Source organism: Nocardia sp. NPDC052112, from assembly GCF_040680135.1.
In the GTDB taxonomy this organism is placed as follows: Bacteria; Actinomycetota; Actinomycetes; order Mycobacteriales; family Mycobacteriaceae; genus Nocardia.
This window is the reverse complement of sequence record NZ_JBFAWD010000007.1, coordinates 341,132-452,787: the sequence shown is the minus strand read 5'-3', so window position 1 is coordinate 452,787 and position 111,656 is coordinate 341,132. Positions and strand designations below refer to the sequence as shown.

Genomic DNA, 111,656 nt, shown 5'->3' with positions numbered 1-111,656 from the left:
TCCTCGTTGCTGAACTCGCGACCGTCCGGTCTGCGCACGACGTCGAACAAATGGGTCAATCTCGACGCCAACACTGCGACTGTTTCGTCCACCGATCACCTCCCCGTCAACTGAAATGGTTGCGATCCATTATCGCTTGACAACCGTTGACAGACAACGCCGGGCACGGCGCAATCGGTTTTCGCGGCAACTGCGCGTGGCGTCGGGTATCGGCGACGAGGCCGCCAGACACAGAACGCCTCCTGCGGCCCCGGTGCAATGCGCGTACGCTGATGTATCTACACCGATCAACAAAGGTGTGCCACCGGTTCGCCGGGAGGTGGAGATGCTCAGCATCACTGAGCAGTTCGGCACCGAACGCGCCCCATGCGGGAAACTGAGGGGCGGGGCCCGCCATCGCGAAGATGACGAAGCTGGCCTGATTATCGACGATCTGCATTATGACTGTGGCTGCCGCAAGATTCGGCACGAATACCACGACGGCAGCGTTCGGATCGAAACGGTCCGCCATGACGGCAAGGTCCTGATGGATGAGCGCAGCGCCGACTTCGAGGCCTGACGCACGACGGTGGTGCCACCATGACTGCTTCGCATGATGTCGTGATCATCGGCGGGGGCGGCGCGGGCCTGCGTGCGGCCATCGCGATCGCCGAACACAACCCGCAGTTGAGTATCGCGATCGTCTCCAAGGTCTATCCGATGCGCAGCCACACCGTCTCCGCCGAGGGCGGCGCCGCCGCTGTCGCCGGTCCCGGCGACAGTCTCGACGAGCATGCATACGACACGGTCTCCGGCAGCGATTGGCTCTGTGACCAAGACGCCGTCGAGGCGTTCGTCGAGGAGGCACCGCGGGAGCTGCTGCAGTTGGAGCATTGGGGCTGTCCATGGAGCCGCCGCTCGGACGGGCACATCGCGGTACGGGCGTTCGGCGGCATGACGAACAACCGCACCTGGTTCGCAGCCGACAAGACCGGTTTCCACTTGCTGCACACCCTGTTCCAGACCGCACTGTCGTATCGAGACATCGTCCGATACGACGAATGGTTCGCCACCACATTGCTCGTCGACGACGGCAAGGTGTGCGGCATCGTCGCCATCGAACTGGCCACCGGACGCATCGAAACCCTGCTCGCCAGCGCTGTCATCGTGTGCACCGGTGGCTGCGGTCGGGTGTATCCGTTCACCACCAACGCCAATATCAACACCGGCGACGGTATGGCCTTGGCCTATCGGGCAGGCGCACCGCTCAAGGATATGGAGTTCGTCCAATACCACCCGACCGGCCTTCCGTTCACGGGCATCTTGATCACCGAGGCAGCGCGCGCGGAGGGCGGCTGGCTGCTCAACAAGGACGGTTACCGCTACCTGCAGGATTACGATCTCGGGACACCATCACCGGTACCGGTGATGCGCAGCATGGAGCTCGGGCCACGCGACCGACTGTCGCAAGCCTTCGTACACGAACTCGACAAGGGCCGGACCGTCGGCACACCGTATGGAAACGTCGTCCACCTCGACCTACGCCACCTCGGTGCCGATCTCATCGATACGAAACTGCCGTTCGTGCGTGAGCTGTGCTCGAAGTACCAGAACATCGACCCGGTCCGGGAACTGATCCCGGTACGTCCCGTGGTCCACTACATGATGGGCGGCATCCATACCGACATCCACGGCGCGACCCCCGTAGAGGGCCTGTACGCCGTCGGAGAGGTCGCCTGCGTCAGTATCAACGGCGCGAATCGGCTCGGTTCGAACTCCCTGCCGGAGTTGCTGGTCTTCGGTGCGCGAGCCGGTCGGGCCGCCGCCGAGTATGCGAGTTCGGCCACGGCCCGCCGCACGTCGGCGGTCCTGGCACGCGGCCGTGCCGAACAGGATCGGCTGGAACGAGGCTTCACCCGACATGCCGAGGGATCCGAACGCATCGCCCACATCCGCACCGAGATGCAAGAGACGCTGGAAGCCAGTGCCGGGATCTACCGGGACGGCGACTCCCTCGCCCAAGCTGCCGACACGATGCGTGTGCTACGCGATCGGTTCGGCCGCGCTCGCCTCGATGATCACAGCCGGGCGTTCAATACCGAACTGGTGGCGATGCTGGAACTGTCCTGCATGCTCGATGTGGCCGAATGCATCGTCGCCTGCGCGCTGGCACGGGAGGAGTCCCGGGGTGCGCACCAGCGGACCGATTTCCCCGCCAGGAACGACCAGCGATTCCTGGCCCATTCGGTGGTCCATCGACAGCGGGACGGTTCGGGTCGCGTCTCGTACCTCCCGGTAACGATTACTCGCTGGCCTCCGGGCGAACGCGTATATGGGAGGTGATGGCGATGGTGGACCGGATAACCCTGCAGGTCGCGCGCTATCAACCGGATCGAGATGACGAACCGGTGCTGCAGTCGTACGAGGTTCCGCTGCGCAAGGAATGGACGGTGCTCGACGGGCTCAACTACATCAAGGACTACCTCGACGGAACGGTGTCGTACCGCTGGTCGTGCCGGATGGGCATCTGCGGTAGCTGCGGCATGACCGTCAACGGTGAGCCACAACTGAGCTGCGCTACGTTCCTTACCGACTACGCGCCGGGGCCGGTGCGGGTCGAGCCTTTGCGCAACTTCCCGGTGATCCGGGATCTCGTCATCGAGATCACCGACTTCATGCACAAGCTGACCGCGGTCAAGCCATGGCTGATCAGGAAGGAACACCGGCCGCTCGATGCTGGCGAGTACCTGCAAACACCGTCCGAGATGGACGATTATCAGAAGTTCAGCATGTGCATAAACTGCATGCTCTGCTACTCGGCCTGTCCGGTCTTCGCGCTCGAGCCCGAATTCATCGGTCCGGCGGCGATCGCGCTGGCCCAACGCTACAACCTCGACTCACGCGATGAGGGTGCCGCAGACCGGCGGGACGTGCTGGCCTCCGCCGAGGGCGTGTGGTCGTGCACCTTCGTCGGCGAGTGCACCACCGCCTGCCCCAAGGGGGTCGACCCGGCGGGTGCGATCCAGCGCTACAAGCTGACCGCGGCCACGCAATCACTGCGAGACTTCCTCATGCCTTGGCGGGCACGATGACCACGACACCCCGGCTGTACCGAAGGCCGGTCTCCAAGTTCTGGTGGGTGCAACGCCGCTCATACCTACTCTTCGTCCTGCGCGAACTCAGCAGCGTGTTCGTCGCCTGGTTCGTGGTATACCTCCTGCTCCTGGTCCGTGCGGTCAGTTCCGGAAACGATGAATACCAGCGGTTTCTGAGCTGGAGCGCAAGCGGGTGGGTGGTCGCACTGAACACCATCGCCCTGCTGTTCGTACTTGTGCACACGGTGACCTGGTTCAACCTCGCACCCAAGGCGATGGTGGTGCGGGTACGGAACCGGCGCGTTGCACCGGTGGTGATCGTTGGGCTGCACTATCTGCTGTGGGTTCTGGTGACGGCGATCGTGCTGGTGGTGGTGCTGCGATGACGAACAGGAGGTCCTTGGAACCGTTGGCGTGGCTGCTGTTCGGCATCGGCGGGATGGCCGCTGCGCTGCTGATACCGGTGCTGCTGTTCCTGTTCGGCCTCGCCTTCCCGCTGGACTGGCTGCCCGCACCGGACCACGCACACCTGCTCTCGGTATTGCGTCACCCTGTCACCCGGCTGGTCCTTTGCGGACTCTGTGTGGTGGCTCTGTTCCATTGGGCGCACCGCTTCCGGTACACGCTGGAGCACGGCTTGCGGCTCGCGCAGTTCAGTACGTTGATCATCCTGGTCTGCTACGGCAGCGCTGTTATCGGCTCGGGAACCGCCGCCTACCTCCTGCTGCGCGTATAAAACAGCGGCGATCATGATCACGTAGTCCGAGTGGAATACGCCCATCCCGCAACGTCGGCCGCAGTCGGCGAGGAGAACGCATTCGCCCTTCAGATGCTGGCCGATCCCGTGGGCACCCACGACTCGCATCGCCGATTCTACTGCGTGCCTGCATATTTGGGCGCGTCAGGTGACGGCCACCGGGGCGGTTGCGCTAGGGGGTCGGCCCACGCTTCGCACGTTTCGGTCGACGCGCTACCGCATCCGTGACGTCGCCTTGCCGGTCGGCGGGCACGAAGGTGATGATGTCGGCCCGCGATGTGATCATCAGTTTCTGGAAGATCGAGACCATCTGTGCGTCTACGGTTTTGAACGAGTTGCCGCGACTGGCCGCGATCGCCGTATTGGTCCAGCCTGCCGCCGCGAGCGTGGCCACCTCCTGTTCGGCATTGGACAGTTCCTGCCAGGGCGACGGGCGGGTGCGCCGAACGGGATGGTCCACCTCCAGCCTGTCCATCGACAACGTGCCCAACGCCAGGCGCGCCACCTCACCGAGTTCCGACCGCAACATGGCACCCTCGCGCTGCGTGGTTTCGAACAGTTTGCGTCCGAGCACATCCCGTGCGATGCCGATGGCGTAGTCGGTTTCGGTTTCGAATGGCCTCAGGTCCGCTATGTTCACGCCCAGGCGCTGCCGCCAGGTCGCGACTCCGCCGCCCAGCAGTGCGATTTCGGTGGCCCCCGCAATCACCCGGCCCGACCCGGCGCCGTCCATTGTCCGCGCATCGCCCGACATGCGCGCGAGCGCCCACATCCGGATGTGCACCGCCCAGAGGGCACCCCATTGGTCACGCATCGCGACCTGATCCGCCAATGCGCGGCGTGCGACGGCGAGCGCCTCCTCGGGATCGCCGTATTTGGTCAGGGCAATCGCCCACGCCAATTCGGCCCAGGATATCGCCCAGCGCGCCCCCGCCGCGCTGGCATTGTCGAGATGGCGCCGGGCGATCTCCATGGCCTGCGCCGCGGTGCCACAAAAACCGGCGGCCAGTGCCTCGAACAGCTCGCTCATGGCCGCACCACCGAGATCGCCACGCGCCGTGAACTTCTCGCGAGCGCACCCCAGCACCGCTACCGAACGCGCGTCACTGTAGACCAGCATCAGTTCGCTACCGCGCGTGAACTCGACGGGTGCGGGCAGACCGAGATCACGCTCGGGGGCATGGCGCCAGTTCGCCCGTGCTGTCGGATCTGTCACGCATGCGGCAATGCACTCCTCGAGCATCCGCTCAGCGACGTCGTGTATTCCCTGGCACATACTGATCCAGCCGATCAGGGCCATTGCCGACATCTGGAGCTCGACGGGCTGTGGGTCGAGATCACGCGTCGCCGCCAGAGTTCGCTCGGCCCAGCGCCGAGACTCCCGCAGCGACCCCCTGATGAAGGGAACCCGCAACGAGATCAAGCCGATGGCGATTTCCAGTCCGATCCGCGATTCCCCTGGGGTGGTGAGGCTTCCATCGATCGCGCAGAGCAGGTTGTCCCAGGCCGCCCGCGCCCAATCGAGCAGATCCTGCTCCGCTGGGCTGAACCATTCGGCGCAGGCCAGCATGACTTTGTCGCGGTAGTAGCGCCGATGCCGGGCGGTCAGTCGCTCCCATTCCGCGCCGGCCGAGCGCTCGCGCAATCGCTGCTGAGCGAATACCCGGAAGCTCTCCAACAGTGAATAACGGACGGTATCGGAAGTCAGGTGGACCGAGACCAGGGACTGATCCGCCAAACGCTCCAAAAGGCCCTCGACCTCGCCTCTCGCGATGCCGACTCGCGGGTTACCGGCAACGATGTCGAGATCGGCGCAGACACCCTCGATCGCCTCCAGTTCCGCGCCGACATCGAGAACGGACGTACCGGCTGCATCGTCCGGATCCACGTCGTAGCCCGCGGCGAAGACCGACATCCGATCGAAGAGCAGGCGTTCCTGGTCCGTGCACAGATCGTAGGACCACGCGATGACATCGCGGATGCCCTGATGGCGCTCCTCGGCGCCGACGCGCGGTCCGTGCGACCATCGCAGCCGCCGATCGCCGGCTTCGCCGCTGAGGTCGCGCAGAATCATCGGCAACGGCTGGTGCAACAGGCGGGCGGCGGCCAGCCGGATGTAGAGCGGGTGGTTGTGCACGTGCCGACAGATCGAATCGGCCAGCGCGAGTTGATCATCGGCGATGGCACGCCCGGTGAGCTCGGCTCGCTTGCGGAACAGTCCCAGCGCCTGCTCCCGAGGCAACGAACCGACCGGCACCAATTGCTCATCGACCCAGCCGATAGCCTCGCGACTGGTGGCCAGGACCGTCAGACCCGGCACCGCGTCGAGCAGTTCGTCGATCAATCGCCCGGCTCCGTCCAGGACGTGTTCGCAATTGTCCATGACCAGAACCGTCTGCAGCCGATGACCCACGGCGTCGGAGCGAGTGAGGGTATCGACCAGCGCCTCCCATACCGATCGATCGGAGAAGTCGGCGTCGACGATCGACTGCGCCACCTCGTCCTCGACCGCCGATATATCGGCGTCGCTGGCCAGCCGGGCCAGCCGAACCCAACGGACGGGAACCCGACGAGCCTTGTGATAGCGATGCACCGCCTCGGTGGCAAGGCGAGTCTTGCCGATACCACCCGAACCGATCAGCGTGATCAGACGCGCCGAATCCAGCAGTAACTTCGCGATCTTGTCCAGCTCCCGTTCACGTCCGACGAAATCGCTAACGGTTGTCGGCAGTGATCCGAGGCTCGGTGAATATCGCCCGGTCATGGTGAGAACAGTAGTCAGCCGATCGGCGCCGAGCAGCCCGAATACACCGTCATGTCGCAGGCGACAACTGAAAAGTTCGTGGTGGCACCCGATGTACCCAACCTACCTATCGAGCAATTCTGGTGCTGCGATAGCCGCCGTCCCTGGGCAGACCGCCACGGGCGACAAGTAGGTATGACAGGAAGCGCGACATGTACGCACACCGCAATCCGGGGGCCGACGAGCCGCGACGGGCAGCGGACTCGTGTCACATACATGTGCGATTCAACAGTCCGCCGATGGAGCTGGACTACCTGGACGACCGCGCGATCGCGCACCGATTCGCCGCGGCGGCGGCTCGGATCGGCGCGATCGTGACCGTCGACGGCAATCTCCAGCACGATGACCCGCCGTTGCCATGCCGGAGGTTGTGGACGTGAGATCCACGAGCGGCGACGCACGCCAGCGCACCATCCATCGACGATCTGTGCACTGCCACAAGCGAATCAACCATCGGAAGGATTTCACGTGCGCGGAATTCAGATACTCGGCGCCGGCGAGTGCGGCCTGCCGCTGGCACTGCGGTTGCGGCACAGCGGTGTCCCGGTCACCCTGGTGACCGATCGCGACGCGGCCGCGGTGCTGTCCGGCTCGGTGACCAGCACGCAGGTGAAATTCCAGCCTACGTTGGAACTCGAATCTCGAGCGGGGCTGGGTGTTTGGCGCTCGAGCGCGCCCCGGATCCAAGGCATCCGGTTCAACTTGGTCATCGACCGAAACCTGGTGTCCGGATGGGCCGGACGCTTCAGCGAGCCAGCGCAGAGTGTCGACCAGCGGACAGTGTTCGCGCACTGGCTGGCCGAGTTCGCAGCCGTGGGCGGCAGTCTGGAGATCGCCGAACTGTCTGTGCCGCAGTTGGATCGGCGGGCCGCGGAATTCGATCTGACCGTCGTCAGTCGGGCATCGCGTGACCTCGCCGCATGCTTCCCCGCCGACGCGAGCTGGTCGGTTCCGACCGAGCCGATGCGTCGATTGGCGGTGCTGTACCTCGACGGGGTCGAGCCCGATCCGGATGGCCTCGGAACCTATATAGCCCTGCCCGGCCACGGCGAAATCATTTCCTATCCGGGACTGACCGGTCCTCCCGGACAGGAACGGCGTTGCGAAATACTGCTTTTCGAGGGCGTGCCCGACCGTGGACTGGACGCTTTCGCGAACACCGTCCCGGCCGAGCGCTTGCCGCGCGCCGCGCATCTCTTGCAATGGTATCTGCCTGCGGCGCTTGCCGATCGGTATCGCAACGCCGAATTGACCGACGGTGGTGCGACTCTGGTCGGCGCCGTCGGGCCGACCATGCGCGAGCCGATCGGCACACTGCCCTCCGGTGCTCTCGTACTGGGTGGCGGCGATGTCGTATGTCGGATGGATCCCGGCGGTGCGCAAGGCGCCAACAGCGCCGCGCACTGCGCCGCCCAATACAGTGCGGCGATTCTGGGCAATCCCACCGGCCCGTTCGACCGGGCCTGGATGACATCGGCGGCACAGCCATGGCTGACCGCGATCGCCCATCCCGCGGCACGCTGGACACTGGCCGTGCTCGACCCACCAACGGCCGTGCGGGAACTGATGCTGGCCGCACAGGATGACACCACACTGGCCGACGCCTTCGCCGAAACCTTCGTCCGCCCTGCGAATATGGTCGGATTCGCCGCTGCTGCTTCGGCCGGATACCCGGAGCCCGATGCCCATGTCGAAACCGCACCCCACTGACGCGTGCGGGTCACCGATCCGCACACCGGAGTGGCTGCCACCGGGGTCCCCGCGGTCAGCGCGTCATCGACGCCGGGAAGGCCACGGGGAGAGCAGCAAGAGCACGATGGAAGGGTCCGGGCCGCCAGTCGAGTTCGTCGATCGGCACGGCCAGCGCCAGATCGGGAAGGGCGTCGAGGAGTTGATCGATGGCGTCCTGGGCGATCAGGTATGCCGCCGTTCGCGCCGGGCAGGCGTGCGGTCCAGCACCCCATGCCAGGTGTGAACGATTACCGAAATGCTCACCGCCACTGATCGTTGGATCGTTGTTGCAGGCGGCCATGCTGATGACGACCGGTTCGTTGGCGGGCAGCCAGATATTGCTGGCCAGAATCGGTTGTCGTGGATAGGTGACGCAAAAATTGGCCATCGGCGGGTCGGCGAACAAGACCTCGTCGAGTGCGTCCCGGGTCGAGAGGCTACCGCCCAATACACTGCCCGCGAACCGCTCGTCGGTAAGCATCAGCAACAACGTATTGACGATCAGATTCTGTTGCGGTTCGATTCCCGCGCCGTACAAGATGACGAGCTGATGAATCAACTCCGATTCGTCGAGCCGGGTTGGATGTTCGATTAATCGCGTTGTGATGTCATCGCCTGGTTCGGCTCGTTTCATGGCGATCAGGTCCAGCAAAGCCTCGCTGAGCATTTTGTTGCCTTGTTCGGCGTCGACGCCCTCGAAGATCGCGGCGGTGGCCTGTGCGACCCGCTGCCCGATCTCCGGTGGACAGCCCAGCATCGCGTTGATCGCGCTGAATGCGAGGGGTAGGGCATATTGACTGATCAGGTCCGCCGTTCCGGATGCGCTGAAGGCCTCGATCAACGGTACGGCAATGGATTCCACGGTGGCATGCAAGGCGTGGAGATCGACCCCATCGATGGCCGCGGCGATGACCTGCCGGTAGCGGGTGTGTTCGTTACCAGCACTGCGAAGTGCGTTCGGACGCCACTCGAGTATCGGCCGTACCGGACATTCGGCGGGAATCTGCTGCTGCCAGCCGCGTGGATCGGCCGGGAAACGGTCTGGATCGTTCAGGATGCGCACCGCCGTGTAGTAGTCGAGCACCAGGGTCGCTGGTACTCCCGGTGCTAGTTCCACCGGCGCCAGCGCGCCGTAGCGGCTACGCATCTCCCGATAGGCGGTGTGTGGATCGGCGGCGAAATCCTGGGAATACAACGGGACGTATTCGCCATCACCCCCGGCGGGCGTTACGTGGTGCGGAACCGGACAAGTATCGGGCTCGAGTGGGGACTGTTGCGTGGTCAAAAGCGAAACTCCGAACGCTGGCCGTGTCACACAGGCAAGTGGTGGGTCGCGGTAACGATTGCGCAATAGGTATGTCCCGAACATCGGTAGATTCGTACCGACGCGACCTTTCAATAGGCCGGGGTATGTTCCATTCGATCGGACCTCCATCGCCTCAGTTGTTCGTCATAGCCGACCGGTTCAGTCGGTTGCGCAATCGGAAGGTCGTCGCCGACGTGGACGAATTGGGCGATGGTGAGCTGGCGTGCCGAATATCCGGGATACGGATAGAGCAGCAATGACGTCGGTGTGTATCCGCCACCGTAGTTCAATGTGCGTACGGCGACTTCCACCGCATCGCCGGATGCGAGCCTGGCACCGAAGTCGACCAGTCGAGCACGATCACCGGGATGGAACACATCGACCGGCCGGAACAGGTAATCCCACCGGATCCAGGGGGCAGGCTCGGTGAGCCAATGGGCGATGGTGGCGTGCTCGAGTTGCACAATAGCCAAATGGGTTCCGGCACGGCGGTGGGCTTCCCGCAGCCCGACGTGATCGAGAGCCGGCGCCATCGACGGCATACTGTCCGAGGTCACGTCTTCGATCAACAACCAAGCGCCGCGGGTACGTTCGTCATCGCGAGCCCGCATAGTGATCCGCCAGTGCCCTCGTCGCATGGACCCACTGGTCACGATCACATCGAACTGGAGCTTCTTACCGGGCACCGGAGCGTAGAGCAGATCGAGCACCTCCGCATGTCGGTCGAATGTCGAAATTCGATGGAACAGCTCGGCAATGGAACGTCGCGGTACAAACTCCTCAGCGTCGACACCGCATAACCGCCGAAGGTCGACGGGCTGGTGGATCAGCTGCGTATCGAGTTCCCAGATGAGTCCAACCGCCGGGCGCGACGGTGGAATCGGCACCGCGACAGCACCGAACCACAACCGCACCGCGTGCACATCTCCGGCCGGACCGAGTACCGGCCGCAGCACCAGCCTGTGCGCCCCAGCCCCGGTCGAGATCGTCCGATCCATCCCCTCGCCCCGGCAGTGCACCACGCGGATCATCTCGGTGATATCGCGGGTCGTGAGAGCGTCGTATAACGCCGGAGTCTTCGCCAGCAGTCGCTGCACAACACGGTCACAACTGGCGAAATTGCGCGATACGTCCCCCACCGAAGCCACCGACACGACCTCCGGCGCCAACGTCTCCACCGTCGCCCACGGGATCACCACACCTGCTCCGCCTCATCCGTTCCCTGCCGACACCTGCGACTGGTCTGCACGTCGACTCAGTATTCCGAGATAGGGGAGACGAAGACATCGGGTGCTGCGGCGTAGGCAGCCGAGCCATACCTAGGTGTGTGGGCCTAGGTGTGTGGGCGCACCGCAGGCGTCGACGGGGCGGCGAGCACAGGATCACCGAACGCGTCCCGGTCTCGAAGGCCTCGGGTTCCGGTCACCGAAGCGGTTGGGCCCGGCAACTTCGGCAGAACCCTTCCCGCGATCACTATTCTGCCGAAGACAGCCGCACGGGCGCTCGACCATTATCCGCACCTGTGGGAAGGCGAGCCGCCGCATCCGAACCAGCGCGTCTGCGCACACGATCGTCGCGGCAACTTGCTCATTGCGAGGTCACGAGCGTTCGGCAGTTCCAGTGCCGGTGTTGCGAGCTTCGACGGCCTTGACGGTCTTTTCGAGCGCGTGCTTCAAGACGGGCTTGCCGAACGTCCCGACCACCACGCCGAGCACCCGGCCCCTGAGGTTCTTGCCCTCGCGCACCACGACAACATCCATATCGGTCTTCCCGTCGGGTCGGCGAGCGAAGGTGTATGTGTGGCCCGAGTGGCCGCCCCACACGTTGGAGTCGGTGGTCGTCATCACGACGCGGTCGGGGTTCGACCAGTCGTAGTGCAGGCGTTCCCAGATGCCACGCGAGCCCTCGGTCACGTCGGCCTCGCTGCGGCCTCTGGCGTGCACCTCGAGATATTGGTCGGTGCTGTTGCCGAACAGCTGTGAGCGGCCGGGCCCGAAGTCGGTCAGCGCCGCGACGAACTGCTCGGGCGTCGAGTCCGTCGTCTCCTTGAAGTGGATGGTGGACATATCTGCTCCTTTTTTGGCGGGGATCTCTTTCGAGCGTGCCGCGCTCAGCCGGCACGCGGTGCATCGATGCTGGCGGGATGCCTGCTCTCGATCGATTGCCTACCCCGCGAGGATGGCGCCACACCTGGTGTGTTTGCTCAGCAGCGAAAACCGCACCTCGGGATAGACCGCGGCGATGTCCGGCAAGGGTGGACGATTAATCAGGCTCGATCCGTACCGACCCAGTTGCATAGGTTTCGACCAGAAAAGGGCCGCCGTTCAGTCGGTCGGCCGACGACGACGACGAGGAGTGTGCGATGTCTGGAATGACAGTTGGTTTCATCGGGCTCGGCGCGATGGGGCAGGGCATGGCCGGCAGCCTGATTCGGGCCGGCTTTCGGCTCCTGGTCTGGAACCGCTCCCCCGAACCGGTCGCCGCGCTGGTCGCACTGGGCGCCGAGGCGGCCGGGCGTCTCGATGACGTGTTCGCCGCCGAGGCGGTCGTCTCGATGCTGGCCGATGACCGAGCAGTCGAGCAGTCGCTGCTCGACCCGACGCTGTTGGCCGGTGCGAAGGCAGCGGTACACCTCAATATGGCGACAGTCTCGATCGCACTTGCCGAGCGGGCCGCAGCCCTGCACACCGAGCACGGCATCGGGTACGTCGCCGCGCCGGTCCTCGGCCGGCCTCGAGTTGCCGCCGCCGGCGAACTGAACATTCTCGCCGCCGGCGACGAGACGGCGCTGGCGAAGGCGGCACCGCTGCTGTCCGCGATGGGGCGGTACACCTGGCATTTCGGCACCCGCCCGAGCCATGCCAACGCCGCCAAGATCAGCGCCAACTTCCTGATCGCCTGCGCCATCGAGTCCATGGCCGAGGCGTGCAGTTTGGCGGAGTCCCACGGTGTCCGGCCCACCGACCTGGTCGAAATGCTCAGCGGCACACTATTTCCCGGGCCGATCTACTCCGGCTACGGCGCAATGGTCGCCGAACGCCGGTACGAGCCAGCCGGCTTCCGGCTGCCATTGGGTCTCAAGGATGTCGACCTCGCCCTCACCGCCGGCGCGGCGGCGAACGTCCCGCTGCCTTTCGGCAGCGTCCTGCGCGACGCCTTTCTCGACGCCCTCGCCCACGGTGACGGAGATAAGGACTGGGCCGCCGTCGCCGCCGTGGCCCGGCGCCGGGCCGGGTTGCCTGCGTAGCGTGTCACGCCCGCTGCCGAGCACCGACGCCACGGCAAGGCACAAACGCGTCGGGGACGCCTACGCTCGATCTCCGATTTCACGGATCATATCGATTCCGCGGCCGAGGTTGTCGAGGCGCGCGTGCAGGGTGTCGCCCGCGGGGTAGAGGCGAACGGTGTCGACGCCGGTGGCACGCCAGGTGCGCAGGCGGTCGCGGACCATGTCCTCGGTGCCGATCAGCGTTGTGGCCATGACCATTTCGTCGGTAATGAGGGCCGCGGCACCGCCGCGGTCACCGCTGCGCCAGCGCTCGCGTACCCGAGCGGCGACATCAGCCCAACCTTGGCGGCTGTAGGCGTTGTTGTAGTAGTTGGTGGTTCCGGAGCCCATGCCGCCGAGGGAGAAGGCGAGCTCCTGTTTGCGACTGCCGACGACGGCCGCCAACTCGGCTTCGTCGGCGACGATATTGATCTCCGCGCCCTGACAGATATCGAGATCGGCGCGGGTGCGTCCGGATCGGGCCAGCCCGGCGTCGAGGTGGCTGAAATACGCGGCCGCACCCTCGGGGACGAAGCTGGTGCCCAGCCAGCCGTCGGCGATCTCGCCGGTGAGTTCCAGCATCTTCGGCGACAGTGTGGCGAGGTAGATCGGCACTGCGATGGGTTGCATACTCAGCCGCATCGGACGGCCCTCGCCGCCGGGCAGCGGAATGGTGAAATGGTCACCCTGGTAGGCGATTTTGTTGCCCGTGAAGACGTCTCGGATGATCTGCACGGTTTCGCGCATGCGGGTCAGCGGGCGCGCGAACGGAACACCATGTAAGCCCTCGATGACCTGGGGACCTGAGGCACCGAGACCGAGCAGAAAACGCCCCTCGGAGAGCTGGGCCAGGGTCATCGCCGTCTGGGCGATGAGCACCGGGGATCGGGTGCCGAGCTGAATGACGCCGGAGCCGAGCAGGATTCGCTCGGTGCGCGCCGCCAGAAAACCCAGCGGCGTAGCCGCGTCGGTGCCCCAGGCCTCGGCCACCCAGCAGATGTCCAGTCCGAGTTTCTCGGCTTCGACGACGAATTCGGTGAGCTCGGACCAGCCGATCCCGGAGCCTTCGATCGTTGTGGCCGTACGCATTACGCGGCACCCTCCACCAGATCCTTGATAGCGGCGAGATTGGCGGTCATACCGGTCTCGAATTCGCGCAGCCGGACGAACACGATCTTCTGCTCCTTCTCGGGCATGGCGTCGATGGCATAGCTGAGCCCGGAGCGGGCCGGGCCCATCTGCGTCCATTGCTCGAGCACCGTGCCCGCACCTTCGGGCCGCAGCGTGAAACGCCAAATGCTGGAGGGATATTCGGGGTCACCGACCGCCCAGGCGAAGCTGCGCTGCGGATCGAACTCGATGATGGTGCTGATCGTCTCCCAGGATCCCAGCGCCTCGTGCGCGTTCTTGCCGCTGAACCGCGCACCCACCGCGGGCGCGGTCGTGCCGTCGAGCCACTCGACGGCACGCAGTTCGGCGCTCAGACGCGGCATGAGGTGAATATCGCTGACGTACCTCCACACCCGATCCGGCGGCGCACCGATGTAGGTCTGCACCGCCACGGTCGGGGTGTCCGCATACACCTGCCCGGTCCACTCCACAATCAGCTCCTTCCACCCGTTTACGTCCATAGTTGCGTAGATAGACTTACCTACACAAGCCTTCCTCGCAATACTCAACAGCTGAGTCTCAATGAAAGACCCGCTAGGATGACGACGTGAAACGGACCTCGTTGGCGAACTGGCCCTGTTCCTTGGCCCGCACCATGGATCTGCTCGGCGACTGGTGGACGCCACTGGTCCTGCGCGAGGCCTTCTACGGCATCAGCCGTTTCGACGAGTTCCAGCATGAACTCGGCATCGCGCGCAATACCCTTTCCGAGCGGTTGCGTCGGCTGGTCGAGGCCGGGCTCATGGACAAGCGCGTGTACGAGACCATGCCCGTGCGCCACGAGTATCTGCTCACCGAATCCGGCCGCGACTTCTACGGCGTCATCGTGACCATGACCGCATGGGGTGACCGCTGGCTGGCAGATGTGGCCGGACCGCCCGTCGTCACACGACACGACACCTGCGGCCACGACGCCGACGCCGAGGTGGTGTGCTCATACTGCAAGCAGCCGCTGGCGTCGCAGGACGTTACCCCTCGGCCCGGCCCCGGGTACCCGCCGAAGTTGCTGGAGCGCCCGAATATTCGACGTCGATTTCACCTGGACGATCCGGACCGTCAGCCGGCTGACCTGGCCTGAGACGTTCGTCCTGCCCGACATGTCCGCGGTCCCATGCCACGGAATCGGCCAGATCCAGGCAAAGCCGCCGCCGACTCGGTCTTGCCATCAGGTGACAATCGTCGATGCCAGGACTTGTACGAACGCGCGCATACCCGCCAGCGTGTGTGCGGGCATCATGATGTCGCAGTACGGCAGGGCCGCCGCCATCGCACCGGTGGTCGGCTGGAATCGGGAGTCGCCCGCACGGGGATTGAGCCAGATCACGCGCCAAGCCCGCCGTCGGATCCTGGCCATCGCACGGGCCAGGACATCGGGTGTGTCGCTGTCCCAACCGTCGGATGCGATGACGACGACGGCGCCGCGCACCGCATTGCCGGACGGAGTCGCGAGCAGCGTGCCGAGGCACCGGCCGATATGCGTGCCGCCGTAGCGGTCGACCACCTTGTCGTTGATCCGAGCCACCGCGACGTCCGGGGAACGGTGCGCCAGCACCGAGGTCAGCCTGGTCAGCGAGGTGGAGAAGGCGAACACCTCGGGGCGGTCGGGCGAACAGCGCTGCACCGCGGCCCGCATCAGGTGCAGGTAGATCGTCGAATACGGCTGCATCGAACGGCTGACGTCACAGATCATCACGATTCGGCGCGGGCGGCGTCGGGGACGAGTGCGGACCAGCACCGCCGATTCCCAGCCGGTGCGGCGGGAGTTGTGCATCGTCGCCCGGAAGTCGATCCGCTTGCCGTGCGGGTGATTTGCGTATCGCCTACTGCGACGCTGCGGCCAGAGCGCCGACGCCTGTTCCAGCCAGGCGCCGACCGTCCGCAGGTCGTCTTGATCGAAGCGGGCGAACGGTTCCTGTGCTCGTGCCGCGAACGGGCTCGGCAGCAGGTCCGGCAGCCCCGCACGCTGGTCGGTCGAGCGGTCGGCACCGGTCGCTGATTGCAGTGTCGCCCATGGGACTCCACCGCCCTGCCGAGACTGCCCCCGAGCGCTGGTACCCGGTGCCGACGCGCGTTCGGTCGGCAGTCCGTGCGTTCGGCTCGGCGGGTCCACACCCAGCACCGCGTCGGCGAAGACCGCCGCGAAGACCGTGTCGAAGGCGGCGAGATCCTGCATGCGATCGACCAGTGTGAGCCGCGCGGCCCAGTAGACTTCGGAGCGCGAGCGCGGCGCCATGTGGCGCAAGGCCTGTACGAACAGCGCGGGACCGCTCGGCGCCACCGCGACGCCACCACGCCGCAGCCGCGCGACCACCGCCACCGCGAATGCGGCCAGATCGACGCCGCGCAGCAGCACCGCTCGCGTCATCGCTGCCCGCGCATCCGCCTGCGCACCAGGATGATTCCGAGCACGAACGCAAGCACGAACGCGATCGCGGGCGCGTACTTCTTGATCATCGCGGGCCCGACGAGGTCGACGAGGTCGAGCGGCGCGGGCTCGGTTTGCGCGCCCGGTCGCGGCCGCGTCCCTCGGCTGTCCGGCCCGGCCGCCACTGCCGCAGCGGCCGAATCGCCCTCCGCGAGTTTCTCTTCCAGAGATGCGACGAATTGACCGATCATCTTCTCCGACACCTGCTGCAGCATCCCGCTGCCGAACTGAGCGAGCTTGCCGACGATCTTGAGGTCGGTGTCCACGGTGACCCGAGTCCGGTCGCCGTCCTCGCGCAGTTGCGTGGTGATGATCGCAGCCGCGTTTCCGGACCCGCGTGAATCCCGGCCGCTGCCGTTGATGACGGCGCGATGGTCGTGTTCATCGCGCTCGACGAAATTCGCCTTCCCGGTGAATTCGCTGGTCACGGGGCCGACTTTGACCTTCAGTCGGCCGAGGAAGTCCTCGCCCTCCCAGCCGACCATCTGTGCGCCGGGCATGAGCGGGACCACCTGTTCCAGATCGGTCAGCACCGCCCATGCCTGCTCGACGGGTGCGTTGACAGTGAACTCATTGGCGATCTTCATCGGAGTATCCCTCTCATCCGGTAGCCAGACCTTGGGTGTATTCGACGAATGCCTCGTGGACGGTGGAACGGTCGTCGGGTGTCTTCGCCAGTGCGCTGAGTGAGGTGACCGCATCCGGCGCGGTGAGATCGGCGACGCCGAGCGTCACCAGCGCGGCGATCCAGTCGATGGTCTCGGCGACGCCGGGCGGCTTGTCGAGATCGAGATCGCGGGCGCGGCCGACGAATCGGGTGGCGTGCTCGATCAGCGCGTCGGTTGCTCCGGGTACGGTGCGTCGCACGATCGCCACCGCACGAGCCGGTTCCGGGTAGTCGATCCAGTGGTACAGGCAGCGGCGCCGCAGCGCGTCGTGCAGATCTCGACTGCGGTTCGAGGTCAGCACCGCGAGCGGCGGGTGTTCGGCGACAAAAGTGCCGAGCTCGGGAACGGTCACCGTGGCCTCACCGAGGAATTCGAGCAGCAGCGCCTCGAATTCGTCATCGGCACGGTCGATTTCGTCGACCAACAGCACCGGGGGCGTCGGACCGCGGTAGCGCACACAGCGCAGGATCGGGCGGTCGACCAGATATGCCTCGGTGAACAGGTCGGCCTCGGTGAGGTCGGCGCCGCGTACCTCGGCGAGCCGGATGCTGAGCAGCTGACGCTGGTAGTTCCAGTCGTACAGCGCTTCGCTCACGGTGAGGCCCTCGTAGCACTGCAGGCGGATCAGCGGTGCACCGAGCACGGTGGCCAGGGTCTTCGCCCCCGTCGTCTTGCCCACTCCCGGTTCGCCTTCCAGCAGCAGTGGCCGCCCCAGCGTGGTGGCCAGATAGAAGGCGGCGGCGGTGCCGGTATCGAGCAGGTAGTCGTCGGCGTCGAATCGTCGCACCACATCCTCGATATCGTCGAATGGCGACATCATGGCGACGTCGCGGCGCGCAGCCGCTCGTAGTCGTCCCAGGTGTCGACGTCCAAGGGCACCGGTGCGTCGACGTCGAGCCGCGACACCGGGATGCGGCCCGACTCGATGATCTTCCACACGGCCTTGTCGCCGTGCAATCGGGCCAACTCACCGAATATGGTGCGGCTCAGCCAGAATGGATGCCCGATGCCGTCGTGGTAGCGACAGACCGTGATCGCGGTGGATGTACCGTCGGCGATCAGCCGGTCGACGGTCGCCGCCGACAGACCCGGTTGATCACCGAGCATCAACACAATCCCGGCAGCTCGGGGATGCACCGAGCTCAGGGCCGAACGCAACGACGACGAACAGCCCGAAATGAAGTCGTCGGCCAGGACGACTTCCACCCCGGTGAGATCGACCTGCTGGCGCACCGCCGCCGCCGCACCGCCGAGCGTGACGATGATCTGATCGAAAGCGCAGGATCGCACCACGTCGAGGGTGGCGCCGAGAACCGTCGTATTTCGGTACGGCAGTAGCTGTTTCGCGGTGCCGAGGCGCCGTGAGTTTCCCGCGGCGAGTACCACTCCGGTGACCACCCCGTTCGTCATGAGCCCGTCTTCGTCGCCGCGAAGGAATTGCGGCAGCCGGAGCCGCAGAACCAATAGTCGACGTCGTCGATGGTGAGATGTGGTGTGTCCGGCCCGACCGTCACGGTCATGCCGCACACTGGATCGAGAGTCTCGACAGCGACATTCGCCGCGCGGGGCGTGATGGCCAAGCCACCCTTGCGGACCGCTTGGATCACCTCCGCGACAATCGAAACGGCTATCTCCGCGGACGTCTTCGCACCGATCGGCAAACCCACGGGGGTACGCACGCGCGCGCGCTCGGCGTCGGTCAATTCGAGTTCGTCGAGGATCGACGCGCCCCGAATCCTGCTGGCCACCAACCCGACATACCCCACACCCGCGTCGAGCGCGACGCGGATCATCTCGGCTTCCGGTCCACCATGGCTGGCGATCACCACCGCGGTCGTATCGGCCAGCGAATCCAGCGATTCGGTTTCGGCAGCGCTGCGCTGCACCCCGAAACCCACCAGTCCGCACGCGTCGGCCAGGGCGTCGGCGATGGGTGTCGCACCGCAGATACGCACCAGCGGCGCCGGGATCTGCGGCTCGAGGAAGATCTCCAGAGCTCCGCCGGACAGACAGGGATTCACCACCACTGCCGCACCGGGCGCTTCGGGAAAATGCAGATCGCCGTCGGGCAGCACGCGCAGCAGCACACTCTCGTGCGACTGCAGGGCGCCCAGCGCCGCCTTGCGCACCGAGTTCTGGGCGCACTGGCCGCCGACGAATCCTTCGATCGTCCCGTCCTGCAACAGAATCGCCTCGTCCCCGGCGTGCGCCGAGGTCGGCTGCTGCGCGCGCACGACCGTCGCGTGCACGAACGGCGTCCGGGTGCGGACGAGCTGCTGTGCGCGCTCGGTCATCTTCATCGGTGATCCCATCGCTCGCACCTACTCAGATAGGGGGTGTGGCCCGGCCCCGCATCGCTTCCCACACCCGCGACGGCGTCAGCGGCATATCGGCGTGGCGAACCCCGAACGGCGCCAGCGCATCCACCACCGCATTGACCACCGCCGCAGGCGATCCGACCGTGGCCGATTCGCCGATACCTTTCGCGCCGATCGGATGGTGCGGAGAGGGGGTGACCGTGTACCCGGTCTCGAAGTGCGGAACCTCGAGCGCCGTCGGGATCAGGTAGTCCATCAGGGATCCGCTGAGGCAGTTGCCGTCCTCGTCGAAGGCGATGATCTCCATCAGCGCCATGCCGATGCCGTCGGTGATGCCGCCGTGCACCTGACCTTCGATGATCATCGGATTGATCCGGGTGCCGCAGTCGTCGACGGCGAGGAAGCGCCGCACCTTCACCACGGCCGTCCCGGGGTCGATGTCGACGACGCAGAAGTACGCACCGTACGGGAAGGTGAGATTCTCCGGGTTGTAACAGATCTGCGCGTCGAGCCCGCCCTCGATACCCTCGGGCAGATCACCCGCGCCGTGTGCGCGCATCGCGATCTGCTGGATCGTCACGGCCGCGGACGGATCGCCCTTGACGTGGAACGAGCCCTTCTCCCACTCGAGATCGGCGACAGAGACCTCGAGCATGCCCGACGCGATGATCCGCGCCTTGTCGCGCACCTTCCGCGCCACCAGTGCGGCAGCGGCCCCCGAGACCGGTGTCGACCGGCTGCCGTAAGTGCCGAGGCCGAACGGGGTCTGATCGGTGTCGCCGTGCACCACGTCGATATCGTCGGGCGGTATGCCGAGTTCCTCCGCGACGATCTGGGCGAACGTCGTCTCGTGTCCTTGCCCCTGGGTCTGCACCGACAGCCGCACAACGGCTTTGCCGGTCGGGTGCACGCGCAGCTCGCATCCGTCGGCCATCCCCAGTCCGAGGATGTCCATATCCTTGCGCGGACCCGCGCCCGCGGCCTCGGTGAAGAAGGACATGCCGATGCCCATCAGCTCGCCGCGGGCGCGCTTGTCCCGCTGTTCCTTGCGCAAGGCGTCGTAGCCGATCATGTCCATCGCAAGACGCATGGTCTTCTCGTAGTCACCGGAGTCGTAGACCCAGCCGGTCTTGCTGGTGTACGGGAACTGTTCGGCGCGAAGCAGATTCCGCAGCCGCAGCTCGGCGGGATCCATCTTCAGTTCGTAGGCGAGGCAGTCCACCAACCGCTCGACGAAGTAGACGGCCTCGGTGATCCGGAACGAGCACGCGTAGGCGACGCCGCCGGGGGCCTTGTCGGTGTAGACCGCGGTCATCTTGCAGTAGGCGGCCTCGATGTCGTAGCTACCGGTGAAGACGCCGAAGAAGCCAGCCGGATACTTCAGCGGCGCGGCCGTGCCATTGAAGGCGCCGTGATCGGCGAGCACGGTCGACCGGATCGCCAGAATCTTGCCTTCGGCGGTGGCGGCGATCTCGCCGAGCATGATGTAGTCGCGGGCGAATCCGGTGCTGGTGAGATTCTCGCTGCGATCCTCCATCCATTTCACCGGTTTGCCCAGCAACAGCGACCCGACGATGGCGCAGACGTATCCCGGATAGATGGGCACCTTGTTGCCGAACCCGCCGCCGATATCGGGTGAGATCACCCGGATCTTGTGCTCGGGCAGTCCGGCCACCATCGCGTAGATCGTGCGATGGGCATGCGGTGCCTGGCTCGTCGACCACAGCGTGAGCTTGCCCGTCACGGGATCGAGATCCGCGACGGCGCCGCAGGTTTCCATCGGGGCGGGATGCACTCGCGGATAGACGATCTCCTGTTCGACGATCACATCGGCGCGCGCGAACACCGCCTCGGTCGCCGCGGCGTCGCCGGTCTCCCAGTCGAAGCAGTGATTGTCCCGCTTGCCTTCGAGATCGTCGCGGATCACCGGCGCATCCGGCGCCAGCGCGGTCCGGGCATCGATCACCGGATCGAGCATCTCGTACTCGACATTGATCAGCTCCAACGCATCACGCGCGGAGTAGCGATCCTCGGCGACGACGAAGGCCACCTCCTGGCCCTGGAACCGGACCTTGTCCGTCGCCAGCACGGCCTGCACATCGTTGGACAGCGTCGGCATCCAGGCCAGCCCCTTCGCCGCCAGGTCCGCACCGGTGACAACCGCCTTGACCTTCGGATGTGCCTGTGCCGCGGAGACATCGACGCTCACGATCCGCGCGTGCGCGAACGGGGACCGCAGTATCGCCATATGCAGCATGCCGGGCAGTTGCACGTCGTCGACGTAGTTGCCGCGTCCGCGAATGAACCGCGGATCCTCTTTGCGGAGCATTCGGCCGTGACCGCACGGCTTGCGGTCGTTGTCGACGCGGTCTTCGGGCCGGGACTCGACCGCGGTCATGATGTGCTCCCTACCGGCGTCGGTGTGGCGGCGGGTTCGGGCTCCACCGCTTCGCCGCGTTGCTTCGCCGCCGCCCACTGGATCGACCGCACGATGGTGGTGTATCCGGTGCAGCGGCAGATCTGGCCCGAGATCGCCTCCCGGATGGTCTGCTCGTCGGGGTTCGGGTTGCGGTCGAGCAGGGCGCGGGCGGTGATCATCATTCCGGGCGTGCAGAATCCGCACTGCAATCCGTGACACTGCATGAAGCCCTCCTGCACGGGATCGAGTTGGCCGTCCACCTCGAGCCCCTCGACGGTGCGCACCGAACGGCCGCCCGCCATTACGGCCAGCATCGTGCACGACTTCACCGGTTCGCCGTCGACCTCGACCACACAGGTGCCGCAGTTGCTGGTGTCACAACCCCAGTGGGTTCCGGTGAGCCGCAACTGATCTCGCAGGAAATGCACGAGCAGGGTGCGTGGTTCGACCTCCGCGGTCACCGGCTCGCCATTGACGGTCATGGTTACCTGCATGGCTAATTCCCTTCCAGCGCAGATTCGTTCAGTACGCGCTCGACCGCGGTGCGCAACGCGCGAATCGTCAGTTCGGACGCGAGATGGAGCTTGTAGTCCGCGCTACCGCGCGCATCGGAGACAGGTGAGCACGCCGCGCTCGCCCGGCGGCCCGCCTCCGCGAAAACGTCTTCGGTGGGCGGTGCACCGATTAGTGCGGCCGCGGCGGCGGCCAGCGCCGACGGATCGGGGTTGACCGCCGTCAGACCGATCCGTGCGGCCGCTATCGTCTCGCCGTGCAGTGTCATGGCCGCGCCTGCCGCCGCGATCGCCCAATCGCCGACCCGACGCTCCACCTTCGCGTAGGCACTCGAGGTCCGATGCCGCACCGGAATTCGGATCTCGATCAGGAGTTCGTTGTGCGACATGGCGGTTTCGTACGGACCGACCAGGAACTCGTCCATCGCGATCTCCCGATCGCCGGACGGTCCGCGCACCAGGCAGGTGGCGCCGAGGACCATGCAGACCGTGCTGAGATCTTCGGCGGGATCGGCCTGGCACAGCGAGCCGCCTATCGTGCCGCGATTGCGCACGACCGGATCGGCGATCACGCGCTCGGCATCGCGGAAGATCGGGCATACCGCGGCCAGATCGTCGGACTCGAGCAGATGCCGATGCCGGACCATCGCGCCGATGCGCACCAGGGTCGGATCGGTGACGATGTAGCCGAGTTCGGCGGCCAGGTCGTTGATGTCGATGAGATATTCCGGATTGGCCAGACGCAGTTTCATCATCGGTAGCAGGCTGTGCCCGCCCGCGACGATGCGCGCCTCCGCGCCGAGCCGGTCCAGTAGTCCGATGGCGTGATCCACGCCCGTTGCGCGCTCGTATTCGAATGGCCCGGGAACCTGCATGTGATCTACCTCACATCAATGGGAAGAAACTCAGCCTCTGCCCGACTGATGCGATCGTCAAGACCGAGTTAAGCAATCACTTAAGTCGCGGTTTGCGCCTTGTGGTGAATGCGGCCGCCGGTCCGCGTCAGGGAGCGGCCGTGTCCGCCCCAGCGTCGCGCGATGATCTCGGCCGCAATGGACACCGCCGTCTCTTCGGGTGTCCGGCCGCCCAGATCCAACCCGATCGGGCTGGCGAGCCGCGCGAGTTGCTTGACGGTGAGGCCCGCCTGTCGCAGCCGGACCAGCCGCTCGTCGTGCGTACGGCGCGACCCCATAGCGCCGACGTAGCCGATGTGCGGCGCGCGCAGGGCCACCTCGAGCAGCGGCACGTCGAACTTGGGATCGTGGGTCAGCACGCAGACGACGGTCTGCGAATCGATCGCGCCTGCCGCGATCTGCGCGGCCAGGTAGCGGTGCGGCCAGTCGACGACGACCTCATCGGCGGTCGGGAACCGGGCGGAGGTGGCGAAGACCGGCCGCGCGTCGCATACCGTCACCCGGTAGCCGAGGAACGATCCCTGCTGTGCGACGGCGGCGGCGAAATCAATCGCCCCGAACACCAGCATCCGCGGCTGCCTGGCATAGCTGGTGACGAAAACCGCCATGCCCACACCGCGTCGCTGCCCGTCCGGACCGTAGGACAACACCTCGCTGCGGCCCGTCGCGAGCAGCCCACGCGCGTCATCGATCACCGCATCGTCGGCGCGCGCCGACCCCAAGGTGCCATGCGCGGTGTCCGGCCGAATCAGCAGGCGTCGCCCTACCCGGATGGCGTCCGGGTGCTCGATGACGGTCGCGATCGCGACCGGCCGGTCGGCGGCGATGTCCGCGGCGACCGAGCCGAGTTCCGGAAACGTTTCCCGCGAGACCGCCTCGACGAAAATGTCGATGATGCCGCCGCAGGTGAGGCCGACGGCGAAGGCGTCGTCGTCGGAGAAGCCGAACCGCTCCAACACCGGACGACCGGTCTGGATGACGTCGGTGGCGAGTTCATAGACCGCGCCTTCGACGCAGCCACCGGAAACCGAACCGCCGACCGCCCCGTCCGGGCCGACGACCATGGCCGCGCCGGGCGGTCGCGGCGCCGAACGGAAGGTCCGCACGACTGTCGCGACCCCAGCCGTGCCCCCGGCGTTCCAGGTTGTCATCAGATCCGTGAGCACGTCCTGCATGGTGCGTCCTCCGGGCGCGATGCGGCTGTAGGCATCGCGTCCACCTCCAACCTAGACTCGGATTGTGACGCCCGCCCAGCTTCGGGCCTACTCGACCGTGGTGCGGCTCGGCTCCGTCCACGCGGCGGCCAGAGAGCTGGGGATGTCGGACGCCGGTGTCTCGACGCACATCGCCCAGCTGCGCAAAGAGCTCGACGACCCGCTGTTCACCCGGACGGCCTCCGGTCTGGCCTTCACGCCCGGTGGGTTGCGCCTGGCCAGCCGAGCAATCGAGATTCTCGGACTGCAGCGCCAGACCGCCATCGAGGTGAGCGAGGCAGCGCACGGCCGACGCCTGCTCCGCATCGCGGCATCGAGCGCATTCGCCGAACATGCCGCGCCCGGCCTCATCGACCTGTTCGCGGCGCGGGCCAAGGATCTGTCGGTCGAGTTGAGTGTTCATCCCACCAGCCAGTTCCGCGGCTTGATCGAGAGCCGTGCGGTGGACATCGCACTGGGGCCCGGACAGGACGACACCGCCACAACCATCAGCACCCGGCCGTTCCTGAAGTACCAGATCATTGCGGTCGCGCGGCCCGACAGCCCGCTGGCGGAGGTCGCACCGCATCCGGCGCTGCTGCGGGAGCAGCAGTGGATGCTGGGCCCCGGCGCCGGGAGTGTCGGCGGGCATATCGCGACGATGCTGCGCGAGTTGGCCATTCCCGAATCACACCAGCGGATCTTCCAGAGCGACGCCGCCGCCCTGGAAGAGGTCCGGCGGGTCGGGGGGATCACCCTGACGATCGGCTTCGCCGTCTCCTCCGACCTCGCGGCCGGTCGGTTGAGCCACATCAAGGGAGCCGGGCTGCAGGTATCCGATGAGTGGTGCGCGACCACTCTGCCACCCGACACCCGCCAGCCCGCAGTGTCTGAACTGCTGCGCTTCATTGTCACCCCGCGATGCATCCAGGCGATGATTCGCGGGTCCGGGGTCGGCGTCACCCGGTTCCGCCCGAAAGTGCATGTGACGCTATGGAGTTGAACACGGAACTCGGTCCACGGAGACCATCGGCGAACTGACCGCCATCCGTAGCCAAGTTGGGAGACAAGCTCATGTTCGACCTCGAGGAAGTGATCAGGGAGCGCCATTCGACGCGAATGTTCTTGCCTGATCGGCCAGTGCCGAGAAGTTTGGTCGATGAGGCGCTCGCCCTTGCTGTCCGTGCGCCGTCGAACTCCAATCTCCAGCCGTGGCAGATGGTATTCGCGTCCGGCGCCGTCCGGGACCGTCTCGTGACCGCCTTGCTACACGAGGCTCGCAGCCGGCCACCCAAAATTCCGCCGCTGCCCCATGCGTTCGCTCACCTGCGCCGGGAACTGGGCGCCCAGGTCTATGGGTCGATGGGTATCGCTCGCGAAGACACCGAGGCCAGACGGGAGGCGGTGCTGCGCAACTGGGAGTTCTTCCGCGCGCCGTTGGCCGGGATCGTGTGCATGCACCGCGACCTCGGCAGTGTCGATTGCCTCGGCGTCGGGATGTTTCTGCAAACACTGCTGCTGGCCTTGACAGCACGCGGCCTGGGAACCTGCGTCCAGGTCTCGATCGCGGGTTATCCCGAGATCGTGCATGCACAGCTGGCTATCCCCACGGAGCTTTCGATCCTGTGTGGTCTGGCGGTCGGCTACCCCGACCCGTCCTTCCCCGCAAACGATCTCCGCATCAGCCGCCGCGCCATCGATGAGAATGTGGTATTCCACGATGCCTGATCGAGAGGCACAGCTCGGTACCCGCGCATACCGGGACCTCGCTATCCGGAAAGGCTCAACGGGGTGTCGTGGGTCCCAGCGGCCGCAACGTCCAAGGCACCGCCTCGACCGGGACTGCCGCAGCGGATCTGTCCATCCGGCTCGTCTTGGATCCGGTTATGAATTCGGGATCGGTTCCGATGATGACGCGGCCTTGGTTATTGACCAGCACAACCCGCTGACCGAATGCCTGAAATCGCGGTAGCAAGGCCTCCTCGATCGCGGCAACCGGGACGTCGGCACCGGCGATTCCGAGAAAAGTTCCCGACGTGATCGTCACCGGTATCGCGAATGTGCACACGTACTCGTCCGTGCACGCGTAATCGAGGTGCGGCCCCTGTACCCAACGCCGACCCTGGTCGCGGGGAACCGTGAACCAGTCCATTTTGGTGTAGTCGTAGAAGTATTCACTATCGGGATTCAATTCCAGGATCAGGCGCTGCCCGTCCGGAAGCCACCAATCCAGGAGTCGCGGGCGATCGGCGAGAACGCCGTCGGCCATCACGACGCCGGCTCCGTTGAACAGCTTTCCGCGCCGCTCGAGCTCGCCGAGAATGGTCTGGCGCAGCGGTGCCAGATCAGCCGACCGGGGACCGAAGCCCGGCTTCTCGGTGAGCCCCTCCCAGAGGAGGGCCAGCGCGGTCCCGATGGTTGTCAGCGACAGATAGATCTCTTCGGCCAGTTTTGTGACGGAATCAACGAGCGACTCGATGGTCGCCCTGGTCGGAACGTTATCGATATCCCTCATCGATCACTGAGCTCCAAGCGTAAGGCGACGAGGCGGCGGATGCGTGATTCCGTCTGCGATTCTGCCAGCTCTCTCGCCCTGGCATCGTCTTCTCGTTCGATCGCGTCCACCAGATCACAATGAACGGTCGCCTCGGCCGCCGGGTCCAGTTCCAGCCGCGGCAGCCAGAGCAGGGCCGAGAGCTCGGCCTGTAGCCCGACCTCGGCGCGGGTCAGCCGGGTGGATTGCGCGCACACCGCCATCTCGATATGAAAGCGGCTGTCGGCCCGGCGCGCCGAGACGAGGTCGGTGCTGTCCTTCAGCCGGTCGGTCAGGGCCCTGAGCCGGGCTATATCGGCCTGCAACCCGCGGCGCGCGGCGAACACCGCGACCGCGCCGGCGACGGCGAAGTGCTCGTCCCCCAGATCGCGCAGTTCCTGGATGCTCATCTGTTGCAACCGCGCCAGCGAGGTGTTCTCGAAGACCTCCGCCGAAGCGCTGATGAAGCTACCGCCACCGCGCCCTCGCTTGGTGTGGACGATACCCTGCTGCCGAAGTACGACCAGCGCCTCGCGCAGAGTCATCGTCGATACACCCAACTGGTTGGCGAGATCGGTCTCACTCGGCAACTGCTGGCCGTCGGCCATTACACCGAGACTGATTGCCGCGGACAGCCGCTGCACCACGGCATCGGTTTTGGGACCGCAGCCCTCGAGCGGTGACAGCACGGCGCCGAGCGCAGTCAATCCGACCCTCTGCTGCTGGGACAACACGACTCCTTGGGTGGCGGGGACGTACCACGATTCTAGTCAATTGAAATATGAACTATAAAGTTAGATGAGATCCGCTATCCGGCCGCCGTACTTCGCCGAATAATCGGCCAGCGAGGCGCGCGCCGGAAGGGACGGCGCGGCTTGATGCGATCTTTACCGACGCCCTCTTGAACTATGAACTCTAATATCTTATGTTAAAGGCCATGTGAATTGCCCCACCCGACGCCCTGACGCATCGACGTCATGATCGAATCAGGATTTCCCCATGTCCGAGAATCCGACCTGGCCCAGGGAGCACCTCCGGCAGCGCACCCATGGCCGCGCCGAGTTGCCAGCCGAGGTGGTGGCGCACAGCCGACCGCGGCCGGTTCACAGCGGTCGCCATATGCACGAGGTAAGCGTGCGAAGACGGGGGATCGAAGATGGATGAGGATCTTCGCCGAACGGAAGTCGACGGATTCTGCGTGACGTGGCGCCTGGTTCAGCATCATCTGATCGCAATTGTCGCCGTGAACAAGGCATCCGACGCTTCGCAGATAGCGTCCTTCTGCCCGAGCAACTATCCGGATCTCGTGCGGGCACGAGAACTTTTTCCGGAACTGGCGAGGCTGTGGGATGCGGTCCGCCACGAATTCTGGACGAAACTCATTCCGCCGCTGCCCCTCGCGGCCAGAAAGCACGTAATGGCATAACAACGCCACTCCCCCTCGCCCATCACGTCGTAGCAAATTCCGGACTTGCCGATACGACCGAGTAAGTGGTGGGCTATTCGGAAGCGCCATAACACTCACGTCACCGACCTCGCTCCCCGTTCGGTCGAGAAGGAAGGCGGTTCACCAGGCAATCGCGTGGAGTATCCGGCCGGATTTCAGCGCCGAGACGACGAGGGAGCAGCACATGGACGACGACATCGAAAACACACCGCGGCTCACGGCGTTTCCGCGCATCGACGACTACGGTTTCATTTCCGACTGCGAGGTCACCGCACTCATCGCCCCCAGCGGAGCCATCGAGTGGATGTGTCTGCCTCGCATGGACTCCCCCAGTGTCTTCGCAGCCATACTCGATCGTGCCGCCGGTTCGTTTCGATTCGCCCCGGCCGATTTGACGGTGCCCACCGATCGCCGCTACGTCCCCGGCACGATGGTCATGGAGACGAGTTGGCGCAGCGGCGAAGGGTGGGCGACGGTTCGCGATGTGCTGCTGGTCGGCCCCTGGCGACACCATACGCCCGGCCGTAGCGCCCATCGTCGAACTCCCACCGACTACGATGCCGAGCACATTTTGCTGCGCACGGTGCACTGCGAGACCGGGCAAATCCAGTTCGGACTCGACTGCCAGCCGTCCTTCGACTACGGCAGGCGGCGCGCTCATTGGGAGTACCTCGACAGTTACCACCTCGCGCAGGCCGGCGCCGACGGGAACGATCTGCAACTGACACTCAGCACGGACATGCGCTTGGGGCTGGAAGGTACGCACGCGCTTGCGCGCACGCTGCTGAAGGCGGGTGACACACGCTTCTGCGCACTCTCCTGGGGTAGCTGCGACGCGCCCCGCGCTATCGAAGAGGCCGACGAACGGCTGCTGCAGACAATCCACCATTGGCGGCACTGGCTGGCCGGCGGACGATTTCCGGACCATCCGTGGGCCGCCCAGCTGACCCGCAGCGCGCTGACCCTCAAGGGACTGACCTTCGCACCCACCGGCGCCATCAGCGCCGCTGCCACCACATCATTGCCCGAAACCCCAGGCGGACAACGCAATTGGGACTATCGCTACTCGTGGATACGCGACTCCGCCTTCGCGCTGTGGGGCCTGTACACACTGGGCTTCAGCTGGGAGGCGAACGATTTCTTCTCCTACATCGTCAACTTGACCGAAGACGTCCGGGACATGCAGATCGTCTACGGCATCGGCGGTGAAAGCGACCTCACCGAGCAGACCCTCACCCACCTGCGCGGCTACGAAAATGCCGGTCCCGTGCGCATCGGCAACGACGCGTACCGGCAACGCCAGCACGATGTGTGGGGCGCCGCGCTGGACGCGGTATATCTCTACGCCCGCAACCAAGACCAAATCGACGCGCGAGCCTGGCTGGTGCTGAGCCGGGCGGTCAAAAGCGCCCTCACCCACTGGCGCAAGCCCGACCACGGCATATGGGAAGTACGCGGGGAGCCCCAACACTTCACCTCCAGCAAGGTGATGTGCTGGGTTGCCGCCGATCGCGGTGCCCGGCTGGCCCGCATCCACCAGGACTTCGAACGCGCGCATCGCTGGCAACACGCCGCGGACGAAATCCACGCCGATATCTGCGCTCATGCGGTCGACTCCCGGCAGGTGTTCACCCAGTACTACGGCAGCACGGCGCTGGATGCTTCGACCCTGCTCATCCCGCTGGTTCGTTTCCTGCCCCCCGACGACGATCGGGTACGCAACACCGTGTTGGCCATCGCCGACGAATTGACCGAGGACGACCTCGTATTGCGGTACCGCGTCGGTGAAACCGACGACGGCTGCACCGGGGAAGAAGGCGCCTTCACGATCTGCTCGTTCTGGCTGGTCTCGGCGCTGTCGGAGATCGGCGAAAAAGAGCGAGCCAAACAGCTGTGCGAGAAGCTGCTCGCCTACGCCAGCCCACTCGGCCTCTACGCCGAGGAAATCGACCCCCGAACCGGTCGGCATTGGGGCAACTTCCCCCAGGCATTCACCCACCTCGCGCTGATCAACGCCGTAATGCACGTCATCCAAGACGAACAGGCCGTGCTGCGGCAGGCGCTCGGCGGGGAATCCATCGCCCCACGACTCGACGATGCAGCTTTCACACTGGGATATATGCACCGCTGACCCGGACGAGTTCATCCGGGTTCGGCGAATTCTCTGCAGCCGTCGGGAGCCGCGGTCCGCCGTGCACGGCGTCCGCTGTCAGCTCCCCACCGAGCATTCGAAGCGGACGACGCGTGGACGTTCGACGCCGCTGCTCAGTCGGCGCGAATTCCGGAGGCGAGAAAGATCGGGATGGCGACGAAGAGCCGATCGTCGCGTGCCCTGGCCACCTGGTCGTCGAGCCAGGCGCCTGCTCCGCCGATATTGGCGAGCATCGGCAGGGACGTGGCGTCTGTCCGCACAATCGTGTGGACCTCGACGGTGACGTCGGTGAACCCGTTGTCCAGCAGGAGGTTCCGATATCGGCGGGCGACCCGCGGGTTCGGCATACCGTCCGCGCGAGCATGGACGAGCGCGCGGGTGAGTTCGGGATCATCGGAGTCGATGACGAATGTGTCCCAATCTTGGCCGAGGAGCACCGCTCGGCCGTTTCCGGCCAGGACCCGGCGCGCCTCGATGACGGCTCGCTCGGGCTCGGCGAGGACGTGCAGGACCTTGTCGGCGCGGTAGCCGGTGACCGAGCCGTCGTCTAGAGGCAGCGCGGTGGCGTCGGCGACATGGAATTCGCTGGTGGGCCAGCGCTCGATGGCGATCTCGATCATGGCGGGGTCCAGGTCGATGCCGATGGCCCGCACGCCACGGGCGACCAATTCACCGACGGCGCGCCCGCCTCCGCAGCCGACGTCCACAACGGTGTCGCCGAGCGCTTGGTAAGAGCGTTCCCGCAGGTCACGAACCTGTGGCAGGTCGTCGAAGGCATCTAGCATGGCAAGTAACGTGGACATGGCCGTCAGTGTGCGACTTGATGTCGACATGAAGTCAAGCGGCGAGGTGGCGGCTCAGTTCGGGCGGATCAAAGCATCCGATCGGACCCGATCCCGCCCGCGTCGAGGGCGTTGACAGACATCAACTGCACTGATAGTTGTGTGCTATGACCGGACCGGAGGATTTCGACTTCGAAACTGCCTACCAAGGCACCGGCGGCCCATTCGGGCCGGGCGTCAAACCGCCGTGGAGTATCGGGGAACCGCAGCCCGAACTCGCCGCGCTGATCCAGCAGGGCAAATTCCATGGCGATGTCCTCGATGTCGGATGCGGGGAGGCGGCGATCTCGCTGTATCTGGCCGAACAGGGCTACACCACCGTCGGACTGGATCTGTCGCCGACCGCGATCGAGCTGGCCCGTGCCGAGGCCACCCGACGCGGCCTGGCCAACGCCTCCTTCGAGGTCGCCGATATCAGTTCCTTTACCGGCTACGACGGCCGCTTCGGCACCATTGTCGACAGCACGCTGTTCCATTCCATACCGGTCGAGTCGCGGGCCGGCTACCAGGAGTCGATCGTGCGCGCCGCAGCACCGGGCGCGTCCTATTACGCGCTGGTATTCGATCGGGCCGCGCTGCCCGACGCACCCGTACCGGGCCCCGCACCGGTCACCGCCGACGAGCTTCGTGCAGCGGTGGAGAAGTACTGGGTGGTCGATGAGATCAGACCGGCGCGTATCCATGGCTACCTGCCCGAAGGCGACATCGGACTGTCTGCGGACGGCCCGCGGTTCCGATTCGAGGGCATCCGCGACGAGCCGGCCGGCCGCAAATCGGTCCCGGCCTGGCTGCTGTGCGCCCACTTGGGTTGATTCCGCCACAGTGAGGTCGCCGGGCACGCTCGCCCGACGGAGGCACCGTCAGCGATCGACAAACACGCTGTGGGTGGGAAAAGATCGCCGTTTCGCGCGGCCCGAACCCGCCGAGATCTCCGGACAGCAGTAGTCGGGCCGGATGACTGGGTTTCAGGAGATCGGACACCCGGTGGTTTCGACGGCCATGGCGCACAGGACCTCGGTCAGGCGCGCCACCGAGGGCGAAATCGTGCCGGAAAGGCGCGCGAGCACGATGCGGCGTTGTTCGGACAGCGGCGCCGGTCGCAGTGCCGACTGGCCTTTGGCATCTCTGCGATCGGCGCAATGGGCGTACGCGTCGATCAGTTCTCGGATGGCGAGCCGGTCGGCGGCTTCCTGCGGCGAAATCGTCGAGTGGGAGGTCATGGGAATCCCCTTCGTGCCGGATGAGCACTAATTGACAGATTTATAAAGCACTCGACACAGTTCGTCGCGCACAGCTTCGCCGGAGCCATCAAGGCGTGGCTCGCCGACGACAGCGTCACCAAACAAGATCTGGTCGACGCGGCGGTCGCGTGCACGCCCGTCTGGTGGAGTTGACCGCGCCGCGGCCGCTGTAGTAGCGCACTTTGCGCGTATGGCGTCGGTGACCATCCGGACGATCACCTCGGCGGTGATCGCCGGAATCGCCGGATCGGATCGAACCACACACCGGGTCTCACCGTGGGCCGCTCAGCGATAACTGCCTCATCTGACCGGTTCGCGGCGGGTGAATATCCGGAACTTCTGGTTCTGGCCCAACAGGATTCGACTCGCTGTGATACGGCGTAGGTGCGCGTTTGCACAGAATTAACGTAGAGGGCACACGACCGCAGCCGACAGCACTCCGCCGACCATTAAGCTCGATGACGCGTTTTCGACACGCACATCGGCATCACCGGAAGAGCGGAGTGGCCCGAACGGTTCCCAGCCCCCGCGGATGCCGACAGACCACAATGCATCGCGGCACCATCACACCGACCGTTCAACTGAATCGGCAGTCTGTCCTGAACCCAGCGACAACGCGGAGACCTCATGTTCCACGCCGACCTGCAATCCGACCGCCACCTGAACGCCCGCATCATGACACCGGGCCAACTCGCCAGCTGCACATCCGCGGCCGGAGCGACACCGTCGCAAAGAATTCCGCTGTCAGCCCACAGCGCGCCGTCCAGGCAACTCAGCTCGCTCGATGTCCTGCTGCTCGATGCCGAATCACCCACGATGCTGCTGCACGTCGGGTCGGTCACGCTGTTGGAGCCAACCACCGGAGGTGGTGCGCTGGACGTCACGACACTGCGCCGGTTGATCGCGAGCCGACTCCATCTGATCGCCCCCCTGAGGTGGCGATTGCACACCGTGCCGTTGGGTCTCGACCTCCCCTATTGGGATGACAGCGACACCATCGACCTCGGATATCACGTGCGCGATACGCGCCTGCCCGAGGGATCGACCGACGAGGCGCTGGCCGAGCTCGCCGCCCGCCTGCACGCACAGCCGCTCGACCGAAGTCGACCGCTGTGGGAATGCCACCTCATCTCGGGGTTGGCCGGAGGCCGCCAAGCCATCTACACCAAGGTGCACCACGCACTCATCGATGGCGTGTCCGGAGCGGAGGTCATGGCCGCGGTCTTCGACATCGTGCCCGAGTCCCAGCCCGTGCCGCCGCCGACCGACGGCCTCCGATTGGCACGAACACCCAATCCCGCCGAAATACTCGGCCGCGGCATCGCACACACGATGACCCGCCAAGCCGATCGAGCGCGCCTGCCGCTGCGCCTGGGACCGATGCTGCCGAACGCCCTCACCGACATGCGCAAAGCCAATCCCACGCTGCCGGGCAACGGCCCCAATGGCACCGAGCGGTCCTTCGCCTTCGTCTCGGTATCGCTCGACGCAGTAAAACAAGTCAAGAACAGCTTCGGCGGCACCGTCAACGACGTGGTAATGACATTGTGCACCAGCGCATTTCGCCGCTGGCTGCTGGCGCACGACGCACCGGCCGACGACCCGGCCGTCGCCGCGATCCCGGTATCGGTGCGCACCCCCGAGCAACTCGGGACCGCGGGCAACCAGTTCTCCATCATGTTGTGCGAACTACCCATCGGCGAATCCGACCCGCAACACCGCATGAAACTCACCCACGCCGCAATGCTCGCCGCCAAGGACCGCTTCCAAGCCACGCCACCGGCTCTGCTGCACTACGCCACCGCGGCCCTACCGCAGATCCTGCACGGCCTGGCCACCCGCCTACTTCTGCGCGTCGCCGCCCCCGCACTCCCCGTGGCCAATATGGTCGTCTCCAACGTGCCCGGACCGCAGATACCGTTGTACGCCGGCGGAATTCAGGTGGCCGGAAGCTACCCGATCTCCGTACTCACCGACCTGTCGGGCCCGCTCAACATCACCGTCATGTCCTATAACGGCCACCTCGACTTCGGCATCCTCGCCTGCACCGACACCATCCCGGACGTCTGGAACATCGCCACCTACCTACAAGAGGCGCTCACCGAACTAGTGGGTGCGCCCGTCGGTTCGGAGGGCTGCCAGGCGGTGGGGGCGTTGAGGTAGGGCGCGCCCTTGGCCGTCGATTCGCGCTGTGCCACGCCTTCGACGGCATAGGCGTCGGCCGTGGCGGCCTTCCCGGGCCAGGCAATCGCACGGTCGATGCCTGTCTCGTCGTGTTCGGCCTTGTCGGCGGACGAGGTCGTTCTTGCGGCGGAAGCTGTCGATGTCCAGGACACTGTGCCAGGTATCCGCGTACTTCCCGACCAGCGGCAACGTTTTCCGCTCCCCGGATCGGCCGATGAGAACCGGGATGTGCCGCACCGGCGCAGGCCGCAGCTGCCGCAGGCGTCGCTGATGCGTTCGAGGCCTTGTTCGAACAACCGCATTCGGGAGCCGAGAGTGCCGTAGTCATAGCCGTCAACGGCGTAATCTTTTCGTACCAGCCGGAACCGAGTCCGAGGATCAACCGGCCGCCGCTGATGTGATCGACAGTGCGGGCCACATCGGCGAGCAGGTCGGGATTGCGGTAGCCGATGCCGGTGACCAGGGTGCCGATCTCTACCCGGTTGGTGATCTCACCCCATGACGCAAGCGCGGTCCAGGCTTCGCATCCGCATCTGCTGCCAACGCTGGATTCCGCGGCGGCTTCCCGGCTCGCTGCCGGATCTGCTTATCGCTGCCAGAGGCAGAGCCGATGGTGAACCGGGATGCCCCGCAGCGGAATTCGGTTGGAACGGACTGCGGTGTCGGCGACGTACCCGACGCCGGACGAACGGATCTATCCGATGAATACGAAATGGGGAGATGTGATGTCGGAACTGTCTGGACTCTCGGCCTTGGTAACCGGCGGCACCAGCGGAATCGGGCGGGCCACCGCGCTGACATTGGCTCGGCGCGGAGCCCGGGTGGCATTGTCCGGGCGCGATGAGCAGCGCGGTGAGCAGGTGGTCGCCGAGATCGAGGCATTCGGTGGAACCGCAGTGTTCATCCCGGCGGACCTGCGGGGCGAGGCATCCGCGCGGGCGCTGGCCCGGGACACGGTCGCCCGGTTCGGCCAGGTCGATGTGCTGGTCAACAATGCGGGCATCTATCCGTCCGGTCCGACGGAGCAGATGACCGAAGCCGATTTCGACGCGGTGTACGCCATCAATGTCAAGGCGCCGTTCTTCCTGGTGGCCGAACTCGCCCCGCAGATGGCCGCGCGCGGCCACGGCGCCATCGTCAACGTCACCACCATGGCCGCCGAATTCGGTGTTGCGGGGACGAGCCTGTATGGGTCCAGCAAGGCGGCCGTGGTGTTGCTGACCAAGGCATGGACTGCCGAGTACGGGTCCCGCGGGGTACGGGTCAACGCGGTCAGCCCCGGCCCCACCCGTACCGAGGGCACCGCGGCATACAACGGCCTCGACGAGCTGGCGGCGAGCACACCGGCGGGACGACCGGGAACGCCGGAGGAGATCGCCGAAGCCATCGCCTTCTTGGCCGAGGGCCGGGCGGACTTCGTCTACGGTGCGATCCTGCCGGTCGACGGCGGGCGCACCGCCGTCTGACCGGGCACCGGTCCATGAAGGGCGAGAGGGTCGTGCCGGGATAGGCCTGGTCGGCCACCACCCACCGCCGCTCAGTTGGGGGCCACCGGCATGCAGATCACTCGCATCGGTTTCGGCGCGTGGGCGATCGGCGGCGAGTGGGAGTTCGGGTGGGGTCCGCAGCGGGACGCGGATTCGGCCGCGACGATTCAGCACACACTCGACCGCGGGATCAACCGGATCGATACCGCGGCCGCATACGGCTTCGGCCGTTCCGAGTACGTCGTCGGTGATGCGCTGCGCGACAACGACCTCTACCGGCAATGGGCCAGCGTTGCACCCCCGGCCGATACGGGATCGCTGCGTGCGGATCTGCGAAACCTGTTGTGGCCGTGGACGCAACCGGTGGCTCGCCGACCGTACGGCCGCGTCATCGCCGGGCTGCTCGTCGAGGTGCTCACCACACCGGACTTCGCGCTCGAATACCGCGCCCGCTTCGTCGAACACCGTCGAGACCTGGGGCGACTGATCCTGCAACGTGCCCGCGGCGAACGAAACACCAGCTACGTCGTCGACGCCGTCACCGCACAACTGCACCACACCGCCGCGCTGCTGCGGAAAGTCCACGACGACGTCGATGCCGAAGACCCGTCCACCGCCGACCAGTTGCACGACATCATCCACCGCGTCGAAAAGCAGGCATGGATGCTCAGTGCGGAAAACCGCATCGCATAAAGGCGTCCCGGTCTCAGGGAATCACCAGCGGCGCATACGCATTCACGCTCTACCTGACCCTTTGGCAGCCGAATATCCTGCGTGCCAGCGATATTCGATATGTCCCCATGATCGGGAATACCGAACCGACGTCGGCAACCGATGCCATCGGGTTTACTTGCGGGACCCAGCCCTCGCTGCAACGGAGCGTCTACGTGGGGTCAGATTCATCGGCAACCGCCCGACACAGTGGCATCGTCCCACCTGGTTTCATCGACCTCAGACCGGGTACCGGCGAATTCCTTGTGGTGGCAGTGGATTTCGACCTCAGCAGCCGCGGAGAGGCCGGGTTTCGCGAACTCGCGGCGCAGCTGCCCGAACCGGTGACGGTCTGGCTCACCGCCCAGCCGCCCGCGAACGTCGCCGATACGGCCTCGGGCGCGGCCTACACCGCGTGGTGGTGGGACCGGCTCGCCGCCGCCGGAGCGGAGATCGATGCGGTGCTCGGCTATTGCGCGGGCAGCGTATTCGCCTCCGCGCTCGCCGACGAGGTGGCGCAGCAGCAGGGCCGCCGACCCGCCACCGTGGTGTTCAATCCCGGTCGGCCCACCAAGGATTCGGTGTTCCGTGACATGAGCACCACCCTGACCGCGCTGTCCCCACTATCGGCCGCCGAACGCGATGACCTCATCGGCGAGGCGAACAGCCTGCTGCGGGAGTGGCCGCGCGATCTTCCCGGCATCCTCGATCGGCTCCTGGCGCTCTATCGCGACGCCGCGCACGATGCCTTTGAACGTGTCGGCATCGCACCGGATGTCGGCGCCGAGCTGATCGATGTGTTCGCCTCGTACACCGCGTATCTGCGGGCGGCGTCAACCATGGCACCGCAACCGCAGTGGTCGTCGGCGACCGCCGTGCTCTCGGTGGAAGACGACGGGGAACCGGGTTTCACCGCGCATCGCATCCCCACCGCGGTCGGCCGCCGCGATCTGTTGCGCACACCCGAGGTCGCACGCCTGGTCCTGAACGCGATGCAGCCGGAAGGTAGGAGATGACATGGCGACCGGCACATCCACTGTCGCAGAACTGTTCCGCGAGCGGGTACGCCTGATCGGCGACGCCACCGCTGTCGTCCACCCCCACGGCCGACTCAGCTACCGCCAACTCGACGATGTCTCCACCCGTCAGGCCCGAGCGCTGCACCGCCACGGCGTGCGCCGTGGCCACCTCGTCGGGGTGTATCTCGACAATTCCGTCGATCTGGTCATCGCGTTGCTCGCGATCGTCAAGAGCGGGGCGAGCTATCTGCCGCTGGCAGTGACCGATCCGCCGCTGCGTACCGAGACGCTCCTGCGGGCAGCGGAGCCGAAACTCGTTCTGGCCGATCGGCACAGCCCGCAGTGGCTGTCCGAACGAGCTTACGTGGTCTCGGTGGGCGTGGCGTCCGACGACGAGGATCTGCCCGCCAGTCCGCTGCTCGCCCCAGCGCTACAGGATGCCGCGTACGTCATCCATACGTCCGGTTCCACTGGCGAACCGAAGGGCGTCGTCATCGAACACGGCGCCCTCGCAACATATTTACGGTGGGCGGTGACGTCGTATCCGGGCCTCGCCGGTGTGGTGCGAGTACATTCCTCGCCGGCGTTCGATATGGCGGTGACAAGTCTGTTCGGTCCGCTGGTCGCGGGGGGAACGCTCGATATCGCATCCCTCGACGACCGCGGCGAAATCCATGACATACCTACCTTTCTCAAGGTGACTCCCGCGCACCTGCCGCTGTTGCGCTCCGCATTCCCACACTGTGCGCCCACGGCGGACCTCATCGTCGGCGGTGAAGCGCTCACCGGTGCGATGCTCGCCGACTGGCGACGGGAGAACCCCACCGCCACCGTCGTCAATGAGTACGGGCCGACCGAGGCCGCGGTGGGCTGTTGTGTGCACCGGGTGGCGCCCGGCGATGCACTCGAACCCGGGCCGGTCCCCATCGGCCTGGCCACCCAGGGCACCCGGCTGTACCTGCTCGATTCCCGACTCGGTCCAGTCGGCGAGGGTGAGTTGTACATCGCCGGGCCACAACTCGCGCGCGGCTATCTGCGCAGGCCCGGACTCACCGCCGCCGCCTTCGTGGCCGACCCGTTCGGGCCGCCCGGCACTCGGATGTACCGCAGCGGCGACCGTATCCGCCGCCGAGACGATGACCTGCTCGAGTTCGCGGGACGGATCGATGACCAGTTGGCCATCAACGGTTTTCGGGTCGAGCCGGGCGAAATCGCCGATATGCTCACCCGCGCCCCCGACGTGGATCAAGCCGCGGTGGTCGCCCGCGAGGACGAATCCGCGGGCACAGCGCTCATCGCCTACGCGACACCGGCACCGGGCACCACGCCGACCGCGGCCGCGCTGCGGGATTACCTGGCAGATCGGCTTCCGGGACACCTGGTCCCGACGACCATCGTGCTGCTCGAGGCGTTTCCCCTCACCCCGAACGGCAAGCTCGACTACGCCGCACTGCCCGAAGAAACGGAAGGCGTTGGGCAGCAATCGGATTCGTCGACGGCACCGCAGACGCCCACGGAACAGCTCGTGTGTGAGCTCATGGCGGAGCTGCTCGAACTCGAAGCGGTCGGTGTCGACGACGATTTCTTCGCCCTCGGCGGCACCAGCCTCGCCGCCGCACGCCTGGTGACCCGAGCCCGCCGCAGCGGCGTGGACTTCACCCTCACCGACGTGCTGAGCCACCGGACCGTGCGCAGATTGCTCGATCGCCCCTTCCGCCCGGCCCGGCAGTGAGGAGACGACATGGCATCGACGCTCCCCACCGAACCAGCCCACCTCGGTCCCGTTGCGGGCACCCTGGAAACCAACGGACGCACCTCGGCCGCGATCTATCCGCTCCCGGACCACCTGCTCGACATCCCCGCCTGGGCCCGGCGGCATCGCGCGGAGATCCGGGACGCGCTGGCCCGATTCGGAGTGGTGCTGCTGCGCAACATCACCGTGGACCTCGATCTCTTCGGGCAGATCGTCGCGGCCGTCGGCGGCGATCCGCTGCCCTACCGCGACCGGTCCACGCCCCGCTCCCACGTCGACGGCAACATCTACACCTCCACGGAATATCCTGCGGACCAGCGGATTCCACTGCACAACGAGAACTCCTACGCCGACGTCTGGCCCGAGCTGCTGTTCTTTTTCTGCGCCGCACCCGCCCCACACGGCGGTGCGACGCCGGTCGCCGACAGTCGCGTGGTATTCGACCGGATCGACACCGATATCCGGACGCGGTTCGCCGACGGCATCGTCTACACCCGGACCTACCGTGACGAATTGGGACTGGGTTGGCAGGAGGCGTTCCAGACCGATTCGCGGTCCGAAGTCGAGGAGTATTGCGCCCGCCACGGTCAGCAATGCGAATGGGACGGCCCGATCCTGCGAACCCGATTCCACCGGCCTACCTGGCGTACCGACGCGGCTTCCGGCAGCACGGTGTGGTTCAACCAGGCCCACTTGTTCCACGTGTCGGCGCTGGACGAGGAGATCCGCGAGGCACTGCTGCTGAGCTATCCCGACGGTGATCTCCCCCGCAACGCCTATCACGGCGACGGCAGTCCACTGGCCGCGGACGATCTCGAACGCATCGACGAGGTCTACCGGGAATGCGCCCTCACGATCCCGTGGCAGCGCGGCGATCTGATGGTGGTCGACAATATGGTGGCTGCGCACGGCCGTATGCCGTATCGCGGCGCGCGGCGCGTGCTGGTGGCCATGACATGAGCGGCGACATCACCGAACAGGGCGTGGCAGTCTATGCGGCGTCTTTCGGCCAGCGTCGGCTGTGGTACACCGAGCGCCTCGAGCCCGCGAGCCCGATCGCCAACGTGCCCTTGGCGATACGGCTGCGCGGGACCTTCGACCCCGTCGCGTGGCAGCAGGCGGTCGATGTGGTGGTGCGGCGGCACGACACGCTGCGTACCTGTCTCGCCGATCGCGGCGGGGCGCCGGAACAGGTGGTCCTCGACACCTGCCGGGTACGCGTCGAGGTCGAAGCGATCCCTGAATCGGCTGCCCCGCACTTCCTGGACCGGTTCGCGACCACCCCGTTCGATCCGACGGTCGCGCCGCTGCTGCGCATGGCCATCGCCCGCTTCGCCGAAGATGATCACCTGCTGGTGATCACCATGCACCATGCCATTACCGACGGCTGGTCGTACGGCGTGCTGCTGCGCGAACTTTCCGACAGCTATGTCGCGATTCGCGCGGGTGCGATCCCGAATCCGCCCGAACTGGCAGTGCAGTACGGCGACTATGCCGAGTGGCAGCAGGATACGGTCGCGGCGGGCCGGTGGGCGGATCAGGCCGACTTCTGGCGCGCCGAACTCGCGGACGTGCCGCTCGTGTTGGGTTTGCCGACCGACCATCCACGGCCATCGGTGCGGTCATCGGCGGGTGAAGCGATTCCGTTCGTGGTGCCCGCGCCGACCGCCGCGGGCATTCGAGAGGCCGCGCGCCGACTCGGCGGCACAGTGCATATGGCACTGATGGCCGCGTTCCAGGCGCTGCTCGCCGACATCGCCGGTCAGGACCGGTTCGTCGTCGGCACGGCGGTGTCCGGCCGCAGCCCCGCGGCGGTGGAGAACCTGATCGGATTCTTCGTCAACACTGTTCCCGTCAGCGCGGACTGTTCGGGCAGACCAACATTTGCGGAGCTGTTCGGCCGAGTCCGGGAACGGCTGCTGCGTGCCTACGCCAATCAAGATCTGCCGCTGGAGCACATCGTGGACGCCGTGCGCCCGCCGCGGGATCCGGCACGCACTCCGCTATTCCAGACCATCCTCACCTACGGCCCGCACCCACTCACCGAACTCCGCCTGCCCGATGTCGAGCTGGAGTACGTCGCCATCGCCCCATCCGGCGGCTGCCATTCCGACCTCGACCTCATCGTCTACGACGATGGAAAGCACTTGCAGGGCTATCTGATTCGACCCGCCACCCTCATCGACCACGAACGTGCGTCCGAATGGTTGGCCGAACTGCTCGAGCTGCTGGCGGATATCGGCGCCGGCGTGCACCGTGCGCTCTGCACGAACGCCCGTCCGACGCAGACGATCCCAGCGCCGGAAACCGCTCCCGCCGACGCGGTGGCCGCCGACGGTCCACGAACCGACCTGCAGCGGTTCGTCGCCGACATCTGGGCGCGGTTGCTCGGGCTGGACCACGTCGGCGTGCATGACGACCTGTTCGCCTGCGGCGGTGACTCGCTGCAGGCCATCCGGCTGCTCAGCCGGGTCGAAACCGGGACCGGACGCAGTATCGGACTGGCCGATTTCCTCCGCACGCCGACCGTCGCCGGGCTCGCCGCGCTGTTGGCCACGAATCCCACAGCGGCCGAGACGGATTCGGTACCGATCGGCCCATCCGAACGCATTCCCGCCCGCGTGTCGTACGGTCAGCACCGCCTCTGGTTCATGCAGCGTCTGGAACCCGACAGCACCACCTACACCGTGCCGGTGGCCGCCAGAGTGCGGGGTGTATTGGATCTCGCGGCGCTGCAACGGGCGGTCGAGGTGATCGTGGCAAGGCACGATGTCCTTCGCACGCGCTTCGCCGACACGGGGAGCATTCCGGAACAGATCATCGAAGCCGACTTCCGGATATCAATCCGGGTCGAAGATATAACCGAGACTGCCGCAGCGGATTTCGTCGACCAGGTCGCCGGCACCCCATTCGACTTGACGACGCTCCCGTTGCTCCGCATCGCCGTCGCGAGATTCGGCGACACCGATCATCTACTGGTTGTCGCAATGCACCATGCCATCACCGACGGCTGGTCCATCGACGTGCTGTTCCGCGAATTGTCGCTCTGCTACAACGCTTTTCAGGCGAATACAACACCCGCACTGCCGGACGTTGTGATCCGCTACGGCGATTACGCGGAATGGCAGCGCGCCATGATCGAGGCGCGAGGGTGGGATGGCCAGTCGTCGTTCTGGCGCACCGAACTGGCCGACTGGCCGCTGACACTGGACCTACCGACCGATCGACCGCGACCGGCCGTCCGGACCGCGCACGGACAATCTCGGCATTTCGTGATCCCCGCGGCCACCACGGCCGGTATCCGCGCGGCGGCCCGGCGGTACGGCGGCACAGTGCACATGGTGCTGATGGCCGCGTTCCAGACGGTGCTGGCCGAACTCGGCGGACAGGATCGTTTCGTCGTCGGCACCGCGGTATCGGGACGTGGCCCTGCCGCGCTCGACAATGTCGTCGGATTCTTCGTCAACACCATTCCGATCAAGGCGGACTGTTCGGGAGCCCCCGAACGGCCCGAGCTTTTCGACCGGGTCCGGCGAAACCTGCTGCGCGCCTATACGAATCAGGATCTTCCACTGGAGAGCATCGTCGCGGCGGTACGCCCACCCCGCGACCTCGGCCGCACTCCGCTCTTCCAAACCGTGCTGACTTTCGCGACCGATCCCTGCGCCGAATTGCGACTCGGCGCAACGCATATCGAATCGCATCCGGTGCTGCAGCACACCGCCCGCACCGATCTGACGGTGGAGGTCCACGACACCACACCGGCGTTGGACGGCGTGGTGGAGTTCAGCACCGACCTGTTCGACCCGGTGACCGTCGCCTCGTTCATCGACCGCCTGCTGGAGGAGCTCGCCGAGTGGAACCGCTGACCGATATGACCTGCGCGGGCATCACCGCATATCTCACCCGGATGTGGTCCGCGATCCTCGATCTCGACGCGGTCGGCCCGGATGACAACTTCTTCGACCTGGGCGGAACGTCGTTCCAACTGCTCATGGTGAAGGACCGCCTCGACACCGAGTTGGGCATCACCACCGAGCTGATGAGCTTCTTCCGTCATCCCACGGTGGCGGAGCTGGCCGACTACCTCTACGGGAGGACACGATGACGGTGGACGACGCAATCGCGGTGGTGGGTATGGCGGGCCGTTTTCCCGGCGCCGCCGACGTGGCCGAGTTCTGGCAGAACCTGGTGGCGGGCAAGGAGTCTCTGGTCCACCCGGCAACCGGCACGCCAGCAGACGCCTACGGCGTACTGGCCGACATCGACCTGTTCGATGCCGAGTTCTTCAAGTTCGCACCGGCCGAGGCCGAACTCCTCGATCCGCAGCACCGGCTGTTCCTCGAATGCGCATGGCATGCCTTGGAGCACGCGGGCTGCCCGCCGGACCGCTATGGCGCGCAGACCGGAGTCTTCGCCTCCGCCAGCCCGAGCACATATCTGCTGCGGACCCTGCTCACCCGATTCCAGCACGCGAATCCCACCGAGCAGCACCGCATCCTGCTGGCCACCGACAAGGACTACCTCGCCACCCGCACCTCCTACAAGCTCGACCTGCAGGGGCCAAGCATCGGCGTGCAGACGGCATGCTCGTCGTCGCTGGTCGCGGTGCATCTCGCGGCCCGCGCGCTGGCCGCGGGCGACTGCGGGGTCGCGGTGGTCGGCGGGGCCACCGTATTCCTTCCGCAGGTGACCCTGCAGGAGCATGTGGACGGCGCCATTATCTCCGCCGATGGGCACTGCCGCCCGTTCGACGCCGCGGCCACCGGTGCGGTCGGCGGCAACGGGGTGGCTGCGGTGGTACTGCGCCGCGTCGCCGACGCCGTCCGCGACGGCAATCCGATTCGCGCGGTAATCCTCGGTTCCGCGGTCGAGAACGACGGGCGGCGCAAGGTCGGCTACGCCGCGCCCGGCTGGGAAGGCCAGGTGCGGACCGTATCCCGCGCGCTCGAGCGCGCGGGTGTCGCGAGTACCGATATCGGATACGTGGAAGCCCACGGCACCGGTACCCCGATCGGTGATCCGCTCGAGGTTTCGGCGCTGGCCGAAGCGTTCGGGCGGCACCGCGACGGTGCGGCGACACCCGGCGACTGTCTGCTCGGTTCGGTCAAGTCGAATATCGGGCATCTGGACGCCACCGCGGGCGTGACCGGCCTCATCAAGGCGGTACTCGCGCTGGAGCACGGAATCATCCCGGGCACAGTGCATTTCCGGGAGCCCAACCCGAACTTCGAGTGGGATCGCTCCCCGTTCGCCGTCAACGCATCGGTGGTGGAGTGGCCGAGATCCCGCGCGCAGCGCCGCTGCGGCGTAAGCAGTCTCGGTATCGGCGGCACCAATGCCCATGTGGTGCTGGGGGGTTGGGCCGAAACCGCACGCCCGCGCACCGAACGTTCGTCTCATGTGGTGACGTTCTCGGCGCACTCCACTGCCGCCCTGACGGCCCGGACCAAGGACCTGCGCACATATCTCGAGACCAACCCCGACACCGATCCGGCCGATATCGCCCGCACCACTCAGGTCGGCCGCAGTGCACTGCCGCACCGTCGTTTCGTGATCGCACACAATCGCTCCGAATTGGTGGCGGCACTCGCCGACACCCCGGCCGTCGGCACGCCCGCGGCGTCGAAGGCGAAGGTGGCGTTCCTCTTTCCCGGTCACGGCGGACAGTACCCCGACCTCGGCGCTCGGCTGTGGCCCGACTTCGAAGTCTTCCGCGATGCGCACCAGGAGTGTCTCGAGCTGCTCGACGCCGCCTCCGATCGACCACTGAAAACGTTGTTGTCCGAAGCGGACCGGATGGACGACACGCTGGTCGCGCAGCCCGCACTGTTCGCGGTCGAATACGCGCTCGCCCGCACCTGGCTGCACCTCGGAGTGCGTCCGGCGAGCATGATCGGCCACAGCCTCGGCGAATATGTCGCGGCGGTGATCGCGGGCGTGCTGACCGTCGAGGATGCGGCGCGGCTGGTGCTCGCCCGCGCCGAGCTGATGCAGGAACTCGCGCCGGGGGCCATGCTCGCCGCCGCCATCAGTGAGGAAGACGCCGCCCGGTTCGTGGCCGCGGGGGCGGATCTGGCGGCCGTCAACGCCGCGAAATCCTGTGTGCTTTCCGGGTCCGTCGAGGTCGTCGACGCGATCGCCGAGGATCTGACCGCCGCGGGCATCCCCTTCCGACGCCTGGCGGTGTCGCGGGCCTTCCACAGCCGGATGACCGACAGCTGCCTCGACGGCCTGCGTGCGCAGTTCGCCCGAATCTCCTTGCGGCCACCCGACATTCCCTTCGCATCCAATGTCACCGGCAGCTGGATCACCGACGAGCAGGCGACGAGTCCGGACTACTGGATCGAACAGACACGGCGCACTGTCCGGTTCGCCGAGGGTTTGGCCACCGTATTCGCGTCGGGTCCGAATACCGTGGTGGAATTGGGGCCCGGCCGGGCCTTGAGCAGGCTGGCACAGCGCGATCCGGCGCGGCCGGAAGGCGTTCAGGTCCTCGCGGCCCTGCCCGCACCACCTGACGAGGAATCCGAATCCAATTGTCTGTCAACGGCATTGGCAGCGGCATGGACCGCGGGCGCGCCGGTAGACTGGTCGGCGCTGTGGGAAAGCGACGGGCCGTCGGTCGCGATCGACCTGCCTGCCTACCCGTTCCAGCGCACCCGTCACTGGCCGTCCGAAGCACCCTCGGAATCCCGCGCCGCACCGACTCCGGTGTCCACACAACCACAGACCGACCCGCAACCGTCCCGCTCGGACACCGCAGAACTGCTCGCGGCGGTTCGCTCCACGTACGCGGATACGATCGGACGTCCGCTCGACGACACCGCGAACTTCTTCGACGCGGGCGGAGATTCGCTGGTGGCAGTGCAGGCGGTACTGGCGCTGCGCGCCGAACTGGGCCGGGAGCTGTCATTGCGCGAATTCGTCGACAACCCCAGTATCGAGCAGCTGGCAACCCTGCTGGCCGACCGCACAACCGCCGTCCCCACATCCCGGCCAGCCGTGACGACACCTGCCACCGATCCTTCGGCCCAGACATGTGCGGTGACACCGACGGTAACCGTGCGCGACAGGGCCTCCGCCGCGCCCGGACCGCGGTCGGGCCCGCAGTTCAGCGTGTTCTTCTTCTCCGCCGACTCCGTCGAGGGCGACCGCTACGGGCTGATCCTCGACTGCGCGCAGCGCGCCGACGAACTCGGCTACACCGCGATCTGGACACCGGAACGCCACTTCCACCAATTCGGCGACCTGTTTCCGAACCCCTCGGTGCTGGCGGCGGGAATCGCGACCCGCACCAACAGGATTCACCTACGTGCGGGCAGTGTTGTCGCGCCACTGCATCATCCGGCACGGGTCGCCGAGGAGTGGGCGATCGTGGACAACCTCTCGGGCGGCCGGGTCGGACTCGGATTCGCGCCGGGCTTCCTTCCGTTGGACTTCGTCTTCGGCCAGGCCGCCTACGAGCGCAGGCAGCAGATCCTGCTGGACCGTGTCGAGAAGGTGCGCAAGCTGTGGCGCGGCGAATCGATCGATGACGTCAACGGTTTGGGTGAGCGGGTGCGTCTGCGCACCTTCCCCCGGCCGGTCCAGCCCGAACTACCCGTGTGGCTCACTGCGGCCACCAACCCCGCGACCTTCGCCGCGGCGGGACGGTCGGGCTACAACGTGCTCACCGCGCTGATCAACCTGGACGTGACCGAACTGGAAGAGCGGATCGTCGCCTATCGCGCCGGACGCGCGGAGGGCGGCCTCGACCCGGCCGCGGGCATTGTCACCGTCATGGTGCACGCCTACCTGGGCGCCGGTGACGACGACGCGGTGCGCGCGGTGGTGGAGCGACCCTTCCGCGATTACCTCTGGGCGAATTCGGAAATCATCAAGTCCGCGGCCAAGGCGGTGCTCGGCGACCTCGATCTGGATCAGCTCACGGCCGCCGACCGGGACACCCTGATGGACTTCGCTTTCGCGCGGTACTGGGGATCGAGCGCGCTGCTCGGCGGCGCGGATACCTTCCGAGCCAGGACACAGCGACTGGCGGATATGGGCGTCGACGAGATCGCCTGCCTGGTGGACTTCGGTCTCGACCGTAGCACCGTAGTCGCCGGTTTGGAGCGCATAGCCGAAACGATGGCGCTGCGGGCCGTGCCCCGGGTATGACGACGCGCCCGCCCGCGCACGCATCGACCGGCCAACTGCGGCTCTTTCTCGGCGGACAGGCGGTGTCACTGCTGGGCGACGGGCTCGCACTGTTGGTGGTGCCGCTGCTGGCCCTCGAGCTGAGCAGCAGCCCGGTGGTTTCCGGCATATCGGCGGCCTCGGTGACCATCGGCTACCTCTGTGTCGGCGTGCCCGCCGGCGTCGTCGTCGACCGGTTCGGTCCGTGGCGGGTGCTCGTCGCGATGGACGCACTGCGCGCCGTACTGTTCACCGCGCTCTACGCGCTGGCTGTAACCGATCTGCTGACGGTGCCCCTGCTGCTCACGCTGGGTCTGCTGGCGGGTGCTGGCCATGTGTTCTTCGAGACCGCGGTCACGGTGGCGGTGAAGGACCTGTGTGCCGATCGTGATCTGCTCCGGGCCAACTCGGTGCTCGAGGTGAGCAGTCAGCTGGCCCTGGTACTGGGACCGGTCACCGTCGGTGCGCTGGCGGCCACGGTCGGTCTGGATGCGGCGTTGCTCGCCGATGCCGTTACCTTCCTGGTGTCGCTGGCGAGCCTGCTCGCCGTGTGGTCGCTCCGGTCTCCGGTGCGGCTACCGGTGTCGCAGCTGCGAATCGGTGATATCTGGCGCGAATTCCGTGCCGGCTTGCGGTATCTGCTGTCGATCCGGATCCTCGTGGTGTTGACCGCCCTGCAGATGGTGGTGAATTTCGGTCTGGCCGTGGAGAAGCTGCTCTTCTTCTACGCCAAGGACACACTCGGACTGGCCACCTCGCTGGTGAGTGTGGTGGTGGCCGCCGGTGGTGTCGGCGGACTTGTCGGCGCGCTGACAGCGCCATGGTTCGGATATCGGCTCGGACATCTGCGGGTGTTCGCCGGTGGCGTTTTGCTCGCCGGAATCGCCACGGCCGCTATGAGTCTGGCGCATACGTGGCTGGTGCTGGCGGCGGCGAACGCGGTCTACCTCTGGGCATTGGTCACCGCGAGCCTGGTGAACCGCACCCAGCGGCAGCTGATGGTGCGTAGCGATATGCTCGGGCGGGTGACCAGCACCGTGAAACTGCTGTTCCTGGCGGTGGATCCGATCGGCGTATTGGTCGCGGGCAGTCTCACGCTCGCGCTCGGCGGCGATCCTCGGTTCGTATTTCTCGGTGCGGGAGTGCTGGTGGCGGGTGCCGCGATCGCGGCGTGGTACTCCGGACTGCGGAGCTATCGCCGCGCCGAAATGAGCAATCTGCGGTAGTCGCGCAAGGTCGGCGTCATGGTCCTTGCCTCCGAAACCAATACTTGCGCGGCCTCGGCCCCCAGTTCCGCGACCAAATCCGGTTCAGCATCGATGATCCGGTCGTACACCGCGGTCTGCCGCTCACACCAGCCCGCGGGTTCCCGGCAGCTGAGCACCTCCCACCCCGCCGCCGTCAGCAGCGTCGCATAGGACAGATAGCTCGGCTCCCAGGTCGAGATCACCCAGCGCGCCCCCGGCTCGAGCAACCGCGCCACTTCCCGCATGGCGGCGGCCTTGTCGAGGACCATCCACAGCGAATCGATGCTCACGGCGCCCTGGAACGAGCCCGCGGGCAACCCGGTATCGAGGAAATCACCGACGACGAAGCTCGCCGTCCCGCCCGGATAGAGTGTCGGAGCGCGCTTTTGGGCCGCGGCGACCGCTTCCGGGAGCAAATCCACGCCGACCAGATCGACCCCGGCGTGCCGGGCGATCCACAGGCCCGGTCCACCGCGTCCACACCCCACATCGACGATGCGGTCGCCCGGACCCACGTCCAGCCAGCGCCGTAAAGACCCCAGTTCCCCGGCGGAACTGAAGCCCAACGGTTCCAGCCCGTCCGGGAGGTCCGCGCCATAGCACTCCTGCCAGATCGCCGTGAGTGTCGGGCTCCAGTCCCCCGCGGCGTACACCGGGCGGTACCTGGCCTCGTCCGCGAGCGGAGCATCCGGCTCCGACGCCGCGGATTCCGTTGTCACAGTATCGCCTTGGTGAGTGGTGCCTCGAGATCGGCGGCCGCGCGCACCCGCGTGGTGCACGTCTGCGACAGCGGCACATAGTCGTCGGTGGAATAGCTGCCCGACCCGTGCACGACCACCTCCGCCCCCGCGGGCACCAAACCGCGATCGATGGCATTCATGACGCCGGTCAAGGCCATCACCAGCGACCATTCCCGCAGTGCGGCGGTGGCGACGGGCAGCGCGATATCCACTGCGGCCAAGCGGGCCCGCAACTCGTCGTACCTGGCCAGGCATTCCCGCCGCGATACCACGATGCCGTCACCCCCGTGCCGTTCGATGATCGCGTTCATGGTCGGCGACGTCGCCGGTCGGCGCGTATAGAAGGTGCTGTCCAAATCCTCGGTGGGATTGTCGGTGACCGCCGGAAAGTGCGGATCATCCTGCTGCACATACGCTTTCGCGGATTCGTCCCGAACATAGCGCGGCGGGAAATCGCCGTCGGACCGCGCACGAAGCAGGCTCGTCACCATATCGGGCGTGCGCAAATGTTGCACCAGCAGGAATTGCGGATGGTCCGGATCCGTCTCGGGGTGGCGCACTCGCCTGCCGAGGTGGTATCCGAGCAGCCCGAACGCGCTCGATACGGCGTGCGCGTGCAGTCGTCCCCGCGGCGGTGCCGCACCCGATACATCCGCTTCGAAGAAGGCGCGCGCGGTGTCGGCGACAATGTAATTGGCCAAATCCATTGTGTACCAGAGCCGAACGCCCCGATCCCGCTCGAAGGAGTCCGCGGCCGCGTGCACGAAGTCGGCGGCCAACGCCTTGACCCCGTCCGACCGCTCACCGTCGTAGAGCAGAATCGGATTGCGCCGCAACAACTCCGAATCCTCGGACAGTTCGGAAGCCCACAACTTGGGCAGCGACCCCGCGGGTACGACCACGGCGATACTCAACTGCGCGGGCGATACCAGACCGAGGCGGATCGCCCGCAGCACCGCATCGCGCAATGCGGTGCCCTTGTTCGCCGATGTCGGCGTCACGATCATCACCCGTTCGCCGGTTCGCTGGATATGCGCCACCGCCCTGGCCACGATGAGCACCGAGGCGAATGTTTTCGTGGTCCGCGTGGACGCGGTGCAGCGCAAATCCAGCAGCCGCAGCTCCCGGCCCGCGTGCGAACCCAGCCCGACCATCCGCATGCGAGCGGTTCCCAGCAACCGCGCCAGCGGCTCGGTCAGCTCGGGAAGCTCCGGATCAATCGGCAACCCCGGTGTATTCGGAGTTCCGTTCTCGGACCGGTAGAGCCGGGCCGCGGTGCGCAGGTCCTCGTAATAGCGGACCAGCACACTGTCGCCGTCGATATCCACCGGAAGTGCGGTCTGTTCGATCACCATCGGTTCTCCAATACGGGCGACAACGCTGTAATGCAGCCTCCCCGAAAGGATATCGACGCGAACCGGCGCGGCGCCGAGTGAGTTCCCGGCAGTGGAAAACTCAAAAGGTATTGCGCCGCAGCCCAGTTGGTCACCGTGCGGGCAATGCTGCCTGAGCAGCGGCGAGCACCGCCTGCGGTAGTCCCTGAGCTCGAGCCGCCGCCAGCGCTCGTTCGGTCGGTCCGCCGGGCGAGGCCACCGCTCGTCGCAGCGCGCGTGTGTCGTGTTCGAAGTCGGCCAAGAGGGCCGCCGTACCGCGCAGTGTTTCGGTTGCCAGCGACAGCGCCAGCTCCGCCGGAAGTCCGGCCTGGACGGCGGCATCCGCTTGCGCTTGCGCGAACATCGCGACCAGTGCGGGTCCCACACCGGCCAATGGAATCAGCGCGTCCACGTGATGTTCCGGGAGTCGGACGACCGCACCCACCCTGCCGAACAGCTCCGCCACCGCGGACTCCACTTCCGCGTCAACGCTCTGGCCGATCGGCAGCGACACGATCCCCGCGCGGACCCGGACCGGCAGATTGACCGTTACTCGTACCACGCGCGAGCGGCGGTACACCGCCTTGAGCTGTGTGGATGTCACGCCGGACAGCACCGAGACCACCACGGCCCGCGTCCCGTCGAGTTCTCGGCCCACCTCGGCCAGCTGTCCCGGCTTGTGGCACAACACGATCACGTCCGCGCGGGCGCCGAGTTCGGCATTGGTCGCCACGGCGACGCCGCCCGTCTCCGCGGCTAGTTCGGCCGCGCGTCCCGAGCCGTTGTCGGTGCACAGGATCGGCGTACTCCACCCGGTTGCCAAGGCACGTGCCATATTTCCCGCCCCGACGATGCCGATCGTCGCGAAGGTTCGCGCACCGTTCTGGTTATCGGTCATCAAGCGTTCCTGCCCTCGACGAGTTCGGTCAACAGCTCGCGCACGCGTGCCGCAATGCGATCAGCCGCATCCGGATCGTCGCCGCGCAACTGCACCCGGCCGATCACACCACCCGCCTGTTCGGTCACCTCCAGCAGCCGCATGGTGTGACGCTCGAGGATCGGCAGTTCGACCGGAGTCGCCTCGACACCGTCGAGCAGCAGCGGTTCCGCGGCGGCCGGATGCACGAGGACGCGATTGGCCAACATCGACGCGGACAAACCCAGCTCTCCGCACAGAAGCTCGACCGGAATCTCCGCGAACGCGGCGGCCTCGCCGAGTCGGTCGGCCGCCGTCCGCAGCAGCTGCCGCAGCGAATGCCCGGCGCCGATATCGACCACCGCGGGCTCGGATCGGGCGAAGGGGCCTATCACCGGTTCCCACTCCGGCGCGGGTCGACGCAATACCGTGGTACACAACGCAATTCGGTCCAGGTCGGCTTCTTCGTCCGCTAGCGCGACAGCGAAGGCGGTGCGCAACACGGCCGGCAGGTCGATGCCGAGCGACCGGGCCTCGGCTCGCAACGGACGAACCACGGCCGGTGACAGCGACAGCCCCGCCGACGACACCGCGTCTGCCGTGTCCGCAGGCGGATCCACCGCACCCAGTCGGGACTGCCAGTACCGCAACGCCTTATCGGCGTCCGCTATCGGGTCCTGCGCACGGGCGTACTCCGGATAGTCGGCCGCGGACTCCGCGTGGCTCGCTGTGCCGCGCACTCCCGAGTACAGCTCACCGAGCTCACGGACCAGGATGTCGAGCGAAGGCTCATCGGCGACGAGACGGTGACAGCGCACCAGCAATGTGCACGCCGCTTGCGACGGGTGTTCGTACAGGGTCACATCGATGACCTGCCCACGCGTAATGTCCATGCCGCCGGCACATGCCAGTGCGAGCTCCACGGCCATCGTGTCGGCGGGTGCCGTCACGGTCCGCACCGCGATGCCGGCCCGGTGCCGCACGGTCTGCCCCGGCTGTCCCGACGGTGCATCGAATGCGCAGCGCAGCACCGCATGTGTGCGCAGTATCGTCGCCACCGCACCGGCGAGCCGATCCCGGTCCGGCCTGGTGTTCAGCCGGAATGCGCGCGCCACTACCGGTGGCGCTTCGAGTGAGGCCAACTTCCACACACCTCGCTGCACCGCCGACAGCGGATACCGGGTTCCGGTCCGGCGTACCAACTCATCTATCGGCCGCGCGGCGACCGCCCGCTCCGGCACGTTCGCGGCGAGCAGAGCGACAGTGGGGTTGGCCAGGATGCGCTCCGTGGTGAAATCACGGCCCAGATCGGCGGCAAGGCGGTTCGCGATGCGCGCCGCGAGCAAAGAATGCCCGCCGAGATCGAAGAAGTTGTCGTCGCGACCGATCCCCGGCACATTGAGCACGTCCGACCAGACCGCGGCAATGGCTCGTTGCACCGCTGTGGCCGGGGCGAGATCCTCGTCCTCCGCGTTCGACCGGCGCCCGCCGAACGTGGGCTCCGGCAGCGCGGATCGGTCCACTTTCCCGGTGGCTCCCAGGGGCAGCCTTTCCAGGAATACGTACGTCGCCGGAATCATATGGGCCGGAAGCAGCGTTGCCAGGTGTGCGCGCAGCCCGTCGCTGTCGAGAACCACACCCGCCGTATCCTTTTCACCGACGATATAGCCGACCAGGACGATCCCGTGCGTCGGGCGGCGATGACCGACGACGACCGCGGCACGGACGGCCGGGTGCCGGGTCAGCGCCAACTCGACCTCCGCGGGCTCGACACGGTGGCCCCGCAGGTTGATCTGCCGGTCGCGCCGACCGAGGTACTCCAGCGTCCCGTCCCCGAGCAGGCGTCCCAGATCGCCGGTGCGATAGAGCCGCGCTCCGCGTCCCTCGGATGCCGACGTGAACGGATCGGCGATGAACCGCGCCGCCGTGCGGCCAGCCGCTGCCAGATAACCTCTGCTCACTCCTGTTCCGCCGATATGGATTTCGCCGACCTCACCGCGGCCGACCGGCTGCAGCGCACTGTCGAGCAGGTGCACCGAGACTCCTGGCAGCGGGGTGCCGATCACATCGGCAGCGCCGACCGCCACCGCAGTCTCCGCGTGCCGGGTGGCGATGAGTGTGGTCTCGGTGAGCCCGAAATGATTGACTACATGTCCGAATCGGGCAAAGGCCGCCGCATGCGCACGCAGCGGCAGGAAACTCTCACCGCTGACCAGTGTGGTCTCCAGCCGAGGTGGTTCGGCGGCGAATTTCGGCGATGTGATCAGGCTCGTGAGCAAAGCCGGTGTGGCACTGAGCAAATGGGTCACGCCGTGTGACCGCGCAGCGGCCAGCAGTTGCTCGGGGTTGCGGCGCACGGACTTCGAGGTGACGACCACCCTCGCCCCCGCGGCGAGTGGCATCAACGCATCGCGCAGCCAGGGATCGAAGGTGAACGCCGCCACCTGCAGCACCACATCACCCGCTCCGAGCGAGACGTACGACGGTAGCGCGGCGTGGTAGGCGGCAAGGCTTCGATGTTCCACGGCAACACCTTTCGGCGTCCCCGTGGAACCGGACGTGAACATCACGTACGCCAGGCTCCGAGCATGAACAGGGCCCCCGAACCGTCCCTCGCCCGTGCGGGGCGGTTCCGGTTCGGACCCGTCGACAACCACAACCTCGCCCCCGACGAGCCCGGACAGTCGTTTCTGCTGCTCGGGCTCGGTAATCACCAGGCGCACACCGGATCCGGCCATCCAACTGCGCATCGTATCGTCGGGAAAGTCGGCGTCCAACGGCAGATAGGCGCCCCCGGCGGCCCACACCGCCAGCACCGATACGATTGCCACCGCGGGTTGCCGGACACAGATCGCGGCCACGGTCTCGGGTTCTACTCCGTTACGCCGCAACCGATCCGCCATGGTGTCGACCCGCTGGCCGAGCTCTCGATACGTCAGCGCGCGCCCGTCGTCGACAAGAGCCACGGCGTCGGCGAAGTTCTCGATCCCGCGCCGGATCCGGTGGTACAGACTGTCCATCCTCCGAGCGTCGCCCATGAGCGCGCCGCCACTATTCCCCTAGTTGGCAAGATGCGTGAAATAGCCCGAGCAATAACATCATTGGACTCACTCACGCGGAGGGCAGGCGGATCACATGCACCGTGACGACGGGTACGACGACGATGTGTCCAACACCGTGGTGCACGGACGGGTGTTCCAGTGGTCCACTCGCACACCGGATTCGGTGGCAATGGAGTTCGGCGAGCGCCGCTTCGGCTACGCGGAACTCGCCGACACCGCCCGCCGCGTCGCGGCAGGTCTGCGCCGTCACGGTGTGGGACCCGATATCCCTGTGGGCGTTCACCTTCCGCGTAGCGAAAAGCTCGTCACCGCGCACCTCGCCGTGCTCGCCGCAGGCGGCGCCTACCTGACCTTGGATCCCGCGCAACCCGATAAGGCACTCGCCGATCAGATCGCGATCGCCGGGGTGCCCGTCGTGATCACCGACCGCGCCAGTCGCGACCGGCTGCCCGGCACCGTCCGAACGTTGCTGTACGACGATCTGGTCCGCCATGCCGCGGAGCCGCTTCCCGATTCCGTCGGACCGGATCACTTCGCGTGCATCATGTTCACCTCCGGCTCCACCGGAAAGCCCAAGGCGGTGGCCATTCCGCACCGCGCGGTGGTCAATGTCGTCACCACCCAGAACTACATGAAGGTGGGACCGGAACAGTGCTATCTGCTGCACACCGCGCCCACCTTCGATCCGTCGATATTCGAGACCTGGGGCGCCTTGATCAATGGCGGCAGGCTCGCGATCGCGCCGCCCGGCCCACCTTCGGTGGGCGAATTCGCCCGCCTGGTTCACGATCACGGCGCGACGGCGACCTTCCTGACGCCCACCATGTTCCGGCTGATCCTGGAGGAACAACCACATGCGTTGCGCCCCTTGCGCGATCTGCTGCTCGGCGGCGAGGCCATCTTCCCCGCCCACCTCGAACTGAGCGCGCGGCACCTGCCCGACACCTCGATAATCGTGGGCTACGGCCCCACCGAATCGACCGTCCTCGTCACCGCGCACGTCCAGACGAGTGCCGATCCGCTGCCGCCGGTCGTCGTCATCGGCCACGACATCACCGGCGTGCGCACCTATATCCTCGACGAGGACCTGAATCCGGTCCCCGACGGCGAACCGGGCGAATTGTGCATCACCGGAGCGGGACTGGCCTGTGGATACCTCGGCGCACCCGATCTGACCGCGGAACGATTCACGCCGGACCCGCACGCACCCCGACCTGGCGACCGGCTGTACCGAACCGGCGACCGGGTGCGCACGATCGGCTATGGCGGAATGGAGTTCCTGGGGCGCCTCGACAACCAGCTCAAGATCCGCGGCCGCCGCATCGAACCCGCCGAAGTCGAGCAGGCGATGCTGAACCACCCGGACGTCGTCGCCGCCTATGCGACCGCGGAACAGAACGACCGCCGCGGCAAATACCTTGCCGCGTATGTGACGCTGCGGACCGGGTCCACCGCCAACGAGTCGGACCTGCGCAACCACATGGCATCCGCTGTCCCCGATCATCTTCGACCCGACGTCTATGTCCTGCGCGCCGAGGCCTCCGTCACCGCCAACGGCAAACTCGACAGACGCCGCCTTATCGACGGCGCGGCGACGACGTCCAAGACACCGAGCATCAGCTCACCGCTGCGCACAGTTGTGGTCAACGACGACGACCAGTACTCGATCTGGCCCGCACACCGGCCCGTGCCCACCGGCTGGACAGTGGTCGGCCAACCCGGAACCGTGGACGAGTGCAAGGCACTTGTCCGCCAGCTCTGGTCGGATATCCGCCCCGCCCACCGACGGCACGCCGTTCAACCCTCGTAGGCGCGGAGTTCGATCAGTCCGCCGCCGACGGCGCAGTGGGAGCACCGATTGCCGGTGCGACCCATTTGGTGAGATAGTCGCGCAGATCTGGACCGCGGCGCGGCGGGCGGCCGGGGTCGATGACGAAGGATTGGACGATGCGCAGCATGTGCTCGACAAGTTCGTCCAAGCCCGCGTCGCCGATGCCGGCCTGCGTCCAGTCGACCGCGAACCGTTCGAGTATCGATCGGCCGAAGGTGAGCGCGGTGTCGGAGGTGACCCCGGCGGAGAATCCCCCGGCCCGGCCCGGGGTGAGTAGCAGGCTCAGGTATGGGTCTTCGGACAGCCGTTCGAGGGTGTAGGCGATACCTTCGACAACCGCTCGGGCCGGGTCGCGGATCCCGGCGAGGTGCTCGGCGAGGACGTCGAGAAAGCGTCCGGTTTCGGCGATCGCGGTGGCTCTGAGCAATGCATCGGCGTTGGGAAAGTAGCGGTAGACCGTCTGTCGGGTCACGCCGAGATCGCGGGCGATTTCGGCCATGGTGAACTCGCCGCCGCGGCGTTCGATCGCGGACCGAGCCGCGGTCAAGATGCGCTCGACGGCTTCGACGTCGTCGGCCGGGGCCGTCCCCGACCAGCCGTGCGTGCGCATCAGACCTCCTCGCAGCGAGCACCGGTGGCCAGCCGAGCCTATCGGTTGCCCACCGCCTGTTGTTCGACGGCGAGAATCCCACCGACGGCACGATCCGAAGGGGTGACCGGTCAGATGAGACTCTTGTTCTTGCGGATGCGTCGCCGCAGGTCTCGCATCAGCGCGTAGGTGGGGGCGAAGCGCAGGAACCGCGGAATGAAGCGATTGACGAATCCGACAAACAGGAAGAGGTGTTCGAACCGGCGTTGATCGGCATCGGTCCACTCGACCTGGAGTTGTTCCTTGAAGTACGGCGCCAGGAAGCCGATCGTCAAGAACTTCAACAGGTTTCGGAACGGCAGCCGCAGATACCAGTGGATCATCCGCAGATTCAGCAGATCATCGAGGTAGGCGCGGACCTTGTCGTCGAGAACGGCGTGCCTGCTGGCCTCGTTCCAGTAGACGTCGAAGTCCTTCCTGGTGGCGGGCCACATATCCTTGGTGACCTGCACCCCGGTGGCCAGGGTGGCAGCGGTCTGATAGAACTGCTCGGCCTGCTCATCGTTCATCCTGCCGTGCAACAGCTGGTAGGTGTCTTCGAATCCGATGAAAAGGCAAGCGGCAACCCACTTTTGGAGATCACGGTGGAAGGCGTTGTACTTGACCGGGCTGTCCGGACCCGAACGCACCTGACGGTGTGCGACATTGATCGCCTCCCGGTAGGCATCGATCTCGTCCTCGGTGCCCAGGATCGCCACCGCCAGATACTGTGTAGTGGTCCGGGCCCGCTTCCACGGGTGCACCATGAGCGCGCCGGATTCGACGCGACTCTCCGAAACGCCATAGCCGACACCGGGGCGGGCCATCTGCATCACGACATTGGCCGCGGCCCCCGCGAAGTTCCAGAAGTCCAGTGCGTCGGCGAGTTTCAGCGGCCGCTTGGTCTGTGAACGATGGATGGCCGGAATGTGGATTCGGGTTTCCGCGGTGGTCAGTGGCGCCAGCGTGGGTTGCGGCAGCGGTTGTGCGGTGGCGGTCATCGGATTCCTTCCGTTGTCGGATTCGGTAGACGTCGAGTGCGATGAGCGAGCCCCAGCCACGCCGACCGCACGGACAGGAGGGCCAGACCGACGGCGAGGAGCACGATGACGAACTCGAAGACCGTCAGCTCCACGCCGAGAATCCCGCTGAGGGCCTTCATGTTCCGAACCCGACGCATCGCAACGGGACCGGTGCGACCGATCGGCAGGACTCGGGTGAATGCCGGGCGATCCCACCCGGCAACCGCATTGCTCGTCATCTACCCCTCCTCCAGCGGACATGCGGCCAGCTTCTCGATGAATTCAGAGTAACTTATCGGCGCGAATAGGATGGGAGATACGCCATATCAGCGGCTAATACCCGAATGCCATTCGCAACTTCATTGGACAGGCGATCGATCAGTCATGAATAGTCAGTAACATCATGAGCGGAGATCGGCAACGACCGACACCCGCCGGGCAGCCGCCATCGGCTCCATGACAACCGCCATCACCCCGAGGCAGCGCAGCGGTGCCGACTCACTCCGGTCCCGCGGCGATCACCGTCATCGCATCGTGCGGCACTGCTCGTGTTCCGCGTTCCGAGCGTGCGCGGCACACCACTGAGCACGACAACCCTCGATGTGGATCCGCTGGATCGCCCAGTCGACGCAGGTCGCCGGATGCCGCTTCACCTACGCGATCGACAGAGCGGTCGCGGCGTGCGCAACAGACGGGCACAACCGATATCGAGTTTCATGCGCGGGCTCGGTCAGTGGCGCAGGAGGTCCCGGTAGGCATCGAGAATGGCGCGGATGGATGGCGTGACGAGCAGTTCTCCGTCCAGGGGTGCCCACACGTAATCGGCGTGGGTGGACAGGACAATGGGGCTGGTGGCGGCCACTTCCACGGCGAAATGCAAGCGCCGCACCGGCTTTCCGGCTGGCGACAAATAGTCGAAGTCGCCGACGTGGTGGCCGATATCGGTGACGATCAGCCCGGTCTCTTCGTGGACGCCGCGGATCAGTGCGGCGGAGACCGATTCGCCCGGTTCCACGGTGGCACCCGGCAACTTGCGGGTCAGCGGGAGCGGCCCGGTGCTGTGGGCCTCCAATAGCAATACTTCCCCACCTCGGTCGATGATCGCGCCGACGCGCAGACCGACACCATCACGTTCGCCGCGCGGAAGCGCCTCATCGAACATCGATACCGACATCGGCGGACTCACCAACCTTCGGTCGGGCGGACACGCCGCATTCGTAGGAAAGCAATCGCCCCAATATTAACGTGACAGGCCTGCCGCACGACAGCAGGTACCAGAGGTGTGTTCGCGCAATTGATTTCGCCCGATTGCCCCTGCCGAGCAGATGACCTCAGCCGCCCGCCTCTGACGTGCAGGTTTCAAGTATTGAACACAACGGTTTCGATCGGGGCCGACGGCGTCCCGACCGATGTTCGCGATGACCGCAACAGACGCCCACATCGAGTGGGTGCGGCGAACCTGCCGCTTGGCGGTAGCTCGGTATTGTCTGCTTCTGTATCGTCTTGTCTGCACTTACCGTCGGTGGTGCGGACGTTTCGATACCAACGGCCGTGCAGCGGATGGTGCCGGGAGGGTTCGGATCGGTCGTTCGGTTCCACGAAGTGTTGTCGCGCAACGGTAGCTCGGAATGAACGAGGAGAGGGGCGTAGGTGGCAACAGCTGCGCAATTGCGAGCAGTGCTGGCGGTATTGCAGGCCGACGCGGAGGACACCGTTTCCGGCCGGTTGGCCGAGCCGCCAGTCGAACGCGCCGAGCTGGCAGGTCGGCTACACGGTTTACTCGGCAGTGAGCTGCGGGACTTGGTAGTCGAGGCGCCACTGGGGCACTCCATGGGGCACTGGTCGATGGCCGCGACCGCGGAGCAGGACGCGGTAGGCGATGTGTCGGCGCAGGCGCAGTTCGACGCACGGTGGCTGCGCCATCACATCGCCACACTGGCCTCCCGCAATGCCCCGACTCCGGTGCCCGCGCTCCTGGCTGCGGCGGTTCAGGCCGTCGACGCCGCCACCATGTTGCTCGCGCTGGCCCGTGATCCCCGCGGCGACGGCAGTCAGGCTGCGTGGCAGGCGGTAATCGATGATCTCGCGATCGCATTCCACCTGGTCAACGATGAACACCACGCCGTCACGCAGCCGATACACTGAGCGATCGCACCACCGGTTCCCCTGACCGTCACCGGTTCCGTGCGCCACCGACAATCCGGAACCGGTGACGACGTCAGTCGTCTTCCGGGGTGTCGGTATAACGCTGCAGGTACAGTTGCTCGCCGAGCTTCTCGATCAGGTCGAGTTCGGTCTCCAGGTAGTCGACGTGTTGTTCCTCATCCTCGAGAATGGACTCGAAGATGCGCGCGGAAGTGACATCACCGCGTGAGCGCATCAGCTCGATGCCACCGCGCAGCCGGTCCACCGCCTCCATCTCGATCTTCAGATCGGCCCGCAACTGCTCGGGGACGGTCTGGCCGATGCGCAGCGGGTTGAGCTTCTGGTAGTTCGGCAGCCCCTCCAGGAAGAGGATGCGATCGGTCAGCACCTCCGCATGCTTCATCTCATCGATGGACTCGTGGCGGGTGTGCTTGGCAAGTTTGGTGAAACCCCAGTTCTCCTGCATCTTCGCGTGCAGGAAGTACTGATTGATGGCCGTGAGTTCGGCTGTCAGCTGCTCGTTGAGCAGCGAGATGATTTCCTTGTCGCCTTCCATGGCTGTGATCGTGTCACAGCTCACAACCGGCGAACCGGTAAGGACGTCCTATCGTGTCGGACTATGCCGCGGACGTCTCGACCTCCCGGACGGGCGCCCCGCAAGCCTGGCCGACCAGCTCGGAAAGGCGCCGGGTGCAGCTGCCACAGCCGGGCTTCCAACCGCACGCCTTTTTGACCTGCGCGGTCGAGCTGGCGCCTGCGGCGACACAGCTGTGCACGTCCGATTCGGAGACGGCGTTGCAGATACAGACGTACACGATGCCTCATTGTGCGAGCGGGACACTTCACGAGGTTAGCCTCATCTAAAGAGGTAAGCCTCCCCTAATGTATAGCACCCGCATGCCGATGCCTGTCAATAGCCACTGGGCACTATTCCGCTCCCGACGCGAATCGCGGGCATCCGGCCAGGTCGCGGGCTTCGGATCCGCCGGACCGCTCGGCGGCCCGAGCACGCGCGGGAGTTCCTGGCCGCTGAGGCGCGGCTGTTGCTCGGAGTCCGCCGAGGGCGACCGCCTACCTGATGCGGCGGATGAGGCGGGCTAGCTCGAAGACGCCGAGCAGTTGCTGTACCTCCGCTTCGGAAAGCTCCGGTGCCGCAGTGAGTACGTCGGCGACGTCCAGTGCAGCTCCGGTCGGCAGCTGGCTCACCCACCGGCACGCGGGCAGATATCCGCGGTCGAGGCGCACGGTCGTGGTCGAGGTGTCGCGGAAACCGTAGGCGGTCAAAGAGATTCCGGCGGTGTCGGCGTCGGCGGTGTCGACATGCAACGCGCATTGTCCGGCTCGGACAAAGGTGGTCCCGGGGGTCACGGGCGACTCGGGGACCGGCGAGCGGACCAGATCCTCGATGCTGATTCTGGCGACCGCGTCATCGAAGGCATCCTGACCGGCCGTGAGCCACTGCGTGCCGTCGAGGTCGTATACCGATTCGCGCCAGTACGGTTCGCGGAGCAGTTCGTTGCGGAGCGAGGCCAGCAGGAAATCCAGGCGTAGTGGTGGGATCAGCAGGATATGCAGTGAGATCGAATCGTGGTCGGAACTGGTCTCATGCCAGTATCCGCGCGGAACATGCAGTATCGCACCGGGTTCGAGGCGGTATTCGGTGGCGTCGTCGGGGATCTCGGACGGTGGCTCGGCTTCGCCGTAGATACGCATGACCGCGGGCACCGGATCGTTCGGCGCCCAGCCCTCCAGTGGTGCGGGCGCGAAGCGATTGGGCGCGACTCGCCAGGTCTTGCAGCCGGTCAGCTGGACCGTGATCACGTCGATCGGGTCGAAGTGCACGGAAGTGACTGCCCCTGGGCGATTGCAGAACAGTTGGCATTTCGCCGATTTGGCCGAAACCCCGAAGGCTTCGGCGGCTTCCCTCGCCAACGGTGCGAAGTCGGCGACGTCCTGATAGAACAGCGTGGTCCCGGCTTCGTAGAAGGTGCGCGCGCTGTCCGGTCGGATCACCGCCGAGCTGATCGTGCCGTCCAATCGCGGAAACCACGCCGATACCTGCCGGACCCGCTTGACGAACAGGTCCTCGACGGACTGGGTGCCGAGTGCATCGCGCAGCCGTTCGGCCAGATCCGCGCGCGGCTCGGTGACCAGCACCTCGCGGCCGAGCACGCCGTCGCGGAATTCCGCCAGGTCGAGCGGCGTGAACCAGTCGGCGAAGCCGAAACCTGTTGATGTGCTGGTCATTTGTCGTCCTGCTTACTGCGGAAAACGAGGTCTGCGGGACGATTGACGAACTCGTCGATCAAGCCGTCCACGACTGCTACCGCAGGCATGCTGATCGGACGCACCGTCACGTCGCCCTCCCCCCGCCGAGGGCTGATCACGAGCTGGGCCGGACGATTCACGGACTCGTCCACCAGGCCGTCCGCGACTGTTACCCCGGGCATACCGATCGGACGCACCGTCGCGCCGTCCTCCCCTTCGGGAAGGGCTTGCGACCTGATGATCAGTCCCGACGGTCGATCGAGGAATTTATCGACCTGTCCAGCCATAACAGTGACCTCGACATTGCCGATCGGGCGAACGGTGACATCGTCGTCCCCATCGCGAACGGGTTCCGGCTTCTGGATCAGCCCAGCCGCACGGTTGAGGAACTCGTCGACCTGTCCGGCCGTGACGGCCACCTCAACCTCGCCGATCGGGCGAACCGTGACATCGTCGTCCCCGTCCGGAACGGGTTCCGAGTTCGCGATCAGCCCGACCGCGCGGTTGAAGAATTCGTCGACCTGCCCGACCGTGACGATCACCTCGACCTCGCCGATCGGGCGAATCGAATAGTCCTTCGTGCTGTCGTCTTCGACCCGAACATGAACGGCGGGCGGGACTTCGGGATTGTCCATGATGGCCATCGGCTACTCCGTGATACGGCGTTGGAAGCGACTTCACCAGCGATGCAACATCTTTCAGCGATCGCGGCGACGGTCTGATGTGCTGCGGTCAATGCTGCCCCCGGAGGCGAGCGAGCGTCGAGGTCAGGGTCCGCTGAGCGAACCCGCAACAGCGGACCGCCCGCGCCGGACCGCCCGGTTCGCCCAGCGGACTGTGCTCTGGACGGGCACTTGCCTGCACAGCCACTGTGGACGGGCACCGACATTCGAGGAGTAAGCCGATGCCGATCATGGACAATCCCGAAGTCCCGCCCGCCATACATGTTCGGGTCGAAGACGACATCACGAAGGATTACGCGGTCCGTCCGATCGGTGCGCTCGAGACAACCGTGGCAGCGGGGCTCGTCGACGAATTCACCAGTCGGGCCGAGCGCCAGATCGTGCGGGCGGCGCGGGTTCCCGACGAGGGCGAACCTCCGGGCAGCCTGCTCGACGAGGGAGAACCGCCTGGCAGGTGATCCGCCCCGCAGCACCGTGAGACGTCGGTGAAACGCGGGTGAGAGCGGGGAGTCGCAGGCTTCTCACTATCTGCACGGGAGGACAGACAGTGAGCGAAGCGAGCACGGCGAAAATGGGGGCCATCGGCGGACGCGACGTGCTCGAGGGGGCATTCGCCCTGCTCGAGGCGCTCGCGCATGGCAACGAGATGGGTTTGACCCGGCTGGCATCGGCGGCGGGATTACCGAAGGCAACGGCCTACCGGCTGCTCAACCAGTTGGTCGCGGAGGGAGCCGTGCAGCGGCGCGGTGGTCGCTACCAGATAGGTCCCCGAGTGTTCCGGCTCGGCCAGACATGGCAACCCGCACAGCTGCTCCGATCGGCCTCGGCACGGCCGTTGCGACAGCTCACCGCGGCATCCGAGCGTGGCGGCTTCAGCCTCGCCGTGAGCGACCGCGGGCACACCATGCTCATCGGCGGCATCGGACGCGAGATCGACGAGATCTTTCCGCTGCGACCGGGAGTGCTACTGCCGCCGGGCACGGCCGCCGAACAGGTCTTGGCCTTCGGCCAGCCGAATCCCACACCGCCGGACGGTTTTTCGGCGCGCGAGTGGCGCCGCCACGTCACCACGAGCCGCGATGCGGATCTTGCCTACGACACCGACATGAGCCGGTTCCGGCTCGCCTGTGTCGCCGCACCCGTGCACGGGCCCGGGGGTGAAATCGTCGCGGCGCTGGCGGCGACCGTGGCCGAAGTCCGACGCATTCCGGCCGTGGCCGAAGCGGTTAAGCGGGCGGCGGGTTCGGCGAGCACCAATCTCACCAAACTGCTCAGATCGCACCGAGCGCTGACACTCTGAGCGCCGCCGCACCACCGTCACATGCCAACGGGTACGGCCGACAGCCGGGCCCGCGCCGTCTCGTATTCGTCGATGAGGCGTTCGATGACGGCGGCGGCCGGGCGCACCGCGTCGATGCTGCCGACGCCATGACCGGCACCCCATACATCGCGCCAGGCCTTCGCATCCGTGGCGCTGCCGTCGGCGAAATTCATTGCCGTGGAGTCGGATCCGGGTAGGGCGTCGGGGTCGAGTCCAGCAGCGATGATGCTGCCGCGCAGGTAGTTGCCGTGTACGCCGGTGAACAGGTTGCTGTAGACGATGTCCGAAGCGGTCGAATCGACGATCATCTGTTTGTAGTCGGGCGCCGCGTTCGCCTCGTCAGTGGCGATGAACATCGAACCGATATAGGCGAAGTCGGCACCCGCCGCCTGGGCGGCCAACACCGAGTTGCCGTGCCCGATCGATCCGGACAGCACCAGCGGTCCGTCGAACCAGCTCCGGATCTCCTGGATCAATGCGAATGGTGACTGGGTTCCCGCGTGCCCGCCCGCGCCCGCCGCCACAGCGATGAGTCCGTCCGCGCCCTTGTCGATGGCCTTGCGGGCGAAGACATTGTTGATCACATCGTGCAGCACGATGCCGCCGTAGGCATGGATGCGTTCGTTGACCTCCGGCCGCGCACCGAGCGAGGTGATCACGATGGGAACCCGGAATTCCTCGACAACGGCGAGATCGTGGTCGAGCCGATCGTTGGTTTTGTGCACGATCAGGTTCACGGCGTACGGCGCACTCGGCGTCCGTGGATGTCGGGCGTCGTATTCGGCCAGCGCCTCGGTGATTCGGGTGAGCCAGTGTCGCAGTTCGGATTCCGGCCGCGCATTGAGTGTGGGAAACGACCCGACGATGCCCGAGGTCGACTGGGCGATGACCAGCTCCGGATTCGACACGATGAACATCGGGGATGCGATAACGGGCAGACGCAGTCGGTCGCGCAGGACGGGCGGCACGCTCATGGAATCTCCTCGAACACGGCCGGAAGTCGGGAATGCGCTGATAGTGACGGCCGCGACGAAAATCAGGATACTTTATTGCGCGACCGAACCGCCGACGTCGTACCGAATCCGCGCATATCCGCAGGTAGCAGCGGTCACAGCAGTGAATATCCGCCGTCGACGGTGATCGTCGTGCCCGTGACATAGGCGGAGGATTCGGCGGCCAGGAATAGATAGATGCCGGGCAGGTCGGCGGGAGTTCCCCAGCGCCCGAGGGCGGTGTGGCCGACGATATCGTTCTCGCGCTCGGCATTTCGGTGCCAGTGCGCTCCCATCCCGGTGTCGAACCAGCCCAGCGCGACCGCATTCACGGTGATCGCGCGCGGCCCGAGTTCCTGCGCCAAGGCCTGCACCAGCGCGTGCGCACCGCTTTTGGAGGCGGCGTACGCGGCGAGTCCGGCACGCGGCCGCTGACCGATGACCGAACCCGTGACGATGATCCGACCCCCCGCCCCCATCACCGACGCCGCCGAGCGCGCGCCGAGGAAGGTCCCGGTCAGATTCACATCGACGATGTCGCGCCACGCGGCTGGTTCGGTCCGCGTCACCGTCGAAACCTCCGGCGACACACCGGCATTGCAGATCCACACGTCGATGCCACCGAAGCGTTCGAGCATGCGTTCGGCGACCGTATCGTTGAACTGTTCGTCACGCACGTCGCCTGCGCACACCAGCGGGTCGCCGCGCAGGGAGTCCGCGACCTCGCGCAGCGCGTGCTCCGACCGCGCGGCCAATCCCAGCCGCGCTCCGGCGGCGTCGAAGGCAGTGGCGAGCACCCGCCCCAAGCCGCGTCCGGCGCCGGTAATGACTACCCGTCGCCCCGATACGTCGGCATGCCCCATACCCATTGCATCTCACCGTCTATCCATCGATAAATTCTTCGACCGGTCGGTACACTCTATTGGGAACGTAGCACATAAACGGAGGCATCGAATAGTGAGCAGCAATCCAGCACCCGCCAAGGTCGGGCTCGAGCCGCATCCCGCCGACGAGCGACTGGCCGTCCTGCGCATCGCGCGCCCTCCGGTGAATGCGCTCGATCAGCAGATGTGGGATCTGCTCGAAACCGTTACAGCGGAGCTGCACGGCAACAGCACCTATCGGGCGGTGGTGGTCACCGGCGGCGAACACTTCGCGGCCGGTGCCGACGTGAAGGAAATGCTCGGGCTGCCCCCCGAGGCGTTCGGACAGCGCAACCGAGTGCTGCAACAGGCATTTCACGCCCTTGCGACGGCTCCGCAGATCACGATCGCGGCGATCGACGGCTATGCGCTCGGCGGCGGCTGCGAGCTGGCGCTGGCCGCCGACTTCCGCATCGGCGGCCGCGGCGCCGTCCTCGGCCTGCCCGAGATCACGCTTGGAATCATGCCCGGATCCGGTGGGACGCAACGCCTTTCACGGACCATCGGAATCGCCGCCGCGAAGGATCTGATTCTCACCGGACGCCTCGTGCGCGCGGAGGAGGCCTTGCGCATCGGCCTCATCGATCAATTGCTGGACGACGCTGATGTGTTCGATGCCGCCGTTGAGCGAGGCCTCGCGTATGCCCGCGGCCCGCTCGCGCTCCGATATGCCAAGCAGGCGATCGATAACGGATTCGATATGCCGATCGAGGAGGGCCTGGCGCTGGAAGCCGACCTGATCACCCGATGCTTCGCAAGCGCGGACGGACAGCACGGTTTGCGCAGCTTCGTCGAGAACGGCCCACGAAAAGCGACCTTCCAGGGTCGATAGCACTCATTGTGTGTACTGACCGATTGGTCTAAAATACCGTGACCGGGGCCACGGATCGACAATGAAGTACGACAGGAGTCGCGAATGAGTGAGTGGAGTTTCGAGGGCCGCGTCGCGGTGGTTACCGGCGCGGGTCGCGGCATCGGGCGGGCCCACGCCCGGCTCCTGGCCGAACGTGGGGCGAGCGTCGTCGTCAACGATCTCGGTGGATCGATCGAGGGCAACGGCGCCGACACCACACCGGCCCAGGCGGTCGTCGACGGCATCATCGCCGACGGCGGTTCGGCCGTGGCCGACGGCAACGACGTCTCGACACCCGCTGGGGCTCAGGCGATCATCGACACCGCGGTGGACCGGTTCGGTCACATCGACATCCTGATCAACAACGCGGGCATCGTCAGGTACGCGGGCCTGCCCGATGTCGATCTGGACAATGTCGAGCGTCATCTGGCCGTCCATCTCCTCGGCTCGTTCAACACCATGAAGGCCGCGTGGCCACATTTTCTGAACCAGGGCTACGGCCGGGTCGTGCTGACCACCTCGAGCGGAATCTTCGGCATGGATGTCAACCTGCCGTACGCGACGGCGAAGGCGGGCCTCATCGGCCTGGCGCGCAGCGCGAAGCTGGCCGGTGCACCACACGGGATCAAGGTGAATCTGCTCGCGCCCGCGGCCTACACCCGCATGGCCGGTGGCGATCCCGACAGCGACGAGAACGCCGCGGCCGCCGCCGCGGCCATGCCATCGGAGTCGGTGGCGCCGATGGCCGCCTTCCTGGCCCACGAGAGCTGCCCGGTCAACGGCGAGATCTACACTGCGGGAGCGGGCCGCTTCGCGCGACTGTTCCTGGCCTCGACGGAAGGCTATCTGGCCCAGGGTCCGGCCACGATCGAGGATGTCGCCGCACACTGGGCGGCGATCAATGACGAGACCGGCTACTACGTGCCGACGGATCTGATGAATTGGTCCGGCACATTCCTGAAGCATCAGTTCGCTCAGATGAGCGCAGACGCGACGTCATAACGGCGATAGGCAGCAGCCCGTCGCTTGCCGCACCCGGTGGGAGAGGTGCGGCAAGCGACGGGCATTCTAGTGTTCGAGCCCCTTCGCGAGCAGCACACCGAGCACCGAACGGCCGTGCGCCAGTTCGGCTTCGGCCTGCGCCTCATCGATCCGCTCGAGCAGAATTCCGTTCAAGAAGATCTCGCAATAGAAGCGGGCGAGCTCGTCCACCTGGAGATCCGCGCGCCGACCCACCCACTGATATGTGTAGTTGTGCAGGTTCAGGTACGCGAGGGTGGTGAGCTCCAGATCCCGCACCCGCAAGTTGCCCTGCCGATGCCCGTCGGCGAGCACGTCGCGGATCTGCGACTCGAAACGCTGGCGCTTGGCCCGGAATCGCATGCGGTATTCGCCCTGCAGTTGATGATGCTCGTGCAGAAATACCCACACATGATCTTGCCGGTGCACGATCTGGCGCAGTAGCGATTCCGAGAGCAATCGCAGGCGGGTCTGAAAACCGATATCCAGCCGGACGATCGCCGAGGCCTCGGTGAGCAGTGGATCCATCACGCGGTCGTGGATCTCGGCCAGCAACTCTTCTTTGGAACCGATGTAGTAGTACAGCGCACCGCGGGCCAGTCCAGCGGCGGTGCCGATATCGGCGACCCCGGTGCTCGCATAGCCGTACTTCGAGAAGAGCTCGACGGCGACATCCACCACTTGCTGCCGCTTACGGTGGTAGCGGGCGGTTTTCGCGCGTTCCGTGCGCGTTACAGGCATCGCGGCGCTCCCTTCCTTCGAGCGAAAACAGTTTCGGTGCAGGTCAGGCATAGCGCCTCACCTGCACCGAACCGAATCCGGAATCCAGCAACCCGCGTCAGACGGTCGCGACCGGGGTCAGCGGGCTCCCCATCGTCCCGGGCAGACGCAGTGGCGGCGCCGTCAGCAGGAAGCGGCTGCGCCCGTGTTCCCGCAGCCAGGTCGCCAGTTCCTCGGTGTACCAGAGCTCGCCGAGCGGGATGCCGAGCTTGAACAGGCACAGGTTGTGGATCGGCAGCAGCGAGTGCGGCGTCTCGCTGTCGGGCGCCCAGCCTTCGACCGCGTAGTTGTCCGAGACGAGCGCCGAGATCTGCGATTCGGCGATCCACTCCAGCAGCGACTCATCCGTCGCGTCGAGGTAGGGGTACATGGCCTGGATCTCCGGTCCCGGATTCTTTTCCCAGGCGAGAACCTGGGTGGCGAAGCCGGTGTGCAACAGGAGCATGTCGCCCGGTTCCACGACGACGTCATCCTTCGCCATCATGTCTTTCAGCATCTTCAAATCGACCGGCTGCCAGTCGCTTCCGAGGTGCGAGACATCGATCAGGACGCCACGGCCCTGCATGCCGTGCGCGGCCATGTGCTCGCAACCGAGGTGCTTGGCGAAGGAGACACTTCCGCTGCCGTCACCCTTGGCGTCCTCTTGGGGACCGACGATGTCGGTCCCGGGGCGAAATCCGTTGTAGTACACCGGTTCCGCGACACCGTCGCCATCCGCGTCGAACAATGCGCCCTGATGTGCCAGCGAGTCCCACTGCGTCGAATACTGCAGCCAGAGCGTCACCACATCGTCGCTCCACATATCGATGAAGCTGGGGGCGATCTTGTCGCGCGCGACGACGTTGTAGAAGGTGTCCTGGTTGTGCGCCAGATCCTCGGTCGGCCGAAGGATCGGCGGATACCGGCGCTGGTTCAGCGCAGTACCGCCCGGGTAGTCCAGCGGCAGGCTCAGGCTGAAGGTGATGCCGTGTTCGACCTCGCGTACTCCCTGCAGAACCTTCTCGGGGGTGAGCAGATTGACCCGCCCCAACTCATCGTCGTCGCCGAAATCGCCCCAGTTCGAGCCGGGCGGGCGTTGCTTCCACCGCTTCGTCACGGGTTGCTCCTAATCTCTCTCTTACATCACGTATGTGGTTTTGCGGTACTGGAAACGCCATGCGCCGCCGTCGCGACGCAGGGTGTCCTCGTAGCGGCCCGCGATCAGCACGGCCCAGCCCGATTCGCCGCGCTGCAGGAAGACCAGGTCGCTGTTGGCGGTCGCCTCGTCCTCGGTCCAGGAGGTGAGGACGGTGTTGGCCACCAGGTGTCGCTGCGGTTGGGTGGGCAGCAATCCGACATAGACCTGGCGGATGGCTTCGTGGCCCTCGAAGGTGCCGACACCCATGATCTCGCTGACGCCATCGGGGCTGAACAGCGCGACGATATCGTCGGTTCGTCCGTCGTCGAGCGCGTGCGCGTACGCGGCGATGGCGGTGTGGACCCCGTGCGCGACCCGCGCCTGGGTGGACTCGCTCATTGATTCTCCAAAGATGTTCTGGTTCCGGCGGATTCGACGCTTCTAGGTCAGGTACGTTGTCTTGCGGTGCTGGAAAAGCCAGGCTCCGTCGCTGTGCCGCAGCGTGTCCTCGTATCGACCGACGACCTGCACCGCCCAGCCCGCCTCGCCGCGCTGGAAGAAGGCCACGTCGCTCACGGCCGTCGCCTCCTCCGCGGTCAGCGCGGTGATCAGGGTGTTGGCGACGAAGTGACGCTGGGGCGCCGTCGGCGCCCAGCCCTCGAATGCCGCCCGCAGCGCGTCGTGCCCGCTGATCGGGTCCATGCCCGGAATCTCGAGCACCCCGTCGGGCGCGTACAGGGCGACGATTTCATCGGACTGTCCCGCGTCCTGCGCCTGGGTGTGGGCGCCGATCGCCGCACGCACGCCGGCCGCGGTGCGGGCTTCGTTGGATTCGCTCATTTTCTCTCCATCATTGAACGGAACTGCCTGCTCGATCGCTTATTACGCGGCCGCTTCCTCGACCTCGGACAAGATGAATGCCGAGTACTCGTTCGCGGCGAGTTCGGCGATCAGCCGCTGCAGGTTGGGCCGCCCGGTCGGATTCAGCAGCTGCTTGACCGCCTTGCCAGGAATGTTCGCCCCGTAGAAATAGCTGCTCTCCAAGAACAGCGACCCGCTGCCGTTGACCGTTTCGGTCCACTCCGCCTCCGCGGCGGGGTCCACCTCGATGACCTCGTAGCCGTTGTCGCGCGCGTGCACCAACGCCCCTATGACACAGTCCACCTGGTCGCCGGCGTAACGCGGGTTGTTGCCGAGTGCGCCGTGCGGCCCACCGGGGAAGAAGAAGTTCGGGAAACCGGCCGACGCGATGCCGAGATACGTGTTGGGTCCTTCCGCCCAATACTCCTCGAGCGCAAGGCCATCGCGGCCGCGGACGCCGAGCCGATTGAGCGCACCGGTGCCGAAGTCGTAGCCGGTCGCCCAGATGATGATGTCGAATTCGCGCATGCCTTCGGCCGTCTCGATCCCGGTCTCGGTGATGCGGACGATCGGGGTCTCTTTGAGCGCGACGAGCGAAACGTTCGGGTTGTTGTAGGCCTGGAAGTAGCCGGTCACGAAGGGGGGACGCCGACCGGCGTAGATGTGATCCTTCGGGATGAGTTTGTCGGCTGTCGCGGGATCGGTGACGATGCCGCGGATCTTGTCCGCGATGAATTCGCAGAACTCCTTGTTCACTTCGGGGTTGGTCGTGAAGTCGATGTAGTTTTCGGTCAACTTCGTGAAACCCGGGCTGTTCCACATCTTTTCGAAGAACGCCTGCCGCTGTTCGGCCGTATCGTCGGTCGAAAAGCGGCTGGGCAGCGCGTGCAGGAATCCGCTCGGCGAGGTGTTCAGGGTCGCACGGATCCGTTCGAAGTCGGCCTTGATCTCGGCCCGCTCCTGCGGGGTGAGCGGCGCGTTGTTCAGCGGCGTGCACCAGTCCGGAGTCCGCTGGTACACCGTCAACGAGGCGACCTGGTCGGCGATGGCCGGAACGATCTGCACGCCACTGGATCCGGTGCCGATGATGGCGACGCGCTTACCGGTGAAATCGACCGGGGTCTTCGGCCAGCGGCCGGTGTGATGCTGCTCGCCGCCGAACAACTCGCGTCCGGACACCTCCGGAATGAACGGCACCGAGAGCACTCCGGTGGCGGCGACGAGAAAGCGTGCGCGATGCTCGGCGCCGTCATCCGTGCGCACCGTCCAGATACCGGCCGACTCGTCGAATTCCGCGGCGGTCACCCGGACGCCGAACCGGATGTGGCGGCGCAGATCGAATCGGTCGACAACGAAGTTGAAGTAGCGTTCGTTCTCCGGCTGGCCGGTGAACCGCTCCGACCACTCCCACTCTTCCCACAGTTCCTTGGAGAACAGGTAGCCGTAGGTGTAGCTCTCGGAGTCGAAACGCGCCTCGGGATAGCGGTTCCAATACCACGTCCCGCCGACGCCGTCGCCCGCCTCGAGCAACTGCACCGAGAATCCCTCCTCACGGGCCCGGTACAGCTGATAGATGCCCGTCACGCCCGCGCCGACCACCAGGACGTCGACTGCGTCGGCCGTCGTACCAGCGACGTTCGTCGATCCACTCATCTGCTCTCCAATCTCGAATGGGTCGCCTGCTGCACGACGCCAAAGATATTTCGACCGGTCGGTCTATGACGTTGGTCACGAGACTAGAGCCGAATCCGATCGGAATCAACAGCGCCTCCGTCCGAACATTTCGCTCGCGCGGGACGCCGCCCAGTCATTGATTGTACCGACCGATTGTTCTAACATTGCCGAATTCAGCGGCACAACGGAATGGGATGGGAGTCGCGATGACAACCAGCAATACCGACTTGCGCACCGAAGGTCTCGCGGCGATGCGCGCGGCCCTACCCGGCGTCTTTCCCGAGGGCGACATCGATCTGCGTGACGGTCGGCTCGGCGAGGACCTCCTCGACATCGGCCTGGTCAACGTGTGGGCCCAACTGTGGGCCAGAAAGGGGCTCACCCCACGCGATCGCAGCCTGGTCACGCTCGGCATCCTGATCGCACTCGGGGCCGAGAGCGAGCTCAACACCCACGTTCGGATCGGCATGACCAATGGCCTGACCGAGGACGAGATCGCCGAGGTCATCTATCACTCCAGCGGCTATGCCGGATTCCCGCGCGCGACCGCGGCACGAGCCGCCGCCCGGGCCGCCCTGAGTTCCCCACTGGGCGAATAACTCTGCCCGGCAACGATTTCGACGCAAAGGAACGAATATGTCACTCGCCGGAAAGATCGCCGTCGTCACCGGCGGCGGTAGCGGCATCGGCCAGTCCATCGCGACCGTACTCGCGACCAAGGGCGCCGCGGTCGCGATCTGGGATCTGAACCTGGAGAACTCCGAGAAGACCGTCGCCGCGATCCGCGAGACGGGCGGTACCGCCATCGCGGTCGCGGGCGATGCGGCGAATGCCGACGCCGTCGCCGCATCGGCGGCCCGCACCCGCGCCGAACTCGGCCCCGTCACCGTGCTGGTCAACAATGCCGGAATCACCTCTTACGAGCCCTTCGCGAGCCTGAGCGAGGATTCCTGGGATCGCATGATCGGGATCAATCTCAAGGGCCCCTTTCTGGTCACCAAGGCGCTGATCCCCGATATGCTCGCGGCCGGATGGGGCCGGATAATCAATATCTCCTCGTCCTCCGCGCAGACCGGAGCACCGGGCATGGCCCACTATGCGGCTTCCAAAGGCGGCGTGATCGGCCTGACGAAGGCGTTGGCGGTCGAGTTCATCGAACAGGGCATCACCGTCAACCACGTTCCGCCCGGTTTCATCGATACCCCGCTGACCCGCCAGTCCATCGACGTGGAAGCGGCGGCGGCGCATATGCCGATGAAGCGGGCCGGGCAGCCGGAAGAGATCGGCCACGCGGTCGCCTATCTCGCCTCCGACGAAGCCGGTTACGTCACGGGACAGACGCTCAGCGTGAACGGCGGACGCTACCTGTTCTGACCACTGGATCCGCCGATGAAGCCGGGTTCGCGGCCGGATGGATTCGCCTCCAGGTGGAAGTGCTCGGCACTCCCGCTCCCCGGCAACGGCGCCGGTGCTGGTCCCCGATGATGTGGATCTGGAGGCGAATCCGGCCGCAGAAAGAGCTGGACCGGAGGCGACGAACTCCTTGAATATGCGGTACCTCTCTCGTCCATCGATGCGCTGATGGCAATCCGTTCAGGGATCCGCACCCAAGGTTACCTATACCGGTCGGTCCAGTTTTGGGAGATGAGGGTACTGATTGCTACCAGGCAACCGGCAACTCGTAGATGCCGTAGGCGAGCGAATCACCCTTGAACCGCAACTGATCGAAGTCGACACCCAGCCGCAACGTCGGGATGCGGCGGTAGAGGGTGCCGAATACGACCTCGAGTTCGATGCGGGCGAGCTGCTGGCCGATGCACTGGTGCGGGCCCCAGCCGAACGCATGATGGTGGCGCGCTTCGCGCAGGAGATCGAGCTTCTCGGGCTCAGGGAAGGCCACCGGGTCGAAGTTGGCCGCAGGCAACGAACTGATGATGCCGTCCCCCGCGCGGATCGTGTGGCCTTCGACCTCGATATCTTCGGTGGCGATGCGCCGCTGAAGCAGATGCGGGATGGTCAGATAGCGCAGCAGTTCCTCGACCGCGCTCGCGATGACCTTCTTGTCCTCGGTTGCGCGCAGCAGTGCCAGTTGGTCCGGGTTCTCCAGCAGTAACGCGGTCGCGAGCGTGATCATATTGGCGCTGGTCTCGTGACCGGCGATGAGCATGATCATGCCCATGATGGTGGCGCCGGGCATATCCAGCTCGCCCGCCTTGACCCGCGCCGCGAGGTCCGAGACCACGTCTTCGTCGGGATTTTCCATCTTGGCTTCGAGCAGCTTGCCTATATAACCGCCGAGCGCCGCATTCGACGCGTTGCTCTCCTGCGCGGACACCTCCCGCCCGTTGGCGATCTTGGCGTGTTCCTCGAAGAATTCGTGATCCTCGTACGGCACGCCGAGGAGTTCGCAGATCATCAGCGACGGCAGCGGCAGCGACAGCGCCTCTACCAGGTCGGCCGGATTCGGGCCCGCCAACATGTCGTCGATGAGTTCGTCGGTGACCCGCTGGATCGCGGGACGAACCTTCTCCATCCGCCCGCGCGTGAACGAGTTCGTCAGCATCCGGCGCAACCGCGCGTGCTCGGCGCCGTCGGTGTCGAAAAGCGTCTTCGGCCGCTCGTGGATCGTCTCGGCCAGGCCCTGGGTCAGAAACGGGAATCCGGGCAGGTGGTCGTTGGCGCTGACCCGCGGATCGGCCATCACCTGTCGCTGGGCGGCGTGCGACGCGATGAGCCACGGGGTGTGGCCGTCCCAGGTGCGCACCCGCGAGAGCGCGCGACCGGCGGTGTGCAGTTCACGTAATTCCGGTGGAGGCAGGAACGGGCACTTGGCATCTCGCGGCGTCGGGTATTCGGGGATATCCACGGTCTCGGTCATGATCGGGTCTCCTTGAGTCGACATTTCATTCCTCGATGGAGATCGCCATCGCGGGACAGACGGCCGCCGCCTGACGGACGTCCTCGGCCTGTTCGGCCGATGGGTGCTCGTTCAGCAGCACGACGATGCCGTCCTCGTCACGCTGGTCGAACACCTCGACAGCGGCGGCAACGCATTGTCCGGCCGCGACGCATTTATCTTCGTCGATGACAACCTTCATCGGGTCTCTCCTGGTCTTTCGGTGAATTCGGCTGGGGCAGAAGGCGATCAGGGCCGAGGGCTGTTTGCCGCGAGACTCGGGAGCGCATCGACGATCTCCTGTCGGCGCAGGCGAGTCTGCTTGGGCATATTCCAGCCGAGAACTCCGGTGACAACACCCGCCTCGCGGTACCGCGCGACGAACCGTCCGGCCGCCGGGTCACCGTCGACGATGTCGACCTCGGCGCCGATGGGGAGCCTGCCGTGCACCTGGATCTTCACGTCGAATTGATCGGTCCAGAAGTAGGGCACCGGCACATAGGGGTGGCCCTCCCCCATGATCACACCGGCGACAGCCGCGCCCTGCTCGGTGGCATTGGTCCGATTCTCCAGCCGGATCAGCCCGCCGAACTGCTCGTGATGCCACCGGGCCAGATCGCCGGCGGCGTATATTCCCTCGGCGGCGCGGCAGCGCGAATCGCAGACCACACCGTTATCGAGCTGCAGCCCACTGTCTTTCAGCCAGTCGGTCGCCGGGGCCGCGCCGATCGCGACGACCACCACATCGGCGGGCAGTACCTCGCCGGTGTCGAGCCGCACGCCGGCAACCCGACCGTCCGCGCCGTCCAGGCCGACGACACCGGCGCGCAGACGCAGCCGCACACCGCGCTCGGTGTGCAAGTCCGCCAACAGTTTCGACACCATCGGGCCGACCTGCAAAGCCATGGGGGCCGGCTGCGGACCAGTCATCGTCACGTCCAGCCCGAGTGTGCGTGCGGTGGCAGCGATTTCGGCACCGAGGACGCCCTCGCCGACGACGACCAACCGCGAGCTGATCAGTAGATCCGCTCGTAGCGCCAGCGCGTCGTCGAGTGTGCGCAATACGTGCACACCGGTCAGGTCATCCTGTCCGGGCAATGTTCGCGCCCGCACCCCAGTGGCGAGTACAACCGCGTCCGCCCGCAATTCGTGTCCGGCGGCGGTGCGTACGGTTCGAGTCCGCGAATCCAACCCCGTCGCCGCAGCCCCGAGTACGAATTCGGCATCCAACGCCGCCAGCATCTCCTGCTTGCGCAGCGCGGCCCGATCCGGTTCCCACGCGCCCGAAAGCACCTGCTTGGACAGCGGCGGCCGATCGTAGGGTGCATGCGGTTCGTCGCCGAGCACCGTGATCGGTCCGGCAAAGCCCTTGCGCCGCAGCGCCTCTACCGTCGACAGTCCGGCCGCCGACGCACCGACCACCAGCACCTGCCCCGGCGCGGTCATGCGACTGCCTCGCGAACAAACCTCATCTGCGACTCCCGTTCGACTGCCTCGTGCCGGCAACAGTATCGAATGTTATACCTATCGGTCGGTACAATCAATAGTCGCCGCTTCCGGCTAGGGTCGGGTTCGGCCGCGGGTCGATCGGCCGAACCGACAAAGAGTGAACCCCGATGGAGGGTGTACCTGGCTATCACCAATTCCGACTCATCGGACGGCCACGCGGCGACGGGGGTATCTGCGGCATATCGGCGACTCGGGGCAGGTGGACGGGAATATCGCGGCGGCCGTGTGAGCGACTCAGGCAGGACCGTCGCGCAATACGCGCTTGAGCACCTTCCCGGAAGGGGTTCTCGGCAAGGCGTCGATGCATTCGATCGCCGCGGGCACTTTGTATTTGGCCAAGCGGGTGCGACAGAAATCCTTCAGCGCCTCGGCGTCGAAGTGGCTACCCGCACGCAGCACGACGAATGCCTTCGGCACCTCGCCCCAGCGCGGATGGGGCATGCCGACGACCGCCGCCTCGACGACGTCCGGGTTCTCGTACAGCACCCGCTCGACCTCCGGGGTGGCGATATTTTCCCCGCCCGAGACGATCATGTCCTTCTTGCGGTCCTCGATGTAGAGGTAGCCGTCTTCGTCGAGGCGGCCGATATCGCCGGTGTGGAACCACCCATTGCGCAGGGCCGAGCGGGTGGCCGCCTCGTCCCGCCAGTATCCGGAGGTCACCTTGGGCCCGCGGATGACGATCTCGCCGAGTTGTCCGGCCGGAACACGGGTATCACGCTCGTCGACAATGGCGACCTCGACATCGGCCACCGGCCGCCCGACCGAGCCGACCTTCGATCGCATGTGCTCGGCATCGTTGACGGTATCGCCGGAGACGGTTTCGGTGAGGCCGTACGCATCGGCGAACCAGGCACCCGGGAACGCATCGGCGATCCGGTCGAGCAGGGGTATGGGCATCTTCTCGCCACCGCCGGTGATGAAGCGGATCGATGAGGTGTCGCGGTCGGCGATATCGGGCATTTGCAGCAGGCCGTTCATCATCGACGGCGCCAGCCAGACATTGGTCGGGCGCAGCTGTTCGATCGCGTCCATCACCGCGGCGGCGTCGAAACGGCGGATCAGGCTCAGTCGGCCGCCGGCGTGGAAGGTGGCCAGACCCGGCAGATCCATACCGCCCACGTGGTAGAGGGGGCCGCACACCAGGGTGTTGTCCGCGGCGGTCAGCGAGAACTCGAGGATGTGCGCGAGGTTCTTCCAGGTCAGATTCTGATGCGAGATCATCACCCCCTTCGGGCGCGAGGTCGTGCCCGAGGTGTACATGAGTCGTTGCAGCGCATCGGGTTCCACGTCGACGACTTCGGTCGTCCGGCCGATATTCGGTCCGACCAGCGCGTCGTATTCCAGCCACGACGCATCCGGTGCGGCATCCAGCGTCACGCGATGCCGCAAGAGCGGCAGCGACGGCGCCAATGCATCGATCCCCGCCGTGAACTCCGACTCCGTCACGATGGCGCGGGCGTTCGAATGCTCGAGAATGTACTGCCATTCCGCCGGGGACAACCGATAGTTGAGCGGCATGGTCGCGGCGCCGATGTGATTGGCCGCGAGCATCGTTTCCACGAATTCGACCCGGTTGTACAACAGCACGGCGACGATATCGCCCGCGCCGACGCCCAGTTCACGCAGTGCGAGGGCCAGCGCGTGCACTCGGGTGCGCAGCTCGGCGTAGGTCAGGGCCCGGTCGCCTTCGGACAATGCGATTTCGGCTGCGTATTGTTGCGCGTTCCGGTCGAATACGGCGGCGAAGTTGAACATTCACGGGCCTTCGCTGTGAAGAGGAAGCTGAAAGTTTTCTGTACCGGTCAGACTAATCAACTGCGGCGCGGCAGACAACCATCGACGACGATTTCGCGACATCACGGCAACGAGTAGCCGCCGTCGACGACCAGGGAATGTCCGGTGACCCAACGGGATTCATCGCTGGCGAGATAGACGACCGCGCCGGTGATGTCGGCAGGTGCGCCGAATCCGAGCGGATGCTTGGCCTCGATCGCATTCATCGCCTCGGCGGGCAGGCCGTCATGCACGGCCGTCGGAAAGGTGCCGGGACATACGGCATTGACCCGAATCCCCTCCTTGGCGTACTCGAGTGCAGCGACCCGGGTCAGGTGGATCACTCCGGCCTTCGACGCACAGTAGGGCGCGGCATACGCCCAAGCGGTCAGCCCGCTGACGGAGGCGATATTGACGATGGAGACATTCGCCTTCTTGCGCAGTGCGCGGGCGACAGCTCGGATGCCATGGAAGGTGCCGGTCAAGTTGACCGACATCGTGCGCTGCCAGTCCTCGGTGGACAGATGGTGGATGCGGGCGTTCGGCGAGACGATGCCCGCGGTATTCACCAGCACATCGACGGTGCCGCTGCGCTCGACGGCGGACCGGATGAGCGCGTCGAATTCGTCACCGTCGGCGACGTCCAGCCGTTCGGTTGCCACGGCAATCCCCTTGGCGCGCAACGCATCCGCCAGCGATGCCATGGCATCGACATTCAGGTCGGCGAGGACGAGATCGCGAACCCCCTCCTCGGCACAGCGCAGTGCGACCGCCGAGCCGAGCGCGCCACCCGCGCCGGTCACCACCGCGGTCTTGCTTTCGAGCCTCGAACCCATGCCAGCCTCCCGGGTCGGGATAGTGAGTTAATTAGAACGCTCGGTATACAAAACCAAAACCGCAAATCTGTCAAGGTCTCGCGCACAGACCCCGGTAACGCCGAACGCCGCGTCGGACAACACGTGGTTGTCGAACGCGGCGTTCGGGTCGGTCAGATGCTAGGCGGTACTCGCCGCTGTCTGCGCCTCGACCTGCGCCTCCAGCGCCTCGAGATCGCATTCGCCGTCGGCGAAGCCATTGAAGAGTGTGTGGCAGTAGGACTTCGACAGGAATTTCGCATCCCATCGCTTGTCCGGATCGAGCCACTGATAGGTGCGGTTGTGCATATTGAGAAACTGCAGCATGGCCAGCGTCGGATCGGCCTTGCGCAGCGATCCGTCGGCCATCGCGTCGACCAGCAGCGACCGCACGACATTCTCGACTTCTTTGCGCTTCTCGAGCATGCGGGACAGATTCTCGCCGGTCAGTTGGCGATAGTCGTGTTCGTACACCCAGATATGGTCCAAGCGCTCGAAGATGACGTTCAGCAATTCCTCGGACAACAACCGAAGTTTGACCAGTGGCGGCGCATCCAACTCCTGGATACGCGTGGCGACGACCAGCAACGGATCGAGCACCCGCCCCTGGATTTCGACGAGCAGATTTTCCTTCGAGCCGATGTAGTAGTACAGCGCACCCTTGGCCAAGCCGACCGTGTCGCCGATCTCGATGATCCCGGTCGCGGCATAGCCCTTTTTGGCGAACAGCGCCGCGGCCGTATCGATGATTTCCTGTCGCTTGACTTCGTAGGCGGGTCCGTGTCCTGGTGGTCGAGCCATCTCATCCCTCCCGCGGTCGCGTGCGAACCGAGTATACGCAGAGTGAACGGTCGGTAGAAACTACCGTGTCGGCGTCTGTCACGGGTGGGCGTCCAGCGATTCGCGGATCGCGGCCTCGATGCGTGCCTGATCGGGCAGCCAGATCTGCTCCAGCACGGGAGTGTACGGCGCGGGTGTCGCTCCGGCGGTCACCCGGATCACCGGCGCGTCCAGGTACCAGAATCCCTCGCGGACGGCACGCGCGGCCAATTCGGCGCCGACGCCGAATTCACCGACGGCCTGGTGCACGACCACCAGACGATTCGTCTTTCGCAACGAGGTCAGTACGGTATCGAAGTCCAGGGGACTGATGGTCCGCAGGTCGATGACCTCGACCTCGATGCCCTCGGCGGACAGGCGATCGGCGACGGCGAGGCAGTCGTACATCATCTTCGAGTACGACACCACGGTCGCGTCCACACCCGGACGTCGCACGATCGCTTTGCCGAGTGGCACAAGGTGATCCGTCGAAGGCTCGGGCCCCTTCTTGCCGTACAGCAGGCGGTTCTCGATGAAGATCACCGGATTGGGATCTTGGATCGCGGCCCGCAGTAAGCCATAGGTGTCGGCCGGAGTCGACGGCATCACCACCGTCAAGCCCGGGATATGCGCGAGCAGACCCTCCAGACTCTGGGAATGCTGACTGCCGGAGGATTTGCCCGCGCCGAACTGGGTGCGCACGACCAGGGGCATGGTCACCGCGCCGCCGGTCATGAAGCGCAATTTGGCCGCCTGGTTCATCAATTGATCCAGGCAGACACCGATGAAGTCGAAGTACATCAGTTCGACGACCGGGCGGTAGCCCGCCATCGCCGCACCCACCGCGGTCCCCATGATCGCGCTTTCGGAAATCGGGGTGTCACGGACGCGGCCCGGGAATTTCTCGGCCAGACCGCGAGTCAGACCGTAGACATTGCCGCCTTTTCCGACATCGATACCCGCCAGGAAGACGGTCGGATCGTCTTCGAGCTCGCGGGTCAGCGCATTGGTGATGGCATGCATGATCTTCAGCGTTCCGCCGGTCGGCGTCGCCGGTTCCGGTATTTCGGCGCGTGGCGTCGTGACGAAATCGCCGACCGTCTCGGCGGCGGGATACGGTGCGGCGGTGGCCTGCTCGACCGCGCGCTCGATCACCGCATCGACCTCGCGCTCGACGGCAGCCAGTTGCTCGGCCAGCCCGCGTCCGCGCATGGTGTCGCCGAGCAGGATCAGCGGATCGCGTTTCTTCCATTCGGCGAGTTCTTCGGCGTCCCGGTAGCTTTCGGGATCGCCCTCGTAGTGCCCGTGCCAGCGGTAGGTGGTGGCCTCGACGATCATCGGTCCCGCCCCGGCGCGCAGCCGCGCAACCAACTCGCGCTGTAACGCCGCGACCTGCACGACATCGTTGCCGTCCACCCCGTGGTATTCGACGCCGTAGCCCGCCGCGCGCTCGCGCAGGGTCGCCCGGTGCTGGTCGGCCGCCGCGGAGAATTCGGAGTAGCCGTTGTTCTCGCAGAAGAAGATGACGGGCAGGTCCCACACCGCGGCCAGGTTGACCGATTCATGGAACACACCCTGTGCGATGGCGCCGTCGCCGAAGAAGGCGACGACCACGCCACCGCCCCGGCGTAACTGGGCGGCGGTACCGGCGCCGACCGCGATCGGGAGGCCCGCGCCCACAATGCCGTTCGCACCGAAGATCCCCTTGCGCGGATCCGCGATGTGCATGGAGCCACCGCGGCCCTTGCAGGTTCCGGTCTCCTTGCCCATCAGCTCGGCGAACATACCGTCGACATCGAGGCCCTTGGCGATGCAGTGGCCGTGGCCGCGATGGGTCGAGGTCACGACATCCCGGTCGTCCAATGGCCAGCAGGCGCCGACCGCGGATGCCTCCTGACCGATGGAAAGGTGCAGGAATCCGGGTATCCGGCTGTCGCGGTAGAGCCGAGCGGCGCGCTCTTCGAACCGCCGAATCGTCAGCATTCTCCGGTACATCTCGGTCAGCGTCGCCGCATTCCCCGAGTCCGTTGTCCGCAAGTTGGATTCAGTCATTGTCATGGATTTCTCACCGATCGCTCGACGGCCTCGCACTCGGTGCGACGGTTGACGTGCGGCACCGATGGTCAATATTATACCGAGTGTTCGAAAAAACAAGAGTCGCTGTTGGCGACCAGATGACAGGACGGACTCGCCATGGATCTAGACCTGCCCGCCGAGGCGATCGAGCTACAGAAGCTGTGCCGTGACTTCGCCGAACGGGAGATCGAGCCGCACGCCGGGTCCTGGTCGGAGCAGGAACGATTCCCGTCCGAGGTCTTCTTGAAAATGGGCGAGTTGGACCTCACCGGGCTGCTCGTCGCACCCGAGTACGGCGGCACCGATGCCGGGTTCGTCTCCTACGTGGCCGCCATGGAGATGATCGGCGCGGCGGATCAGTCACTGGCCGCCTGCTGGAACGCCCACTCCACCATCGCCTCACTCCCCCTGGCCACCTTCGGCACCACCGAACAGAAGGCCAAATGGCTGACACCGCTCGCGAGCGGTACCCATATCGGCGCCTTCGGACTGACCGAACCGACCGCGGGCTCGGATGCGGCCGGCATCCGGACCACCGCAAAGCGTGACGGTGACGGATGGCTCATCAACGGCACCAAAATGTTCATCACCAATGCCGGCACCGAGATCAGCCTCGGTGTCACGATTCTCGCGGTGACCGGCACCGACGATGACGGAACCAGAAGGTACGGAACGTTTTTCGTGCCGACCGGCACGCCGGGCTACAGCGTCGGCCATCCGATGAAGAAGCTCGGCTGGCATGCGATGGATTCGCGGGAGCTGATCTTCGACGATTGCTGGATTCCGGGCGAGAACCTGATCGGCGACGAGGGCAACGGGCTGCGGCAGTTCCTCGATGTGCTCGACGGCGGCCGCATCAGCGTCGCCGCATTGGCACTATCGCTGGCCCAAGAGGCGCTCGATCTCGCAGCCACCCACGCCTCCCAGCGCGAGCAGTTCGGCAAGACGCTCTCGGCGTTCCAGGCGGTACAGCACAAGCTCGCCGATATGGCCACCGAGGTCGAAGCGGCCCGTGGCCTCGTCTATCGCGCCGCGTGGCTCGCCGACCAGGGCAGGCCGTTCGGCCAGGCGGCGGCCATGGCCAAGTTGTACGCCTCCGAGGTGGCCAATCGCGCGGCCAGCGCCAGCGTCCAGATCCACGGCGGGTACGGCTATATGCGCGAGTCGAAGATCTCGCGCTTCTATGCCGATGCCAAGATTCTCGAAATCGGTGAGGGCACCAACGAGATTCAGCGCAATGTGATCGCGCGGTATGTGGCGCGCTCGGCCCGACCCTGAAAGCGGTGGGTGGGCAGCCGACCACTGCCCACCCACCCGGTCAGAACGTCGGCAGTTGGGGGCGCTTCTTGACGTAACCTCCCGCGTCGACGCGCATCTGCATGCCGGTGACCCAGCGGGATTCCTCGGAAATCAGAAAGAGCACGGCGTCGGCGATGTCCTCCGGCTCGACGTAGGGGTTACCCATGCCAGTGGTCGCGGGGAAGGAAACCAAGGCGTCCTCGCGCGTCGGATTCTCCAGATCGGGCCGGAACGAGCGGTACATCAGCTCGTTGTTGAGCATGTCGGTATTGACGTTCGTCGGGTGCACCGCATTCGCCCTGATCTGCCGGGATGCCAGCACGGTCGCGAGATCGTGGATGAAGGCGGCGACGGTGCGCTTGGCGAAGGAGTAACCGAGGCCGCCGGGACCGTTGGCCGGGTTGTCGACACTCGCGGGAATCAATGCCGCGATCGATCCGGTCGCGACGATCGAGGCACCGGCCTTCAGATGCGGCAGCGCGGCCTCGACGGCGTGGACGACGCCGTTGAAGTCGACAGTGATGGCATCGATGAAGGCCAGCGCACTGTCCTGCGGCCCCAACGGGGCGATACCGGCTTGTGCGACCACGCCGTCGAGCCGACCGAACTCGGCCACGCCCTCGGCCACCGCCGCCTTCAGCGCGGCGGGATCGCGCACATCGGCCTTGCGAGCGACGATGCGCCGCCCGAGCTTGTCCACCAGGCGGGCGGTTTCATCGAGATCGTCCTGACTCGCCAATGCGTAGCCGTTGGTGGCGATGTTCTCGCACAGATCCACGGCGATGATGTCGGCGCCCTCTTCCGCCAGCCGCAGCGCGTGTGCGCGCCCCTGGCCGCGGGCGGCTCCGGTAATGAAGACGACTTTGTCCTGTACTCGACCCATCGTGGGGTTTTCCTTCCATCGACTCTCGCGGCGCGGCGGGAGTCCTCGAATGCGGGCGCGGATCCACTCCGGCGCTGGGCGTGGACACGGCGCGGCCGCACGATCCCGGCGAGCTGGTGCCATGAGCATAGTGAGTTCAGTCGGAAATGGGTAGACTGAATATTCCCTGATTAGTTGACAAAGGCATAGTTTCCGCTGAGTGAGAAGTAATCAGGTGTACACAATATACCGAGTGATATAGAGTTTGTGGGCCAGCGCACAGCTGGCTTTCGGCTCTGCACTGCGTGTGTCGAGGGCGGAGCAAGCCCCCTCCGGGAGGCGGTTCCCCGGCGCGCCGCGATCTGGACGAGGGAGCACAACGATGCCATTGCAGCCATGGATGAAGCTGCTGTCGACCGATGACCACCTGATCGAGCCCCCGCGGCTGTGGGTGGACCGGTTGCCAGCGAAGTACCGGGAGGCCGGTCCGCGGATCGTGGAGCAGGCTCGGGCGGGCAGCGCCGCACCCGCGGAGGTGTGGACCTATGAGGACCGCGTCTATCCGTATATCGGCCTGAATGCCGTCGCGGGTAAGAAGCCCGAGGAGTTCGGCACCGAGCCGACCCGCTACGACGAGATGATCCCGGGCTGCTACGACCCGAAGGCCCGGCTGCGCGATATGGACCTCGACGGCGTCTGGGGCGCGCTGTGCTTCCCATCGTTCCCGCGCTTCGCGGGCACGGTATTCCTGGAGGGCCAGGACAAGGAACTCGCGCTGCTGTGTGTACAGGCGTGGAACGACTTCGTGCTCGACGAGTGGTGCACGGCCGGTCCGGCTGACCGCCTCATCCCGCTGAGCATTCTGCCGCTGTGGGATGTACAGGCGTGCGTCGCGGAGATCCGCCGAGTCGCCGCCAAGGGTTCGAAGGCGATCTCCTTCCCGGAGAATCCGGCGCCATTGGGATTGCCGTCGTTCTACAGCGATTACTGGGATCCGATGTTCTCCGCGCTCGAGGAGACCGATATGCCGCTGTGCCTGCACTTCGGCACCTCCGGCAAACCGCCGAAGACCTCCGAGGAGGCCCCGTTCGCGGTGACCATCTCGCTGTTCGGCTGCAACTCCATGTTCGCCACCGCGGACCTGTTGTTCTCGCCGGTGTTCCATCGGCACCCCAAGCTGAAGGTCGGTTTGTCCGAAGGCGGCATCGGCTGGATGCCGTACATGTTGGAGCGGATGGACGGAACGTGGGAGCGGCACCGCTTCTACCAGAACATCAATCAGGATGTACGGCCATCGGACCTGTTCAAGAAGCATTTCCACGGCTGCTTCATCGACGACCGGTTCGGCATCGAGGTGCGCCACCACATCGGCGTCGAGCGCATCACCTGGGAATGCGACTACCCGCACTCGGACTCGTACTGGCCCAAGAGCCGTGCCTACGCGGCCGAAGTGCTCGCCGACGTACCGGACGACGAAGTGCATCAGATGGTCGAGCTCAACACCCGTCGGCTGTATAACATCCCCGCATGAGTCGCAAGCCCGAGTCGGAGCGCTCCGACTGGACGGAACTGGACCTGCTGACCCGCGAGGAGGCCTACGGCCGCCTGCGGGAGGAGATCGGCGAGGTGGAGGCGCGGCTGCCCGAACTCGGTGCGGCCGACGCCGCCGAGCGTGCGCTGCTCGAAACCCGGCTGCGCGCACTGCGCGAGGCCGCCGCCGACCTGCTCGGCTGCTGACCGGCCACGTCGGTCAGATACGCGGAAAGCATTGCACAACAAAGGAACTGAGGTTGGTATGGGGCGTGTAGAGGGCAAGGTCGCACTCATCACCGGAGCTGGGCGCGGCCAGGGCCGCTCGCATGCGGTGCGGCTGGCGGAAGAGGGGGCCGCCGTCGTGATCACCGATGTCTGCCAGGAGATCAGCAAGGCGCTGCCCTATCCGCTGGCGACGAAGGAACAGCTCGAGGAGACCGCGAAACTGGTCGAGGCCGTCGGCGGGCGATGCGTCACCCTCCAGGCCGACGTGCGCTCGCTCAGCGATATGCGGGCCGCGGTCGACGCGGCGACGGCCGAATTCGGTCACCTCGACACGATTGTCGCCAATGCCGGGGTGATGAGTTCCGGTAGCGCGTGGGAATTATCCGAGGAGGAATGGGACGTCACCATGGACGTCAACCTCAAGGGCGTGTGGAATACCGTGCGTGCCGCGGTGCCCGGCATGATCGCCGCCGATGCCGGTGGATCGATCATCATCACCAGCTCGGCCGCGGGTATCCGTGGGCATGTGCCCTACGCCCACTACGTGGCGAGCAAGCACGGTGTGGTCGGCCTGATGAAGGCGCTGTCCAATGAGCTTGCCAAGCACCGGATTCGGGTGAACACCGTACATCCCACCGGCGTCAGCGACACCGGCATCACGGTGGGCGTGCCGATGGAGGAGCTGGCCGAACGCGAGCCGCTGTTCGCGCTGGCCGCGATGAACACGCTGCACACGCACGTCGAGCCGCGGGATATCTCCAATGCCGTGCTGTTCCTCGCCTCCGACGAAGCGCGGTACGTGACCGGACTGCAGTTCACCGTCGATGCGGGGTCGACCACCAAGCCATGAGCGAGCGCAGCCAGCGAACAACCGACGCGGTAGGGATCGAGGACAGCGCCCTGCTCGAAGCCCTCGTGGTCAGCGCCGACGGCAATGCGGGCCGTCATATCGCGGCCGTCGGCCGTCCTGATCAGTGTGCCGAAACCGTCAGCCCTTTCCTACGCAAGGATCTGGTGGCGTGCCAGCAGGTCGCGGCCGAAGCGGGCGTCGACCGCTCGGAACTGCTGGCCATCGCCTACACCGGGCCGATGGATCTCGGCGAAATCTCTACTCTCGAGAACGGAGTTGTTCGATGAAGATCACGATCGACAGTTCGCTGTGTTCCGGACATGCCCGGTGCGCGGCCGCGGCACCGGAGTTGTTCGAACTCGATGACGACGGTTACGCGCTGCCCTTCGCAGGTGAGGTGCCCGCGGATCTCGAGGATGCGGCGCGCGAGGGCGAAATGGCCTGTCCGGAGCGCGCCATCACCATCGAGTGACACCGTTCCCATACTCAAAACCTGCCGCAGGTCTCTGGACGGGGCGCTCGTGCTCCCGCTAGGCGTTATTGAGGAATGCGAGTACCGCCAGCACCCGGCGGTGTCCGCTATCGGTAGTCGGCAGGCCGAGCTTCTGGAAGACATTGCCGATGTGCTTGCTCACCGCACGTTCGGTGACGACGAGTGTCTCGGCGATGGTCGCGTTGTCGTGTCCGGCCGCCATCAGTTCGAGCACCTCGCGCTCCCGCGGAGTCAGCGAGTCCAGGGGTGAATTCCGGCGGCGGGTCAGCAGTTGACTCACCACCTCCGGGTCGAGTGCGGTGCCGCCGGCCGCGACCCGGTCCAGCGCCTCCAGGAATTCGTCGACGCGCCCCACCCGATCCTTGAGCAGATAGCCGACCCCGCTGGCCCCGCCGCCGAGCAATTCGGCGGCATAGGATTCCTCGACGTACTGCGAGAGCACGAGCACCGGCAATCCAGGCAATTCCTTGCGCGCGGCCAGTGCGGCGCGCAGACCCTCGTCCCGGAAGGCCGGTGGCAGCCGGACATCGAGTACCGCGATATCCGGGCGGTGGGTCAGCAATGCGGGCAGGATCTCCGGTCCGCTGCCCGCCACGGCCACGACCTCGTGTCCGGCCGAGGTCAGCAATAGGACGAGTCCTTCCCGTAGCAGGGCATTGTCCTCGGCCATCACCACGCGCACGGCAATTCCACCTCGATTTCGGTAGGGCCCCCGACGGGGCTGGTCACAGTAAAGGTTCCGTCGAGCGCGGCGACCCGACGCCGCATGCCGAGCACACCGGACCCCGCCGCCTCGAAACCGTTGCCCCGCAACATATCCTCGACTCCGCCTCGGCCCTCGTCGCGCACCGACACGCGTAAACCGTTGTGTATCCGGATGATTCGGACCTCGGCGCGCTCGGCCCCGCTGTGTTTGGCCACATTGGTCAATGCCTCGGCGACGACGAAATATGCCGCCGCCTCCACCGCCGCCGGGGCGCGCGGCCCCTGCGACATCTCGTCCACGTCAACGGTGACATCGAGACCGCTGTCGGTCGCGAGTGCCAGGATGGCTCCGGCGAGACCGCGGTCGGTGAGGATCGGCGGATGGATCACCCGCACGATGTGGCGCAGTTCCGTCAGGGCTTCCTCGGTCAGTTGCTGTGCCTCGTCGAGCAGCTTGCGCGCGTTCGCGGGATCGCGGTCCATGGCGCGCTTCGCCAGACCGATCCGCATGGACAGCGATACCAGCCGTGCCTGCGTGCCGTCGTGCAGATCGCGTTCGATCCGGCGCAGTTCGGCGCCGTGTGCGGCGATCGCACTGGCGCGGGTCTGCGTCAGTTCGTCGACCCGTGCCGCGAGCCATGCCTTGGGCGGGGGTCGCAACAGCGACCGCGACCATTCGGCGTCCAGATCGGCCAGTCGACCGATCATGGGGAGCACCAACGCTTTTCGGCCGAGCAGACCGCACCACACGCCGTCGGCGGGTAAGCCGATCAGCCACAGCGGTATCGCCAGATAGGCCAGGGCGCCGTAGAAGTAGTAGGCCAACATCCAGCGCAGGTCGGCGAGCGTGGTCGGGTCGCGCACGACAGCGCGCAGGCTCTGCCGTAGCGAGCCACTGATCGGCGAATACGCCTCCGGGACGGGGCGGCCGGTCCACACCGCCACCTGGCGCCGCTTGCTGCCCGCGAACTGGCGCACCAGCTGGACCGTCACCGGCACCATCCCGATACCGACCAGCGACAGCGCACCGGCCAGCGTCAGCAACAGCATGGCGATGAACAGGTACGAGCCGAAGGCCAGCGCCGCGGCATTGGCCAGCTGCACGGTTGCCCGCGCCGCCTGTCGCACCGTTTTCCGCATGTGACCAGGCTATGCGACGCGGCGCCCGCCGACGGTGTAGCGCGGTACCGCCGAGGGGTGTAGCCAGGTACACCCCGACTTCGGGACCGCGCTCCCTCGTTGCGACGAGCGGCAGCCGGAATCGTTGACGCCAGACGTTAACCGATCTCGAAGGAATCGCCATGAAGTCCGTACAGACGCTGCTCTCCGCGAAGCCCACCCTCTGGTTCCTGTTCCTGTTCAACCTCGCCATCGCGCTGGCGGTCGGCTTCGAACCGGTGGCCGACAGCCTCGGCCTCGATGGTGTCCAGCAGATAGTCACCTGCGTCGGCATGGGTCTGGTCTCGCTCGGTGCGGGCGCCGCGCTGCTGCGCAGGCGCCTGCAGCTCGTCTGACCCAACCACGAGAAACTACGAAAGAGAGTCAGCCATGCATGTACCCGAGAGCGTACTGGTAGTCGGCGCCTCGGCGGCCGGACTGTCCACGGCGGAAGCCTTGCTGCGCAACGGATATCGGGGCAGCATTACTATCCTCGGCGCCGAACCCGAACTCCCCTACGACCGGCCGCCGCTGTCCAAGCAGATCCTGGCCGGTGTCTGGGAACCCGAGAAGGCGCAACTGCGCCCCACCACCCACCTGGCCGCGATGCCGATGGACCTGGTCCTCGGCGAGACCGCGGTCGCCCTCGACCCGGTGAACCACATCGTGCACGCCGAATCCGGACTGTCCGTACAGGCCGACGCCGTCGTAATCGCCACCGGAGTGCGCGCCCGCACCCTGCCCGGCGCGGATGCCCTGGCCGGTGTGCACGTGCTGCGCACCCTCGAAGACGCGATCGCCCTGCGTGCGGATCTGCTGCGCGCCACTCGGCTCGTGGTCGTCGGTGAAGGCGTGCTCGGCTCCGAAATCGCCGCCACCGCAAGGACAATGGGCGTGGACGTCACAGTGGTCGGCCCACTGTTGGCCCCCATGGCCGGACAGCTCGGCCCGGTGATCGCACCGCTGCTCGGCGATCTGCACACCGAACACGGGGTGCGGTTGCGGCTCGGCACCGGCGTCAGCGAGTTCATCCACGACGGCGCCCGGGTCGGTGGCGTGCGACTGGATACCGGTGCGGAACTGCCCGCCGATGTCGTGGCGGTCGCGGTCGGCGCGGCCCCGGCGACCGATTGGCTGACCGACAGCGGACTGACGCTGGACAACGGCGTGGTGTGCGACTCCTATTGCCGTGCGGCTCAGGGCGTTTACGCGGCCGGCGATGTCGCCCGTTGGCACGACGACCACGTCGGCGGCCTGGTCCGGATGGAGAACCGCACCAACGCCACCGAACAGGCCGCCGCGGTCGCCGCCAATCTGCTCGGCGCCGAACAGCGCTACACCCCGGTCCCCTACTTCTGGACCGATCAGTTCGACACCAAGATCCAGGTCCACGGCACCCTCCCGACCGGAGCGGACGTGGAGATCGTGGACGGTTCCACCGACGCGCGCAGATTCGTCGCCCGCTACACCCTCGACGGCCGGGTCACCGGCGTCGTCGGCTGGAACATGCCCAAACAGACCCGCCTGCGCAGGCAGGAAATCATCGACGCCCGGTCGGTATCGACCAGTCGGCACTGACAGCGAGGAGCATTCCATGAAAGTCACCATCGACGAAGACAAGTGCGTCGCCTGCGGGCAGTGCGTAGCCGTCGCCCCCGATGTCTTCGACCAGCGCGACGAGGACGGAATCGTCATCCTGCTCGATGCGAACCCGCCCGAGGACCAAGCCGCCGACGTCCGGCAGGCCGCCGCGGTCTGCCCGGCACTGGTCATCACCATCCAGGAATAACCGTCCGCGAAAGGAAAACCCATGTCCGAGTCCATAATTGCCGCGGACCCACCCGAGTTCCCGATGGCGCGGACCGCGGGCTGCCCGTTTGGGCCGCCGCAGCGGCAGCGCGAACTGCAGGCCGCGAAACCGCTGTCGCGGGTGCGGATCTGGGACGGGAGCTCGCACTGGTTCGTCACCGGCCACGCCGAACAGGGGGTGGTCCTGTCCGATCCACGGTTCAGCGCCGACGAGCGCCGTCCCGGCTTCCCCCATCAGAACCAGGGCATGGCCGAAACCGTCGACCATCGCCCGCTGCCGGTGACCTGATCGACGATATGTTGGCGGGCCCGAACACGTCTACGGCACGCTCTACCGCCGCATCCCGCCCTGCGGCTGGCGACCACCTTCGACGACATCGAATTCAAAGAAGACCACTTCGCCCATGGCGTCCACGCACTACCGGTCACCTGGTAGCTCACGAAAGGCATCGATCACCATGACAAGGGAACTGACCGGCAAGGTTGCCATCGTCACCGGCGGCGCATCAGGCATCGGGCGCACCACCGTCGACAAATTCGTCGAGGAGGGCGCTCGCGTCGTCATCGCCGATATCAACTCCGAACAGGGTGCCGCCGTGGCCGCCGAGTACGGCCCCGAGGTGCTGTTCAAGCAGACCGACGTCGCGGATTCCGCGCAGATCGAAGAGCTGATCGCCTACACGGTGGAGCAATTCGGCGGACTGCACATCATGTTGAACAACGCGGGTATTCCGACCGTGATGTACCCCCACTTCCTCGACGATCCGCTCGACGACTTCCAGCGGGTGATGGCCGTCGATCTGCTCGGCGTCATGCTCGGCACCCAGCACGCGGCCCGGTATATGGCCGCCAACGGCGGCGGCTCGATCATCAACACGACGTCCATCGGCGGCATCCAGGCGGGCGCGGGCGAGGCGACCTATCGCGCGGCGAAGGCCGGGGTCATCCACTTCACCAAATGTGCCGCCATCGACCTCGCCGCCCACGGCATCCGGGTCAATTGCATTGCGCCGGGCGCGATTCCGACCCCGATCATGGGCAGCACCCTCGCCCATCTGGCAGACGCCGACGAGATGACCCAGCAGTTGCGCGAGGCCATCAAGACCATCCGGCCGCTGCGACGCGAGGGCTCCGCCACCGATATCGCTGAAGCGACCGTCTTCCTCGCCGGTGATCGGTCCGGGTACATCACCGGGACCGTCTTGCCGGTCGACGGCGGCATCGTCGCGGGCCAGGCGATGAATGCCCTCGCCGATATCGTGGAAACCCGCGCCGACGCCCGCACGGCGTGACCGCTTCGCCGGGGCAGCATTACCACGGCGGTGCCGCCCCCGTGCATGCTCGTCAAACCCGGCACGAGGCGCGGGTGTGGGCGAAAAGCGTTGTCGATCACCATGACTTGATCGCGGTGGAGGATTTCAGGCCGAGGTTTCTGGCCAAATCCACGATGGCCCGCAAGGCCGCCGACGCGGCTATCGGCGCGACGAAGACCGAACTGATCAACCGTGGCGTGCGGGCCGGCCGGAAGGTGGTGTTGGTGCGGCCCGCCTATACGACGATGACGTGTTCGAGGTGTTTCGCGAGAGCCAAGCAGCCCCTCGAACTCGCCGAACGAACTTTCCGATGCCAGGCATGTGGGTTTACCGCGTGTCGGGACCGGAACGCCGCCAGAGTGATTCTGGCTGTGGCAGAGCGCGGCCACATGTGTTGACGACGTCAGACAATCCGATCACCTCCCTCGGGTAGTTGGTGGGGTTGCGGTCCGAGCGTGAAATCTCCCGCCTTCAGGCGGAAGAAGCGTTAAATCGAGAACGATCTTTCCGGTGGTGCGGCGTTCGGCCACATCGGTCAACGCGGTGGCGATATCGGTGAGTGGATGGACGTGGGAGACGAGTGGACGCATCCCGTCGCGAACCATCGCGGCGAGCGCCCGATCACCCTCTGCCACAGCATCTTTGGCGTACTGTCGCAACATCCGGATCTCGAAACCCCGCACGGTCGCTTCCTTGAGCAGTACGAGATTCAGCGGAATGCTGGGAATCTTTCCGTCGGCGTACCCGACCGTGACGAACCGGCCACCGCGCCGCAGTCCGCGCAAGGCGGCCTCCGAGTAGTCACCGCCCACCGGATCGATCACCAGGTGGACACCTTCGCCGTCGGTCACTTCGCGTAACCGCTTCTTCAGATCCTCACGAACGTAGTCGATTCCGGCCTCGGCGCCGAGCTTGCGCGCGACCACGAGCCGATCCTCGCTCGACGCGGCCGCGATCATATGCAACCCCAGCCGGGTGCCGACATCGACCGTGGCCGAGCCGACCCCGCCCGCGGCGCCGAGCACCAGCGCCCACTCCCCCGCTTTTCCCTGGCCGATGGTGACCAGCGAGTGGTAGGCGGTGGCATAGGTGACGTGGAACGCGGCGCCATGGACCATGTCGAGACCGTCCGGAATCGGACGCAAACCCGCGGCGGGCGCCACGACCTGTTCTGCGAACGCACCGCCCATCACGGCTCCGGCCACCGACGAACCCACCGGCGGGCCGGACACTCCTGGACCCAAAGCTGTTACAACACCGGCGAATTCACTGCCGGGAGTGAAGGGCAGCGGCAGGGACACCTGATATTTGTTCGCGATGAGCAGTACATCCGGATAGTTGACCGCGGCGGCATGCACGCGGACCAGCACTTCGCCGGGACCGGGCGCAGGATCGTCGAGTTCGACGACCGAGAGTCCACCGGGCGCGCCGTACTCGGTGCAGCGCGCCGCCCTCATCGGGTCCGCCCAACCGACGGCATCGCCGGATCGCGCGGCAGGCCGAGCACCTGTTCGGCGATGGTATTGCGTTGGATCTCCGCAGTTCCCGCGCCGATCGTCGAGGCTCGGGTGCGCAGGAAGCCCCACACCCAGCGCCCGCGCTGTACGGCGTGCGGATCGCGCCGACCGAGCACACCGTAGGCGCCGAGCATATCGACGGCGAATTCGTGTAGGTCCTGTTCGAAGGTCACGATGAACAACCGCGATGTGGACGACGCGGGCCCGGGCTCGCCCTTGACCATGATGTCGGCGATCGTGCGCATGCCCGTCAGCCGCATGATCGATACTCGGATCTCGAAGTCCGCCAAGCGATCACGCACGAGTGGATCCGCGGTCGCCCCGCGCTCATGCGCCAGCTCGATCAGCTCGTCGAGTACGCGACGATACATCGCGGCCTGGTTCATCGCCCCGGCCGCGCGCTCATGGCCCAGGCTGGTGCGCACCAGTGGCCACCCGCCGTTCTCCGTGCCGATCCGGTTGGCGACCGGCACCCGCACATCGCTGAAGAAGATCTCGCAGAAGGGCTCGTCGCCGGTCATGTCGCGCAGCGGCCGCACACTCACGCCCGGCGCGTGCGCATCGATCAGCAGATAGCTGATTCCCTCCTGCCGCGATCCCGGCGGGCCGGTGCGGACCAGGGTGAAGATGATGTCGGCGATATCGGCCGCGCTGTTCCACACCTTCTGCCCGTTGACCACATACTCCGCATCGGGATCATCGGGACCGCTGCCCTCGAGCCGCGCCGAGGTGCGCAGCGCGGGCAGATCCGATCCGGCGCCGGGCTCAGAATAGCCCTGCGCCCAAACCATATCGCCGCGCAACATCGGAGCCAGGAAGCGCTGCTTCTGCTCATCCGTCCCGTATTTGATGATCGTCGGTGCGGCGATGCCGAGCCCGGTCCCCAGCGGACCCGGGACCCGGGCCCGCGCGTACTCCTCCTGATAGATCACCTGGCGGCCGAAGCTCAGGCCCATCCCACCGTATTCCCGCGGCCAGCTCGGACCGGCGTATCCGGCGTCGAAAAGCGTTGCCAGCCAGGCCTGCTGCCAGGCCAGCCGCTCGGCCGGATCCTTGGGCCGACGGCCGGGATGATGGTCGGTCAGGAATGCCCGCAGGCGCGCCCGGAACTCCTCATCGGTCTCGACCTGCTCCTCGGTGGACGTGAGAGTCACCTGGCTCCTCCATGGTTGCGATCGATGCGGCGGTCAGCGCGGGGCCATGCGGATGGCGCCGTCGAGCCGGATGGTCTGGCCGTTGAGGTAGGGGTTCTCCAGCATCTCGATAGCGAGGCGGGCGTAGTCGTCACCGTCACCGAGGCGCTTGGGATGCGGCACCGTGGCGGCCAGGCCTTCGCGGATGTCCTCGCGCAGCCGGGCGAGCATTGGGGTGTCCATGATGCCCGGCGCGATGGTGTTCACCCGAATCTGCCAGCTGGCCAGATCCCGGGCCCCCACCAAGGTGATACCGTGCACGCCCGCCTTGGAAGCGGTGTAGGAGGTCTGCCCGATCTGGCCGTCGAATGCGGCAACCGATGCGGTGAGGACGATGGCACCGCGGTCGCCGTCGACGATTTCGTTCGCCGCCATGCGGGCGGCGGCCAGGCGCAGCACGTTGTAGGTGCCGATCAGATTGATCCGCACGACCTCGGCGAAGGTCGCCAGATCACCGGGGTTGCGATCGCGGTCGATGATCCGGACCCGGTCCCCGCCGCGGCCCGCGCAGTGCACCACGAAACGCAGCGGACCGCTCTTTTCGGCGGCATCGAGGGCGGCGGAGATCTCGGCCTCGTCGGTCACATCCGCGCGCACGAACTTTGCCGCGTCGCCGAGTTCGGCGACGGCCTTGGCGCCCTGCTCCTCGGAGATGTCGGCGAGGACGACGCGGCCGCCGCGGTCGATGATCCGACGTGCGGTGGCCAGGCCGAGCCCGGAAGCGCCGCCGGTGACCAGCGCCGAGGAACCGTCGATGTGCATACCAAACTCCTTATAAGCCAAGGGATTTACTGATAATGGTCTTCATGACCTCGCTGGTGCCGCCGTAGATGCGGCTGACCCGGGCGTCGGCGTAGAGCCGGGCGATCGGGGATTCGAGGATGTAGCCGTAGCCGCCGTGCAGTTGCAGGCAGCGGTCGACCACACGGCCCTGCATCTCGGTGCAGAACAGCTTGGTCTTGGCCGCGTCGACGGGACTCAGCTCGCCGGCGACCAATGCCGTGATGGCCGCGTCGAGCATGGTCTGGGCGGCCTCGACTTCGGCGGCGATGGCCGCGAGTTCGAATTTGGTGTTCTGGAAGTGCGCGACCGGTTTACCGAATACGGTCCGGTCGCGGACGTAGGTGATGGTCATCTCGAGCGCGGCCCTGGCCTGCGCGACCGCGCCGACCGAGATGGCCAGCCGCTCCTGCGCCAGATTGCGGCCGAGGTAGGAGAATGCCTCGCCCTCCGCGCCGAGCAGATCGGCGACGGGGACGCGCACATCGGCGAAGGACAGTTCGACGGTGTCCTGCACGGTGAGACCGAGTTTGTCGAGTTTGCGGCCGACGGTGAAGCCCGGCATCCCCTTCGCCACCACCAGCAGGGAAAGGCCCGCGCGGCGATTGTCCGGATCGGTGCTGGTCCGCGCGACGACGATGACCAGGTCGGCGTGGTAGCCGCCGGTGATGAAGGTCTTGGCTCCGTTGAGCACGAAATGGTCGCCGTCGCGAACCGCCTTGGTCGCGACACCCGCCAGATCCGAACCGGTACCCGGTTCGCTCATCGCGATCGCGGTGTAGAGCTCCCCCGAGGCCAGTCCGGGGAACCAGCGGGACCGCTGGGCGTTGTCGGCCAAGCCGAGGAAGTACGGTACGACGATGTCGAGGTGGGTGCGCAGACCGCCGAGCGTCACGCCCGCCCGTGCGCATTCCTCCTGGAGGACCACGTTGTAGCGGTAGTCGTCCTGACCGCCACCGCCGAATTCCTCCGCAATAGCGGTGCCGATGATGCCGAGCTTGCCCAGCGAGGTGAACAGTTCGCGTGGCACCAGGCCCGCCTCGCGCCACTGCTCGTACTCCGGGACCACCTCGCGGGCGAGGTAGTCGCGGACCACGAGGCGAAAGTCCTCATGGTCCTGGGTGAACAGCGTCCGGCGCATCCGGTTACCTCCTCGTAGCGAGCGCGTCGCCATGGCCGCCAAGGGCCGCCGCGACGAATTCAGTATACGCATTAATTCGGAAAATTAACCAAATTAAGTATACTGTTCTGGAATCGAACGGCCCGTGAGCGGCGCCGATCGACGGCCAGCGCGAAGGAGAAGATGTGTCGGACGAAGTGCTTGTCGAGCGCCGTGGCGCGGTCCAGGTCATAACGATCAATCGCCCGGCGGCGAAGAACGCGCTCAATGCCGGGGTCGCGGCCGGGGTGGCCGCCGCGGTCGATGAGCTCGACCAGTCGGACGAGTTATGGGCGGGCGTGCTCACCGGCGCAGGCGGGACGTTCTCGTCCGGAATGGATTTGAAGGCGTGGCTGCGCGGAGAGAGCCCCGCGATCGAGGGCCGTGGCCTGTGCGGGATCACGATGACACCGCCACGCAAACCGCTGATCGCCGCGGTCGAGGGTTGGGCCGTCGCCGGTGGCTTCGAACTGCTGCTGGCCTGCGATCTCGTGGTCGCGGCCCGCACCGCGCGCGTCGGTGTGCCCGAGGTGAAGCGGTCGCTGGTCGCGCGCGGCGGGGCAGCGCTGCTGCTCCCGCGTCGGGTGCCGTACGCGATCGCGTTGGAATTGCTGCTGACCGGTGATCCGATCGGCGCCGAGCGGGCGGCCGAGATCGGCCTGGTCAATCGGCTCACCGAGGAGGGCGGCGCGCTCGAAGGCGCCTTGGCGCTCGCCGAAACGATTACGGCGAACGGACCTTTGGCCATCGCGGCGACCAAAGAGATCGCCCGTTCCAGCTCCGACTGGACCCTGGAGGAGGGCTGGGCCAAGCAGGTCGACATCGCACAGCCGGTGTTCTCCTCCGCCGACGCCGTCGAAGGCGCCACCGCCTTTGCGGAAAAGAGGGCACCGATCTGGACCGGTCGCTGATGCCCGGCGGTCCGCTGGCGGGCTGCCGGGTGGTCGAACTCGGCGGCATCGGCCCCGGTCCCTTCGCCGGGATGTTCCTCGCCGATCTCGGGGCCGAGGTCGTCCGAGTGGATCGGCCGGAACGCGCCGATGAGCCGGACGTGAGCGGCCCGACCAATGTGACCGATCGCGGGAAGCGTTCGGTGGTGCTCGATCTCAAGCACCCGTCGGGTCCGGCCGCACTGCTCGACCTGATCGAACGTGCCGACGTATTGATCGAAGGATTTCGTCCGGGCGTCACCGAGCGTCTCGGTATCGGGCCGCACGAATGCCTGGCTCGCAACCCCCGGCTGGTCTATGGCCGGATGACCGGTTGGGGCCAGGACGGCCCGCTGGCCGCCGCGGCCGGGCACGATATCGGTTACATCGCCCTCACGGGGGCGCTGGGTGCGATCGGGTCCGCAGGTGGACCACCGCAGATCCCACTCAATCTGGTCGGCGATTTCGGAGGCGGCGGTTGCTATCTGGTGATCGGGGTGCTCGCCGCGCTGTACGCCGTCGAGCGGACCGGCCGCGGCCAGGTCGTCGACGCGGCCATCGTGGACGGCACCGCGCATCTGCTCGCGAGCACCTTCGCCAAACTCGCGCGTGGCGCGTGGACCGACGAGCGTGGGGTCAATCAATTGGACGGCGGCTGGCCGTTCTATTCCGTCTACCAGACCAAAGACGGTCGGCACATGGCGGTCGGTGCGTTGGAGGCGAAGTTCTACCGGCAGCTGCTCGAACTGCTCGACCTCGACATCGACCCGGCACAACAGCACGATCGGGCGACCTGGCCGAAGCTGCGAAATATGTTGGCCGAACGATTCGCCGAGCGCACCCGCGACGAATGGGCTCAGTTGTTCGAGGGGACCGACGCCTGCGTCGCCCCCGTCCTCGGCCTCACCGAGGCGGCAGCCCATCCGCATCTGGCCGCACGCGGCAGTGTGATCACCCGAGACGGTGTGGTCCAACCCGCTGCGGCACCGCGGTTTTCGGCCACCCCGGCGCGACCCGGCGCGACCGCACCAGCCATCGGCGCCGATACCCGTGCGGTATTCCAGGATTGGGGCATCGGCAGCGGCGACGAACTCGTGCACAGCGGTGCCGCCAGGCAGGCGAGCCAAGAGGCAACCAACACCAGATCGGGTCGCCACCGTGCCGACCCGCAGGACTGAGGAGGTCATATGAGAGACGCTGTCATCGTCGATGCGGTCCGCACCCCGATCGGTAAGCGCAACGGCACGCTCGGGCCGGTACACGCGGCCGATCTGTCCGCGAAGGTGCTCAATGCGCTGGTGGAGCGCAACGGGATCGATCCCGCCATCGTGGACGACGTGATGTGGGGTTGTGTCACTCAGATCGGCGACCAGTCGAGCAATATCGGCCGGTTCGCCGTACTCGCCGCCGGATGGCCCGAACATGTGCCCGGCGTGACGATCAACCGGGCCTGCGGCTCCAGCCAGCAGGCCATCGACTCCGCGGCGCACGCGGTCATGGCCGGACAATACGACCTCGTGGTCGCCGGCGGTGTGGAGACGATGACCCGCGTTCCGCTCGGCTCGCACCGGACCACGGGACAGCCATACGGCCCCGCGGTGCTGGCCCGCTATGACAACTTCGACTTCAACCAGGGCATCGGCGCCGAGTTGATGGTCGAACGGTGGGGCTTCACCCGCACCCAGCTCGACGAGTTCGCGGCGAGCTCGCACGCCAAGGCGGCCGCGGCGATCGATGAAGGCGTCTTCGACGACCACATCGTGCCGATCGAGGTCGACGGGACCAAGTTCACCGTGGACGAGGGACTGCGCCGCGGCACCACGGCAGAAAAGCTGGCGGGGCTGAAGCCGTCGTTCAAGCCCGACGGCGCGATCCACGCGGGCAATTCGTCCCAGATCGCCGACGGTGCGGCCGCACTGCTCATCACGACCACCGAACGGGCACGCGAACTCGGTCTCACGCCGATCGCGCGCTATCACTCCGGTGCGGTGAGCGGCGCGGACCCGATCCTGATGCTGACCGGGCCGATTCCGGCGACCGAGAAGGTGCTGCGCAAGGTCGGACTGTCCATCGACGATATCGGCGCGTTCGAGGTCAATGAGGCGTTCGCGCCGGTACCGCTGGCCTGGCTGGCCGAGACCGGTGCCGATGCCGAAAAGCTCAATCCGCTCGGCGGGGCGATCGGCGTCGGCCACCCGCTCGGTGGTTCGGGTGCCATTCTGATGACGCGGCTGCTGGCACAGCTGCGGCGCGAGAACCTGCAGTACGGACTACAGACCATGTGCGAGGGCGGCGGCACCGCCAACGCGACCATTATCGAGCTGCTGCGCTGAAATTCGAGGAATCCCACATCATGACTTCGTCCGCCCCGGATCGCCCGCTTCCGCAACCGACACTCGCGAGCGCCGAGTTCTGGCGATCCGGTGCCGACGGCGTACTCAGGATCTCGCACTGCGCCGACTGCGGGCGGTTCTTTCATCCGCCGATGCCGGTGTGCCCGTCGTGCCGCGGGCGCGCGGTGTCGCTTGCGCCGACGTCCGGGAAGGCCGTAGTCGTCGGGTTCAGCGTGAACCATCAGGCGTGGTTGCCGAAGTTCCCGCTACCGTACGTAGTGGCGGTGGTCGCGCTCGCCGAGGACGATCGGGCGCGACTGACCACCAACATCGTCGGATGTGAGCCGGACACGGTGCGTGTCGGGATGCGGGTGCGAGTGCGTTTCGAACAGGTCGATGATCTGTACCTTCCTTTGTTCGAGCCGGACCCGGAATCCGAGGGGCCCGGGCCGCTGCCTGAGCCGCGCGAGGTCCGAAATGCGCTGCGACCCATGGCTTCCCCTCGCAAGTACGAGGACAAGGTCGCACTCACCGGGGTCGGGCAGTCGCGAGTGGGCCGACGGCTCATGGTCGACCCGATCTCGCTGACCGTCGACGCCTGCCTGGCCGCAGTGGCGGACGCGGGACTCGACCTGAGCGAGATCGACGGGCTGTCCACCTATCCGGGAGCGGTCCCCGGTGGTATGAGCGAGGGCGGCATCACGGCGCTGACCGAGGCGCTGCAGCTGACGCCGACCTGGGTCAACGGTGCGCGCGAGGTGCCGGGGCAGATCGGCTCGATCACCGCCGCCATGCTCGCGGTCGCGGCCGGACTGTGTCGGCAGGTGCTGTGCTTCCGCACGGTATGGGAGTCGTCGCACAGCGCGCTGCTGCGGTCGGGCGAATGGCATCCGGATGGTGGCCGCGCGAACGGAATGATGGAGTTCCGGGCCCCCTTCGGTGCCATGTCGGCCGCGCAGTGGATCGGCTGCAATGCCTCGCACTACATGCACCGCTACGGCGTCGGGCGCGAAGCGCTCGGTGCCATCGCGGTCACCGCACGCGCCGGCGCGGTCCGCAACCCGGAGGCCCTCTACCGCGACCCGCTCACCATCGATGACTACTTCAACGCCCGCATGGTGACCACCCCCTTCGGGCTCTACGACTGCGATGTCCCGTGTGACGGCGCCATCGCGGTTGTGGTCTCGGCCATCGAGACCGCCGATGACCGCCCGCACCCACCGGTGCTGGTCGAGGCCGTCGGCACCGCGATCCTGGAACGGCTCAGCTGGGACCAGGACACCCTGACCCACACCCCGCAGTCCCGCGGCCCGTCCGCCCACCTCTGGACCCGCACCGACCTCACCCCCGCCGACGTAGACGTCGCCCTCCTCTACGACGGCTTCACCTTCAACGCCCTGTCCTGGATCGAAGGCCTCGGCTTCTGCGGCCCCGGCGAGGCAACAGATTTCATCACAGGCGGCAAAACCATCGCTCTCGACGGCCCCCTCCCCCTCAACCCCCACGGCGGACAACTCTCGGCGGGTCGCCTACACGGCTACGGCTTCGTTCGCGAGGCCATGCTGCAACTGCGCGGGGCTGCCCACGGGCGTCAGGTCGATGACGCGCGAGTTGCGGTGGTAACCGCAGGCGGCGGTGTCCCTTCCGGAGCGATGCTGCTGAAAAGGGCATAGCAGTCATCTCCAAACCGGCGGGAAATACGGCAGCGGTCCTGTCGCGGGTTGCGGCCCGGACATCGACGTCGCCGTGCTCCACCAGTTGTGTCAGCAATTCCTTACCGATATTGCCGGTGGCGCCGGTTACGAGAATCGTCTTCGCGGAAATTTCGGAGTTGATCATGCGCCTGACGCTGAAACCTGAATGCGAGTTCAGGTCAAGCGACCGAAGCCGGGTCGGCTATCGAATCACCTTGGCGCCCATCGGGTCCGGCGTCGCAATTCGTCCGACCAGGCGCTGCCAACCATCAGCTAATTGCCCTCGCGCGTCAGCGGTATCCGCTGCGGTCGTGGTGTGCAGGTAGAGCAGGACGGGGGCTTCCAGGGCCGCGGTCAGCTGGACGGCGAGGATGTCGGTGTCGGGGAAATCGACGTGCGCCCGGTTCAGCAGCATGCGGATGTGGAATTGGGAGATGGTGGCCGCACCGACGGGGATCGGCTGGTTGGTGTCCAGGGCTGCGCGGGCGATCGCGATGTGGTCGAACAGGAAATCCAGGCGAGCTCGGCCGAAGGCGATCAATCGCTGGATCGGGTCGGCGCCGGGGCCCAGTGGCGGTGGGCCCGACAGTACCGACTGCTGGAAGGCTTTTTCGTCCTCGTCCATCAGAGCGTGGAAGATGCCCGCCCTGGTCCGGAATCGGCGGAATACCGTGCCCTTGCCGAGTCCGGCACGTTCGGCCAGTCCATCCATGGTGACTTTTTCGACGCCGAGTTCGTCGACCAGTTGCCGCGCAACATCCAGCAGATGTCGTCGATTACGTGCGGCATCGCCGCGTTCGTTACGCGGCAGGCCAAGGTGCAGGGCGGTCGGTTCCACGAGTTCCAAGTTACCGCCGGGAATGAAAGCGGGGTAAAGTCCGGTTTGATTCTGTTCGTGTTTGCCCGCTCACCGCCCTCCGGTCGAGCGATTGACTAGGAGTTCTCGATGAACGTCTTCCTCTGGATCCTCCAGGGCCTGCTGGCCGTGGTCTTGGTGGCCGCCGGCGCCACGAAACTCGCCCAGCCGCGCGAAAAACTCGCCGCCAAAATGTCCTGGGTCGAAAGCTTCACCGACCAGCAGGTGAAGGCGATCGGCGCGGTCGAGGTGGTGGGCGGACTCGGTCTCGTGCTGCCCGCGCTCACCGGAATCGTCCCGGTACTCACCCCGCTCGCCGCGGTCGGCGTCGCGATCATCATGATCGGCGCCGCCCTGACGCACGCGCGCCGCAGCGAATGGGCCGAAATCGCGCCAAGCGTGGTGCTGTTCGTACTTGCCGCCGTGATCGCGTGGGGCCGGTTCGGCCCATACTCGTTCTGACGCCACCAGCTGATCGCGAGCGGATCCGCGGATACCGTTAGCCGCGCATCCGCTCGCGCAGCACGAACTTCTGCACCTTGCCCGCAGCTGTTCGGGGCAGTTCGTCGACAATGCCGAGCCGCTCGGGCGTCTTCTGCCGTGCCGAACCGGTTCGGGCGAAGCGCCTTCCGATTTCGTCGAGATCCAGCGCGCAATCCGCGCGTAGCGCGACCACGGCGCAGACCCGCTCGCCGTAGCGCTCAACTCACCGAGCGTCGCCGAAACCGTCTGCTCAGCTCCAGCGAAAACCACCGGCACTCCCCCGTGCTCGGCCGCGCCGCGCTCGATCTCCGAAATCAGCGTCCGGATTTTGTCGGTTGTCACCGGGATTCCCGAGGTAGTCCGAGCCCCCGCTCCGCGACCTGGGTTCGCAGGATCTCGTTCGCACCACCGGCGATCGTGTAGGCACGCGAATACAGATGCGCATCCTGCCACCAGCCCGCCGCCACCGCATCCTGGTCGGCCTCGGTCAGCAGCCCGTCCGTGCCCTGCAGCCGCATCCCGAATTCGACCAGGTCGTAATTGAGTTCGCTGAAAAAGATCTTCCCGATCGGCGCGTCGGCGGGCTGTTCGGTGTGGTGCAGCATTCGAGACTGGGCGAGGCCGACCATTGCCGCGTTGACATACACCCGCGTGGCGAGCTCACCGATCACCTGCCGCGTGGCGGAATCCTCCAATGCGGGCCTGCCGCCGACCGATGTCGCACCGGCCAGCCGCAACAGGTCGTCGAGCGCGGCGAACAACTCCACCCCGCGCGCGGCCACGCCGGAGCGCTCGTGTCCGAGGCTGCTCATCGCCACCCGCCAGCCGTCGTCCACCCGACCGATCACATTCGCGCCCGGAATCCGGACACCGTCGAGGAATACCTCGTTGAAGTCCGTGGTCCCGGTGATCTCGCGCAGCGGCCGGATATCGACGCCCGGACTGCGCATATCCAGTGCAAATGCCGTGATGCCCTTGTGTTTCGGCGCATCGCGGTCGGTGCGTGCGAGCAGATATCCCATATCGGCGTGCTGCCCGTTGGTGGTCCAGACCTTCTGGCCGTCGATGACGAATACCGCGTCATCACCTTCGCCCTCGAGCCGCGCCCGCGTCTGCAATGCCGCCAGGTCGCTGCCCGCACCCGGCTCACTGAACAGCTGGCACCACACGTCTTCGCAGGTCCGGATGCGAGGCAAGAACCGTGCCTTCTGCGCCTCGGTGCCGAACTCGATCACCGCGGCCGCGGCGAGCGCGGCCGCACCGATGGGCTGCCAGGTGCGGGCTCGGGTGATCTCTTCGACGACGATGAACGGTTCGAGCGGATGCGCGTCGGGCCGACCACCGTATTCGGCGGGCCAGTTGATGCCGAGGAAGCCCGCGTCGAACAGCTTCGCGGTCCACTCGCGGATCGCGGGCATGAGTTCGGGCTCGGGCGCGCGCACGCCGGTGCGGGTCTTGATTCCCGGCGCGTAGTCGGCGACGAATGCCCGAACCTTCTTCCGGAACGCTTCGAGTTCCGGCGTGGACTCCAGCTGCATCGCTATCTACTCCTCATCGTCGGGCACCACGACCTCGCGATGGGGCCACTCTAACCCAGTGTTAAACCAAGGATTCGCGACAATAGCCGCGATACGCCTTGATCGAATACTCAAAAGAGTATACTCCTTATCATATGAAAGGATCTGCGATGAGTACGACCCTCGAGCCCGAGCAGGTATCGGCGGACCACCCGCTCACCGGCCGCCGCGCCGTGGTGACGGGTGCGGCCACCGGAGTCGGCGCCGCGGCCGTCGCCGCATTCCTGGACGCCGGCGCCGATGTCGTCGGCCTCTTCCACCACACGCCACCGCCGGATGAGCTGAAGGGGCGCTGCGACTGGTTGTCGTGCGATGCGCGCGACCGCGCTTCCGTCGACGCCGCCTTCGAATCGGCGACGGCGATCCTCGGCGGACTCGATATCCTGCTGCACGCCGCGGGCGTCTGGCAGCCGAGCACGCCGGAGACGCTGACCGACGAGGAGTTCGATTTCGTCCTCGACGCCAATCTCCGAACCACGATCCTCACCAATCAGGCGGCGTTCGAGCACCTGCGTTACACCGGCGGGCGAATCATCAATCTCGGTTCGGGCGAGGCGATTCGCGGAAATCCGCTCGCGCCGCACTACGCGGCCGCGAAGGCCGGTGTGCAGGCGTGGACCAGGTCCGCGGCCGCGGCGTGGGGAAGGTTCGACGTCACGGTGAACGCACTCGCACCAGCGGTCGAGACACCCGGCACCGAACGCTTTCGGGAGCATCTCGGTCCCGCGGGTTCGGCCGCGCTCGCCGAACGCCTGCGGGAGACCATCCCGCTGCGTGGCGAACTCGGTGATCCGTACGCGGACCTCGGGCCCGTCATGGTATTCCTGGCCGGTCCGGGATCGCGCTATATGACCGGCCAGTTGATCGCGGTCAGCGGTGGATTGCAGATGCTGGGCGCTTGACGCCCGGTGAGTGAGTGACAAACAGTGGCCCTAATCCCATCGCTCACCACTTTCCCCCCGCACGTCGCACGCACTTGTGGCCAACCGGCCAGTAGACTGAGGATCCGCAAATCCCGCATTGAGGAGTTGGCCCATAGTGACTGCCGTCGACGTCGAGCCCGCCGACAGCGAGCAGGACTCCGACCTCACCACCGTCGAGACCGACGCACCGGTCGGCAAACTCGCGGCCCAGATCGCCCATCGTATCGAGGCGGATGTGATGCGCCGGGGCTGGCCGGTCGGTGAGTCCCTGGGATCCGAGGTAGACCTGCGCGAGCGCTTCGGGGTCAGCCGCGCGGTGCTGCGCGAGGCGGTGCGGCTGGTCGAACATCACCAGGTCGCCAAGATGCGGCGCGGTCCCAATGGCGGCCTGTTCGTCTGCGCTCCCGATGCGGGCCCGGCGACGCGAGCCATGGTGATCTACCTCGAGTACGTCGGCACCAGTGTGTCGGACCTGCTCCAGGCCCGGTTGTTGCTCGAGCCGATCGCCGCGGGTCTGGCGGCGGACCGGATCACCGAGGAGGGTATCGACACCCTGCGCACCGCCCTCGAATACGAGTCCCGGCATGCCGACGCGACCGAGGTTCAGTCGCAGGATCCGCTGCATCCGATGCTCGGCGAGTTATCCGGAAATCCGGTGCTGCACTTGTTCATCGATGTGCTGACCCGCCTGACCGCTCGATACGCGCACACCTCGCGCCGACTCTCGAAGGCCGAGATTCTGAGCTCCAAAGAGACCTCGCACATCGAACATCGGGCCATTATCGATGCCGTCATCGATGGCGACGGCGCGCGGGCCCAGACGGATCTGACCGCACATCTGGAGTCGGTGGCAGCCTGGATCGAGAAGCATCGGGTGCGCCGCGGACCGCGGGTCGCGGGCAACGTGATCGAGCCCGAGATGGTCGAGGGGCCGCGGGCAAAGCTGGCCGAAGTGGTCGCCGCCAGGATCCACGACGATATCGCCGCACGCGGCTGGCAGGTCGGCATGGTGCTCGGCTCGGAAACCGATATGCTCGCCCGCTACGGGATCAGCCGGGCGGTGCTGCGCGAGGCCGTCCGCCTGCTCGAATACCACGCGGTCGCGCAGATGCGCCGCGGACCGGGCGGTGGACTGGTCGTCACCGAACCCGAACCGCAGGCCAGCATCGACACGATGGCGCTATTCCTCGAATACGAGGGCGTCACCGCCGACGATCTGCGAATCGTCCGCAATGCCATCGAACTCGGCATCGTCGCCCGGGTGACCGCCCGCTACGCCGACGGCGATAACGAAGTGGCGCAACGCCTCGCGGCGGCGGTCCGATGGCCGACCGAGGGGCCGGCCGACGACCCGCGCAAGGCCGACCTCTTCCACACCGAATTGGCCGATCTGGCCGGCAATCCGGTGCTTTCGCTGTTCCTGTCGATCATCACCGAACTGTTCCGCCGCCACGCGGCCGGACACGATCAGCCGCTGCCCGGTGACACCGCCGCCGAGGAGGTCGAGCACGTGCACCAGCTCATCCTCGACGCGATCGTCCAGGGCGATGCCGGAATCGCCCGGCACCGCATGCGCCGCCACCTCGACGCACTAGCTCCTTGGTGGCACTGAACCGCCAGGCGGACCGAATTCCGCAGCACCACTGAAGTTTCGACGACCGGGACGCCGTCCGCTCCATTGTCCGCGTCCCGGCCGCCGGGTCCGGATCAACCGCTGACGCTGAACCGGGCCAGTTCGTGGGCCACCATGCCGTCCAGATCCGGGGCGGGTGGCGCGGGCAGTTCGACGGCGCGGTCCCGTGTCGGCAACAGCACGACGGCGGTACCGGGTGTGGTGATCTCACCCCGCTGGTTCTCGCAGCGCACCTCGAGGTGAATCTCGTTGCGCCCGTCCACCTGTCGCTTGTCGACGACCGTGCCGCGCACCCAGGTGGTGTCGCCGATGTAATTGAATTTGCGGTGCTCGCAGCGCAGTTTCCACAACCAGCCGTCGTCGCCGACCCAGTCGGTGAGCAGATGACACAGCCAGGTCTCGCGCATGCCGCCGTAGTCGTAGGAGTTCGGTAGCCCGAGTTCCTGCGCCCGCGCGGGTTCCCAGTGCAGGCGCTGCACGGTATCCGGAATGTTCAACCCGTTGGCCGGGTACAGGCCCGGGGCCTTGCGCCGGATATTCGCGGCGATCTTGAATGCCCCTGGCGGAGTGAGCTGCATACCCCAACCAAGATGCCAGACGACCACATCGGTGGTGGTCAGCGGTCCTTTCACCTTGGGCGGCACCACCTCGCCGACCGCCACGTCCTCCCAGCACCGCGGTTCGGCGCCGCGCCTGGTCTCGGCCACGTACGCCGCGTCGATCTCGGCGAGTTGTGCTGGCGTATAAGGGGTTTGCTCCAGTTTCTCTTTGGCACGCCTACTAGAGGTGTGCCGCTCGGCATTGATCCAGGTGCCACGCCGCACGGCGTGCATCTCGCCGGATCCGTTGGTGTACAGGTAATCCTGGGTGACGTGCGCGGTGCGGCCACCGAAACTGCTGCGCTTGGGCTGGACGCCGACCTGAGTCTGCAGCACCCGGCTGCGGTCACCGAGGCGCAGGGGCTGCCACCACTCGAATTCCATTACCGCCTGATAGGAGCCGAGCCCGGCGAAGGGGTCGCCTTTCAGCAGTGCCTTGGTTTCGGCGTCGGGCTTCGGTGCGGCATCCTCGCCCATCGTGTAGAGGAAGGTCGGCGGCGCGATCAGGGAACCCCAGCGGGTCTGCGCCGCGTAGTCCGGATCGCAATACAGCGGGTTGTCGTCGCCGTAGCCGAATGCGAAGTGGCGCACGCCATCCCAGGTCACCTCGTAGTTGTGCGGCGGATTGCGCTGCGGATTCGGTATGCCGAGACGGCGGCGGGACCGCTCGATCGCCTGGTCGGTCAGCACACCGAATTGTTCGGCGGGCTTGTCCTCGGTGCTCGTCACAGATCCTCCTCGATCGTTGCGGTCAGGCCGTTGTGCGTTCGGCGAGTCGGGCTCGCACGATGTCCAGTAGCTCCACGCGGCTCACCTTGCTCGACGGTGTCCGCGGCAATGCGTCGACCACGACGATGTGCGCGGGCACCTCGTAGGGCATCAGCTGAGTACGGCAGAGCGCGACGAGTTCGGCAACCGCGGGCGGCGTACGTCCGGGTTCGATTTCGACAGCCGCCACCGGCACCGCGCCGAGCCGCGCGTCCGGCAGTCCGGCCACCGCCGCCTCCCGCACCGCGTCGTGCGCTTCCAGCACACGTTGGACCGTCTCCGGCTGCACCTTGAAGCCGCCGCGGATGATGGCGTCATCGGCGCGACCCTCGATCCACAGGAAGCCGTCCTCGTCGATCCGAGCCAGATCACTGGTGCGAACCCACACCGTGCCGCCCTGCGCGGTCTGCTCGGTGCGGACCTCGAGCCGTCCGCTCTTCCCGGTCGGCAGTTCGGCGCCGTTCTCGTCGGTCACCCGGAGCTCGACGCCGTCCAGGGCCCGCCCGGTACTGCCGACCTTGCGATCCCACCACTGCTCGTGCATCGGCAACGTCCACCCGGCGACCGCACCGGCGAATTCGGTTGCGCCATAGGTCATCAGGACGCGCAGACCGTATTTCTGAAAGAACGCGTCGGCGAGTTCGGGCGGGCAGGGTGCGGTGCCGGAGGTGACCACCTGCAGGCTCGCCAACCGCTGCTTCGGCACATCCGCCTCGAGCACGGTACGCAGGGCCGCGGGCACCAAGCTCACCGCTCGCAGTTCGTGGCGTTCCACCGCGCGCAGCCACGGCTCCAGCGCGAATTTGGGCATGAGGATCATGCGACGCCCGGTGGCCAGACAGGCCAGCGCCCGCCAGAGCCCGCCGATATGCACCAACGGTGCGGATACGAGTGCCGCGGACCGCGTCAGCAACCGACCCGGCTTCGGGGTCTGCCCGCCCGAGGCGAGCGCCTGGGCGAGTTGTCCGACCCGTAGGTGCACCCGCTTCGGCGGACCGGTCGTGCCGGAGGTGAGCATTTCGACGGCGACTCCCGGATTGGTCGGTGCGTCGGAGGCGGCGGTACCACCCGCCGGACGCAGCGCACCGTCGGTGCCGAGTTCCACGGCGAGACCGTGCGCGGTCACCCCGGCGAGTACGCCCGCACGGGCCAGCGCCTCTGCCCCGGCGATAACGACGGGGAGCTCACAGCGGGCGATATCGGCCGCGAGTCGGGCTGCGGGCTGCAGCGGACTGAGCATCACCACACACCGCCCGGAGGCGATCACGGCGGCGACCACCGCGACGTGTTCGGGCCGGTTCTCCAGCACCACGCCCACGCGGGCGTCGGCACGCAAGCCCGCGGCATCGAGCGCACCGTTCACAGCCCGCGCCGTCTCCTGGACCATGCCCCAGGTCCACCAGCGCTCCTCGTACTCGATGGCCTCGGCATCGGCAGGCGCCTCGGCGAGCAACAGGGACAGTCGGTCGCGAAT

108 protein-coding genes and 1 pseudogene (1 of these 109 cut by a window edge) are annotated in these 111,656 nt (G+C 66.2%); 51 read left to right on the top strand and 58 right to left on the bottom strand.

Translation table 11 applies throughout. The features are described 5' to 3' along the window. Positions 1 to 325: 325 nt before the first annotated feature. The 5 genes from AB0L58_RS17240 to frdD are packed head-to-tail and all read left to right on the top strand — an operon-like array spanning position 326 to position 3,810. Positions 326 to 559 (top strand): hypothetical protein, encoded by a 234-nt coding sequence (locus AB0L58_RS17240; protein WP_364387562.1) that lies wholly within the window; start codon positions 326 to 328, stop codon positions 557 to 559. A 20-nt stretch (positions 560 to 579) separates the two neighbouring features. Further along, positions 580 to 2,322 (top strand): fumarate reductase (quinol) flavoprotein subunit, encoded by a 1,743-nt coding sequence (gene frdA, locus AB0L58_RS17235; RefSeq protein ID WP_364387560.1) that lies wholly within the window; start codon positions 580 to 582, stop codon positions 2,320 to 2,322. 5 nt (positions 2,323 to 2,327) lie between these two features. After that, positions 2,328 to 3,071, top strand: a complete 744-nt coding sequence (locus tag AB0L58_RS17230; protein ID WP_364387558.1) for a succinate dehydrogenase/fumarate reductase iron-sulfur subunit — start codon at positions 2,328 to 2,330, stop codon at positions 3,069 to 3,071. Further along, positions 3,068 to 3,460, top strand: coding sequence for a fumarate reductase subunit C (locus tag AB0L58_RS17225; protein WP_364387556.1), 393 nt, complete (start codon positions 3,068 to 3,070; stop codon positions 3,458 to 3,460). The genes AB0L58_RS17230 and AB0L58_RS17225 overlap by 4 nt, the downstream gene beginning before the upstream one ends. Beyond that, complete coding sequence (gene frdD / locus AB0L58_RS17220) at positions 3,457 to 3,810, top strand: fumarate reductase subunit FrdD (protein ID WP_364387554.1); 354 nt, start codon at positions 3,457 to 3,459, stop codon at positions 3,808 to 3,810. The genes AB0L58_RS17225 and frdD overlap by 4 nt, the downstream gene beginning before the upstream one ends. A 193-nt stretch (positions 3,811 to 4,003) precedes the next feature. Here the strand turns inward: frdD and AB0L58_RS17215 are convergent, their stop codons facing one another. Further along, complete coding sequence (locus tag AB0L58_RS17215; protein WP_364387552.1) at positions 4,004 to 6,595, bottom strand: AAA family ATPase; 2,592 nt, start codon at positions 6,593 to 6,595, stop codon at positions 4,004 to 4,006. Positions 6,596 to 6,873: 278 nt separating this feature from the next. Between AB0L58_RS17215 and AB0L58_RS17210 the strand changes: the two genes are divergently transcribed. Together AB0L58_RS17210 and AB0L58_RS17205 are read left to right on the top strand one after the other, a co-directional pair. Then, positions 6,874 to 7,014 carry a hypothetical protein gene (locus AB0L58_RS17210; protein WP_364387550.1) on the top strand — a complete coding sequence of 47 codons (141 nt, stop codon included), beginning with the start codon at positions 6,874 to 6,876 and terminating at the stop codon, positions 7,012 to 7,014. A gap of 88 nt (positions 7,015 to 7,102) precedes the next feature. Further along, positions 7,103 to 8,344 (top strand): styrene monooxygenase/indole monooxygenase family protein, encoded by a 1,242-nt coding sequence (locus AB0L58_RS17205; protein WP_364387548.1) that lies wholly within the window; start codon positions 7,103 to 7,105, stop codon positions 8,342 to 8,344. Between the two features lie 55 nt (positions 8,345 to 8,399). Here AB0L58_RS17205 and AB0L58_RS17200 read toward each other — a convergent pair whose 3' ends face one another. The 3 genes from AB0L58_RS17200 to AB0L58_RS17190 all read right to left on the bottom strand — a co-directional run bounded on the left by AB0L58_RS17200 (position 8,400) and on the right by AB0L58_RS17190 (position 11,737). Continuing rightward, positions 8,400 to 9,650 (bottom strand): cytochrome P450, encoded by a 1,251-nt coding sequence (locus AB0L58_RS17200; protein ID WP_364387546.1) that lies wholly within the window; start codon positions 9,648 to 9,650, stop codon positions 8,400 to 8,402. A 110-nt stretch (positions 9,651 to 9,760) separates the two neighbouring features. Further along, entirely contained in the window at positions 9,761 to 10,870 is a 1,110-nt protein-coding gene (locus tag AB0L58_RS17195) for a GAF domain-containing protein (protein WP_364387544.1), read from the bottom strand. Between the two features lie 399 nt (positions 10,871 to 11,269). Continuing rightward, complete coding sequence (locus tag AB0L58_RS17190) at positions 11,270 to 11,737, bottom strand: hypothetical protein (protein WP_364387542.1); 468 nt, start codon at positions 11,735 to 11,737, stop codon at positions 11,270 to 11,272. 296 nt (positions 11,738 to 12,033) lie between these two features. On the opposite strand from AB0L58_RS17190, the gene AB0L58_RS17185 reads away from it, so the two are divergent. After that, complete coding sequence (locus AB0L58_RS17185; RefSeq protein ID WP_364387540.1) at positions 12,034 to 12,918, top strand: NAD(P)-dependent oxidoreductase; 885 nt, start codon at positions 12,034 to 12,036, stop codon at positions 12,916 to 12,918. A 60-nt stretch (positions 12,919 to 12,978) separates the two neighbouring features. Here the strand turns inward: AB0L58_RS17185 and AB0L58_RS17180 are convergent, their stop codons facing one another. Both AB0L58_RS17180 and AB0L58_RS17175 read right to left on the bottom strand, forming a co-directional pair. Further along, positions 12,979 to 14,028, bottom strand: coding sequence for an LLM class flavin-dependent oxidoreductase (locus tag AB0L58_RS17180; RefSeq protein ID WP_364387538.1), 1,050 nt, complete (start codon positions 14,026 to 14,028; stop codon positions 12,979 to 12,981). Beyond that, positions 14,028 to 14,540, bottom strand: a complete 513-nt coding sequence (locus AB0L58_RS17175) for an SRPBCC family protein (RefSeq protein ID WP_364387536.1) — start codon at positions 14,538 to 14,540, stop codon at positions 14,028 to 14,030. Before AB0L58_RS17175 ends, AB0L58_RS17180 begins: the two co-directional genes overlap by 1 nt. Before the next feature lie 116 nt (positions 14,541 to 14,656). Between AB0L58_RS17175 and AB0L58_RS17170 the strand changes: the two genes are divergently transcribed. After that, a complete protein-coding gene (locus AB0L58_RS17170; protein WP_364387534.1) occupies positions 14,657 to 15,187 on the top strand; it encodes a helix-turn-helix domain-containing protein in 531 nt (176 codons plus the stop codon). 87 nt (positions 15,188 to 15,274) lie between these two features. Here AB0L58_RS17170 and AB0L58_RS17165 read toward each other — a convergent pair whose 3' ends face one another. From AB0L58_RS17165 to AB0L58_RS17125, 9 genes are all read right to left on the bottom strand, one after another. Continuing rightward, positions 15,275 to 16,474 (bottom strand): VWA domain-containing protein, encoded by a 1,200-nt coding sequence (locus tag AB0L58_RS17165; protein ID WP_364387532.1) that lies wholly within the window; start codon positions 16,472 to 16,474, stop codon positions 15,275 to 15,277. Further along, on the bottom strand, positions 16,471 to 17,121 hold the full coding sequence (locus AB0L58_RS17160) for an SRPBCC family protein (RefSeq protein ID WP_364387530.1): 651 nt from the start codon (positions 17,119 to 17,121) through the stop codon (positions 16,471 to 16,473). Before AB0L58_RS17160 ends, AB0L58_RS17165 begins: the two co-directional genes overlap by 4 nt. A 13-nt stretch (positions 17,122 to 17,134) precedes the next feature. Continuing rightward, positions 17,135 to 18,022, bottom strand: a complete 888-nt coding sequence (locus AB0L58_RS17155; protein ID WP_364387528.1) for a MoxR family ATPase — start codon at positions 18,020 to 18,022, stop codon at positions 17,135 to 17,137. Beyond that, complete coding sequence (locus tag AB0L58_RS17150; protein WP_364387526.1) at positions 18,019 to 18,612, bottom strand: NTP transferase domain-containing protein; 594 nt, start codon at positions 18,610 to 18,612, stop codon at positions 18,019 to 18,021. The genes AB0L58_RS17155 and AB0L58_RS17150 overlap by 4 nt, the downstream gene beginning before the upstream one ends. Then, positions 18,609 to 19,502 carry an XdhC family protein gene (locus AB0L58_RS17145; protein WP_364387604.1) on the bottom strand — a complete coding sequence of 298 codons (894 nt, stop codon included), beginning with the start codon at positions 19,500 to 19,502 and terminating at the stop codon, positions 18,609 to 18,611. Before AB0L58_RS17145 ends, AB0L58_RS17150 begins: the two co-directional genes overlap by 4 nt. A gap of 25 nt (positions 19,503 to 19,527) precedes the next feature. Next, on the bottom strand, positions 19,528 to 21,918 hold the full coding sequence (locus AB0L58_RS17140) for an aerobic carbon-monoxide dehydrogenase large subunit (protein WP_364387524.1): 2,391 nt from the start codon (positions 21,916 to 21,918) through the stop codon (positions 19,528 to 19,530). Then, positions 21,915 to 22,433 carry a (2Fe-2S)-binding protein gene (locus AB0L58_RS17135; RefSeq protein ID WP_051183382.1) on the bottom strand — a complete coding sequence of 173 codons (519 nt, stop codon included), beginning with the start codon at positions 22,431 to 22,433 and terminating at the stop codon, positions 21,915 to 21,917. The genes AB0L58_RS17140 and AB0L58_RS17135 overlap by 4 nt, the downstream gene beginning before the upstream one ends. A gap of 2 nt (positions 22,434 to 22,435) precedes the next feature. Further along, positions 22,436 to 23,326, bottom strand: a complete 891-nt coding sequence (locus AB0L58_RS17130) for a xanthine dehydrogenase family protein subunit M (RefSeq protein WP_364387521.1) — start codon at positions 23,324 to 23,326, stop codon at positions 22,436 to 22,438. Between the two features lie 80 nt (positions 23,327 to 23,406). After that, positions 23,407 to 24,540, bottom strand: a complete 1,134-nt coding sequence (locus AB0L58_RS17125) for an XdhC/CoxI family protein (protein ID WP_364387519.1) — start codon at positions 24,538 to 24,540, stop codon at positions 23,407 to 23,409. A gap of 64 nt (positions 24,541 to 24,604) precedes the next feature. Between AB0L58_RS17125 and AB0L58_RS17120 the strand changes: the two genes are divergently transcribed. Together AB0L58_RS17120 and AB0L58_RS17115 are read left to right on the top strand one after the other, a co-directional pair. Continuing rightward, complete coding sequence (locus AB0L58_RS17120; RefSeq protein ID WP_364387517.1) at positions 24,605 to 25,561, top strand: LysR family transcriptional regulator; 957 nt, start codon at positions 24,605 to 24,607, stop codon at positions 25,559 to 25,561. 71 nt (positions 25,562 to 25,632) lie between these two features. Then, positions 25,633 to 26,286 carry a nitroreductase gene (locus AB0L58_RS17115; protein WP_364387515.1) on the top strand — a complete coding sequence of 218 codons (654 nt, stop codon included), beginning with the start codon at positions 25,633 to 25,635 and terminating at the stop codon, positions 26,284 to 26,286. 55 nt (positions 26,287 to 26,341) lie between these two features. Here the strand turns inward: AB0L58_RS17115 and AB0L58_RS17110 are convergent, their stop codons facing one another. Next, positions 26,342 to 27,073 (bottom strand): cache domain-containing protein, encoded by a 732-nt coding sequence (locus AB0L58_RS17110; protein WP_364387513.1) that lies wholly within the window; start codon positions 27,071 to 27,073, stop codon positions 26,342 to 26,344. Then, on the bottom strand, positions 27,070 to 27,822 hold the full coding sequence (locus tag AB0L58_RS17105; RefSeq protein WP_364387511.1) for a GntR family transcriptional regulator: 753 nt from the start codon (positions 27,820 to 27,822) through the stop codon (positions 27,070 to 27,072). The genes AB0L58_RS17110 and AB0L58_RS17105 overlap by 4 nt, the downstream gene beginning before the upstream one ends. A 425-nt stretch (positions 27,823 to 28,247) precedes the next feature. Here AB0L58_RS17105 and AB0L58_RS17100 point away from each other — a divergent pair, with 425 nt between their 5' ends. Further along, positions 28,248 to 28,517, top strand: coding sequence for a hypothetical protein (locus AB0L58_RS17100; protein ID WP_364387509.1), 270 nt, complete (start codon positions 28,248 to 28,250; stop codon positions 28,515 to 28,517). A 205-nt stretch (positions 28,518 to 28,722) separates the two neighbouring features. Next, a complete protein-coding gene (locus AB0L58_RS17095) occupies positions 28,723 to 30,669 on the top strand; it encodes a glycoside hydrolase family 15 protein (protein WP_364387507.1) in 1,947 nt (648 codons plus the stop codon). A gap of 134 nt (positions 30,670 to 30,803) precedes the next feature. Here the strand turns inward: AB0L58_RS17095 and AB0L58_RS17090 are convergent, their stop codons facing one another. After that, positions 30,804 to 31,493 carry a methyltransferase domain-containing protein gene (locus AB0L58_RS17090; protein ID WP_364387505.1) on the bottom strand — a complete coding sequence of 230 codons (690 nt, stop codon included), beginning with the start codon at positions 31,491 to 31,493 and terminating at the stop codon, positions 30,804 to 30,806. Positions 31,494 to 31,639: 146 nt separating this feature from the next. Here AB0L58_RS17090 and AB0L58_RS17085 point away from each other — a divergent pair, with 146 nt between their 5' ends. Beyond that, a complete protein-coding gene (locus AB0L58_RS17085) occupies positions 31,640 to 32,344 on the top strand; it encodes a class I SAM-dependent methyltransferase (protein WP_364387503.1) in 705 nt (234 codons plus the stop codon). 153 nt (positions 32,345 to 32,497) lie between these two features. On the opposite strand, the gene AB0L58_RS17080 is transcribed toward AB0L58_RS17085, so the two are convergent. Then, positions 32,498 to 32,752 (bottom strand): hypothetical protein, encoded by a 255-nt coding sequence (locus tag AB0L58_RS17080; RefSeq protein WP_364387501.1) that lies wholly within the window; start codon positions 32,750 to 32,752, stop codon positions 32,498 to 32,500. 648 nt (positions 32,753 to 33,400) lie between these two features. On the opposite strand from AB0L58_RS17080, the gene AB0L58_RS17075 reads away from it, so the two are divergent. After that, positions 33,401 to 34,936, top strand: coding sequence for a wax ester/triacylglycerol synthase family O-acyltransferase (locus AB0L58_RS17075; protein ID WP_364387499.1), 1,536 nt, complete (start codon positions 33,401 to 33,403; stop codon positions 34,934 to 34,936). 129 nt (positions 34,937 to 35,065) lie between these two features. On the opposite strand, the pseudogene AB0L58_RS17070 reads toward AB0L58_RS17075, so the two are convergent. After that, a pseudogene (locus AB0L58_RS17070) lies at positions 35,066 to 35,474 on the bottom strand (LLM class flavin-dependent oxidoreductase); the annotation flags it as partial. Positions 35,475 to 35,682: 208 nt separating this feature from the next. Between AB0L58_RS17070 and AB0L58_RS17065 the strand changes: the two are divergent. The 9 genes from AB0L58_RS17065 to AB0L58_RS17025 all read left to right on the top strand — a co-directional run bounded on the left by AB0L58_RS17065 (position 35,683) and on the right by AB0L58_RS17025 (position 49,331). Then, positions 35,683 to 36,423, top strand: coding sequence for an SDR family oxidoreductase (locus tag AB0L58_RS17065; protein WP_364387497.1), 741 nt, complete (start codon positions 35,683 to 35,685; stop codon positions 36,421 to 36,423). 90 nt (positions 36,424 to 36,513) lie between these two features. Next, on the top strand, positions 36,514 to 37,137 hold the full coding sequence (locus AB0L58_RS17060) for an aldo/keto reductase (RefSeq protein ID WP_364387495.1): 624 nt from the start codon (positions 36,514 to 36,516) through the stop codon (positions 37,135 to 37,137). Positions 37,138 to 37,331: 194 nt separating this feature from the next. Continuing rightward, positions 37,332 to 38,171 carry a hypothetical protein gene (locus AB0L58_RS17055; RefSeq protein ID WP_364387493.1) on the top strand — a complete coding sequence of 280 codons (840 nt, stop codon included), beginning with the start codon at positions 37,332 to 37,334 and terminating at the stop codon, positions 38,169 to 38,171. Between the two features lies 1 nt (position 38,172). Beyond that, positions 38,173 to 39,906, top strand: a complete 1,734-nt coding sequence (locus AB0L58_RS17050) for a non-ribosomal peptide synthetase (RefSeq protein ID WP_364387491.1) — start codon at positions 38,173 to 38,175, stop codon at positions 39,904 to 39,906. 9 nt (positions 39,907 to 39,915) lie between these two features. After that, the gene (locus AB0L58_RS17045) at positions 39,916 to 40,887 is read left to right on the top strand and encodes a TauD/TfdA family dioxygenase (RefSeq protein ID WP_364387489.1); all 972 of its coding nucleotides are present in this window, start codon (positions 39,916 to 39,918) and stop codon (positions 40,885 to 40,887) included. After that, positions 40,884 to 43,796, top strand: a complete 2,913-nt coding sequence (locus AB0L58_RS17040) for a condensation domain-containing protein (protein ID WP_364387487.1) — start codon at positions 40,884 to 40,886, stop codon at positions 43,794 to 43,796. Before AB0L58_RS17045 ends, AB0L58_RS17040 begins: the two co-directional genes overlap by 4 nt. Next, complete coding sequence (locus AB0L58_RS17035; RefSeq protein ID WP_364387485.1) at positions 43,784 to 44,035, top strand: acyl carrier protein; 252 nt, start codon at positions 43,784 to 43,786, stop codon at positions 44,033 to 44,035. The genes AB0L58_RS17040 and AB0L58_RS17035 overlap by 13 nt, the downstream gene beginning before the upstream one ends. Further along, entirely contained in the window at positions 44,032 to 48,087 is a 4,056-nt protein-coding gene (locus AB0L58_RS17030; protein WP_364387483.1) for a MupA/Atu3671 family FMN-dependent luciferase-like monooxygenase, read from the top strand. The genes AB0L58_RS17035 and AB0L58_RS17030 overlap by 4 nt, the downstream gene beginning before the upstream one ends. Then, positions 48,084 to 49,331 carry an MFS transporter gene (locus AB0L58_RS17025; protein ID WP_364387481.1) on the top strand — a complete coding sequence of 416 codons (1,248 nt, stop codon included), beginning with the start codon at positions 48,084 to 48,086 and terminating at the stop codon, positions 49,329 to 49,331. Before AB0L58_RS17030 ends, AB0L58_RS17025 begins: the two co-directional genes overlap by 4 nt. Here the strand turns inward: AB0L58_RS17025 and AB0L58_RS17020 are convergent. The 4 genes from AB0L58_RS17020 to AB0L58_RS17005 all read right to left on the bottom strand — a co-directional run bounded on the left by AB0L58_RS17020 (position 49,298) and on the right by AB0L58_RS17005 (position 55,401). Continuing rightward, positions 49,298 to 50,071 (bottom strand): class I SAM-dependent methyltransferase, encoded by a 774-nt coding sequence (locus tag AB0L58_RS17020; protein WP_364387479.1) that lies wholly within the window; start codon positions 50,069 to 50,071, stop codon positions 49,298 to 49,300. The genes AB0L58_RS17025 and AB0L58_RS17020 overlap by 34 nt on opposite strands. Beyond that, on the bottom strand, positions 50,068 to 51,447 hold the full coding sequence (locus AB0L58_RS17015) for a DUF6002 family protein (RefSeq protein WP_364387477.1): 1,380 nt from the start codon (positions 51,445 to 51,447) through the stop codon (positions 50,068 to 50,070). Before AB0L58_RS17015 ends, AB0L58_RS17020 begins: the two co-directional genes overlap by 4 nt. A gap of 130 nt (positions 51,448 to 51,577) precedes the next feature. Then, the gene (locus AB0L58_RS17010) at positions 51,578 to 52,363 is read right to left on the bottom strand and encodes a pyrroline-5-carboxylate reductase dimerization domain-containing protein (RefSeq protein ID WP_364387475.1); all 786 of its coding nucleotides are present in this window, start codon (positions 52,361 to 52,363) and stop codon (positions 51,578 to 51,580) included. Next, positions 52,363 to 55,401: an amino acid adenylation domain-containing protein gene (locus tag AB0L58_RS17005; protein ID WP_364387473.1), complete on the bottom strand. Its 3,039-nt coding sequence runs from the start codon at positions 55,399 to 55,401 to the stop codon at positions 52,363 to 52,365. Before AB0L58_RS17005 ends, AB0L58_RS17010 begins: the two co-directional genes overlap by 1 nt. Before the next feature lie 115 nt (positions 55,402 to 55,516). On the opposite strand from AB0L58_RS17005, the gene AB0L58_RS17000 reads away from it, so the two are divergent. Further along, positions 55,517 to 57,253, top strand: coding sequence for an amino acid adenylation domain-containing protein (locus AB0L58_RS17000; RefSeq protein ID WP_364387471.1), 1,737 nt, complete (start codon positions 55,517 to 55,519; stop codon positions 57,251 to 57,253). Between the two features lie 13 nt (positions 57,254 to 57,266). On the opposite strand, the gene AB0L58_RS16995 is transcribed toward AB0L58_RS17000, so the two are convergent. From AB0L58_RS16995 to AB0L58_RS16980, 4 genes are all read right to left on the bottom strand, one after another. Continuing rightward, the gene (locus AB0L58_RS16995; RefSeq protein WP_364387469.1) at positions 57,267 to 57,884 is read right to left on the bottom strand and encodes a TetR/AcrR family transcriptional regulator; all 618 of its coding nucleotides are present in this window, start codon (positions 57,882 to 57,884) and stop codon (positions 57,267 to 57,269) included. Between the two features lie 110 nt (positions 57,885 to 57,994). After that, positions 57,995 to 58,903: an oxygenase MpaB family protein gene (locus AB0L58_RS16990; protein ID WP_364387467.1), complete on the bottom strand. Its 909-nt coding sequence runs from the start codon at positions 58,901 to 58,903 to the stop codon at positions 57,995 to 57,997. Next, entirely contained in the window at positions 58,900 to 59,163 is a 264-nt protein-coding gene (locus AB0L58_RS16985; protein ID WP_364387465.1) for a hypothetical protein, read from the bottom strand. Before AB0L58_RS16985 ends, AB0L58_RS16990 begins: the two co-directional genes overlap by 4 nt. 491 nt (positions 59,164 to 59,654) lie before the next feature. Next, a complete protein-coding gene (locus AB0L58_RS16980) occupies positions 59,655 to 60,098 on the bottom strand; it encodes an NUDIX hydrolase (RefSeq protein WP_364387463.1) in 444 nt (147 codons plus the stop codon). 476 nt (positions 60,099 to 60,574) lie between these two features. Between AB0L58_RS16980 and AB0L58_RS16975 the strand changes: the two genes are divergently transcribed. Next, a complete protein-coding gene (locus AB0L58_RS16975; RefSeq protein ID WP_364387461.1) occupies positions 60,575 to 61,069 on the top strand; it encodes a hypothetical protein in 495 nt (164 codons plus the stop codon). 73 nt (positions 61,070 to 61,142) lie between these two features. Here the strand turns inward: AB0L58_RS16975 and bfr are convergent, their stop codons facing one another. The 4 genes from bfr to AB0L58_RS16955 form a co-directional block, all read right to left on the bottom strand. After that, complete coding sequence (gene bfr / locus AB0L58_RS16970; protein ID WP_364387459.1) at positions 61,143 to 61,625, bottom strand: bacterioferritin; 483 nt, start codon at positions 61,623 to 61,625, stop codon at positions 61,143 to 61,145. Between the two features lie 61 nt (positions 61,626 to 61,686). After that, on the bottom strand, positions 61,687 to 61,884 hold the full coding sequence (locus AB0L58_RS16965) for a (2Fe-2S)-binding protein (protein ID WP_364387457.1): 198 nt from the start codon (positions 61,882 to 61,884) through the stop codon (positions 61,687 to 61,689). A 256-nt stretch (positions 61,885 to 62,140) separates the two neighbouring features. Next, on the bottom strand, positions 62,141 to 63,316 hold the full coding sequence (locus tag AB0L58_RS16960; protein ID WP_364387454.1) for a cupin domain-containing protein: 1,176 nt from the start codon (positions 63,314 to 63,316) through the stop codon (positions 62,141 to 62,143). Then, positions 63,313 to 63,981 (bottom strand): hypothetical protein, encoded by a 669-nt coding sequence (locus AB0L58_RS16955; protein ID WP_364387452.1) that lies wholly within the window; start codon positions 63,979 to 63,981, stop codon positions 63,313 to 63,315. Before AB0L58_RS16955 ends, AB0L58_RS16960 begins: the two co-directional genes overlap by 4 nt. A 260-nt stretch (positions 63,982 to 64,241) precedes the next feature. Between AB0L58_RS16955 and AB0L58_RS16950 the strand changes: the two genes are divergently transcribed. Beyond that, positions 64,242 to 64,478 (top strand): hypothetical protein, encoded by a 237-nt coding sequence (locus AB0L58_RS16950; RefSeq protein ID WP_364387450.1) that lies wholly within the window; start codon positions 64,242 to 64,244, stop codon positions 64,476 to 64,478. An 89-nt stretch (positions 64,479 to 64,567) separates the two neighbouring features. Beyond that, on the top strand, positions 64,568 to 65,320 hold the full coding sequence (locus AB0L58_RS16945; RefSeq protein WP_364387448.1) for a helix-turn-helix domain-containing protein: 753 nt from the start codon (positions 64,568 to 64,570) through the stop codon (positions 65,318 to 65,320). Between the two features lie 17 nt (positions 65,321 to 65,337). On the opposite strand, the gene AB0L58_RS16940 is transcribed toward AB0L58_RS16945, so the two are convergent. Next, positions 65,338 to 66,315 carry a nitronate monooxygenase family protein gene (locus tag AB0L58_RS16940; RefSeq protein WP_364387446.1) on the bottom strand — a complete coding sequence of 326 codons (978 nt, stop codon included), beginning with the start codon at positions 66,313 to 66,315 and terminating at the stop codon, positions 65,338 to 65,340. 134 nt (positions 66,316 to 66,449) lie between these two features. Next, positions 66,450 to 67,202 carry an SDR family NAD(P)-dependent oxidoreductase gene (locus tag AB0L58_RS16935; protein WP_364387444.1) on the bottom strand — a complete coding sequence of 251 codons (753 nt, stop codon included), beginning with the start codon at positions 67,200 to 67,202 and terminating at the stop codon, positions 66,450 to 66,452. Positions 67,203 to 67,290: 88 nt separating this feature from the next. Here AB0L58_RS16935 and AB0L58_RS16930 point away from each other — a divergent pair, with 88 nt between their 5' ends. Beyond that, the gene (locus tag AB0L58_RS16930; protein ID WP_364387442.1) at positions 67,291 to 68,088 is read left to right on the top strand and encodes an enoyl-CoA hydratase/isomerase family protein; all 798 of its coding nucleotides are present in this window, start codon (positions 67,291 to 67,293) and stop codon (positions 68,086 to 68,088) included. A gap of 84 nt (positions 68,089 to 68,172) precedes the next feature. Further along, entirely contained in the window at positions 68,173 to 69,111 is a 939-nt protein-coding gene (locus AB0L58_RS16925) for an SDR family NAD(P)-dependent oxidoreductase (RefSeq protein ID WP_364387440.1), read from the top strand. A gap of 66 nt (positions 69,112 to 69,177) precedes the next feature. Here AB0L58_RS16925 and AB0L58_RS16920 read toward each other — a convergent pair whose 3' ends face one another. From AB0L58_RS16920 to AB0L58_RS16900, 5 genes are all read right to left on the bottom strand, one after another. After that, positions 69,178 to 69,870 carry a TetR/AcrR family transcriptional regulator gene (locus tag AB0L58_RS16920; protein ID WP_364387438.1) on the bottom strand — a complete coding sequence of 231 codons (693 nt, stop codon included), beginning with the start codon at positions 69,868 to 69,870 and terminating at the stop codon, positions 69,178 to 69,180. A 97-nt stretch (positions 69,871 to 69,967) separates the two neighbouring features. Then, on the bottom strand, positions 69,968 to 71,005 hold the full coding sequence (locus AB0L58_RS16915) for a cyclase family protein (protein WP_364387434.1): 1,038 nt from the start codon (positions 71,003 to 71,005) through the stop codon (positions 69,968 to 69,970). A 21-nt stretch (positions 71,006 to 71,026) separates the two neighbouring features. Beyond that, positions 71,027 to 71,425 (bottom strand): nuclear transport factor 2 family protein, encoded by a 399-nt coding sequence (locus AB0L58_RS16910; protein WP_364387432.1) that lies wholly within the window; start codon positions 71,423 to 71,425, stop codon positions 71,027 to 71,029. 42 nt (positions 71,426 to 71,467) lie between these two features. Continuing rightward, positions 71,468 to 71,866 carry a nuclear transport factor 2 family protein gene (locus AB0L58_RS16905; protein ID WP_364387430.1) on the bottom strand — a complete coding sequence of 133 codons (399 nt, stop codon included), beginning with the start codon at positions 71,864 to 71,866 and terminating at the stop codon, positions 71,468 to 71,470. Positions 71,867 to 71,908: 42 nt separating this feature from the next. Continuing rightward, positions 71,909 to 73,540, bottom strand: coding sequence for an NAD(P)/FAD-dependent oxidoreductase (locus tag AB0L58_RS16900; protein WP_364387428.1), 1,632 nt, complete (start codon positions 73,538 to 73,540; stop codon positions 71,909 to 71,911). Between the two features lie 227 nt (positions 73,541 to 73,767). On the opposite strand from AB0L58_RS16900, the gene AB0L58_RS16895 reads away from it, so the two are divergent. Both AB0L58_RS16895 and AB0L58_RS16890 read left to right on the top strand, forming a co-directional pair. Then, positions 73,768 to 74,160, top strand: a complete 393-nt coding sequence (locus AB0L58_RS16895; protein WP_364387426.1) for a carboxymuconolactone decarboxylase family protein — start codon at positions 73,768 to 73,770, stop codon at positions 74,158 to 74,160. Positions 74,161 to 74,197: 37 nt separating this feature from the next. Continuing rightward, positions 74,198 to 74,935 (top strand): SDR family NAD(P)-dependent oxidoreductase, encoded by a 738-nt coding sequence (locus tag AB0L58_RS16890; RefSeq protein ID WP_364387424.1) that lies wholly within the window; start codon positions 74,198 to 74,200, stop codon positions 74,933 to 74,935. 286 nt (positions 74,936 to 75,221) lie between these two features. Here AB0L58_RS16890 and AB0L58_RS16885 read toward each other — a convergent pair whose 3' ends face one another. The 7 genes from AB0L58_RS16885 to AB0L58_RS16855 all read right to left on the bottom strand — a co-directional run bounded on the left by AB0L58_RS16885 (position 75,222) and on the right by AB0L58_RS16855 (position 83,569). After that, entirely contained in the window at positions 75,222 to 76,439 is a 1,218-nt protein-coding gene (locus AB0L58_RS16885) for a cytochrome P450 (protein ID WP_364387422.1), read from the bottom strand. A 25-nt stretch (positions 76,440 to 76,464) separates the two neighbouring features. Continuing rightward, positions 76,465 to 76,659, bottom strand: coding sequence for a ferredoxin (locus AB0L58_RS16880; RefSeq protein WP_040701300.1), 195 nt, complete (start codon positions 76,657 to 76,659; stop codon positions 76,465 to 76,467). 47 nt (positions 76,660 to 76,706) lie between these two features. After that, on the bottom strand, positions 76,707 to 77,903 hold the full coding sequence (locus AB0L58_RS16875) for an FAD-dependent oxidoreductase (protein ID WP_364387419.1): 1,197 nt from the start codon (positions 77,901 to 77,903) through the stop codon (positions 76,707 to 76,709). Between the two features lie 297 nt (positions 77,904 to 78,200). Further along, the gene (locus AB0L58_RS16870; RefSeq protein WP_364387417.1) at positions 78,201 to 79,724 is read right to left on the bottom strand and encodes a long-chain fatty acid--CoA ligase; all 1,524 of its coding nucleotides are present in this window, start codon (positions 79,722 to 79,724) and stop codon (positions 78,201 to 78,203) included. 101 nt (positions 79,725 to 79,825) lie between these two features. After that, entirely contained in the window at positions 79,826 to 80,578 is a 753-nt protein-coding gene (locus AB0L58_RS16865; RefSeq protein WP_364387415.1) for an SDR family NAD(P)-dependent oxidoreductase, read from the bottom strand. Between the two features lie 159 nt (positions 80,579 to 80,737). Continuing rightward, positions 80,738 to 81,397, bottom strand: coding sequence for a TetR/AcrR family transcriptional regulator (locus AB0L58_RS16860; protein WP_364387413.1), 660 nt, complete (start codon positions 81,395 to 81,397; stop codon positions 80,738 to 80,740). Between the two features lie 78 nt (positions 81,398 to 81,475). Continuing rightward, positions 81,476 to 83,569: a dehydrogenase E1 component subunit alpha/beta gene (locus AB0L58_RS16855; protein WP_364387411.1), complete on the bottom strand. Its 2,094-nt coding sequence runs from the start codon at positions 83,567 to 83,569 to the stop codon at positions 81,476 to 81,478. A gap of 39 nt (positions 83,570 to 83,608) precedes the next feature. Here AB0L58_RS16855 and AB0L58_RS16850 point away from each other — a divergent pair, with 39 nt between their 5' ends. Beyond that, positions 83,609 to 84,769, top strand: coding sequence for an acyl-CoA dehydrogenase family protein (locus AB0L58_RS16850; protein WP_364387409.1), 1,161 nt, complete (start codon positions 83,609 to 83,611; stop codon positions 84,767 to 84,769). Positions 84,770 to 84,809: 40 nt separating this feature from the next. Here the strand turns inward: AB0L58_RS16850 and AB0L58_RS16845 are convergent, their stop codons facing one another. Next, complete coding sequence (locus AB0L58_RS16845; RefSeq protein ID WP_357465920.1) at positions 84,810 to 85,673, bottom strand: mycofactocin-coupled SDR family oxidoreductase; 864 nt, start codon at positions 85,671 to 85,673, stop codon at positions 84,810 to 84,812. Between the two features lie 361 nt (positions 85,674 to 86,034). On the opposite strand from AB0L58_RS16845, the gene AB0L58_RS16840 reads away from it, so the two are divergent. Genes AB0L58_RS16840 through AB0L58_RS16820 form a run of 5 tightly spaced genes read left to right on the top strand, consistent with a single transcriptional unit; the run spans position 86,035 to position 88,732 of the window. Then, positions 86,035 to 87,183 carry an amidohydrolase family protein gene (locus AB0L58_RS16840; protein WP_364387407.1) on the top strand — a complete coding sequence of 383 codons (1,149 nt, stop codon included), beginning with the start codon at positions 86,035 to 86,037 and terminating at the stop codon, positions 87,181 to 87,183. Then, a complete protein-coding gene (locus AB0L58_RS16835) occupies positions 87,180 to 87,389 on the top strand; it encodes a hypothetical protein (protein ID WP_364387405.1) in 210 nt (69 codons plus the stop codon). The genes AB0L58_RS16840 and AB0L58_RS16835 overlap by 4 nt, the downstream gene beginning before the upstream one ends. 58 nt (positions 87,390 to 87,447) lie before the next feature. Beyond that, on the top strand, positions 87,448 to 88,260 hold the full coding sequence (locus tag AB0L58_RS16830) for a mycofactocin-coupled SDR family oxidoreductase (protein WP_364387403.1): 813 nt from the start codon (positions 87,448 to 87,450) through the stop codon (positions 88,258 to 88,260). After that, positions 88,257 to 88,547 carry a hypothetical protein gene (locus AB0L58_RS16825; protein ID WP_364387401.1) on the top strand — a complete coding sequence of 97 codons (291 nt, stop codon included), beginning with the start codon at positions 88,257 to 88,259 and terminating at the stop codon, positions 88,545 to 88,547. The genes AB0L58_RS16830 and AB0L58_RS16825 overlap by 4 nt, the downstream gene beginning before the upstream one ends. Beyond that, on the top strand, positions 88,544 to 88,732 hold the full coding sequence (locus tag AB0L58_RS16820; RefSeq protein WP_040701289.1) for a ferredoxin: 189 nt from the start codon (positions 88,544 to 88,546) through the stop codon (positions 88,730 to 88,732). Before AB0L58_RS16825 ends, AB0L58_RS16820 begins: the two co-directional genes overlap by 4 nt. Before the next feature lie 58 nt (positions 88,733 to 88,790). Here the strand turns inward: AB0L58_RS16820 and AB0L58_RS16815 are convergent, their stop codons facing one another. Further along, positions 88,791 to 89,435, bottom strand: coding sequence for a response regulator transcription factor (locus AB0L58_RS16815; protein ID WP_364387398.1), 645 nt, complete (start codon positions 89,433 to 89,435; stop codon positions 88,791 to 88,793). Further along, positions 89,423 to 90,598, bottom strand: a complete 1,176-nt coding sequence (locus AB0L58_RS16810; RefSeq protein ID WP_364387396.1) for a histidine kinase — start codon at positions 90,596 to 90,598, stop codon at positions 89,423 to 89,425. The genes AB0L58_RS16815 and AB0L58_RS16810 overlap by 13 nt, the downstream gene beginning before the upstream one ends. Before the next feature lie 161 nt (positions 90,599 to 90,759). Here AB0L58_RS16810 and AB0L58_RS16805 point away from each other — a divergent pair, with 161 nt between their 5' ends. The 6 genes from AB0L58_RS16805 (at position 90,760) to AB0L58_RS16780 (ending at position 94,136) form a co-directional block, all read left to right on the top strand. Further along, positions 90,760 to 90,972, top strand: coding sequence for a hypothetical protein (locus AB0L58_RS16805; RefSeq protein WP_364387394.1), 213 nt, complete (start codon positions 90,760 to 90,762; stop codon positions 90,970 to 90,972). Between the two features lie 34 nt (positions 90,973 to 91,006). Then, positions 91,007 to 92,194: an FAD-dependent oxidoreductase gene (locus AB0L58_RS16800; protein ID WP_364387392.1), complete on the top strand. Its 1,188-nt coding sequence runs from the start codon at positions 91,007 to 91,009 to the stop codon at positions 92,192 to 92,194. Positions 92,195 to 92,210: 16 nt separating this feature from the next. Beyond that, positions 92,211 to 92,405 carry a ferredoxin gene (locus tag AB0L58_RS16795; protein ID WP_364387390.1) on the top strand — a complete coding sequence of 65 codons (195 nt, stop codon included), beginning with the start codon at positions 92,211 to 92,213 and terminating at the stop codon, positions 92,403 to 92,405. 21 nt (positions 92,406 to 92,426) lie between these two features. After that, complete coding sequence (locus AB0L58_RS16790) at positions 92,427 to 92,714, top strand: hypothetical protein (protein WP_364387388.1); 288 nt, start codon at positions 92,427 to 92,429, stop codon at positions 92,712 to 92,714. Between the two features lie 169 nt (positions 92,715 to 92,883). Then, entirely contained in the window at positions 92,884 to 93,717 is an 834-nt protein-coding gene (locus AB0L58_RS16785; RefSeq protein WP_364387386.1) for an SDR family oxidoreductase, read from the top strand. Then, complete coding sequence (locus AB0L58_RS16780; protein ID WP_364387384.1) at positions 93,714 to 94,136, top strand: transposase; 423 nt, start codon at positions 93,714 to 93,716, stop codon at positions 94,134 to 94,136. The genes AB0L58_RS16785 and AB0L58_RS16780 overlap by 4 nt, the downstream gene beginning before the upstream one ends. 18 nt (positions 94,137 to 94,154) lie before the next feature. Here AB0L58_RS16780 and AB0L58_RS16775 read toward each other — a convergent pair whose 3' ends face one another. The 4 genes from AB0L58_RS16775 to AB0L58_RS16760 are packed head-to-tail and all read right to left on the bottom strand — an operon-like array spanning position 94,155 to position 98,369. Beyond that, positions 94,155 to 95,195 (bottom strand): NADPH:quinone oxidoreductase family protein, encoded by a 1,041-nt coding sequence (locus AB0L58_RS16775; RefSeq protein WP_364387382.1) that lies wholly within the window; start codon positions 95,193 to 95,195, stop codon positions 94,155 to 94,157. Then, the gene (locus AB0L58_RS16770) at positions 95,192 to 96,409 is read right to left on the bottom strand and encodes an acyl-CoA dehydrogenase family protein (RefSeq protein ID WP_364387380.1); all 1,218 of its coding nucleotides are present in this window, start codon (positions 96,407 to 96,409) and stop codon (positions 95,192 to 95,194) included. The genes AB0L58_RS16775 and AB0L58_RS16770 overlap by 4 nt, the downstream gene beginning before the upstream one ends. Before the next feature lie 33 nt (positions 96,410 to 96,442). Further along, positions 96,443 to 97,210, bottom strand: coding sequence for an SDR family NAD(P)-dependent oxidoreductase (locus AB0L58_RS16765; RefSeq protein ID WP_364387378.1), 768 nt, complete (start codon positions 97,208 to 97,210; stop codon positions 96,443 to 96,445). A 10-nt stretch (positions 97,211 to 97,220) separates the two neighbouring features. Next, complete coding sequence (locus AB0L58_RS16760) at positions 97,221 to 98,369, bottom strand: acyl-CoA dehydrogenase family protein (protein WP_364387376.1); 1,149 nt, start codon at positions 98,367 to 98,369, stop codon at positions 97,221 to 97,223. Between the two features lie 164 nt (positions 98,370 to 98,533). Here AB0L58_RS16760 and AB0L58_RS16755 point away from each other — a divergent pair, with 164 nt between their 5' ends. From AB0L58_RS16755 to AB0L58_RS16740, 4 genes are read left to right on the top strand one after another with little or no spacing between them, the layout of a single operon-like run. Beyond that, positions 98,534 to 99,298, top strand: a complete 765-nt coding sequence (locus AB0L58_RS16755; RefSeq protein ID WP_364387374.1) for a crotonase/enoyl-CoA hydratase family protein — start codon at positions 98,534 to 98,536, stop codon at positions 99,296 to 99,298. Beyond that, complete coding sequence (locus AB0L58_RS16750) at positions 99,298 to 100,494, top strand: CaiB/BaiF CoA-transferase family protein (RefSeq protein ID WP_364387372.1); 1,197 nt, start codon at positions 99,298 to 99,300, stop codon at positions 100,492 to 100,494. The genes AB0L58_RS16755 and AB0L58_RS16750 overlap by 1 nt, the downstream gene beginning before the upstream one ends. Positions 100,495 to 100,503: 9 nt before the next feature. Then, on the top strand, positions 100,504 to 101,649 hold the full coding sequence (locus tag AB0L58_RS16745; protein ID WP_364387370.1) for an acetyl-CoA C-acyltransferase: 1,146 nt from the start codon (positions 100,504 to 100,506) through the stop codon (positions 101,647 to 101,649). Positions 101,650 to 101,669: 20 nt separating this feature from the next. Beyond that, complete coding sequence (locus AB0L58_RS16740; RefSeq protein ID WP_364387368.1) at positions 101,670 to 103,322, top strand: OB-fold domain-containing protein; 1,653 nt, start codon at positions 101,670 to 101,672, stop codon at positions 103,320 to 103,322. Positions 103,323 to 103,545: 223 nt separating this feature from the next. Here AB0L58_RS16740 and AB0L58_RS16735 read toward each other — a convergent pair whose 3' ends face one another. Continuing rightward, entirely contained in the window at positions 103,546 to 104,181 is a 636-nt protein-coding gene (locus AB0L58_RS16735; protein WP_364387366.1) for a TetR/AcrR family transcriptional regulator, read from the bottom strand. Positions 104,182 to 104,289: 108 nt separating this feature from the next. Here AB0L58_RS16735 and AB0L58_RS16730 point away from each other — a divergent pair, with 108 nt between their 5' ends. After that, positions 104,290 to 104,661: a DoxX family protein gene (locus AB0L58_RS16730; protein ID WP_364387364.1), complete on the top strand. Its 372-nt coding sequence runs from the start codon at positions 104,290 to 104,292 to the stop codon at positions 104,659 to 104,661. Positions 104,662 to 104,698: 37 nt separating this feature from the next. Here AB0L58_RS16730 and AB0L58_RS16725 read toward each other — a convergent pair whose 3' ends face one another. Both AB0L58_RS16725 and AB0L58_RS16720 read right to left on the bottom strand, forming a co-directional pair. Continuing rightward, a complete protein-coding gene (locus tag AB0L58_RS16725) occupies positions 104,699 to 104,875 on the bottom strand; it encodes a hypothetical protein (RefSeq protein WP_364387362.1) in 177 nt (58 codons plus the stop codon). A gap of 145 nt (positions 104,876 to 105,020) precedes the next feature. Next, on the bottom strand, positions 105,021 to 106,220 hold the full coding sequence (locus AB0L58_RS16720; RefSeq protein WP_364387360.1) for an acyl-CoA dehydrogenase family protein: 1,200 nt from the start codon (positions 106,218 to 106,220) through the stop codon (positions 105,021 to 105,023). 149 nt (positions 106,221 to 106,369) lie between these two features. Between AB0L58_RS16720 and AB0L58_RS16715 the strand changes: the two genes are divergently transcribed. Together AB0L58_RS16715 and AB0L58_RS16710 are read left to right on the top strand one after the other, a co-directional pair. After that, positions 106,370 to 107,161 carry an SDR family oxidoreductase gene (locus AB0L58_RS16715; RefSeq protein ID WP_364387358.1) on the top strand — a complete coding sequence of 264 codons (792 nt, stop codon included), beginning with the start codon at positions 106,370 to 106,372 and terminating at the stop codon, positions 107,159 to 107,161. A 232-nt stretch (positions 107,162 to 107,393) separates the two neighbouring features. After that, the gene (locus AB0L58_RS16710) at positions 107,394 to 108,794 is read left to right on the top strand and encodes an FCD domain-containing protein (RefSeq protein WP_364387602.1); all 1,401 of its coding nucleotides are present in this window, start codon (positions 107,394 to 107,396) and stop codon (positions 108,792 to 108,794) included. Between the two features lie 95 nt (positions 108,795 to 108,889). Here the strand turns inward: AB0L58_RS16710 and AB0L58_RS16705 are convergent, their stop codons facing one another. Together AB0L58_RS16705 and AB0L58_RS16700 are read right to left on the bottom strand one after the other, a co-directional pair. Beyond that, on the bottom strand, positions 108,890 to 110,143 hold the full coding sequence (locus AB0L58_RS16705) for a MaoC family dehydratase N-terminal domain-containing protein (protein ID WP_364387356.1): 1,254 nt from the start codon (positions 110,141 to 110,143) through the stop codon (positions 108,890 to 108,892). Between the two features lie 22 nt (positions 110,144 to 110,165). Continuing rightward, positions 110,166 to 111,656, bottom strand: the 3' portion of a protein-coding gene (locus AB0L58_RS16700) for an AMP-binding protein (RefSeq protein WP_364387354.1). Its footprint extends 6 nt past the window's final position; only the last 1,491 of its 1,497 coding nucleotides appear in the window; its start codon lies beyond the right edge, outside the window; it ends in the stop codon at positions 110,166 to 110,168.

Excerpts from the sequence above, each read along its gene's own strand:
- AB0L58_RS16790 (WP_364387388.1), top strand. The coding sequence starts at position 92,427 with ATGTCCGAGTCCATAATTGCCGCGGACCCACCCGAGTTCCCGATGGCG.
- AB0L58_RS16865 (WP_364387415.1), bottom strand. The coding sequence starts at position 80,578 with ATGGGTTCGAGGCTCGAAAGCAAGACCGCGGTGGTGACCGGCGCGGGT.
- AB0L58_RS16935 (WP_364387444.1), bottom strand. The coding sequence starts at position 67,202 with ATGGGTATGGGGCATGCCGACGTATCGGGGCGACGGGTAGTCATTACC.
- AB0L58_RS16730 (WP_364387364.1), top strand. The coding sequence starts at position 104,290 with ATGAACGTCTTCCTCTGGATCCTCCAGGGCCTGCTGGCCGTGGTCTTG.
- AB0L58_RS16750 (WP_364387372.1), top strand. The coding sequence starts at position 99,298 with ATGCCCGGCGGTCCGCTGGCGGGCTGCCGGGTGGTCGAACTCGGCGGC.
- AB0L58_RS17240 (WP_364387562.1), top strand. The coding sequence starts at position 326 with ATGCTCAGCATCACTGAGCAGTTCGGCACCGAACGCGCCCCATGCGGG.
- AB0L58_RS16985 (WP_364387465.1), bottom strand. The coding sequence starts at position 59,163 with ATGACGAGCAATGCGGTTGCCGGGTGGGATCGCCCGGCATTCACCCGA.
- AB0L58_RS16995 (WP_364387469.1), bottom strand. The coding sequence starts at position 57,884 with ATGCGCACGCACGGCTGGTCGGGGACGGCCCCGGCCGACGACGTCGAA.
- AB0L58_RS16925 (WP_364387440.1), top strand. The coding sequence starts at position 68,173 with ATGAGTGAGTGGAGTTTCGAGGGCCGCGTCGCGGTGGTTACCGGCGCG.
- AB0L58_RS17210 (WP_364387550.1), top strand. The coding sequence starts at position 6,874 with ATGGAGCTGGACTACCTGGACGACCGCGCGATCGCGCACCGATTCGCC.
- AB0L58_RS17010 (WP_364387475.1), bottom strand. The coding sequence starts at position 52,363 with ATGACCGATAACCAGAACGGTGCGCGAACCTTCGCGACGATCGGCATC.
- AB0L58_RS17095 (WP_364387507.1), top strand. The coding sequence starts at position 28,723 with ATGGACGACGACATCGAAAACACACCGCGGCTCACGGCGTTTCCGCGC.
- AB0L58_RS17025 (WP_364387481.1), top strand. The coding sequence starts at position 48,084 with ATGACGACGCGCCCGCCCGCGCACGCATCGACCGGCCAACTGCGGCTC.
- AB0L58_RS17005 (WP_364387473.1), bottom strand. The coding sequence starts at position 55,401 with ATGGACAGTCTGTACCACCGGATCCGGCGCGGGATCGAGAACTTCGCC.
- AB0L58_RS16840 (WP_364387407.1), top strand. The coding sequence starts at position 86,035 with ATGCCATTGCAGCCATGGATGAAGCTGCTGTCGACCGATGACCACCTG.
- AB0L58_RS17030 (WP_364387483.1), top strand. The coding sequence starts at position 44,032 with ATGACGGTGGACGACGCAATCGCGGTGGTGGGTATGGCGGGCCGTTTT.
- AB0L58_RS16870 (WP_364387417.1), bottom strand. The coding sequence starts at position 79,724 with ATGTTCAACTTCGCCGCCGTATTCGACCGGAACGCGCAACAATACGCA.
- AB0L58_RS17145 (WP_364387604.1), bottom strand. The coding sequence starts at position 19,502 with ATGAAGATGACCGAGCGCGCACAGCAGCTCGTCCGCACCCGGACGCCG.
- AB0L58_RS17045 (WP_364387489.1), top strand. The coding sequence starts at position 39,916 with ATGGCATCGACGCTCCCCACCGAACCAGCCCACCTCGGTCCCGTTGCG.
- AB0L58_RS16785 (WP_364387386.1), top strand. The coding sequence starts at position 92,884 with ATGACAAGGGAACTGACCGGCAAGGTTGCCATCGTCACCGGCGGCGCA.
- AB0L58_RS16810 (WP_364387396.1), bottom strand. The coding sequence starts at position 90,598 with ATGCGGAAAACGGTGCGACAGGCGGCGCGGGCAACCGTGCAGCTGGCC.
- AB0L58_RS16800 (WP_364387392.1), top strand. The coding sequence starts at position 91,007 with ATGCATGTACCCGAGAGCGTACTGGTAGTCGGCGCCTCGGCGGCCGGA.
- AB0L58_RS16795 (WP_364387390.1), top strand. The coding sequence starts at position 92,211 with ATGAAAGTCACCATCGACGAAGACAAGTGCGTCGCCTGCGGGCAGTGC.
- AB0L58_RS17115 (WP_364387515.1), top strand. The coding sequence starts at position 25,633 with ATGTTCGACCTCGAGGAAGTGATCAGGGAGCGCCATTCGACGCGAATG.
- AB0L58_RS17000 (WP_364387471.1), top strand. The coding sequence starts at position 55,517 with ATGCACCGTGACGACGGGTACGACGACGATGTGTCCAACACCGTGGTG.
- AB0L58_RS16960 (WP_364387454.1), bottom strand. The coding sequence starts at position 63,316 with ATGACCAGCACATCAACAGGTTTCGGCTTCGCCGACTGGTTCACGCCG.
- AB0L58_RS17190 (WP_364387542.1), bottom strand. The coding sequence starts at position 11,737 with ATGTCCACCATCCACTTCAAGGAGACGACGGACTCGACGCCCGAGCAG.
- AB0L58_RS16910 (WP_364387432.1), bottom strand. The coding sequence starts at position 71,425 with ATGAGCGAGTCCACCCAGGCGCGGGTCGCGCACGGGGTCCACACCGCC.
- AB0L58_RS16950 (WP_364387450.1), top strand. The coding sequence starts at position 64,242 with ATGCCGATCATGGACAATCCCGAAGTCCCGCCCGCCATACATGTTCGG.
- AB0L58_RS16760 (WP_364387376.1), bottom strand. The coding sequence starts at position 98,369 with ATGCGCCGGACGCTGTTCACCCAGGACCATGAGGACTTTCGCCTCGTG.
- AB0L58_RS16820 (WP_040701289.1), top strand. The coding sequence starts at position 88,544 with ATGAAGATCACGATCGACAGTTCGCTGTGTTCCGGACATGCCCGGTGC.
- AB0L58_RS16885 (WP_364387422.1), bottom strand. The coding sequence starts at position 76,439 with ATGACCGAGACCGTGGATATCCCCGAATACCCGACGCCGCGAGATGCC.
- AB0L58_RS17100 (WP_364387509.1), top strand. The coding sequence starts at position 28,248 with ATGGATGAGGATCTTCGCCGAACGGAAGTCGACGGATTCTGCGTGACG.
- AB0L58_RS16850 (WP_364387409.1), top strand. The coding sequence starts at position 83,609 with ATGGATCTAGACCTGCCCGCCGAGGCGATCGAGCTACAGAAGCTGTGC.
- AB0L58_RS16920 (WP_364387438.1), bottom strand. The coding sequence starts at position 69,870 with ATGCCTGTAACGCGCACGGAACGCGCGAAAACCGCCCGCTACCACCGT.
- AB0L58_RS16745 (WP_364387370.1), top strand. The coding sequence starts at position 100,504 with ATGAGAGACGCTGTCATCGTCGATGCGGTCCGCACCCCGATCGGTAAG.
- AB0L58_RS16895 (WP_364387426.1), top strand. The coding sequence starts at position 73,768 with ATGACAACCAGCAATACCGACTTGCGCACCGAAGGTCTCGCGGCGATG.
- AB0L58_RS17225 (WP_364387556.1), top strand. The coding sequence starts at position 3,068 with ATGACCACGACACCCCGGCTGTACCGAAGGCCGGTCTCCAAGTTCTGG.
- AB0L58_RS16740 (WP_364387368.1), top strand. The coding sequence starts at position 101,670 with ATGACTTCGTCCGCCCCGGATCGCCCGCTTCCGCAACCGACACTCGCG.
- AB0L58_RS16905 (WP_364387430.1), bottom strand. The coding sequence starts at position 71,866 with ATGAGCGAATCCAACGAAGCCCGCACCGCGGCCGGCGTGCGTGCGGCG.
- AB0L58_RS16835 (WP_364387405.1), top strand. The coding sequence starts at position 87,180 with ATGAGTCGCAAGCCCGAGTCGGAGCGCTCCGACTGGACGGAACTGGAC.
- AB0L58_RS16720 (WP_364387360.1), bottom strand. The coding sequence starts at position 106,220 with ATGCAGCTGGAGTCCACGCCGGAACTCGAAGCGTTCCGGAAGAAGGTT.
- AB0L58_RS17185 (WP_364387540.1), top strand. The coding sequence starts at position 12,034 with ATGTCTGGAATGACAGTTGGTTTCATCGGGCTCGGCGCGATGGGGCAG.
- AB0L58_RS16880 (WP_040701300.1), bottom strand. The coding sequence starts at position 76,659 with ATGAAGGTTGTCATCGACGAAGATAAATGCGTCGCGGCCGGACAATGC.
- AB0L58_RS16765 (WP_364387378.1), bottom strand. The coding sequence starts at position 97,210 with ATGCACATCGACGGTTCCTCGGCGCTGGTCACCGGCGGCGCTTCCGGG.
- AB0L58_RS17050 (WP_364387491.1), top strand. The coding sequence starts at position 38,173 with ATGGCGACCGGCACATCCACTGTCGCAGAACTGTTCCGCGAGCGGGTA.
- AB0L58_RS17165 (WP_364387532.1), bottom strand. The coding sequence starts at position 16,474 with ATGACGCGAGCGGTGCTGCTGCGCGGCGTCGATCTGGCCGCATTCGCG.
- AB0L58_RS17075 (WP_364387499.1), top strand. The coding sequence starts at position 33,401 with ATGTTCCACGCCGACCTGCAATCCGACCGCCACCTGAACGCCCGCATC.
- AB0L58_RS16875 (WP_364387419.1), bottom strand. The coding sequence starts at position 77,903 with ATGACCGCGCCGGGGCAGGTGCTGGTGGTCGGTGCGTCGGCGGCCGGA.
- AB0L58_RS17140 (WP_364387524.1), bottom strand. The coding sequence starts at position 21,918 with ATGACCGCGGTCGAGTCCCGGCCCGAAGACCGCGTCGACAACGACCGC.
- AB0L58_RS16890 (WP_364387424.1), top strand. The coding sequence starts at position 74,198 with ATGTCACTCGCCGGAAAGATCGCCGTCGTCACCGGCGGCGGTAGCGGC.
- AB0L58_RS16940 (WP_364387446.1), bottom strand. The coding sequence starts at position 66,315 with ATGAGCGTGCCGCCCGTCCTGCGCGACCGACTGCGTCTGCCCGTTATC.
- AB0L58_RS16980 (WP_364387463.1), bottom strand. The coding sequence starts at position 60,098 with ATGTCGGTATCGATGTTCGATGAGGCGCTTCCGCGCGGCGAACGTGAT.
- AB0L58_RS17130 (WP_364387521.1), bottom strand. The coding sequence starts at position 23,326 with ATGCAGGTTCCCGGGCCATTCGAATACGAGCGCGCAACGGGCGTGGAT.
- AB0L58_RS17090 (WP_364387505.1), bottom strand. The coding sequence starts at position 31,493 with ATGTCCACGTTACTTGCCATGCTAGATGCCTTCGACGACCTGCCACAG.
- AB0L58_RS16825 (WP_364387401.1), top strand. The coding sequence starts at position 88,257 with ATGAGCGAGCGCAGCCAGCGAACAACCGACGCGGTAGGGATCGAGGAC.
- AB0L58_RS17160 (WP_364387530.1), bottom strand. The coding sequence starts at position 17,121 with ATGAAGATCGCCAATGAGTTCACTGTCAACGCACCCGTCGAGCAGGCA.
- AB0L58_RS17135 (WP_051183382.1), bottom strand. The coding sequence starts at position 22,433 with ATGCAGGTAACCATGACCGTCAATGGCGAGCCGGTGACCGCGGAGGTC.
- AB0L58_RS16860 (WP_364387413.1), bottom strand. The coding sequence starts at position 81,397 with ATGGCTCGACCACCAGGACACGGACCCGCCTACGAAGTCAAGCGACAG.
- AB0L58_RS16830 (WP_364387403.1), top strand. The coding sequence starts at position 87,448 with ATGGGGCGTGTAGAGGGCAAGGTCGCACTCATCACCGGAGCTGGGCGC.
- AB0L58_RS17015 (WP_364387477.1), bottom strand. The coding sequence starts at position 51,447 with ATGGTGATCGAACAGACCGCACTTCCGGTGGATATCGACGGCGACAGT.
- AB0L58_RS17080 (WP_364387501.1), bottom strand. The coding sequence starts at position 32,752 with ATGACCTCCCACTCGACGATTTCGCCGCAGGAAGCCGCCGACCGGCTC.
- bfr (WP_364387459.1), bottom strand. The coding sequence starts at position 61,625 with ATGGAAGGCGACAAGGAAATCATCTCGCTGCTCAACGAGCAGCTGACA.
- AB0L58_RS17215 (WP_364387552.1), bottom strand. The coding sequence starts at position 6,595 with ATGACCGGGCGATATTCACCGAGCCTCGGATCACTGCCGACAACCGTT.
- AB0L58_RS17065 (WP_364387497.1), top strand. The coding sequence starts at position 35,683 with ATGTCGGAACTGTCTGGACTCTCGGCCTTGGTAACCGGCGGCACCAGC.
- AB0L58_RS17085 (WP_364387503.1), top strand. The coding sequence starts at position 31,640 with ATGACCGGACCGGAGGATTTCGACTTCGAAACTGCCTACCAAGGCACC.
- AB0L58_RS16775 (WP_364387382.1), bottom strand. The coding sequence starts at position 95,195 with ATGAGGGCGGCGCGCTGCACCGAGTACGGCGCGCCCGGTGGACTCTCG.
- AB0L58_RS16715 (WP_364387358.1), top strand. The coding sequence starts at position 106,370 with ATGAGTACGACCCTCGAGCCCGAGCAGGTATCGGCGGACCACCCGCTC.
- frdA (WP_364387560.1), top strand. The coding sequence starts at position 580 with ATGACTGCTTCGCATGATGTCGTGATCATCGGCGGGGGCGGCGCGGGC.
- AB0L58_RS16990 (WP_364387467.1), bottom strand. The coding sequence starts at position 58,903 with ATGACCGCCACCGCACAACCGCTGCCGCAACCCACGCTGGCGCCACTG.
- AB0L58_RS17040 (WP_364387487.1), top strand. The coding sequence starts at position 40,884 with ATGAGCGGCGACATCACCGAACAGGGCGTGGCAGTCTATGCGGCGTCT.
- AB0L58_RS17230 (WP_364387558.1), top strand. The coding sequence starts at position 2,328 with ATGGTGGACCGGATAACCCTGCAGGTCGCGCGCTATCAACCGGATCGA.
- AB0L58_RS17155 (WP_364387528.1), bottom strand. The coding sequence starts at position 18,022 with ATGATGTCGCCATTCGACGATATCGAGGATGTGGTGCGACGATTCGAC.
- AB0L58_RS16845 (WP_357465920.1), bottom strand. The coding sequence starts at position 85,673 with ATGGGTCGAGTACAGGACAAAGTCGTCTTCATTACCGGAGCCGCCCGC.
- frdD (WP_364387554.1), top strand. The coding sequence starts at position 3,457 with ATGACGAACAGGAGGTCCTTGGAACCGTTGGCGTGGCTGCTGTTCGGC.
- AB0L58_RS16955 (WP_364387452.1), bottom strand. The coding sequence starts at position 63,981 with ATGGCCATCATGGACAATCCCGAAGTCCCGCCCGCCGTTCATGTTCGG.
- AB0L58_RS17125 (WP_364387519.1), bottom strand. The coding sequence starts at position 24,540 with ATGCAGGACGTGCTCACGGATCTGATGACAACCTGGAACGCCGGGGGC.
- AB0L58_RS17180 (WP_364387538.1), bottom strand. The coding sequence starts at position 14,028 with ATGCGTACGGCCACAACGATCGAAGGCTCCGGGATCGGCTGGTCCGAG.
- AB0L58_RS16900 (WP_364387428.1), bottom strand. The coding sequence starts at position 73,540 with ATGAGTGGATCGACGAACGTCGCTGGTACGACGGCCGACGCAGTCGAC.
- AB0L58_RS17110 (WP_364387513.1), bottom strand. The coding sequence starts at position 27,073 with ATGAGGGATATCGATAACGTTCCGACCAGGGCGACCATCGAGTCGCTC.
- AB0L58_RS17060 (WP_364387495.1), top strand. The coding sequence starts at position 36,514 with ATGCAGATCACTCGCATCGGTTTCGGCGCGTGGGCGATCGGCGGCGAG.
- AB0L58_RS17150 (WP_364387526.1), bottom strand. The coding sequence starts at position 18,612 with ATGACGAACGGGGTGGTCACCGGAGTGGTACTCGCCGCGGGAAACTCA.
- AB0L58_RS16805 (WP_364387394.1), top strand. The coding sequence starts at position 90,760 with ATGAAGTCCGTACAGACGCTGCTCTCCGCGAAGCCCACCCTCTGGTTC.